This is a genomic window from Maribacter arenosus (assembly GCF_014610845.1).
Taxonomy (GTDB): Bacteria; Bacteroidota; Bacteroidia; order Flavobacteriales; family Flavobacteriaceae; genus Maribacter_A; species Maribacter_A arenosus.
The window spans coordinates 519,042-634,384 of record NZ_JABTCG010000003.1 but is presented as its reverse complement, the minus strand read 5'-3'; the positions used below and the strand labels follow the sequence as shown (position 1 = coordinate 634,384).

Sequence of the window (115,343 nt, the reverse complement as noted above, 5' to 3'; positions counted from 1 at the left end):
AGGTTTATCTCCTTTTTGAAAGCCCGCCGTATTCTTATGGTCAATGGCCGCAGTTCCGGAAAACATCGCTCCGAGTTCATCTGGATATAAAACTTCACCCAACTCTTCCCAATGCAATAAATCCTTACTTACGGCATGTCCCCAATGCATATTGCCCCAATGGGTTTCGTAAGGATTATGTTGGTAAAATAGGTGGTATTCACTATCGTAATACACCAAACCATTTGGGTCGTTATTCCAACCTCTTCGGCTGGAAAAATGAATTTGAGGACGATTGGTTTCCCGGTAAACACTATCTTGGCCGGCCCAGATATCAGATTGGTATATTTTAGAAAGACCTGTGATGGACTTCGGATATTCAACTATTATCTTTTTGCCTTTAAATGCAGATACATCGGCAAATACCCAATAGTCCGGTTCACCATTGCTGATGCGAATATCGAAATACCTGACCAATTCATCACCCGAGGTAAAGGTCATTTGGTTTCTATCTTCTAACATTTGAATAGGAAGATTAAGGTATTTTTTGTCTATGTCAAAAGTAAGGTGTTGTAGAGTATCCTGTGCGGATAGATATATTCCACAGACCATAAATGACAGTAAAAGTGTATTTTTCATAAAATCATTTAAATTATCTGAATAAAAAAATTTACAATTAGCTCATAGCCAGCACTTCGTTCTACTTTACTACTTTATAAACTTGATTATATTTTTTTCAATTACACAATATGTATTAATGCGCTTACTTGATTACTAAATGTAAACCCGGGCTTTTACACCCGGGTTTTTAAAAAAACTAACTCAAACTAACTCAGATCACTGAATTTTCATAAATAAGGGAGTAGTCTAATATCCGGGGTTTTGGACATAAAGACCACCCGTAAAATCTATTTCCCGTTGTGGGATAGGATAATACTCATCCCTGCCTGCTGTAAATTGCGCATTGGCTAAAAAGTCCCTTTTCGTTTTTTCTTCGGCCAAATATGCATTTAAGGTTTCGGCAGCAATTCCCCAACGAACCAAATCATACCAACGATGTCCCTCCATCGCAAATTCCAATCTTCTTTCGAACATTAAAGCGTTCCATGCAAACTCCTTGTTTGGAAATGTGGTATAGGTGCCTAAATTGTAAATATCAGTAGCACCAGCATCCAAAGGACGTTGCGTACTGTTAGCGGCACGGTTACGTATTTGGTTGATCAAAGGAAGGGCTTCGTCCCATCTATCCAATTGAATCAAAGCTTCTGCTTTAAACAACAATACGTCAGCGTAACGAATAAAATCAACATTCTTAGAAGTGCCTACAAAAGGCCCTTCTTTTACGTAACATGAACAATCGGGAGCCTGCTGTTCTTTCATGTTTCCGAAATACCCATACACTCCGGGGTCCCTTGCCCAGCTAAAATTATAGACCATGTCCCCCGTCTCATTTAACGTATTTCTATATTTATATGGCCTACCTGGTATACCCACTGTATGATCGATACGGGGATCTAACGTCAACCCGGTATCTGGAGGTGTCTCCCCATTTCCATCGACGTTTGTAAAAATATCAGTATCGTTAAAGGTGTCCAGTAAGGGAAGCCCATTTGGATCGGTCTTAAATGCATTCACCATATTCTGACTTGCTAAATGAAAACCACAACAGCCGTACAGTCCAGTACCATGTGGAGAATTTAATCCGGTAACAAAACTTACCCTTCCAACGGTTGTTCCATCATTAATTGAAAACTGTGCTGCCCAAATCGATTCAGGCCCATTATCAAAACCATCCAGAAAATTTTCCCCATAATCAGGTTGTAAGCTCCCTGTTACATCATCAGCATAGTCAATGACCTCTTGAAGAAGCGTTGTGTTGATATTAACCACTTGATGCTGATCATTTTGCTCATATGCTTGATAAAGACGTAATTTTGCCAAATAAGCAGCGGCGGCATTTCGGTCTGCCCTACCTACCTGATCTTGAGCCTGGGGAAGATTGTTGTAGGCAAACAGAAAATCTTCGGCTATGGTATTCCATAGCACATCGTTATCAACATCATTTGTAACCTGTGCTATTTCCTCTTGGGTCAATTCTTCAGTGATGTAGGGAATCTTCTTGAAAATCAACTTGAGCATAAAATGGGAATGCGCCCTAAGAAAACGAAGTTCTGCCTGGCGTAACGTTTTTTCGGCATAATCCGCATCGGGAATATCATTTATCACTGACAATGCAAAATTGGCCCTTGAAATCGCTTTGTAGAAATCTGTCCATGTTCTTGGTGCCATCCAATCGCCCATATCAGCAATAGTGAGGTTATACTGTTCATATTTGTCGACTACATCGACATCACCTCGACCACCTCCCCCTTTGTAGGCATCATCCGAGCGTACACTACCATACACCCATTGATGGGTCAATGGCCCGATCATCTCATCGTTAGCAATCCCTGCATATGCAGCAATAACCAGCGCTTCGGCATTTTCTGCGGTTGCCACATTTTCACTGGATAATACACCTTCCGGTTCATATTCCAAATATTCGTCAGAACAGGATGCGAAAAACAATCCAGCCCAAATTCCTATTGCAATTAGTTTATATTTTTTCATGATTTACAATTTTTTAATTAGAAGTTTACGTTAAGTCCGATAGAATATACCGTAGGAACTGGAATCCTATTTACATCAATGCGCTCTGGATCAGAACCAATATAACCTTGGGGAGTGAACCAGAACAAGTTCTCCCCTTGAAGGTAAATTCTTAATCCTGTCATTCCTCCGATTTTGCTTATGATATCCGTTGGCAATGAATAACCGACCTGCATATTTCTAATCTTAAAATAAGAGTTGTTTCTAAAGAGATAATCGGAATTATCGGTAAAATTATTGACTAGGGAAAGTGATGGTATATCTGAACTGGTATTCAGAGGGTTCCAAGCATTCAGCACCCCTAAGCCTGCATTATCCCTTCCTTGTACATAGTTGTTCCAAAAGATGTAAGAATCAACCCCGATTCGTCCAGCTACTCCTGAGCCGAAAACAGAAAAATCAAAGTTCTTGTAACCAAGATCTATTCGTACACCATACTCTAAATCAGGTAACGTATTACCAATAAAATCCCGATCATCGCTATCAATAACACCGTCATTGTTCAAGTCAACGATTTTAATTCCCCCAGGCCTGGCGTTACCAGTCTGTACACCACCCGTAGGATGCGAATCAACATCTGCTTGACTCTGAAAAAGTCCGTCAGTACGATAACCAAAAACGGCGGATTGGGATTGTCCTAAAATCGAGTTCTGTGCGGTTCCGGGAAAGGCCGCCCTAACTTCTTCTGGAAGAAATGTAATCTCATCCTTAAAAGAACCAAAATTGGTAGAAATACCAAAAGAAAGCCCGTTAACCCATACATTGGAATATCCTAAAGCAAGTTCCCAACCTTTTGTCGATGTTGCCGCACCATTCAAAACACGCTGCTGACCCTCGCCAATAACCGATGCAATAGGTGGAGTGGTCAAGATATCCGTTGTCTCTCTTGTAAAATAGTCAAAGGAACCACTTATTTTGTTATTCAAAAATCCGAAATCTATACCATAGTTCCATTCCTTTGTGGTTTCCCATTTTAGGTCTGGGTTAGGGGCTTGTGTCGATACAAATCCCGAAGGCAAAGTACCCGTATTGTTACCGTTGATGTCGTAGGCCGTACCAACATTATAATAAATCTCGAAGAATCCCCCTGTTAATTCGGCCTGGTTTTGACCATATCGGGATTCATACAAACCAAAACGAGCTGTATTACCAATTTCCTGATTTCCCACTTCACCATAGCCACCTCTTAGCTTTAATTCGGAAAGAATATCGTTGTCCTTTAAAAATTCTTCCTGACTTATTCTCCAACCCAAAGTAGCGGCAGGAAAAATTCCGTATCGGTTGTTGGCACCAAACCTTGAGGAACCATCCCTACGAACTGTAAAGGAGGCCAAATACTTATTATCGAAGGAATAATTCAATTTACCAAATTGCGATGCTAGGCTATATTGGGTTGATATCCCATTTGTTGTTCGCGATCCTGTTGCCGCTGAAAGTACAAAATAGGATTCTTGCTCCACAGCAAAATCGTCAGCTTGGGAAAATATAGTATCAAAATCTTCACGTATTGATTCAATCCCCAATAAAGCTCCAAATCGATGTTTGCCAATTTCTAGTTTATAATTCAAGGTATTCGAGAAAGTCAATGTGGTAAACTTATTAGTATCAAATATCAGCCTGTTATTACTTCGAGTTACAAAACCGTTAAAAACTTTTGGCTCGATATTTTTCTTCTTATAGTCGCTGAAGTCAATACCCAAGCTAGAACGGAATGTAAGATTGTCCAAAACCTCTAATTCTGCATACACATTACCAAAGAAATTATTCTTAGTGGCATTGTCCCAACGGTTCAAATATTGCATCAGCACGGGGTTGTTCCTGTCTGAATATCCGGCCCCCAAAGGTCCTCCAAATTCGCCATTGCTATCGTAAAGTGGAATAGTGGGCGCCAAAGTTATTGCTAATCCGGTTGTTGGAGCTCCACCGACGTCGCTGGCGACCAAGGTTTCATTGGATGTAGAAAACTGGGTATTAACGCCAAACTTTAATTTGTCGTTGAATAGATTAGTCGAACCATTGATTTTAGCGGTATATCTGTCATAACCAGTGTATTTTAACATACCTGTATTTTTTAAATATCCTAAATTGACCAAAAGAGAGGATTTATCCGAACTTGCAGAAACCGTTACCTCATTGTTAAAGACATATCCCGTTTCGTAAACCTCGTCTTGCCAATTTGTGTCCCCGGCCGGGACATCCGTATTGCCCCCTACATAAGGTTGAACTGTAACTCCATTGAGTACCGGACTGGTGTAATCACCGTTCCAATCGAAATTATAAATCTCTCCATAGCCCCCATTGGGATCTGCTCCATCGTTTACCGAAGCTCTCCATAAAGCCTCACCGCGTTGCTGGGCATTAAGCATATCGTATCGTTGTTTTCTTTCTGATTGAACTGAGAGGTTTGAATTTATGGTCACGGAAATACGTTCCTCTTTTGCACCACTTTTGGTACTTACAACAATGACACCATTTGCAGCTCTTGACCCATATATAGAGGAAGCAGAGGCATCTTTCAGTACTTGAATGGATTCTATGGCCTCGGGATTAAGCGAAGCAAAAACTTCCTGCCGCTTGGTAGGAACACCATCAATAACATAAAGGGGATCATTGTTACCCAAAGTGGTAATACCCCGAATCAAAATTCTACTGTTCAGCCCTGTTGGATCACCTGATTTTTCGATAAATAGACCTGGAACACGACCCTGTAAAGCTTGCATAGCATTACCTGAGCTAAGGCTCTGACCCTCGATGGGCGCTACATCAACTACGGTAACTGCACCTGTCAAATCAACCTTACGCTCCGTAGAATAACCCGTTAACACGATTTCTTCCAATTGTTGTGCGTCTTCCTGCATTGCCAAATTCACAACCGATTGTCCGTTTACTGCTACTTCAGCCTTTAAAAAGCCTATATAACTAAATATAAGAGTGGCATCGGAAGCCACATTATCCAAGGTATAATTACCATCAAAATCAGAGGTAGTACCCGTTGTTGTTCCTTTGATGACCACAGAGGCCCCAGGAAGTGGCATACCATCTTCGGCAGCCGTAACCGTACCTGTTATTTGTCCTTGGGCAAGTAGACCTATTGGGACAAAAGTTAGTAATAAGAATAAGAGTTTTACTTTCATAATTGAGTAATTTAGTTAAAGTTTAATTCATGTATTTCGAGATTGTTGATTGTGAATTTTTCGTTATCCGATTCTATGGATAATGTTTCAAAAGGTGCATTAGGAAAGAAAATTTCGGTCATCACCGTTTGACCATTATCATAGAACAATTCAATAGAGGTCTTATCCAACAATATTTTTCCGGTCAATTTCGATGAACTTTCCATTCTCGGAGCTTTTGCTATTCTATCGGTAAACTTATCGGAGAAATCGGTTTTACCCGATTTGTTTCGGTCTACAAAAAACTCTTTTTCGGTTGCGTCGTACCCAAAAGTCAACTCATCTCCTTGACTGTTAGATAGGATAAACGTATACCCTTCTTCTGCGACATCGGGAATTTCGAAATTGATTTCGGTCATCGATAGACTAACGGTTTTGGAGGTGGTCAAAACGGTTTCTCCTTCTACCGAAATGTCCGTAACAATAAATTTCTGTGCGCGGTAACGATTAAGTTCCTTTACTGGATTGGATATCAATTGATATGTTTTGGTTCCCTTGATCAATCCCAGTTCTCGCGCTATGGTACTAGTACTCCGCCACTTCTCCGTGGGTACTTCGTTGGCATAGAGCCAATTCGACATCCATCCTATGAATAATTTGCCTCCCTCTGCCGTGGTTACATTCGACCAGGTAACACCTGCATAGTTATCACGCCCATGGTCTACCCAAAAACTGTGTTCCTTCGCTAGTTCATTTTGAAAATTCTTATCAATAGTAAATGTCTTTCCATCAAAATCGCCTACAAAATACTGTGTGGCAGAACCACTGTTAGGGCCACCTGGGTTAATGCTAACGAACAATACCCATTTGGTTTCATCGGTTCCTTTGACAGGTAATGGAAATAAATCAGGACATTCCCAAACACCGTCATGGTTACCAATGCCTTCTCCAAAAGTGGATAGTAATTTCCAGGTTTTTAAATCCTTTGAAGCATAGAACATGATTTCCTGACCAGCGGCCAGCACCATTGTCCATTGTTTTCGATTCTCGTCCCAAATGACTTTGGGATCCCTGAAATCGGGAATATTGGGATTCTTAATTACCGGGTTTCCCTCGTATTTGGTAAATGAAAGTCCCTCATCCAAAGAATATGCAATGGATTGTGTTTCGTCAATGATTTCACCAGCCTTATCGGCCTCCATATCGTGATGGGTAAACATTGCGATAACGGGAGTCTTACTCTCTACTGAAAAACCAGATGTGTTTTCTACGTCGACCACTGCACTGCCAGAAAATATAAATCCTAATTCGTCGGGATATAAGGCAATTGGCTGTTCTTTCCAACTAATCATATCTGTACTGATGGCATGACCCCAATGCATTGGCCCCCAAGTATTGCCGTCTGGGTAATGTTGGAAATAAAGATGATAATAACCATTATAATAGAACATACCATTGGGGTCGTTCATCCATCCCTTTTTTGGTGAGAAATGGAAATTGGGGCGATACATTTCTTCTTCATCGCTTGACGGAACTTTCTGTGCTACTGTAGCAGCTTCCTTTTTCTCGGTTTTACAAGAGCTTATTAAACTGATGCCTGCCAAGACCAGACCGAAACATAATAGAAAATTCTTCATTTTAAGGCTATATTTTTTTTTCATCTTCAGAGTTATGTTTTATTAAAATTTTACTCAATTCTTCTAGGGGAACCCCTTTGGTCTCCGGCATTATAAAGAATACGAAAAGCAATTGCAATACCATCATAAAGGCAAAGAACGAGAATACGACACCCGGACCTATGGTTGCAAACAACACCGGGATCAAAGAGGGTACCACTGCGGCCAAGATCCAATGTACCGAACTCCCGAATGATTGGCCGGAACCCCGTAAATGATTGGGGAAAATCTCTGAGATGAATACCCAGATCACGGTCCCTTGGCCAATAGCGTGCGCTGCGATGAACAGGAATAAAAATATGGGCATGGCCATTCCCTCCCAATCCAAAAAGAAGGCGCAGGCCACCAATGACAAAGACACGATGTAACCAAAGGACCCCACATACATCAATTGTTTTCTTCCCACCCTATCGATAAGGTAGATACCCAATAGTGTGAAAAGCATATTGGTGACCCCTATCCCGATACTGCTCAGTAGTGCCGAACTCTCGGCAAGGCCGGCCTCCGTCATTATCCTGGGGGCATAATACAGGAATGCGTTTATACCCGATAATTGGTTGAAAAAAGCAACGCAAAAAGCCAGTATCAAAGGGAAGCGGTATTTTTTTATGAAAATGGTCTCATGGGGTATGGTGTTTTCCATTTCCTCTTTGATCTCAAGCATCAACTTTTCGGGATTCAGCTCCGGATTGATTATCTTAAGAACCTTTTTGGCCTCATCATTCCTGAATTTGGTAAGAAGCCATCTTGGGCTCTTGGGTACCGTGAGTGCGAAGACGGTATATAACGCGGCAGGAATCGCCTCCACCCCGACCATCCAACGCCACGCATTCTCTCCGATACCATTCAGTAAATAGTTGGAAAAAAAGGCGATCAAGATTCCGAAAACAATGTTGAATTGATACAGCCCTACCAGCTTACCCCTATCCTTGGCAGGAGCGATCTCGGAGATATATGCCGGAGCGGCAATCGTAGATGCTCCCACACCGAGCCCCCCTAAAAATCGAAATACCGCAAAGGTAATCGGGTCATTGGCAAAGGCAGAACCCAAAGCGGAAACGGTGTAAAAAATTCCGATCCATATCAAGGTTTTCTTTCTTCCGATCTTATTGGTGGGAATACCGCCAAACAATGCTCCCACCACAGTGCCCCAAAGTGCCATTCCTACGACCACGACCCCATGAAACACATCGGAGGATTCCCATAAGGCCTGCAGTTTTTTATCGGCTCCTGAGATGACAACAGTATCGAACCCGAAAAGGAAGCCTGCTAACGCAGCTGTAATGGACCAGACCCATATTTTTTTCATAATCGTAATTTTCTAGTATTACGACTAAACTATTCTAAAAATTAAGACTTGTATTTTAATGATGTTGCAAACAGTTGTGTTTTTGTTAAGAAAATGTTACGAAATGATAATTAATTGATTTTCAAATCTTTAAAATAAATATTTAACATTCCAAGAATCAGATGATTTATACTGATGTTACGATAAATACAAAATTGATACGTCTAAATGATTAAGAAAAAAATTACGGGTATAGTGATCATGAAACGGACTTTCTATAGGTGCCAGGAGAAGTTCCATAACTGTTTTTAAAAGCCGTCGAGAAGTAATTCGGTGTAGAAAATCCAGTTTCATAAGCAACCTCAGCAATAGTCAGGGAAGTAGTTTCTATTAAGGATTTTGCCTTTGCCAAGCGAATATTAGCGATATAATCACTAATACTGATGCCCATCATGGCCTTTACCTTTCGGTATAATTGTACCCGTGAAATATGCAAGTCTTCTGCTAGGTTTTCCACGGAAAAATCAGAATCACCTAAATTTTTCTTGATCAATGAATTCAAATTATTTACAAATTGTTGCTCCATATTTCCGAATGCATCGGTCGGTTCAATCCTGTGGATATTACTCGTGTAATAATATCGGAGCTTTTCCCGATTATACAACAAGGACTTTATAGACTGTACCAAAATCGAATAACTGAAAGGTTTGGTCAAATACAAATCGGCCCCACTTTGTAAACCCTGCAAATAGGATTCCTTATTGTCCAAAGCTGTCAATATTATGGTAGGTATATGGGAGGTGCGTAAATCCTTTTTTAGAATTTCACAGATTTCGAATCCGTTTTTATCAGGAAGGTTAATATCGCATAAAATTATGTCTGGGATTACTTCGAAGGCCTTTTCAAGGACATCAGTGCCATCGGATAAATGAATCTCATACTCTAATTGTAATTTGTTCTTAAGAAATATAGAAAGATCCCTGTTGTCCTCAATTATTAAAATCGAATATTTCTCTTTACCCTTATTGGGAGCCTCTATTAGATAGTTGTCATCAACCAAATGTTCTGATGTAAAATCGATAATTTTAGTATCTACCAAATCTTGTTCTGTTATAATTTCAGCCTCATCAAAATGTGCCTGTCCTTTATAAAGTGTTACGGTAAATTTAGTGCCATGCACCGATTGGACCTCAATTTTACCCTTGTGCATTTCCACAAATTCCTTACTCAGGTGCAATCCAATTCCAGAACTGTTCTTACGATTGTTCGAACCCTTGAAAAAAGCTTGGAAGACCTCATCGATTTCGTTAGTTGGAATTCCAATCCCCGAATCCTCAAAACTGATGCGTACAACGTTACCACTGACATTATCCTCAATTTGTATTTTAATCTTCCCATTATCAGGAGTGAATTTAAAAGCATTTGAGAGGAGATTGAAATACACCTTATCCATCAAATTCCTATCTATAAAAACATCAAGTGTTTCATTGTTAGAGCTTAGTTTATAGTTAATATTCCTTTTCTTGGCCTCACGCTCAAAATCTTTAAAAATATTTTTTGAGAAGGCAAATAAATTAGTTTTTGATGCCTTGAGATTGAACTTTCTATCTTCGATTTTTCTAAAATCAAGTAATTGATTGATTAATCTAAGAAGTCGATTGGAGTTATTATATATCAACTCCACCTCGTTCATCATAGTAGAACCCTTTTCCCTTGCCACTTCGCTAATCGACTCAATTGAACTTAAAATCAAAGTGATAGGAGTCTTGAACTCATGTGACAGTCCCGTAAAAAAATTCAGTTTCGCCTCATTGCTCATTTTTACCTCCTCTGCGATTTTAACAATTTGGTTTCGTTGAATCGTAATTTTATTATTGGTAAGCTCAAGTTGTCTATTTTTCTTTCGAATCGCAAAAATGGAGTAGATACTGTAAATGGTCAGACTTAATATAATGCATAAAAGGGCTATTGAAATTTTTAGGAGGTTGTTTTGAGAAGAATAGAGTACCTCCTGTTCTTTTATAGCCTTCAATTGATCTTCAATTTCGGCCTGCTGTTCATTTATTTTTTCAAATTGATTGTTCATAATATCCGCATTCACCTCGTTGATGATAGTGGTCGATAGGATATTATTCTTAGAAATGGATTCTTTATCTAAGATTTTCAAGGCCAGTTTAATGGCTTCATCACCACCTGTAGGATAGAGAACAGTCGCCTTTAGAACACCATTCTTTACTGCTTGAATTCCTCCATTGGGCCCAGGTAGGCCGTCTACGCCAATAAAATCGATTTCCTTTTCCAATCCCAAATCGTGTGCGACTTCCCATGCTCCAATCGCCATTCTATCGTTATGTGCGAAAATATAATCTACTTTAATGCCTTTTTTTAGTAGTATAATCAATTGATCTTGAATAGACTCTTTTTCCCAGTTGCCTTCAATGGTCGCTACAATTCGTGCTTTACTGAACTGATTGATTATTTGTTGAAAGCCCATGCCTCTTTCCTCAGCTGGCGAAGATCCTGCCAAACCTCTTATTTCAATGAGTCGTATAGAGTCTCTAGTATTGGATGAAATAATTTCCTTTGCCGCATTTCTTCCTACTTCAATATTGTCTGCTCCCAAATAAGCGGTGTAATTTTGACCTTCGGTTTTTCTATCTACTACTAGCACAGGAATTCCAGCATTGAGGGCGTTTTGAACGACAGGAGTAATAGGTTTTGATTGAATTGGCGACACGATTAATACATCGAGGCTATCGGCGATAAGGCCCTCAATTTGCTTAATCTGCTTTTCAACATCATAATTTGCATCTCGAATTATCAAATCAATATTGGAATCTAAAGAAGCCTGTAGTTGCATAGCATCGTTCATCGAACGGCGCCAATCATCATTGGTCATTGCTTGTGAAAAGCCTATCCGAACCTTATCTTTTTCCTTATCTCTCGAGCAGGAGAGTGAAAACAAGATAAGTAATACAAATAACGAAGGATAAAACGATTTCATGATTAAACCTTTACTTCCATGTAAACTTAATGAAAATTGAATTACTTGACCTACTCTACTTAAGTTTGAAATATCTAAGTGAAAAAATGGATATTGTGCCAGGCACATAAAAAAAACTTTTAAGAAACATTAACCTTCTTCTTTATTCCTTTCTTTTATTTGAAATAATCAGTGATTAATTACTACTTGGATTTTTAGAATTATATTTACAGAAAGAAAGTTTTTTTAACATAATTTATATTATAATCAGTTCACAAATCGTCAACACGAGAAGTGAAAATTAGCAGAGTATCGACTTTCACTAGGCTAAGAGCCATAGGTTCCAACCCCAGCCAGGTCACTAAAAAGTGCAAAACCCGTCTCATATGAGACGGGTTTTTTTGTTTGTGAGAATCACCGAGCTTGCTCGGGTGATTCGATGAAATAAAAAAATTGGCAACCGAAGGTTGTGCTGGTTTTGCATTTGCAATATGGGAGTGCTGGGTCAGGGGAGCGAAGCGAGCCAACCCCAGCCAGGTCACTTTTTAAACACTTGATTATCTATGAGTTAGCAATTTTTAAAATTGCTAACTTTTTTATACACTTGATTTCCAATTACTTAAAGTTTTCAATAATTTCCCATTTCAGTTAAAGCGGAAGTAACCCCTAAGTATCGCATTTGGGTTGTGTCCAAGACCTTTGGTAGTGAAGCTCCTTCCCAGTAATGGAGAGCAAGGCAATGAAGTGGTAATGTGCTGAGTGGGTCTTAAATATCCAGACCTCTAAGGATTTCGAAAAATCTTCATGTTATAGTCTCCTATAAAAGGGTAATTAAAGAGAATACTAAAAAAGACCACAAATTTGATATTATGGGTTAAAGTTTTGTGGCTATTTAAAACTGTCTTATAAAACGACCGTTTTAGGGAACGGATATTTTTCCACTTCCAATTATTTGAAAGTTATGTTGAATCATCATAGTTGTATAAAACACTTATGTGTTTTATCCGGTATATTTGGTATATAATGAACATATGTTCATTATGCCTACGTTGTATACAAACTAGAAGCAATCACCAAGAAGATTATTTGTTTATCTTTAACTAATTCGTAAACAACTAAAAACAACAATATGAAAACACCAAACAACAACCCAATCTTAAGAACTGGATTAATCATTTGTGCGCTGCTTATTATTAGTTGTGCCGAAACCAAAAAAGAAGAGACCGTTGTAGAGGAACAAGAGATTCCGTTGCTGGAAGCAGCATCTCAAGAATATGCCAATATTGTTCAGAAAACATTGGAACTAATGTCAACCTTTGAACATGATGCATATGGAGAGCATATGGCCGATGACATTATTTGGTATTGGCCAGATGGTGATTCCAATACGCGTCATACTATTAAGGGGAAAAATGAACTTATATCCTGGTGGAAAAACTGGCAAGAGACGACGGGTGGAAAAATGACATTTACTAATACTACATTATTACCTATTAAAGTGAATAAACCTTCAAATTACTATAAGTTGGTTGGCACGGGCGTACTTTCCTATGCGGATTTGACTATTTCACTTCAAGATAAATCAACCTCGGTTAGACAACATATTGTCTTCATGTTCAATGATGATAAAAAAATAACCCATGCATTGTTATACTATGACAGAACCGGAATAATTGAATTAACAAATGTTGTTTTGGGGGAAACCGAGTAAAGACCCTGGACAAATAGTCTGTGTACGACAACGTTTATAAAAAATAGCCAATAAAGCGCAAGTAATTTAGCTTGCGCTTTTTTTAATACATTCTTTCTACCTGTAAGGTTGCATTTATTAAAACGCTACTTTTCATATACGAGATGTTATTTTAAAAGTCCCGCAAAACGAACCTTTTAAGAGGCATTAACCTTTTCCTACATTACTTTCTTTTATTTGAAATAATCTGTGACTATTTACTACTTGGATTTTTAGAATTATATTTACAGAACGAAAGTTACTTTGACATAATTCAAACTATATCAAGTTCACAAATCGTCAACATCGATATTGAAAATTAGCAAAGAGTCGATTCTGACTGACTTCAGAGCCATAGGTTCAGATTCCAGCCAGGTCACCAGAGAAAGCAAAACCCACCAAATCGGTGGGTTTTAATGTTACTAGGATATGCTACTTTCTTAATAGGTTATTTCTCCCACAACTTCCCAGGTAGATTTAGAACCTATAAAAGATGCATCAACAAAGACCATATTCCCTGTCGCACCTTCAAACCTTCCAGTGCCTCCAATAATCTCTATGGTGCCTTCAAATGTCCCTGTATTGAAAGTGGGGTCCTCAGGATTGAAAATAATTATGGTGTTTTCCCTAGTACGAATTTCATCGCCGTGGGCCCCTATATAATTCACTTCATAAACAGAAACGATTTTGCCTTCTGCAAGGAATGTCTCACATACTATAGGTCTCCCAAAACTTCCTGGCTGAATTTTACCCAAATGAGTCATATTACCATAAATAAAGTTCGTTGAAAGACCAATCTCCAATCCCGATGGATCATCACAAGGCACAGGAGCAACACTGGGATCGGCATCATTGTTGATTTTACCTCTTATCGCTCTCGTTGCTTTTTTAGCCTTACTTGATTTAGCAGAATGAGCTTCCAGACTTTCGGTAGGGTCCAGGCTTGTTTCCTGGCTACAGGAATAGGCGAACAATAACATGGCCAGCATGCTTGTTCCCAAAAGTACTTTTGACAGATAATGATTGATTGTTTTCATATTTAGAAAATTATTAAGGTTACAATGCTAGAAATAGATTATTCCAAACGAGAAATACCAGTAATAAATTGAAAACGCCTAGGGAACCGGGAATCCGGGGAAGTGTATCTAAGTTATAGCATTTATTAGGCAACCCAATTGTTTTAAGGACGAACTTGCTGTTTTTATGTCCTAAAGCAGGTATAAATTTATCTAGAATCTATTTTGAATTTCCCAAATTCAAATTATTAAGTCAAAAATGAATGCAATGGATGGGTAAGACAACCTTCGTAACCCAACCCCAGACAGGTCTCAAAGTGAATTAGAAATCCTGACAGAATCGTCAGGATTTTTTGTTTTGAAGAACATTCAGGGTTGTTTGGGCATTAACTATAGTTTTCTTTGTCTAACTACAGAAACGTTTATGTTGGCTTTCTAGATAGACACCTTTTCTGCTTACCAAGAAATTAGGCTGTAAATTCAGTGTTGGTTTTAATAACGACTTTTATGAGCTATTTATCTGATTTTTTCTTCAGGTGGGTATATACTTTTTTCATCACCTCTGTTTTACCTTCATCCTCAGCTACGGCAGTAGTTGTGAACATCATCACTCCGCTAGATTCACCTGCCAGTCCACCTTTCAGGACAATTTCAAATTCCCCACTGGAAATGACCCCTGGGTTATTATAAGCTTGGACAATAGGCCATACTTTTGGATAAGAATCCTTTTTGATATCAAGTCGATCACTAAACCATTGAATATTCCCTTCCACCCAGTCGGGCTCTCTTCCCATTCTCCTATGATATACCATAGGGGAAAACACATCGATCGTTTCTTTTAATAGATCATAGTCCAAGCCCAGTATGCGACGTCTTGCACCATTGAATTCCTGATCGTCCCATGGGCAATGATAAAGTCCCAGGAGCGCTTTGGGTTTAATTTCCTTGATTATGTTTTTTATTTCATAGGTCCAATCATATATCACCTTGCATCGCCAATTACGCCATGCTTCATTATGGGTATTGAGTATCCAGTTTGCCTTCTCTTGGGTGCTACCGTCAGGGATTTCGATTCCTGAAGCTTTTGAAAAATCAGCAAGACAATGCTCACAAAAACAGGTTTCGGGCAAGATGGGTTCAGGTTCTTCAAATTGGGCATGCCAATGCACGTAGTCCATCCAAATACCATCCAGATCGTACTCCAAAAGTAAATCCCGCAACTGACCAAAGCGATACTGACGGAAACCGGGTTCGGTAGGACAAACCCCCATAAACCAGGATGCAGCTTGCACTTTTTCACCTTTTTCATCTATTGCCCAGGCTTCAGGGTGTGTTTCCACATAATTTTTACCGTTCAAGGTGGCAAATTCAGCATATACCATTACACCCTCAGATCTGGCCCTCTCAACCATATCATGGTCGATCGACCCGCTATGCACAAAAATGGCATTAACCCCAAGCTTTTCAAGATTTAATCCTTTATCCCAAAAGGGTTTAGGGTTCCCATAGACTCCCCTTATTTCCACAGTTTCAGCGGATTTTTGGACGCAGGACATCAATAATAAGGGCCAAAGCGTAGCATAGCGTAAAATATATCGAGAACAAAATTTAATAATTGCATTCATGCTGATTTATTTTGATTTATATAAGCAAATAAAATACATGTCAATTTAATCATCTAGGGTATTATAAAACCAAATATTTATTGAAAAAGCACCTATTTTTTGACCCTTGTCTTTAGATTATTAATCGTCAATTCTTTCGAACGACATGGAGACCCCTATACTTCGATGACGTTCTGGTCAAACTTAATTCTTAACCCAAATTAAATTTAGTCAAAACTAATCCAATCGTGTTTTTAATTTCTTTTAGCCTAGCCAATTTAGGGTAAAAGGCAGAAATGTTGTTGATTTTACAATGTAGTTATTTTCTAAGGGTGATTTTACCACAATTTTCATACATTTCACTACTGAATCACTTGCAAAACATAATTGGCTACCATGTAATGTGAAAAACCTTTTATAGGTAATTGGGAACATGGTATATTTGCCACTAGAATAATTAAATATCCGAATGCAATAGGACTATTAACCGCTGAATGATCAGGAATTGAAAACAATGCTTTTCCAATAGAAATGGTTGTAATGTTGAATGGAACTCCCTTTGATGCCATAAAGCCGTTCTTTTCAACGTTAGAAAATGGAACAATCACTACATCTAGATGGTTAGATTATCAGGGAAATATTCCCATTTAAGAATTTCGTTCCCATGAACGTTTTAATTTTATACACCTATGTCAAATAATATACTTATTGAAAATCAATATAGGAGAACAAGTTTATTTGAAAAAGAAAATGTTAACTATCTAGTACGTGTTTTAAAAAGATTCAATACGGTACCCAAGATTAATAACATAAATATTATTACCTCCAATAGTGAGCCTAATAGTTTTAAAATTGTACCGAACAAATCGATTATAATTGGTTCATTATTTTTAACCAAACCAGTTTTAGCCTTAGTGTATTTAAGATATGGAATTGAATGGCAGCTATGGTATAAAGCCTTGGGTAGCGAAAAACAGGATACGGTGTTGTGTGATGTGGCGGCGCTTCAAGTGACCCGCATATTCTACGAATTATTGCCTAAGGATGATAAGGAAAAATTAAAATCATTAGATTATTTTTTAATTGATTTGATTAAAAATGAGGAAGATTTAAATCCAGAATCATTATTGAAATATGAAGCGTTACAAGCTTTTCATGGATTAAAGAACAGGAACAACGTATTTAAGGAATCTTGGAAACCTATTGTTGAAAATCTGGCAAAACCTACGGAGTATTTATTAATGGCAGGGGGAGATCTTAGGTTGAATATTGACGAAATCGATTTGTTGAACAAATATGGCTGCCGACCATTCCCAAGACCTGAAGCATTTACTTTTGCCTCATCTACCGCAACCAGCGTGTCGAATTTTGCTTTTGACAAAACAGACAAAGTTCGTAGTATCTTGATCAGAAATAGCTTGAAAAATGGTTTTAAAAACGCGACCATTGAGTTTTCTGAACTTCTAAAAAACAACCTCAGAAAGGCCTTTAAATTATTTAATGGGTGTGAGATCATATTTTCACCTTCTGGCACCGATTCCGCACTTCAAATCGCAGCCATTACACAAATTATTTCCAAGAATGATATTACGCATGTTCTGGTAGCTTCCGATGAAACCGGGAGTGGTGTTCCTGAGGCATTGAAAGGTTGTCATTTTGAAAACACGACTGCCTTAAACCATCCCGTAAAAAAGGGCGATCAAATCAAGGGCTTTAGAGCTGTCGATTTGATTAAAATTCCCTTTAGGGATGAAAATGGGGCCCTAAAATCGTCCAGTAAATTGGACAGGGAAGTTTTCAATGCCATTTCTAAAACCAATGAATTGGGCAGGCATGTGGTATTGCATACCATGGATCAATCGAAATTAGGCTATCAGTCACCCAGCGACGAATTAATTCGAAAACTGAATTCACTCGAAAAGTTATCAATGCAGATCATTGTAGATGGTTCACAACTTAGACTAGATCCCAAAGACATTAGAAATTATTTGGATAAAGGGTATATCGTGACTATAACGGGGAGTAAATACTTTACTGGCCCTCCCTATTCAGGTGCATTGATACTCCCCAAAAGTGTCACCAAATTGATCCATGCCTTAAAAAATAAGCTGCCGGAAGGCTTGACCCAATATTACAACCATTCCGATTGGCCAACTTCTTGGTCCTGTTCGAATGATTTATCCGATGGCTATAATTATGGTTCTTATATGCGTTGGAACGCGGCCATAGTTGAAATGGACAGGTACTACCGAACACCAATCCTATATAGAAATATGGGCATTGAGATGTTTTGCAATTTTGTTGAAGACTCAATAAAAGACGCTACTTTCCTAGAACCGATTTATGGGGATGAGAATAAAACGAATAGTTATAGCAGTAAAGAATTCGGAATTCGGAATATCCGTACCATTTTCCCTTTCTTTATCCTTAAAAATAATAAAGTATTATCTATAGATCAAGTGAAAAAGCTCTATACCTTATTGAACTCTGATTTATCGGAACATTTTCATGAATCATCTTTAGAAATTATTAGGCTTGCTGCCCAAAAATGCCATATAGGACAAGCAGTGAATGTCAAATATGGGAATGATATTGAAAGTGCTGTTTTAAGAATCAGTTTGGGTGCACGGGTTATTTCCGAAAGCTGGGTCAATAGGGATATTAGCCTCTTTTTTAGAAATATAGAACTACAAATGAATCAAATTACCGTCATTATAAAAAAAATAGAATTGATCCTCAATACTCCTGAATTGTTGAATTAGAAACAACTTCATTTAAATATGGGTGCGATTCGGTTCACGCTTTGAAAATAGGGGTTTTTAACCTTTTACTACTCATCAGGTTATGAAGATCCATGGCATCCCGACCCTAGTGTCGGGGTTTATTATTCGGGGCTAGAAGTTTATACCGATAACTTGATATTCCTATCGATCCAATCAAATACCTCTTGGTAGACCTTTTCCCTTACTGGTTCTCTTGAAAGGAACAAATCATGAATGCCGTTTTCAATCCCATATATCGTTACTGCGCCCTTAATTTTATGGGAATAGGTACGAATGTGGTCAACGTTCAATACCGCATCCCCTGCTTTGAATTTTTCTGACCAATGCTTTCCATAAATAGATGAATTGCTATGCAACACCACTATTGGAACATCGATTACGAGTCTGTTTTTTATATTATTTTGTGCCTTGTGAATAGCTCGAATGAAGCCCAAATTCACCTTCGGCTTTTCAAAGGGTTTCCAAGCAAGCGAATAGTTCCATTCACCATATTTGTCAATGTGTAAACTATATCCATATAGTTTTGAAAATCTACTTGAAATCATTCTATTGGGAAAATACCTACCGAGAATAGATAGTATAGGGATTCCTATTTTACGCTTGAAGTACCCTAAATTAAATTCAAAAAAGGGACTGTTACAGATTATACCATGAAATAGGTCACTATTTAAATGATTCCCGGCATAATTGGCAACAATAAGCCCTCCGGTAGAATGCCCCATCAAAATTACCTGATTGTTCATTTCCGATTTGATGATTTGCACAGCAAGATTTAATTCCTCATCGTATTCCGATAGGGACCGGACATTATTCAGTTTTTGATGGCTTCCGTATGATCGCCCATATTTTCGCAGATCGAGTGCATAAAAATTATATCCTATTAAGTTAAATCTTTTGGCCATTTGTCCTTGAAAGAAATAATCATTGAAACCGTGTACATATAAAATGGCCTTACTTGATGTGGTTTCTGATTTTCGACGAATCAAGGTTGCAACTACTTTTCCCTCATAATCGTCTTTAAGCGATAAGGTCGACTTTTTAAACCCATCACCAAGAACATCGGGAAGATAATCAATGTTGGTCCTATCTAATAATGTACCTTCTTGCATTTGATTTAATTTTGTATTGCGTTCAAAAGTCTTTTTTGTTTTTTACCGAACAAGTATATTTTTACCTGGAGTAATACAACCACGGCGATAAAGGCAACAAAGGTTATGAGTAGTAAAATGTTGATTTCAGTTTTAATGGATGATGAATCCCCCCCGTAAAAAGCTATTTTCCTGAATCCACTTAAAAACTGGGTCAATGGAATATATTGGGCCATATTCGTTATTGCATCTGGGAATGACAGTGTTGGCCATGTAAATCCGCTAAGTACAAAAGCAGGGGTCGAAATTACCATTAAAAGTTCCGTAGCTTTCAATTGGCTAGGGATTGCGATGGAAAACAGCATTCCGATACACATAGAAGCCAATGTTAATAGTGTTGCCAATAACAACATAGGGAAATTGTAGATGTCCGCATCAATTTTAAAAAAGGGAATAAACAAGCTTACAATGACCCACATTATGGGTAACATCAATAGAAATGGGGTCGATTTAAGTGCTATATGATATAGCGAAAACCTGCTCTTCTTTACAAGCTTTCCAAAATGGCCATCTTCAAAATCCCTGGCAAAAACCAATGCCATGGCCAAAAATATAATCTGTTGCATAATGGTTGCCAGTAAACCCGGCAGCATAAAAGTCAAATAGTTTCCGGTAGCATTGTAGAGTTTATTGAAATTGATTTTAAAGCTTTCATAGGTAGCCATAGCCTGACTTGTATGCAGACCCTGTTTTTTGAGCCCTTCTATTTCAATTCCGGCATTTAGGGTCATTAAAACCGATTGAATGTTCTTACTAGCTGTATTGGCATTCAATATATTCGCCATATTCAAGTCAACCCTTATTTCAGGATGTCTTTTTTGGAGAATATCCGCTTCAAAATCTGTTGGCAAAGTAACCACTGCAACATATTGCTCCGTGGGCATTTCAGCCAAAATATTTCCAGGAGTATAGCGTACATCGTTCACCAACAAGACTTCATTATCTACAAAAGCATCGATGATTTTGTCCGAAGTAGGGCTGTTGTCCTGGTCTACGATTACGATGGGCAGATCCACCACTTTTGCCTGCTGATAGACATAGCCAAATAAAATGCCGTAAAATATAGGTGCTCCGATAAAAATGGCAAGCAGTACATCATTTGAAAAAATACGGGTAAACTCTATTCGGAGTAATTTCAAAAAGTCTTTCATGCGCTAGCTATTTAATAAGAATGGTAGCATTGATATAAAATTTTTGTTTTGATATATCTGAAGTTGGAATTGCCTTCAACTCATAAATCGACTCCGATAGTTCAAATAAAGGGGCTGTGCTGGTAATATCGGCATACTCGGCGAGTTGCTTTATAGCTACGATTTTAACTTTAATCTCTTCTTTGGTATAAGGGTTAATGAGCGTAAGTGGTCCGTTTACCTCAAAATCGTACACCTTCGATTCTGGTACGGTAAATCGAAAATAAGGGCTGTTTTTTTTATACCCATTGAACAATGTATACCCAGGAGTAAGCAATTCCCCTTCTTGAAGGCTTATGGTTTCAATAGACATATCTGCAGGAGCGGTCACATATTTTTCATCGGCCGCGGTGAGCACTTCTTCTTTGGCGCCAATTGCCCTGTTTAATTGACCTTTCGCTTGATCGATTTGTTCAGTTCTGGCACTTTTGCTTACCTCATCGCGTTTGGCTTCAAGCGCTGCGACTTGTGCCTTTGCCATATCGCGTTTCATTTTTACTTCATCAAATTGTTGTAAACTAATCAAGGAGTCAGTATACATGGCCAACAATCTATTATAGGATTGTTGTGCAAATTCCAATTGTGCGTTGCCAGCATCGATTTGCCCATTGATTTGGTTTACTTGCTCTGCAGTTGCGCCGTTAAAAGCCATGTCTAACTGACCTTTCGCAGCTGTGACAGCCCCTTCTGCCTGCATCATTTTTGCATTTACCTCCGGAATATCGAGCAAGGCTAGTGTGTCCCCTTTTTTTACGGCTTGGCCTTCTGCAACATAAATTTTACCGATTCTTCCGGCCAACTTGCTACCTACTGAAATGGTTTCAAATTTTACCCTGCCCCTGTAGGGGGTGATCATTTTATCGTTTCCGCAAGAATTTAAAGCAACGATCGTGATGCAGCTAATAAATAGGTTTCTATAAACATTCATTTTTTTAGTTCTTTGTTGTGTTAGTAAGTAAGTATTCCTTTTGCATGAAGTTTTTCCGTGACCGCCCTTCGTTGATTGAAAAAAGAATCCTGCAATTTAAAATTGGCTTTTTCCAAATCGTTTAAGGCATCGAGCACGTCGTTTATTGAAGCTAGATCGTTTTTGTATTGTTTATCGATCATTGCATACGTATCGCTCGCCAGTTCAATTTCTTTTTGGACCATTTTCGTATTTTGAAGGGATGATTCATAAGCCAGTTCCGCCTTGATAATGCTTAGGGCGATCATTTCATCGGCATCTTCTATTTGTTCCCTATATTTCTTGCTTTCAATTATAGATTTTTTACTTTTTAACCGTGACTGATTCCCATCGAACACATTCCATTTTAAGCCCATCCCAACATACCATTTGGGGTCCAATAATGATAGATCATCTTCTATAAATTCATAATGTGCTTTTAGGGCTAGCTTGGGTATAAAATTGCTTTTTTCCATTTTGGATTTATATAGGGTCGCTTTTTCAGCCTCTTCCAAAGCTTTAATTTCGTTGCGCTTTTCTGTGCCCGATAGGGAGTCGTCGGTCGTAAAAGGTATTAATGACGGGGTGAGCGCACTTAAACGTTCCTTACTTTCTTTGGTGAGTTGGTGTAGTACCTCTATCAATAAGGTTTTATTATGATCAAACTCCAGTTGTTTTGTTGCCAACTGTTGTTGGGCCAATTCGATTTTTTTACGGTCAATGGGGGTTGCCAACCCATTTTCAATAGCTTTCTTTACATAATATATCTGTTCGTTCAAATATTCTTCGGAGGAAGATAGTACGCGTTTAGAGGCATATACCAAGGCAAGTTTATCATAGGTCTCTATGATTTTCAAAGCTATTTTATCCTTTTCGGCCAACCCGACGAAGTTCAATGAAGCCTCTTGGTGTTTGCTTGCTTTAAGGGCATTGCTGGCTTCCAGTCCACTGAACAAGACCCAATCTACGTCCATCGATGATTTCAGGATGTTTTTATTCTGTAAATTGGAAATGGATGTTAAGGGGATGCTTTCAGGAAAGGGGTCATTAAAAGGAATACCGACCGACTCTTTAATAAGAAGCTTCTGCGTTGCGATCAATAGACTTTGCGTGTCATCATCAAAGGAGATGTCATCATCAAGCCTAGTAAAACTTCCATTAAGCGTAACTTTTGGCAAAAAAACCGACTTTGCCAATTTTTGATCGACTATTGCTTGATCTTTATTAAAATTATCGATATTGACGCTGTGACTATTATCGAGCCCTTTGCCTATAAGTTCCCTGAGAACGGGATCCAATTGCTGTGCCAAGGTTGTTGATGGCCACAACCATGCAAAGGCAATCAATAGAATAATGAGCCTTGGTACGTTTATCTGCATTGTAAATGGTTTTATAATTACAATGCAAAGTTGCTGAGGATATGAAAATTTTCCTTTGACCTATGTCAAAAAGTAAGGCCCTAGTTCATTTAAGTTAATCGTTTCTTCTTATGCGACTCAAGGTTTCCTGGGTCATCCCGAGATAAGAAGCAATATGGCCTAAGGGTACGCGATGAGAGATATCCGGAAATTCGGTGAGCATATAATCATATCGCTCGCTCGCAGTCTGAAATTGGACGGCATTCAATTTATGCACAATTTTGGTAAGCATTTCTATGGACAATAATCTAACCAGTTTTTCCATTTTGTGGTATTTCACCAATAATAAGTCCATTTTTTCTTTGGAAATACTATATAGGATCGAATCCTCCAAAATCTCTAAATAGTAAAAGCTAGGGCTTTGCTGAAAGAAGCTATCCGCACTAGACATGAAATTGCCTACGCCGAAGAACCATTGCGTTATTTCCTTCCCGTCTTCTTTTAGGTAATAACTTCTTCCAATGCCCTGTTCTACGAAATACAATTTATCGCAAATCTGACCCTCTTTAATCAATACCTGATTTTTTTCGACGTATTCCTTGTCAAAATGGGAGAGTATGTCATTGAGCTCATCGTGGGAGAAGGGTACTAAGGATGTCAAGAAATCAGTAAGCATACATCTTTTTTTGCGAATGGACTATAAACCGAATATAGGTATTCGCTAATTTAGGACATATATTTAATACCTAGATCAAGTTTATACCAGCCGGGCACTACATGAAATTCCATGGAGTTTGTCAAAATGGGTGTTTCCTGGAACATTCATAGGTTATATACTTCATTTCCAGAGCGTATGTCCTCGTGGCGACCTTTCAACGTTTTAAATGCGGGACAGTCTTTACCTCGTTTGTAAAAGCTTATTATTTTAAGTTAAACGCGGTGGCGTACGGTTTCCGGTTTTCAAACCAAAAAATTGTCGTCCAAGTATTTTTGGAACATGGGTTTATATTGCTCACTTATAGGAATATAGACGTTCTTATCGAAAACAATGCGATTGCGTTCAATGGTGGTAATCTTATCCAGATTTACAATATAGGATCGATGCACACGCATAAAGTTAGTCTTCGCCAGAAATTCTTCCATCTTCTTCATGCTCATCAGGGTCATAATTGGTTTTTCTGACTGCAAATGAATGCGTAAATACTCCCGCATACCCTCAATATATTTAATATCGGCCAAATTAATACGCAATATTTTATACTCCGATTTAATAAAGAGGAATTTATCATCGCTATGGACTTCAGTGATAGACCCTTCTTTGGGTTGGATCCTTGTCTTTGCCTTTTCAGCAGCTTTCAGAAATTCGCTATACCCTATAGGTTTTAACAAATAATCAACGGCATCGACCTTAAACCCTTCCAAGGCATATTCACTGTAGGCCGTGGTAAAGATCACCCTGGGTGGATTGCTAAGCGATTTAACAAAATCCATTCCGCTTAGGTCGGGCATATTGATATCGACGAACATCAAATCGACCTCATTTTCCTGCAAAAAGGAAATCGCTTGTAATGCACTTTCAAATTGGCCTGTTAAAGCAAGAAATGGCGTTTTTCCAATGTAGGCGGCAATTTGCTTTAATGCCAAGGGTTCATCATCTATGGCGATACATCGGATCATAACGGAATATTTAAGTTTACGGCATATTTTTCAACAGTATCGGAAATGGCCAATTCATACTCATTTTTATACAACAGATCCAATCGTTTTCTTGTATTCTCGATACCAATACCCGAGGAGGCCCCTGCTTTTTTAGAATGATTGCTATTTTCAATCGTAAAGTTCAAATGATTTTTGGGAAAAGACATTGAGATATGTATGAACGATTCATTGTTATAACTAATCCCATGTTTAAAGGCATTTTCAAGGAGTGAAGTGAACAATAAGGGAGGGATCGATGCCTCGGGAATTGCGTCGGGAATATCAACATCGATGGTGACTTTTTCGGTAAATCGAAGCCGCATGAGTTCGATATAACTTTGTATGAATTCCACTTCCTTTTTAATGGGTGTCAAATTTTCTTCGGAATCGTACAGCAAATGCCGCATTAAACTGGAAAGTTTTATTATGGATTGTTTCGCTTCCTCAGCATCGATATCGACCAAGGCATGGATGTTGTTCAGCGTATTCATGAAAAAATGGGGACTCACCTGATTTTTTAAAAATGCCAACTGATTTTCGACATTTTCCTTTTGAAGTTTGAATTTTTCCTGTTCCAGATTTGACCAACGCATAGCGATTTGCAAGCCTGCATCGAAACCTACAATAAGTATCGCCAAAATAATAAAATTCGCATAGGCGGGAATTGGCCCTCGATTACTTTGTCTTGGCAGAGTATGGGGCGGAAATTCCCCTCCCAAAACTTCTTCAGGGGGTCCTTCAAATGGCCTTTCCATCCTTTCTGGTGGAGGTGGGTGCATCCCCGATCTATTTCCGATGTTATAAATGAGGGATGCTGCTACTAGAATTATTGTCAAAGTGACGATAAAATAGGCGAGTTTTTTATCTTTAAAAAAGAACAAGGGCATTAATAAAAATCGATGGACAAAAAACAGGCCTAGTAGCGGTAAATTGTTTTTCCAAACTTCAACAACATGAGTCCAGTCGATACCATCTTGAAACTGACCGAATAATAAGGGTGTTGTAAACAGTATGATCCAAAAAGTGATAATGATCAAGGGTTCAAAATATTTGAAACTATACCGTTGTATACTGGTTTTCATGAATGAAAATTACGTATTAAATCATCAAATGATTAAAAAAATATCTTTGCTTATAGCACTTGATATGTTACCACAAGCAAAGATATTAAGACTGGGGCATATTGTAACAGCTTAATCCAAATACTGACTGACCGCCGAAGCCCTGCTCGCAGCATGTTGATTTAGGGTTGATATAGCCTGATAAAAATCACTGCTGCTGTTTAAAAATGTATATCCTGAAACCTCTGTTGTTGCATAAGGCTCAACCAATGATGAATAGGTATCATAGACCGATTGTATATAGGAAGTTTCAAATGGACCATTAATGGTTTCCTGTACGTAATTATCGTAAATTGCCTTATACACCTCATCGTTGTATAAATACCCGATCAATGGCCATTCAGAGGCGTTCAATCCTGAAAAATCCAATGGTAATGAACCGCCCATATTACCTGTTTGCAATGCCTCATTATTATCCCAGGGAATCCATGTAAGTAGGCTATTATCAGGGTTATTATAAAGATAATAGTTATGTTCCATTCGGCCGTACGTATCCCAGTTTTGGATCACCGTGTTCACCGCCAAATAATGAAGGAACACATCGGTATCAAGGACAGCATCCAAACCTGCTCTCCATGCCTCGGGATCTGTGGTTCGGGAATCATTATGCAAAGCGGTAAACACAGACTGTATATCCGTCCAATCAGCATCGTCCTCATTTGTTTTCTTTTCAAAACCATCCTCATTGAATGTACCTTCAGCAAAACTTGCCCCGTAATCTTCGGGTTTGTAAAGATTTCCATCATCACTGGAGAATTGGGTGTCGATCACGGTGTTATCCACTTCCTCGACTAAAGTATACAATCCGAAGTACTCGGGCCCATCCCCATGATCTACATAAAGCGTATAAAAGGCGGTATTGGAAACTGCCAGACCCGCATTTGCAAATACGTCCGCAGCCACTTTTTCCCTTAAGAAAGATCGGTCAGCATAGTTATTCTTAAGGCTGAATTTTTTAAATCCATAAAAACGTTGGTTATCAATTTGTGGATAATCATCCTCATACTCATCAAAGTCCATTTTAAAGGCCAGTTTTAAGATACCGGCTTGCCAAGCACTTTGTAAGCTAGAATTTCCTTTAAAACGCAATCCCACTTTATACCATTGTTTTCCTTCATAGAATACATCACCTGGCACGAATATCGGGTCTTCATCAACATCAATCAATCCTCCGCCACCAGGGCCTCCGGATGAAGCACCAAAAGTGCCATAAAGATCGGTCATATCGTCCAACATGGCTTCCCAGTTATCTTCCGAGATCACAAAATCAAATCTTTTTACGGTGGTATTATCAAATACTTCCTCAAAGTTTGGATCAGCATCCTTACTATGGGTCTCTGTGGTCCAATCCGTTGCTACAAAATCGGCATCTTCAATTGTTGTGTCATCATCGTCTGTCGAAGTATCATCATCGACTACGGATGTATCGTCATCGGTTTCAATTGGGTCATCATCCGAACACCCAACAAATAAAAATGTTGACAGGAATAAAATAGTTAGAAAGGTCGAAAATTTTAATGCTACCTTTTTCATAATTACATTGTTTAACGTTATTGATCTCATTTTGATTAAATTATGAACCAAAGAAAGGATAGGATTGACCCAATAGAAATCGAAATCAACGTTTGCCCTTAATTTATCTATGGATTCATAGATTCTTTAAACAAGATTTTTCGCCAAATAGGGGTTTTTGAATCCATAGATCGATTAAAGTTCAATTAGTATATCACAAAATGGTCGGCCCAATTTTGGACCGACCATTTCATAACTAACTCGACAAACTATATTTTCTGTTAGACGGCTTCATTGGGCCATTGTCCAAAAGGCTGTTTTTCAAATTGCATGCTTCCATCCTCGCCCTTTTGGATATTGATCCATGCCTGCCAATTTTCGTTATCCATATCGGGATAATCCAGCCTGTAGTGGCTGCATCGGCTCTCGGTACGCATTAGGGAGGCCTTTAGCTTCATCTCGGCACTTATGATCATATTGGCCGTTTCATGTGCCAATCGCAATTCATGAAAATTAGCCGCCTTTAACATGGGCATATGATGGTCCCTTAATTCCTCTATATAGGCCAGTGCCCCTTTTAACATGGACTTTTTCTTGATGTACAGCACAAAATTCGGAATCATGATGCCCTGTAAGGTCTGTGTTACCCAAGCTGGACTATAGCCCGCTTCCCTTTTCATAGGCGCTAGGATTTCCGCTTTTAATTCCTTCATTTTAGATTTCGAAATAGAAATCGATTTTATGTTTTTACAATACGCGGCAGCAGCCTCACCTGCCACGCCTCCCTGAACGGCCGAACCTGCCAGTGAAGAACCGATTTGCGTATAGATAGCTCCCGACATATAGGATCCCAAGGCATCCCCGGCCGCATAAAGTCCCGGTATGTTCGACTCGCATTTATCATTGATGGGAACGAGACCTTCAGATTTGTGGATAGCCATACCTGCGGAAGAACCACCAACGATTCCACCTCCCATTCCCGGAGGTGCTCCATCCCCACCTTTTGGAGGTCTTCGTCCTTCTCCTTTTGGCGGTCTATTTCCATCTTTTTCGCCACCTCCTGGAGGGCCATCATCTGACAAAACCAAGCCTTCTGGTCTCTGTGGGCCATCGTTTTTACCGTTATTGCCCGCACTATTTTTCGAAGCTCCCGGAGGTCCCATTTTTAGTGGATTTCCATTTGCATAGGCCATATAATTCGCTTCCACACCTAGATCATGCCTAATTTCTATTCGTGTTGTGCTTGGTTTTTGTTCGAACATATCACCCCAGCCATCATAACAGGCTGCAGGGTTTTCAGATTTGCCTGGGTGCCCATCGTTCCACTCTTTTCCAGTGACCTTTGCCCCAATATTATAGGCCATGATCGTACCATCATGGGTGAGGTCACAAATGGGGAATCCATTGGGTTTAACCCCCCCTGCGCCAGTACATAGAATTACGCTTTTAGCCTCATAAAACAGCACTTTCTGCTCATCAATGCTAAATCCAGCTGCACCTACAACGCTCTCGTCTTCTTTTATTAAATGCGTAATGGTTACACGTTCGTGCACGGGAATATTTCGCTCTTCAATGGGCTTGCTAAAACTCTTGTTGTACAAGGAAGAATTAAAAAAGCCCCATTCCCTTAATTCGTTTACACGGGCAAGGGAATGTTCGGCAAGTTGTCTGGTATAAGCTTTATTGTTGGTGCCAATAGCCGAGAAAGAAACCTTTTCAACAAACTCGTCAATACCCACTATTTCATTTTCAGGGTCGTAGGCAAATATCCCTTTTGCAAAAGGGGTCTGTCCCGATGCGCCCAATCTACCTTTAGAGACCATTAAAACCTTTGCCCCAGCATCATGGGCCTTTACAGCTGCAAACAAACCTGCCATGCCGCTTCCTATCACCAAAACATCGGTGCTCAACTTGTCAACTCCCAATGTATCTATATCAACTTCAAGTTCATTTGATGCCCATTCTATGGGCATTCCCAACGCTGAAATTGCGGCAAAACTAGCGGCTCCACCTGCCAAGGCCATAAACTTACGTCGTGAAATGTTCTCTTTTTTGTCTTGCTTTTTCATGTGTTCATCTTTATTCCTTTTCAAGGGTTATAGGTAACCTTTGACGATTCAATACGCATTGTCTTGTATGTTTACATATTATTTTAATCTTGCCGGTTTCATTTGATTATTTTAAGGGTATTCCTATGTTCCTTGCTACTTTTAGTTGTTTTAAAAAGATAGGTTCTGAGTAAAGCATAAACCCCAGTTGCAACAATCAACACATAATAAACCGAGAATGAAGTATTACTATGGCGACCTATATCGATCACATGCCAGGTTGCAGTAATCACAAATAGTAGGGTTAAGACCCCATGTAAACTTCTCCATGTACTATATTTTAAATGAAGTTTAAACCTGAAAAATGCAGAAATCATAAGAATAAGCACACAGGAATAGGCAATTAATCCTAAAATGACGCCAAGGCCGCTAAAGGTGGTAATCAATTTTAGAAAAGCATCGGAAGGGGTTACCCCATTATCAAAGAATTTGGGAACGATAATAAAAAATGGATGAAACAATAAAATCGATATAAACAGGTAGCCAATGAACTTATGTATTTTCAAAACATTGACCATACGAATATCCTTGACCAATTTTTTATTGATTCGTGACAAAAAGAACTGGGACATCAGAATTGTAAACCCTAGAATGGTTGTAAGCGATAAGGTTTCCATTAGATAATTCCGTCTGGGAAAATCCCCGAGGGTATATAGCAGAACAGGCACACCGATGAAAGCGATCATCAATGGAACTAAATTTTTTATGTAGATTTCATTTTTCATGATCAACCCCATGATACGATTACAGGTATGGTTTTTTCCGGTGAAATGGTAATAGCATCAACCGGGCAATACATTCTACACAAATGACAGATCTGGCAATCTTCGGGATACAAAATCTCCGCTTTCTTACTATCAGGATTGAGCCTTAATACATCTGTTGGACAACTTTTAATGCACTCTTCACATCCTATACATCCGTTTATACTTTCAATGGCCATGATCTATTGTTTTTCAAGAACAAAGTAAAAGCACATAGTATTGATTCAAAAAAGCAATCAACGAGCTCAGGGAGTTTGTCTACCAAAGGCGGAATAGTCTCAATAAAAGAAATAAAAAAGACCCGCTGATCTTAAAAAACCAGCGGGTCTACAACTAACTCAAACTAACTCAACCAATCATTTTTATTTACCCATATTCATCATTTTAATTTGTGTCCCTTACCAATCGCACATAATTGTAATAACGTTCACCACCTTCACCTAAAGGCCCACCTTCCGCTTTGGTATCAAAACGTACCCCGCCTGCCCCATGGAAATCGTCACCATTACCGTCTACTGCCATTCCAAAAGCTACATACCAAGCATAATAGTACGGTTGCCCACTGGTGAAATTGGCCGAGGTACTTGTCCAATAATACCCATAGTCGTCATCACCACCTTCATTGATTATTGGTGTGCAAGAAAATATGGGGTCGATTGCGGGTCCGACTTTTGATGCATCGGTAGCGCTTGGCGAATAGGAATAATCCACAATTCCCTGAAGTTCTTTTACATTGGGCAACCTCCAATCGGTATAGCCTGCTTCTTCAGAGCTTTCGGCATAGGCCAATGCACTTTCCCAATCCAAACCTTCACCATTGTCACTTTGTGTCCACATTAAATCAGTGGCATTGTCAATTATAGTGCCATCACCATTATCGATATATTCATTGACCCCATAATCACCACCGCGAACGGCCCTTACATATTTACCGCCTACGGGTCCACTCGCATTCGCCGAATAGGCCTTGATATGTCCAGTTACGTGATTTACCCCAAAAGCGGCATTAGAACCCCCTTCCACGGTAACACCAACATAATAATCACTGGACCAATATTGTTCGTCTTTGGTCACCTGTCCACTCGCCAGTGTAAAATAGGTGGTGTTTAAATATGGCCAACCTAATCCAAAGTCGCTTATGGAATACAGTTCCTTGCAACTTGGAATGCGCCAATCATCATACCCGGCCAATTCCAGACTTTCACAATAATCAACCGCGTCTTGCCAAGAAAAGTCTTCCGATGTCGGTATTTGTTGCCACATTAAACCTGTATTATCATCGATGATGGTACCATCCCCATTGTCGGTGTACGACATGGCTTCCCCTTTTAGATAATTCGCATCCTGACCGTAAAAAGCATCCCCTTCATTAAGGCTGGCAACTTGATCCCCATCGGCATTGTACAAGTTGGTTTGCCCAGAAGCAATCATAAGATAGTTGTTGACGGTCAAATCATCGGCGGTGCTATCGTCATCGGTAGAATCATCTGCAGTTTCATCGGCAACCTGCTCTGTAATATCCTCATTATCATCACTACAACCAATATTAAATATCAGAAGCGTGATGATGAATATATATATACCAAACTGAATAAACGTTTCCTTTCTTGCCAAATTTTTCATGGTATTCGATTTTGTGTGATTAAACTCTGCCCAATTTTTGTTGTTATTTTCTTCCTTTGGGTTTTGGGGCCTTTTCCACTTCCTCTTTAGAAAGGAAACCATCTTCATCGGTATCTATTTTTGCGAAATTGTTTTTTAGGGGGCCTTTGATTTCCTTTTTGGAAAGTTTTCCATCCTCGTCCTTGTCCATCTGTTCAAAAATTTCGTCGACGGTCGGTGGTTCTTGCTTATTTTGTCGATTGTTCGAACTTTGAGCATTGCATGAAACTGCAAATAATGTGCTAGCCGTAATACTTAGTAAAATTGCTTTTGTTTTCATTTTGATTCTATTTTATGATTATGGGGTCAAAGAACCGTAAGAGAATGAATACGGAGAAAACAAATCAACCAATGATAGGTTTTAATCTATAGATGGGATGGTTTTGTAAATGGAGGCAATACTATAAGACTATAAACAAGAGGTTTCATTTTGTTTTCCTTGCTAAAGGCTCCACTTTAGGAACTCTTTTTTATGCTTTCTACTAGGCCCTATTGGTTTATGGATTGCAATTAGCCAGTCTTGGATTTTGATATTTCCATCCAAATTTCAAAGCATAAAGAGGCAATCCCACTAAAAAATCACGTCGAGAAAATAATCGTTTTGGTCTAGTCAATTCCACTATCTATCTATTTCAATATGTATTGTATGGTAAGCGATGGATATTTGAACCGTATTTCAATTTAATAGGATACACCATGAGAAAGACTATACTACTAATTCTTACCCTAATCGTGCAATTTGCACAGGCACAGCAATCAGCTAGTGCAAACGATAAAATTTGGTCCTTAGAGGATTGCATCTCCTATGCTTTGGAGAATAATATTACCGTAAAACAGGCGGTTTTGGAGAAAAACAGTACCCTTCAAAACTATAAGGCCGCAAAATCATCAAGATTGCCCAATTTATCAGGTTCGGCTTCACAGAACTTTACGAATGGGAATTCGATCGACCCTATAACCAGTGATTTTGTTTCCCAACAGATCAATTCTACGAGTTTAGGATTGAACACACAAGTAACCCTTTTTCAGGGTAACCAAATCAATAATGAGATAAAACAAAACAAACTTCTGGTCGACCAGTATTCCTTTTATGAGGAGCAGGCCAAAAATAATATCATTTTGAGTATAACAGATAGCTATATTCAACTACTCTATAGTAAAGAAAATATCACTATAGCCGAAAACAATCTAGTCGCTTCCCAAAAAGAAGAAGAACAGGCTAAGGCTCGGTTAGAAGCTGGCTCCATTGCCTTAAAGGATTATACAGATGCGCAATCAAATACGGCTACGAATGCCTATAATCTGATAACCGCTAAAAATGATTACGCCCAACAGTTATTGACCCTAAAACAGCTTTTAGAGCTTCCGAACGGCACTTCGTTTCAAATTGCCATTCCGACCGGCACAGGTGAGGAATTGATTCCCGATTTAAATCAAGTCTATAGTCAGGCTTTGGAAAAACTCCCCGAAATAAATGCAAGTAAGATAAATATATCAGTTTCAGAAAAGGAATTGGATATTGCCAAAGGAGGATTTCTACCCACACTTTCATTAACAGGAAGTCTTGGTTCGGGTTATACCTCAACACAGGATTTTAATTTTACCGACCAATTTGATTTGAACTTCAACCAAAGGGTCGGTCTCTCTTTGAACGTGCCTATTTTCAACCGGAACAAAACGAAAACTGAAGTTGAAAATGCCAAGATAAATATTGACATAGCCCAACTGCAATTGGCGCAAGAAGAAAAAGACTTATATCAAAAAATAGAAACCGCCTGGCAAAATGCCACTGCGGCCCAGAGCCAAATGGTAGCTGCCGATGTTGCAAAAAATGCCGCAAACGAATCGTACAGATTGGCTCAAAAACAATATGAACTGGGTGCTTTGAGCACCACCGATCTTGTAGTAAGCCAAAACACATATACCAATGCCCATCAAAACTACATTCAAGCAAAATATTTAAGCCTTTTGTATACCCAATTACTTCAATTTTATCAAGGAAACGACATCAAACTTTAATTTATACTATCATGAAAAAAAATAAAAAGAAAATAATAATAACAGGCCTTATCGTGGCAATACTTGTAATTGCAGGTTACTCTTTCCTAAAAGGTGGAGAGGCTATTATTGTTGAAGCAAAAACAGTACCTGCCAAAAAAGCAGATGTAACCACGATGGTTACGGCAACCGGAACCATTGAACCCATAAATCAAGTAGATGTCGGTACACAAGTATCCGGAGTTGTTGAAAAAATATATGTGGATTATAATAGCGAAGTAAGGGAAGGACAACTTATTGCAGAATTGGACAAAACCAATCTAAGGGCTGCTCTTACACAGGCACAAGCTTCCTATGACAATGCTATAAGTCAAAGAAACTATATGCAAACTATTTTCGATCGACAAAAAACCTTATTTGAAAATCAGGTCATCAGCAAATCCGATTATGATGATGCAGTATACAATTACGAAACTGCAAAAGGCACGGTAACCCAGCGCTATTCAGACTTACAAGAAGCAATCACAAATTTGGGATATGCCAATATTTATTCTCCTATCAACGGAGTAGTACTCTCAAGAGACATTGACGAAGGGCAAACCGTAGCGGCAAGTTATAGTACACCGACCCTATTTACAATCGCCCAAGATTTAAAGGAAATGCAAGTAGAAGCCGATGTGGATGAAGCGGACATAGGGAATGTAAAAGATGGCCAACGTGTTGAATTTACTGTTGATGCGTACATAGGCGAAACTTTTAATGGGGTTATTACCCAAGTTCGATTAGACCCAACGACCACTTCAAATGTTGTGACCTATACCGTGGTCATTAAAGCAGAAAATGAAGATTTAAAATTAAAACCGGGATTAACAGCAACCGTTTCCATTTACACCTTGGAATTGAATGATGTATTGACTGCAGAGGCCAAGGCCATCAACTTTAGTCCAGATACCACAACACTTACAACCTATAACCTGCATCATAATTTACCCGAAATCACAGATCTGCCAGCTAAGGATGATACTGTGATTTGGGTTTTAGGAAAGGATAGAAGCATATCACCAAAAGCGATAAAAATAGGGGCAAGTGATGGCGTAAACGTACAAATTCTAGAGGGCGTTTCAGAAGGTGAAAAGTTAGTATATAGTTTAAAAGGCGTGTCAAAATCCGAAGCTGGTCCAGCGGGCTCAAACGAAAGTCCATTTATGCCTAAACGACCAGGTAGTAACAAAAAAAAGTAACCCAACATGAGTAAAGAAATCATAAAAATAGAAGATTTAACTCGTGAATTTACTATGGGAGCCGAAACAGTACGCGCTTTACGAGGTGTCTCTTTTACTGTCAAGGAAGGAGAGTTTGTGACCATCATGGGATCGAGTGGTTCCGGGAAAAGTACCTTATTGAATATTTTAGGATGTTTAGATAACCCAACTTCAGGAACCTACAAAATTGATGGTGTAGAAATGAAGGATTTAAGTAAAAACCAATTGGCGACCATACGAAACGAAAAAATAGGCTTTATTTTTCAATCCTATAACTTATTGGCAAGAACATCAGCGTTGGAAAACGTAGAGTTGCCTTTATTCTATAACAGCAAAGTGTCTTCGGAAGTACGCAGGGAAAGCGCCTTAAAAGCCTTGAAAATGGTTGGTTTGGAAGAAAGAATGGATCACACCCCCTCCCAACTTTCCGGTGGACAACAACAACGCGTTGCCATAGCACGATCTTTGGTAAATAATCCTGTCATGATACTTGCGGATGAAGCTACAGGTAACCTGGACACGAGAACAGCCTACGAAATCATGTCTATTTTCCAAGAGTTGAACGAACAAGGCATCACCATTGTATTTGTAACCCACGAACCAGATATTGCAACGTTTAGTAGTAGAACAATTGTGTTAAAGGACGGCAATATTATACGGGATCAAAAAAATGACAAGGTACAATCTGCAGCATACGAATTAGCCAAATTACCAAAACAAGACCACTAGTTATGAGACTCTATAATTTATTAAAAATCGCATTTAAAGCCATTGTACTTAACAAGACCAGGACCTTGCTTACCATGTTAGGCATCATCATCGGTGTGGCTTCTGTTATTGCGATGTTGGCTATTGGAGAGGGTTCTAAAGAAAGTATTCGTGCTACCATTTCAAGTATGGGTTCTAATATGATAACCATTAGACCAGGAGCAGATGACAGAGGGCCTGCAAGAGGAAGCGGTGGTGATGTGCAAACCCTAATATTAGCCGATTATGAAGAAATAAAAGAACAAGCTTCTTTATTAAGCAATATTACGCCTGTTGTTAATGGTGGAGGACAAGTCATTAATGGTTCGAATAACTGGCCAAGTACCATATTTGGTGTTAATCCGGAGTATTTAGAAATAAAGGCCGTTGGTTTACAAAGCGGTAGCATGTTTACAGATGCCGAAGTAAAATCGGCTTCAAAAGTGGCTTTAATTGGGCAAACGGTTGTAGAAAATGTATTTCCAGATGGTCAAGACCCTGTTGGTCAAATGATTCGATTTAATAATATTCCGTTTAAAGTGATTGGTGTACTAGAGGAAAAAGGCGAAAACACTTTCGGACAGGATCAAGATGACGTGGTCATTGCGCCTTTTACCACTGTTCAGAAACGTATTTTGGCTATCGATTATTTAAATCAGATTATGGCTTCGGCTGTAAGTGAGGATGATGCCACGGAAGCAGTAGAGCAAGTGACCGAAATTTTACGTAAGCAACACAAATTAATGGACAATGAAGATGATGATTTTACGGTACGGTCTATGGAAGAATTGATTTCTACCTTTAGTTCCACAAGTGAAATGTTAACTATTCTATTAGTGGCGGTTGCAGGTATTTCGCTTTTAATTGGAGGTATTGGCATCATGAATATCATGTATGTTTCCGTAAAAGAACGTACCAAGGAAATAGGTTTACGAATGGCGGTAGGAGGTAAAGGAGCAGATATATTGATGCAATTTTTGATAGAAGCTATATTAATAAGTATCACTGGTGGAATTATCGGTGTAACCTTAGGCCTTGGTTCTACAATATTTATTGAGAAATTCTTACATTGGCCAACAAGTGTTGCCTTATACTCGATTATCATATCATTTGCAGTCTGTGCCATTACAGGAATATTCTTTGGATGGTATCCAGCAAGAAAGGCATCGGCTTTAGATCCGATTACGGCATTGCGATATGAGTGATAAAAATTGATAGATGGAATTGAAACGTAAAAAATACTTATTCCCCCTACTGCATGTTCTGGCATGGTTGATCTTGTTCAGCATGCCCTACTTATTGTCACAAGGGCAAAACCAGGATTCGCAGGTTGTGACCAGGACACTCGTACATACTTGGGTACCCTTATTTTTCTATGCCTTCATTTTCTATGTGAACTACTTCTTTTTAATACATAAGTTCCTCTTTAGGGAAAAAACCTTGCTTTTTTTTCTTATCAATGTGATTTTAATCGGTTCATTTGTGTGGGCGAACCACGTACTCAAAGGGTATCTTACCGAATTATTCGTAATAAACCATAATCCCATAAACAAGCCTCCCAGAAAGATTTTCTGGTATCTTGATTTTTTTGCTTCCCTTGTGCCTTTAGCTTTTTCGATCGCTTTAAAAACAACGGAAAGATGGTTGAAGAACGAGGCCGAACAAAAAGAGGCAAAGAATGTTAAACTACAGTCCGAGATCCAACATTTAAAGTACCAATTACAGCCACATTTCTTTTTCAATGCACTCAATAATATTTATTCGTTGGTAGATTACCAGCCCGAAACCGCAAAAAAAACCATTCATAGTTTGGGTAAATTAATGCGTTACCTTTTATATGATACCGAGACCGAAAAGGTCCCCTTAGAAAAAGAAATAGATTTCATGACCCAATACATTGAGCTTATGAAACTCCGATTTAGCGATAAGATCAAAATATCGTACACTTTCCCAAAGTCGGTACCAAATATTGAAATTGTACCATTGCTTTTCATTACTTTGGTAGAGAATGCCTTTAAACATGGTGTATCCGCAGGCAAATCGTCCGATTTATCATTTGGGTTAGAAGTTGAGGGAACCAATTTGACCTTCACCGCCTCGAATCCGAATACCCCCAAAAACACCAGTGATAAAAGTGGTTCCGGTATTGGTCTGGAAAATTTAGAAAAACGTTTACAATTATTATATCCAGATCAACATCATTTCGATTATAAGGTTGAAGATGGTATCTTTACAGCCATCCTAACCTTAGAAATCTGATATAGATGAAGCCTTTCCAAATTAGCTGTATTGTTGTTGATGATGAACCCATGGCACTGCAACTGATTGAAGGGTATGTATTGAAAACACCCTTTTTAGTCCTTAAAAAAAAATGTGACAGTGCCATAGAGGCTTTGACCTTTATGGAAAAGGAACCTGTTGATTTGGTTTTTCTTGATATACAGATGCCCGATCTCACTGGGATAGGGCTTTCCAAATTGATTCCAAAAAGTACTCGGGTCATCTTTACCACCGCTTTTTCTGAATATGCACTGGAAGGTTTTAAGGTAGAAGCTTTGGATTATTTGTTGAAACCTTTTGATTATGCCGAATTTTTATCTGCCGCTACGAAGGCCAAAGAATGGTTTTCTTTGACAAAGGCCAAAGCACAAACACCAACTATCAGCGAAAAGAAATTCCTTTTCGTTAAGTCCGATTATAAACAATTGAAGATACATTTGGATAATGTTCTCTATTTTGAAGGCCTTAAAGACTACATTAAAATATGGCTTAAAGACCGACCAAGACCTGTATTGACCTTAATGAGCCTAAAAAGTCTTCAAGAAGTACTACCAGCTGATAAATTCATGCGTATTCACCGTTCATTTATCGTCGCATTAGAGGCCGTTGATGTTATTGAACGAAGTCAGGTCATTATCGGAGACAAGCGCATCACGGTTTCGGAAAACTACAAACCGGAATTTTTGGCCTACATTTCTAAAAACAGCCTTGATTAAAACCATCCATAGAAACCTTAACAATCTCTATGAAAATAGGGTAGCAATAAAGACCTTATGGTTTAAACTACTACCCTACTATTTGTCCTGATCAATTTCTGTCTACATCCTAGTCCTCTACAATACCTACGACCTCATAGGCCCTGGTACCATCTACTTGTACCCTTTCATATAAAACGCCATTGGCTTCATAAAGCAATTGCCCATCATACTCTACTTTTTCATAATTGTAGGGCAACTCATAAATAAGGGTTCCTATCTCAGGATAAACCACTTCATATTCATCACCGATTTGGTCGTAATAAATACCGTCAAAATAAAAATAGCTTCTTCCGGCAAACACAACGGTTCTAAAACCAGAGGGCAAAAATCCTATGCGAAGACCAACCCTAGGTGCAACAGCTATATAACGACCATTATAAGATCTATAAAACCTATTGTTCGCATAATAATAATTCACACCCTTAGGGGAAACAACCACCCTTTTATTGGGAATCGACCTCGTTGCGACTACTTTTGCCTTTGGTTTTCTATATACCACCTTGGATCTTGGCACGCGTACCACTTTTTTGGTAGTTGTAACCCTATTTGTGGTGGTTACCTTCTTTGTTGCTGTCCTTCTTTGCGCGTTTACCTCATTTACAAATCCGGTTGTCAGTAATATACCTAAGATCATTATAACTACTTTTTTCATACTAATGGAATTTTAATTGATATCTATATTTTATCTTTTGACGGTTTATTTATTAAATGGTTTAGTGCCGTTCATTGAATTAACACTAATTTAAAAGACGGTGATGGGTTAAGACATACCGTTAATTGATCTTTCGTTTTTGAAACCATAAATCTGCCAGACTCAAATTCAAGGTAAGCATATGATAGTTTTCCTTGACCAGTATATTTTGAATTTGCCCCTTAGAGCCATAACTATATGCAATATTCAACATGGATCTTTGACCCTGACCAATAGGTAACCCAATACCTGCGGTAATGTTGTAACCATTTACTTTTACCCCGTTTATGGCGAGGTAACCATTGTCATAGTTGTAACCCACCCGGTATCTTATGCGCTGGGCGTATTTATAACTTATTGGGTTTTTTACATATTCAAGTCCCATAGCATAAATATCTTGATCTTCATAGGTTCCCAAGTTTTCAATCTGTCCGGTATCGCTCCAAAAGTTCTTTTTGTAATCGACACTTAAAGTCAATGATTCAATGAATTTGGCGCTAAATCCAAAACCAAGTTCCAAGGGCATATCGAAATCAGCGGCAGTATCACTTTCATCGGCTTCAACGGTTATTTCGGTGCCGTCTAGTAATTTGGTTGCCGAACGTTTTAGGCTACCTTCCAAGCTCGTAGGGAATTGTACCGTACTACCAATGGTGAAATTATCCGAAAAATCAAATTGCATTCCTAACCCCATTCGGAGCCCCGAGTAATTTGTGGTTTCGGTAGCACTAAAAGTGCTCTGGCTTACGGTAAAGGATTCTTCTTCTTCAATATTCCCAAACAAAAAAGAAGCACTGGCCCCAAATCGTAAATTATCGGTAACGGCGTATCCCAGGTTCAACTTAAGATCACTTAGCCCACCTACGCCCGATATATTACTTTCAAAAGTTTCGGTAGAACCTTCAATATTGGTTTTTATACCCACCAAAGAATAACCCATGTCGCTGTAAGGTACCATGGTTATTCCTGCTCCAAGACCTTCGGTGATACGAAAAGCGAGGGCTAGATTTGAAAAATTCAAAGTAGTCTTCGACTCGCTGCTTCCCTTGTTGCTATAGCTGTTGTAATCCCCTTTTAAACCTATATCATAGAAAAAGGCATTTTTTGGTATTAGACCAAAATTTGCGGCATTCAAATTGTTGATTTCGGTTTCCGTGCGAATTCCTATTCCGGAGTATCCCAAACCATTGGTGAATCCTATACTTGTTTGGTTAATGACCCCCAATCCATATAAAGAATATGGAGAACTAGTCAATCCTTCCGATTGTGCCCAGGAGTTATTCAATGCACATAGCATGACAATAATCGTAAAAAAGGGATTTCTAATCATTTTCATCATAAATGGCATATATAAATTCTAGTTGGGCACCATGGCTGCTAGGGTCGATATCTAGTATAAAGCGGTCGACCGTAGCATTGTAATCATAGGGCAAAAGAATAAGAGCATCGGTCGCCTCCAGGTCTGTTACCAAGAGCTCTTCCAAATAGCTGCTTATCGGAATTTCGTAAAAGATATTGTTGAATTCTTGATCGTCCCTGTTCAATATGGCCGTCATTGTGGTTTCTCCCGTAAGATCATTGTTTTGGTCAACGATATAGACCGAAAGGGTATCCCTTAGCATTAAAGCATCATTATACGTGGTTTCTTTTGGTTTTATCCGTAATGTCGCATCGAGTAAAGTCCCCTGTCCCTGAATGTCATACACAGATTTGATATAGGGAAATTCAATTCTAGTGGTAATACCAATACCCGATTGAATAAAACTTTGATCATTAGCGTCTTCACTGTATAAGCTTATCTCATTATGGATTAAACTTGAAAGATGTTCATTTGGTTCAGTGGCAGATATCTGATTAAAGAAAGGAATTGGGGAACTACTTGTGTTAATCGTGAAATCGGTATAATACTGTACTGATTCGGTTTCTCCGGCAATACTGTAATAGAGCCGCATTCCCGAGGTCAAGGAAAAACCGAGGACGGTCCCGTTATCGTTTTTGTCGGGTTGTATTGAAAGTCCATAAAAGTAATTTATGAACTCATCATAGTTGGTTAAATTTTTATCCTGAAGATTTTCGAACAGCTCCAATCCCAGAGTATCACTAATCCTAACATTCAGGGAATCCGCTCCCAAAGGTCTCGGAGCAAAGGAAACGGTGCCCAAATCCTCTTCGTTATAGCTTATGATACTGTTATTATAAAAATCACTGTCATCTGCAGGATTTAATTTTTCATTCAAAGATTTAATATGGATCGTATTTTGCGATAGGGTGTCATTGTAATAATACTCATCATATCTAAGTACAAAAAGTATACTATCGTATACCGCATCCGAATCTATGGTAAAACTTGAAGGGATCATTTCAATGAAACTTGAGCTTCTAACATGCCCGAAGACCGGGTCGCTATATTCCCCAACCAACATACGTGAACCTTGAGAGGTAATGATACTATCAAATTTCATGGTGGAAATTCTTGCGGTCAGGGTATCTATTTGCAATACTCGGATATTACTATCGGTAAATATTTCGCCAGCCTCAAAATCCGAGTCGTTTAAGGAATCGTCGCTACAGGAAGTGAACAATAAAAGGGAACAGAGCAGTCCCAAAATAGTCTTCATAATTTTTAATTTGAGCCTAAAAGTATATACAGTATCCAATGGCCAAAACCACAATAGACAAACCCCAATAGTTAGCAGATGAATACTGGTTTTTAGACGATCAAACTTAACATCTGATTGGTAGAGGAAATCGTAGGGTTCATATGTTAAATTGGCAACTTCATCTATTTCAGTTTTATGGCAATACGTCGAGTACTAGTTTTGGCCAAAATATTAATCCGTTTAAACGGCTAATCAAAAAAGACATGATAAAAGGACTGCAATACTACATTAAACAAACAACCTTAATTGGCGTATTGATCTGTACGTTATCCAGTTGTTCTAGCGATGACGATGATGAGGATTTGGGCAACTGGATAGACAGATCCGTTTTTGATGGCAGCGCCAGAAGTGGCATATCAGGTTTTACTATTGGCAATACTGGCTATATGGGTACCGGTTATGACGGTGATGATTATTTGAGTTCTTTTTGGTCATATGATATCGATGGGGATTATTGGTCGCAAAAGGCAGACTTTCCTGGAAGTGCCCGGAATGCAGCCGTAGGTTTTGAAATCGATGGCATAGGTTACATAGGTTCTGGATACGACGGTTTGAACGAACTGGCCGATTTTTATGCGTATAACCCAGGGTCGAATTCATGGACGGAAATAGCCCCATTTCCTTCCACGGCCAGGCGAAGTGCCGTAGCATTTGGTATTAACGGTCAAGGGTATTTCGGCACCGGTTACGACGGCGATAACGATCGTAAGGATTTTTGGAAATACGACCCCAGTACCGATACCTGGTCAGAATTGGTCGGTTTTGGAGGCGACAAAAGAAGATCTGCCACGACTTTTACCATAGGCGATAACGTTTATTTGGGAACAGGTGTTTCGAACGGAATATACTTGGATGATTTTTGGGTATTCGATTCCAATACAGAAAGTTGGACCGCAAAATTAGACCTGGATGAAGAAGACGATTATAGTATCATTAGAAGTAATGCAGTGGCATTTACCTTAAACGGCTACGGCTATATTGCTTGTGGTACTGTAGGGGGTACATTGTCAACGATATGGCAATACGACCAAAGTGACGATACATGGGAGGCCAAAACAAGTTTTGAGGGAACTTCACGACAGGATCCAATCGCCTTCTCTAACGGAACCCAGGCCTTTATTGGCCTTGGACGTACCAGTACCCTTTACTTGGATGACCTGTACGAATTTTACCCGTTTGATGAATATGATGATGAAGATTAACGAAAATTTATATGATAGTTGTTTAATCTAGTTTGGTAATGGGGCGATATTTGTTGGTACTATCGTCCCATTTCTTGGATAGAAAATTATGAATTCTACATTGATGAATAGAACTACTTTGATTATTCCTGGGCTCATGACCCTACTTTTATGTGGTATCATATACCTTACGTACCATCTTGAAGAAAGAGCAACCCTGAGAACCGAGATAATAGCCGTAGGCAAGGGTTATGGGTACCATATTGTGCATGACAATAAGGTGTTGATCAAACAAGTGAGTATTCCCGCGGTTCAAGGAAGCATCCCATTTTCTACTAAAAAAGATGCTGAAAAAACAGCTGGTTTAATCATTGATAAGATATTAAAAGCCGAAGATCCCAGGATTACCATTGCTGATCTTGAAGCGATGAAAATTGACATTCCCCAAGTCGAACATAATACTGAATGAACCTTAAAAAGCAGTATATACCACAAATACTCGTCCACGTTTTTATATGGTGTGTGCTTTACGGTTTATTGCTGTACCCCTTTTACACCCTATCTAGACCTGTGCCCATAGACTTATTGATAATGATCTTGGCAACAACGGTCATGTTTTATGTTAATTATTTTTACCTGGTACCATACTTTTTACTTAATGAAAGGAAAATACAATATATCACCGTCTCGGTACTGCTTTTGGGGCTTGTTATTTATGGAACGTATTTATTTTTTCCCCCATTGGTCCCGAGAGCTTTACCAAACCCGATGCACCCTTTTCAAATACATCAAAACGACTTGCTATCACCACGGTTCCGTATGATGCCCATTATTACTTTTGGTGTACCTTATCTCTTTTCAACCATGTTACGGGTATATGTCGGGTGGCAAAAAAACGAAAACCTCCGTAAATCGATAGAAAAAGAAAAAATCGAATCCGAACTTCAGTTTTTCAAAGCACAATTAAACCCCCATTTTCTTTTTAATTCTTTGAATACCATATACTCATTATCGGTAAAGCGATCAGACGATACCTCAGAGGCCATCATAAATCTATCCGAATTAATGCGATATATGTTGTATGAAGCGGATAAGGGCCTCGTGCCCATTCATAAAGAGATAGATTACATCAAAAACTATGTGGCTTTACAGCGCTTAAGGTTGGCCAATAGCGAAGATGTGACCTTGAAAATTTCGGGGGATGATAATGAAAAAAGAATACCCGCACTGTTGTTCATTTCATTTATTGAAAATGCCTTTAAATATGGAACGGATTATAATGGAAAAACCATGGTTAAAATAAACCTTTCAATCAATGAGGGGTCCATTCATTTTAGGGTAGTGAACAAAATCGGTAATCATAAGGCAAAATCTAAAAGCAGTGGACTTGGCTTAGAAAATGTAAAAAACCGGTTGAAATACCTATATCCTGAATTACATGTCTTACAAATTAACGACGACGGGAAGACCTATGAAGTCGATTTAACCATAAATCTATAAACTATGAAATGTATTATTATTGACGATGAACCTTTGGCGATAGAAGTATTGGAAAGTTATTGCCAAAAAATGGGTTTTATAGAAGTTGTAGGTGCTTTTACCAACCCATTGGATGCCATTTCGGTGATTAAGGAAAAAAAAGTAGATTTAATTTTTTGCGACATCGAAATGCCACAAATAAACGGACTGGAATTTATTGCCGCTTTGGAAAATCGCCCACTTTTCATTTTCACGACAGCCTATTCACAATATGCTGTTGAAGGTTTTGAACTTAACGCCATTGATTATCTTGTAAAGCCGATACCCTATCATCGTTTTATAAAGGCCATATCTAGGGTAAAAGAAATTTTGGCTTTTAAGGATCAACCGATCTTGGCCAATGTATTTCCTTCCAATGGGGAGGCCAATGAATTCCAAAAATTCATTTTTGTAAAGTCGGAACACGAAAGTGTAAAAATAAACTTGGATGACATTCAATACATTCAAGGACTTAAAGATTATTTGAAAATACATATTGTAAACTCCAATAAAACCATCCTAACATTGTTGAGTTTTAAGGAACTGATGGACAAATTACCCCCAAACCAATTTATCAGGGTACATAAATCTTTCGTGGTCAACGTTAATTTTAAACGAACCGTTCAAAGAAACCGCATAGTAATCGATGATATTCGGATTCCTATTGGGGATAGCCATAAAGCACAGTTTTTTAGCAGTTTGGGACTATAATCCTATTTGATTTAGACAAATCTACAACACATAAAAAACCAAGTAATCCCATCTTAGCTATCAAATTAATTCTTGGTGTTTTTATCCAATATTTCGTCCAATTTTTCTTGCGGTATCCCAAATATCCCTTTTTCTTCTATATCGCGAAGAAAAGTGTTTAAATACTGTTGGCTTAGTTCATTACTATCTCCATACTTTCTGCGAATCTCCTTTAATTCCCTATGTAGCATTTCTTTAATATCGGCATAGGCAGGATCATTATAAACGTTATGCAGTTCCTTTGGGTCTTTTTTACGATCGATGAGTTCCCAATAATCCAAATCAAAATAATAATGGATCAACTTGTACTCTTTGGTTATTATGGCATAGTGCCTATTTACCATATGTTCGGCAGGGTATTCGTAATAATGGTAATAAACCGCTTCCCTATGCCAATCATCCATACGTCCCGTTAATATCGGAAGTAAACTTTCGCCCTGCATATCATCTGGTTGGTCGATACCAGCCACATCTAAGAAGGTCTGGGCAAAATCCAGGTTCTGTACCATTTCATTAGATTTGGAACCGGCTTCGACCTGGCCCGGCCAAGCTATAAGTAATGGCGTTTTGAGGGATTCATCATAGACGAAACGTTTATCGAACCAACCGTGTTCACCAAGATAAAAGCCTTGATCTGAAGTATATACGATTATCGTATTCTCGAGCAAATCATTGGTTTCCAAATAATCTAGCATCCGACCCACATTTTCATCGACCGCTTTTATGGTTCCCAGATAATCCTGCATATACCGTTGATAACGCCATTTCATTTTTTCCTCCTCAGTCATAGTCGGATAATTGGCTTTGAACCTCTCATTTATATTTTGGTAGGCATTTTTAAAATTTGATAGTTGTGCGGAGTCCATTCGGTTTTGCGCCCCAAACTGATTTCTCATCTTGTCGGTACCAAACGGAGGAAGTTCCATTTCATCCATAACCTCGGGGAAAATCTTCGAATCCGCGATCCAGCTCATATGTCTTAAAATGCTCATTTCGGCGGCTTTGGCAGCAGGTCTACCTGCATAATCATCAAAAAGAGTCGCTGGTTCGGGGAAGGTTTTTTGGGTATACTCCGCCATATGTCGTTCGGCCATGACCCAGGACCGGTGGGGTGCTTTGTGCAGGTACATCAGCATAAAAGGTTTATTTGGATTACGTTCTTTTTCGAACCAATCCAAAGTCATATCCGTAATAATATCGGTAACATATCCCTTTACATTAATATTTCCTTCATTTTTCGTGATAAAGTCAGGATTGTAATAAGCCCCTTGTCCGGGTAAAATCTTAAACTGGTCAAAGCCCTTTGGATTATTGCCAAAATGCAGTTTCCCGAACATGGCGGTTTCATAACCAGACTTTTGTAGTAACTGCGGAAAAGTGACATTGGTCGTATCGAAAGGAAAGTGATTATCGATTTTCCCATTGATATGGGAGTGTTTTCCCGTAAGAATCGTAGCCCTTGAAGGTGCACAAATGGAGTTCGTGACCGTGGCATTGGTAAAGAGCATTCCCATTTCGGCAATACGGTCAATGTTCGGGGTCTTAATTAGACGGGTATCATAAGCCGAAATCGCTTGGTAGGCATGATCATCGGACATGATGAAAATAATATTAGGGCGTTTTGGGGCTTCCTTTCCGGGTATTTCGCAATTATAAAAAAGCGGGCCAATAAAAAGGGCTAACAGAAATGAATAATTTCTCATTGAATTTTAAAGTTTGATGTACATCTATAGCATAAATATTTATGTACATTTTTTAAAATTACAGGATTTCCCCGATGGAAGCTAATAATGTTTTCTCTTCCTATAAAAAAGTGTGCCAATGCGAAGCAATCTGGATGGCAAACCCTTATTCTAAAGAAATCCTGATACTTTTTTAAAATAACTTTGGCTTATCTTTATCCTGATAGTGAAGAAGAAGTACTATAAAATGAAGCCAATCTTAGCCCTTATTCTTACCATATGGTCTGCACCCCTTTGGATGAGTGCCCAAGAATTGTTGCCCCCCATTCATAACTATAAGATTTTTGAATACCAGGCAGATAGTAAGAATTGGGGACTATCGACAAATAGTGAGGGTGAATTATTTGTCGCCAACAATAGCGGATTACTTCACTTTAATGGTGAAAAATGGAAACTTTACAAGCTTCCCAATAAAACCACCATACGGTCGGTAGCACATATTGATGGCAAAATCTATACCGGATCATATGAAGAGTTTGGTTATTGGACCAAAAACAGATTCGGTGTGCTCCTTTACACTTCCCTGACCCATTTAATAAAGGACCATGTTTTTACAAGTGAGGAATTCTGGCAAATTTTGCCATACGGGGACTCAATAATATTTAGATCTTTTAACGGAATTTATATTTTAAAGAATGATGAAATCACCGTTATCGACCCTCCTTTTGTGGTAACATTTGTTTCAATTTATAAAAATAAGATTTTGGTCGCAGGAGGACATAAAAGACTTTATGAGCTTATTAACGATAGTCTTGATCCCTTGGAAGAGCACGAAATGTTATCGAATAAGGTAATCATTGCCATGACCGATATTAAGGAAGGTCTTCTTATTGGTACAAAAAGAAATGGTTGTTATTTAATGACGGAAGAAAAAATAATCCCATTCGAAATAGGTATTAATACACAATTAAAACAATATCAATTGAATCAAATCCTATCCCTATCGAGGAACAAGATAGCCTTTGGAACCATAAAGAATGGGATTTATTTATACGATAATGATAGTAAAACCAGCCAAAGGTTAAACCGGCAGGTTGGGCTACAGAACAACACCGTTCTATCTATGATGCAGTATAAAGAACAATTGTGGGTAGGTTTGGACAATGGCATAGACCGTGTTCAATTAAGCAACCCGTTAACCTATTATACCGATTATTCAGGGACTGTTGGAACCGTATATGATCTTGCGGTTCATGAAAATGTCCTCTATATGGGAAGCAATACAGGTATCTATTATTTTAATAACGATACTTTGGAATTTGTTGAAGGTTCCCAAGGACATGTTTGGGATTTGAATGTAACCCATGGTGAACTTTTTTGCGGCCATAACACAGGTACTTATAGGGTAAACAAAAATTCATTTGAAAAAATATCAAGCATTACCGGGGGCTATCAGATCGTAAAGGTACCCGAATCAAATACTTCCTTTATCCAAGGAACTTATATTGGCCTCGCCAAATATGAAAAAGATATTAATGGCACGTGGATTGTCACCTCAATAGTAGGCATGGACAAACCGGTAAAATACTTATGTTTTGAGGATACCCATACCCTTTGGGCCGCACACCCTTATAAAGGTTTGTTCAGGATCGTATTGAATGACGCCTATGATGAGGTAATTGAGAAGATCGAATTTACCACAGGAGTAATACCAACCAATTACAACGTAAAGGTATATAACATAAGAAATCAAATAGCGCTTTATATTGAGGGTATTTGGTACAGATATAACCCAATAGAAAAGAAAATTGAACTTTTTGAGGAATTCCAGGGCTATAACCATAAAAATCTCATTCACCACGACGATACATTTTTTTGGTTTATAGATAACGAGGGCTCAAAAGAAGTCCTATATACCGATTTAAAAGACGCTGATTTAGTGTTAGATGATATTCAGTTACAAGAACGTTTGGCCCCAGAATCGGAAAATATTATTAAGTTAAATGATTCCATTTATTACTTCACCTTAAATGATGGTTTTGGACAACTTGACCTATATAAATTCAATGAACGTCTTGAAGATTTTGAATTACCCAAACCAAAACTTGTTTCCTTTGAAGATGGGCAAAAAACATATCCATTGGAAAATGAAGTATTCCACGTACCCTATAACATGTCACATGATATACTAGTGAATGTATCATCGCCGAGTTTGGTAGAACCCAAGTATCATTTTGAATTGAAGGGTCCTATGGACCAAGCTGATGATATTGAGAACGGTGTCATTAAGCTTCAAAACCTGCCTTTCGGTAGTTATGAACTGGACGTTTCTACGATCCGAATAGATAATGAAAGATCCGACCCCAAAACCATCCGATTTGAAATCGCCCCTCCCTGGTATTTATCAAAGTTGAGTATGGCGATGTATCTCCTTGCCCTAATTGGAATGGTTTTCTTAATACGTTGGTACAACAGAAAAAAGTTGGATAAAAAACATCGTATACTAAAAGAAAGGTTTCATAGGGAACAGGAGGAAAGATTGGCCAAATTGGAAAAAGAAAAATTGGAAAGGGAAATTAGACAAAAACAGAAAGAACTGGCCAGGACAACGATGAATATGGCTGAAAAGAACAAAGTAATTCTTGAATTAAAGGAAATGCTATTGGTGAATAAAAGCCAATTCACCAACCAAAAGCGCTATGGATCATTTATCAAAAAATTGGACAACTCGATTAATGATGATGGTGATTGGAAGCATTTCGAAGTCAATTTCAAAGAACTCCATGAAGACTTTTTTGAAAACCTACTAAAGAAGTACCCAAATCTGACCCCAAAAGACCTGAAGTTATGCGCATATTTGAAAATGAACCTTTCGTCCAAAGAGATTGCTCCCTTAATGGCCATAACCAATAGAGGGGTTGAGATCCATCGTTACCGACTTCGGAAAAAGCTAAAAATCGATAGCTCACAAAATCTTTCAAACTTTTTGATCAAATTTAACTGACCTTTAGGATTATACAGGTTTCCTCTTCTATTCCTTGCACACCAACTACATCATTAGTACATCATTATGTTAAATTTAAGAATCAATTAATCAAATTCACTACTGCAAACACCCCTATTATAGGGTCTATGAAGCACTATTCATATGATGTAATTTTTATGTACCTGCCAGAGTGGGTTCAACCTTTGATTGTTAGTAATTTAGTAAATATTCAAACTAATTCTTAAACAATCTTTAAAATGAGAAATACAATTTTAACAATCTTGTTTTTTTTGTCCCAAATGGCAATTTATGCGCAAGGTGGTATTACGGTATCTGGGACGGTATCCGATACTGAGGGGCAACCCTTGCCGGGCGCCAGTGTTGTGGTTCAAGGAACTACTACAGGAACGCAAACAGATTTTGATGGTAATTTCACTTTGGACAATGTAGCCTCCGATGGGATTTTATCGATCAGTTACCTGGGGTTTGTCACCCAAAATATAGCCGTTGATGGTAGAAGTACTATTTCAGTGTCTTTGGCAGAGGACGCCCAAGCCCTGGATGAGGTCGTAGTGATCGGTTATGGTGAAATGAAATCCAAAGATCTTACTTCGTCGATTACCACCATCAAGTCGGAAGAGTTGGCAGGTACCCCTACAGGTCAGGCCATGCAAGCCTTACAAGGTAAGGTTGCCGGTTTGCAAGTGATAAATAGTGGAGGACCCGGACAATCGCCTGTGATACGTGTACGGGGTATTGGGTCTTACGGTACCGATACGAACGATACTGACACCTCTGCCCCTTTGTATGTTGTAGACGGAATGTTCTTTGATAATATAGATTTTCTGAATACTGCTGATATTACCTCTATTTCCGTCTTAAAGGATGCCTCTGCAGCAGCCATTTATGGTGTTCGGGCAGCCAATGGGGTCGTACTTATCGAAACCAAATCAGGTTCTTATAACCAAAAGGCCCAGATTACATATGATGGATATACGGGATATCAGGTAGCACAGAATATTTTAAAATTGGCCAATGCCGAACAATTCACGACGCTTGCCCTTGAATCGGGATCTGCACCCGATGCGGAATTCATATTAAATGCCATGCAACGTTATGGCCGTAGTAGGGTTAACCCTAACATTCCTGATGTTAATACAGATTGGTATGATCAAATAATACGGTCTGCATTGATTCGAAATCATAGTATTGGTGTTACAGGGGGAAGTGAAGATGCCACATATGCCATTGGGGCCAACTATTTTGGCCAAGAGGGTATCCTTAAAATGAAGAACGAATATGAACGATTTAATTTAAGGAGTAAGATCGATTTCAAGGCTTCGGAATGGCTTACCATAGGCGGTAATGCCGTAATCAGTAATGCTACGAGATATGATGCAGAGAATTCCGCATGGCGATTGGCGTATTATGCAGTACCGATCTTACCCGTTTACGATGATATATTGGCCAACGACCCTGCCGTCTTCCCAACAAACTATGCCAACGCACAGGATTTAGGGTATAGGGGCGGACAAAACCCATTTCCCACAATGGACAATAGCGAACAAAGGTCTAAAATTAGAAATGTGCTGGCCAATTTTTATGCCCAGATCAATATCGTTCCTGAAAAACTGACTTTCAAGACCGCTTATAACCATAATTTTCAAACCATAGATCGAAGAGAGGTAAGGCTTCCCTACTTTATTGGCAATAACTTCCAACGCGAAGATGCGAATTTATTTAAACGAAGTGAGACCTTCTCCAATCAGATTTGGGATAATACGCTTACCTATACCGATAGTTTTAATAAACATAATCTAACCGTATTGGCAGGAACCTCCTTCAGGGATGAGGCCTATGACATGCTCGAAGCCAGGGCCCTCAATTTCCCCTTGTCCGGCGAAGAAGCTTACTTTATAGACCAAGCACAGACCATAGTGGTAGAAGATGTTAAGGATGGGGGGGCAAGGGAATATGGATTTTCATATTTCAGCCGGGTTTCCTACAATTACGATAATCGTTATTTGCTATACGGTACTTTTAGGGCCGATGGCACGAATAAGTATCAAGAAAAATGGGGCTACTTTCCTACCATTGGTGCTGGTTGGGTCGTTACCGGCGAATCCTTTATGCAGGACAATGGAATTTTCGATTTCTTGAAATTACGTACCAGTTGGGGAAAATTGGGTAATGACAAGGTGGCCGCAAGTTCTGGATCTATAACTTCTTCTGTGGTAACGACCGCACTGGGCGACACCATGTTCAGTGGAGTGACCACCAGCAGTGATTTTACCGCTTTGAAATGGGAGGTCACGGAAGAAATCAACGCTGGTATCAGTGCCAGGCTATTGGACAATAATCTTTCCTTGGAAGCGGATTATTATGTCAGGGATACCAAGGATGCAGTCATACCCGTAGAACGGGCATTGATTCCAGGATCTACAAGACAGAACATTGGGGAAATCCGTAATTCAGGTCTGGAAATAGCTTTAAATTGGGATAAGAAAGTATCAGAGGACTTTAGCTATAATATCGGTGCTAACTTTTCTACTTTAAAGAATGAAGTGCTCGATCTTGGTGGGCAACCACACCTGGATGCAGGTACCGCGGAGTTTAGACAGCGATCCATCGTTGGGGAACCGATTTTTGCCTTCTATGGCAGGGAAATAGCTGGTGTGTACCAAAATGATGCCGAAATCCAAGCAGATCCCGTAGCCGTGGCCAATAATTTAGAGCCTGGTGATTTCAAATACAAGGACATTAATGGCGATGGGGACATCACAGATGATGATAGGGTCGTTTTAGGTTCTTTTTTACCTTCTTATACCTTTGGAATCAATTTAGGGGTCAATTATAAGAATTGGGACTTTTCGGCGGCCGGTACGGGTCAGGGAGGGAATAAAATCCTTAATCGTAAACGTGGGGAGGTGATCTTTACCAATGACACCAACTGGGACCGGGATTTTGCAGTTAATCGCTGGCATGGTGAAGGAACCACAAATAGTTATCCCTCCTCGGCAGGAGCCCGTAAAGGATGGAACCAGAGATTGAGCGATTATTGGGTAGAAGATGGTGACTTTTTTAGGATACAAAATCTTACCTTGGGATATACCATAAACAAAAACGGTAAACTCAAAGGAGTGCCAAGTACCCGCATTTATGTGACTGCGGAAAAACCACTGACCCTGTTCAGCTATAATGGTTTCAATCCAGAGGTGTCAAATGGCGTAGATAATGAGACCTATCCCATTCCCGCTACATATACGATTGGTGTAAACATTAAAATATAAAAAAAGCTATTATGAAACTAATTAAGAAAATTAACATAAAACGAGCCCTATACACCTTGTCGGCCTTGGTCGTTTTTATAGGGTGCTCGGAACAATTGGATGAACCTCAATTGAACAATAATTTTGCTGGAGGCACCGACTTTACAGATGCTTCTGGAATGCAATTATCCGTAGTTGGCGCATACGCAGCGTTTCAAAATCGTGGATGGGAGCAACCCCTCTTGATTTCCGTACGGGGCGATGATGTCAATGCCGGTGGTTTGGGCGATCAACAAGATTTTGCCGAGACCGATCTATTCAATTATAATAAGGACTATTGGATGTACAACTCCCTCTGGGAAAATGTATATAGAGATGTGATTTTGGCCCATACCGCCATGGAACAGATAGCAAGGTTCCAAGAATTTGGGGATGCCACCGATATTGCAAAAGGCGATCAGTATATTGCGGAGATCAAAGTACTACGTGCAATGATGCTCTTTCAAATTTCTGAAGTTTGGGGCGATGTATTCATACCAATGTCCTCAAATACTGATGAACTTTTGGATGTTGAAGTATTGCCCACCAAAGATGAAGTAATGCAGCATATCTCCGACCAGATGGACGAGGCCATACCATTACTACCAAACATGCGCCCCAATGAACGTACCGATTTTCCTGGTGGTGTAACTCGGTATTCCGCTCTGGCCATCAAAGCATTGGCCAATCAGGAACTGGAGAACTATCAAGCCGTTGCCGATGCCTCGGGACAAATTATCAGTTCAGGGAAATTCAGCTTGTTCCCTGATTTTTATGAACTGTTCAAAACTCCTGGCAAACTTAGTGATGAAAGTATCCTTGATTTCCAGTACTCCGATTTCGGTCAAGGCGAAGGTGATCGCTCGGGACATTTATATGCTCCCTATGGTCCACAAGGTTGGACTCCCGCCGTAGCAGGCGCTGCAAGTGGTTGGGGCTTTTACGAGCCCAGTATGAAGTTCATTAAGTTCATGCTGGATCGTGGGGAAACAGTACGATTGGAAACCAGTGTTCTATTTACCGACCGCGGTATAGCAGAACTTCAAACAGATGCGAATTATGCAACACTACCAAGTTTTGTCTCAAACACTACTAGGGATGGTGATGTTATTAATGACTATGCCAGGGCTTTGTTTGCAAGTGGTAAACACTATTTACCTTCCAATCAATTGATTCCTGGAAGAACCGCTTATGGAAGCAATAAAAATTATAATGTCATTCGTTATGGGGAAATCCTGTTGATGTATGCCGAAGCCCTTGCCCATGGTGCTTCAGGATCTGGAATGACTGCCGACCAAGCCGTCAATTTAGTTCGAGCAAGGGCAGGTATGCCGGCATTGAGTGGGGTTACCTTAGATCAGATTATTGATGAAAAATTTGCCGAACTGGGAATGGAATGGGGCAAACGATATTTTGACCTTCTTAGGTTGGAAAGGTATGACGAGTTAAACTATGACGGTAGGACATTCAGCCCTTCAAAAAGCTATTTGCCTTATCCACAAAGTCAAGTAGATCAATTCCCTATTTTGGGCAACTAAACAAACAACTAATATCAGAGAAAAGATGAAAACAATAAGATACATATTCGCAAGTTGGTTGGCCGTAATGCTTTTCTATGGCTGTGACCAAGGCATAGACGACATTACGCAGGTAGCTCCGGGAACCGATGCTTCAGCGCCTCAGATTACGGTCAATTCCCCGACTGAAGGGCAGGCCATTAAGGTTTTTGAAGAGGTAACCACTTTGGATATAGATATAGAGGTGACCGATGACATAGAAATTGCAAGTATAACGGTGCTTCTAAATGGAACGCAAATTGCCAAATTCAGCAGCTTTAAGGATTATCGTAGGGCCCTGGAGGAATTTACTTTTGATGATTTGGTTGACGGGGATCATACATTAACCGTAACAGCTACCGATATCGAAGGTAAGACAACCACCGTTGAAGTCAATTTTTCAAAACAACCACCATATATTTCCATGCTCGATGGAGAGTCTTTCTATATGCCATTTGATGGTGATTATAGAGACCAAATAGGATTTAAAACCGCTACCGAAATTGGCGCTCCAGGATTTGCAAGTTCTGGATATGCCGGAATAGGGGCCTATAAGGGAACTACAGATTCTTACTTGACCTTTCCATCAGATGGGTTGTTAAGTAATGAATTCAGTGGCGCGTTTTGGTATAAAGTCAATGCAAACCCAGATAGGGCTGGTATTTTGGTCGTGGGTGATGATGCCGATGATCGCTTCCAAGGCTTCCGTTTGTTTAGGGAGGGAAATGCAGATGAACAACGAATCAAATTGAATGTCGGAACTGGCGCAGGTGAAAGTTGGAATGATGGGGGTGTAATTGATGTTACTGCTGGTGAGTGGGTGCATGTTGCATTTACAATTTCACAAAACCAAAGTGTCATTTATTTCAACGGAAATCAAATAAACACAGCTGATATGGCGGCCCCCGTTGATTGGACGGGATGTGAGGAAATCACCATTGGTTCGGGAGGGGAAACATTTAGTTACTGGAATCACTTATCCGATGGCAGTGATATAGATGAATTGCGTTTTTTCGACAAGGCATTGACACAAACCGATATTCAGATTATGTTGAATTCGTTTAATCCATATACACCACAATTTGATGGAGAATCATTTTATATGCCATTCGAGGGTGGCTACATTAATTTAGTAGGCAGCACTGCCGCTACACAAGTAGGGTCACCTCAAATAACCGACGATGCCCGAGAGGGAGATGGTGCATATTTGGGGGCTATGGATGCATATCTTACACATCCTGCAGTGCCCTATTTAAGCAATCAATTTAGCGCCTCGCTCTGGTATAAAGTAAATGCTACCCCAGATAGGGCAGGTATTTTGGTTGTTGGTGATGATGCCGATGATCGTTTCCAAGGGTTCCGTTTATTCAGGGAAGGAAATGCGGATGAACAACGAATCAAATTGAATGTGGGTACAGGAGCAGGTGAGAGTTGGAACGATGGCGACATCATTGATGTTGCTGCCGGGGAATGGGTCCATATTACAATGACCATTTCAGATACCAAAAATAAAATTTATTTAAATGGTGTTGAAGTAAGGTCTTCCGATATGGCAGCTCCCGTCGATTGGACAGGCTGTGAGGAATTCACTATTGGTTCTGGTGGACCGACATTTGATTATTGGAATCATTTATCTGACGCTAGTATTATAGACGAGTTGCGGTTTTATAATAAAGAATTGTCGCCCGAAGAAGTAGCGGAAGTTGCCGGTGGTGAATTTACACCAAAAAACTTTGGTTCAACACTTTATATGCCTTTTGATGGTGCCAATACCGAAGTGAACAACAATACAGAGCCGACTGTAGTCGGGACTCCAGGATTTGCTGGGGAAAGTAGCGTGGGCACGGATGCCTATGCGGGTGCAGCAGACTCGTATCTAACCTTCCCAATAGATGGTTTGTTCAATAATCAATTCAGTGGTGCCTTCTGGTACAAGGTGAATGCCGATCCTGATAGGGCAGGTATTTTGACTGTTGGCCCCCCAATGAACGGAGCGGACAATGATCTATCTTCAGGCTTTAGATTGTTCAGGGAAGGAAATGCCGATGAGCAAAGAATAAAACTACATGTTGGAACCGACGCTGGCGATGTTTGGAATGATGGCGATGTCATCGATGTTACCGCTGGGGAATGGGTGCATGTCGCATTTACGGTTTCCGATACTGCCACCCAGATATATTTTAATGGGGAACCAGTGACTAATTCCGGTGATATGACAGGTAAAACCATAAGTTGGGTAAATTGTGAAATTTTGTCCATTGGATCAGGCGCCCCTAATTTCATAGGCTGGAACCACCTTTCTGATATCAGTTTTATTGACGAGCTCTATTTGTTCGACAGGGTTTTGACTTCTGAAGAAATACAAACCCTAATTGAATAGTATACCATATTTTAAAAAATTTAGTTGAGTTGTTTGAGTTAGTTTAATTTTTTAACATCATTTATGAGGTTAATAGTGTTTACAATGGCCGTTGCATCTTTGTTAGTTGGTTGTAACGGTCATTTTTCTAAAAAGAAATCTGTCGTATCTGCACCTGCTTCGAAAATGGCAGAGGTAACCGACATTGCCTTATTGGACTCCGTACAAAAGCAGACATTCGAATATTTTTGGGAAGGCGCCGAACCTATTTCAGGTCTGGCCCGGGAGCGTATCCACTTGGATAATATCTATCCTACACATGATAAGGATATCATTACCATCGGTGGATCGGGCTTCGGACTTATGGCGATTTTAGTCGGAGTGGAACGTGATTTCATAACCCGTGAACAAGCTCTGGAACGTTATGAAAAAGCAATAGCTTTTTTAACCAAAGCTGATCGTTTTCATGGAGCATGGCCCCATTGGCTGTTGCCAACAGGAAAGGTTGCCCCTTTTAGTACCAAGGACAATGGTGGCGATTTGGTCGAAACCGCATTTCTTATCCAAGGGTTACTTACCGTAAAAGAGTATTTTAAGGACGGCAATGAAAGGGAAAAACGCCTTGCAAATGCAATTCAACAATTATGGGAAGAAGTCGAATGGGATTGGTATACGCAAGAAGGTGAAGATGTATTGTTTTGGCATTGGTCACCTACCTTCGGCTGGGAAATGAACTTTCCGGTTGGCGGGTACAATGAAGCACTCATTATGTACGTTTTGGCGGCAGCCTCCCCTACCCATCCGATTAAGAAGGAAGTATACGAAAAAGGTTGGGCCCGTAATGGCGCCATAAAAAAAGATACGGTGTATTATGGTCTACCAACCGTACTGGACCATTACGAGCACGATAATTCCCCGGTTGGGCCTCTTTTTTGGGCACATTACTCCTATTTGGGATTGGATCCCAACGGATTATCCGATCAATACGCGGATTATTGGAAATTGAACCAAAACCATGCCTTGATACATTACAAGTATGCTGTAGAAAATCCCAATCATTTTAAAGGTTATGGGGAACAATGCTGGGGATTGACCTCTAGCTATTCCATAAAAGGATATGCCGGCCATCGCCCTGACAGAGACCTTGGGGTAATTTCCCCTACCGCAGCACTTTCATCAATGCCGTATACCCCCGAACAGAGTATTGCGTTTTTGCGGTTTATGTATACCGGGCAAGATTCGTTAATCGGTAAATATGGCCCTTACGATGCCTTTAGCATTGAACATAAATGGTATTTACCTCGATATTTGGCAATTGATCAAGGACCTATCCCAGTGATGATCGAAAATTATAGAAGTGGGTTGTTCTGGAAACTTTTTATGAAGAATTCCGATGTTCAGCGTGGATTACACAAATTAGGCTTTAAATCCACGAAATCCGAATCATGAAGAAGGTACTTGGACATTTATTTTACATTTTATTACTGTCGTCATGTTCTTCCAATGACGGTACAGGCCCTATTGGTGTTTCAGAACTACCTGAAGATTCCAAGGAGGAACCGATTGATGAAACACCACTGATTGCTGATGAAGACTTATTAGATCTTACCCAGGAAGAAACGTTCAAGTATTTTTGGGATTTTGCCGAAACCAATTCGGGTGCGGCCCGAGAAAGATATCATCCTTCCAATCCATCAAACGACCCCCTAACGGTTACCACAGGTGGTACGGGATTTGGCCTTATGGCTATTTTGGTAGGTGTTGAAAGAGGTTTTATCACTAAAGATCAAGCCGTAGTTAGACTCGGAAAAATATTGGGGTTTTTAGAATCAGCAGATCGTTTTCATGGGGCATGGCCACATTGGCTCGATGGCAGTTCCGGTCAAGTAAAACCATTTAGCGCCTTGGATGATGGCGGTGACTTGGTCGAAACCGCATTTTTGGCCCAAGGACTTATTTGTATAAAGGAATACTTTAAGAATGGATCTATTGATGAAAAAGCACTGGCCGACAAAGCTGACGAACTTTGGAAGGGCGTTGAATGGGACTGGTACACCCAAAATAAAAATGCGTTGTACTGGCACTGGAGCCCCAACCACAATTTTGAAATAAACTTTGAATTGAAAGGATACAATGAAGTTCTTATTGCTTATATCATGGCAGCAGCATCTCCGGATTATTCGATAACCAAGGAGGTGTATACTAACGGATGGGCCTCTAACGGGAATTTCACTTCGGCCGAAACCAAATACAACCTGCCTTTACTCGTAGACCATGCTGGCAATTCGCCTTACGGTGGGCCTCTATTTTGGGCCCATTACTCCTATTTGGGCTTAAACCCTAAATCACTGTCCGATGCGTATGTGGATTATTGGGACGTTAGTGTAAACCATTCTAAAATAAATTACCTGTATTGTGAAGAAAACCCTAAGAATTATACCGATTACGGGGAGGATTGCTGGGGACTTACAGCAAGTTATACCCGAAACAACGATGGTAGTTTAGGATATAACGCCCATAGTCCCTCTAATGATACTGGGGTAATTTCACCTACCGCCGCTATTAGTTCCATGCCCTACACTCCTGAAGAATCGATGCGGGCACTTCATTATTTTTATAAGAATAAGGATAAATTATTGGGTCCTGCAGGTTTCTATGATGCCTTCAGCCCTCAGAACAACTTTTGGGTGGCAGAAGCCTATTTGGCCATAGATCAAGGACCCCAAATTATTATGATTGAAAATTATAGGTCAGGTTTGTTATGGAACCTATTCATGCAAAACGAAGAAGTCCAAAATGGCCTTACCAAACTTGGCTTTTCATTTTTGTAAATTTTTAAAGACATAAAAATGAACCGATGAAACCTGACTTTAAAGATATTCTCTTTTTACTGCTACTCTGCTCTTTTTCCCTTGTTGCTCAGAAAAGAAAAAACACCACCTATTGCAATCCTTTAAATATTGACTATGGGTACACCCCCTTTGAGCGTTTTTCCGAGAAAGGAAAACACCGTACTACCGCCGATCCGGTAATCGTAAACTTTAAAAACAAGTACTTTCTTTTTTCGACCAATCAAGAAGGTTATTGGTGGAGTGATGATATGCTCAGCTGGCAATTCGTCTATCGTAAGTTTCTTCGTGATGATAAGTATATACACGATTTAAATGCCCCTGCTGCCTGGGCCATGTGTGACACTCTTTATGTATATGGATCTACGTGGGAATCCGATTTTCCTATTTATAAAAGCACGAATCCGACCGAGGATGATTGGCAAATTGCCGTTGATACCCTCAAAGTAGGTGCATGGGACCCAGCTTTTCACTATGACGAAGAGGATAACCGACTCTTTCTCTACTGGGGTTCCAGCAATGTAAATCCACTACTGGGCACTGAAATTAACACCAAGACCATGCAGTCTGAAGGGTATACCGTTGCACTTATGGGTTTGCACCCCGAAGATCATGGGTGGGAGCGCTTTGGGGAATATAACGACAATGTTTTTTTACCTCCTTTTATTGAAGGTGCCTGGATGACAAAACACAATGGTAAATACTATATGCAATATGCGGCTCCTGGTACGGAGTTCAGTGGTTATGCAGACGGGGTATATGTCAGTGACGACCCCCTTAGACGGTTTCAATACCAGAAGCACAACCCTTTTTCATATAAACCCGGCGGATTTGCAAGTGGTGCTGGCCATGGGGCCACCTTCCAAGATAACCATGAAAATTACTGGCACGTCTCAACAATGGTAATTTCGGTAAAAAACAATTTCGAACGCCGTATAGGTATTTGGCCTGCAGGTTTTGATGAAGACGATGTCATGTTCTGCAATACGGCTTATGGCGATTATCCAACCCTGCTGCCCGAACATGCAAAAGAAATGGATTTTTCAAAAGGACTCTTTGCGGGATGGATGCTACTGAATTACCAAAAACCGGTTCAAGTATCCTCGATCCTAGGAGGTTACCAACCTAATTTTGCAGTTGATGAAGACATCAAGACCTATTGGTGCGCCCAAACAGGGGAAAAAGGCGAATGGTTTAAGACCGACTTAGGGGAAGTATCATCTGTTTATGCCATTCAGATCAACTACGCGGATCAGGATGTTGAATTTATGGGAAAAAAATTAGGGACATTCCACCAATATAAAATTCATGCCTCCGAGGACGGTAAAACATGGAAGACTATAGTTGACAAAAGTAAGAATGATAAGGATGTACCCCATGATTATGTCGAAATGGGCACTCCCCTACGTGCGCGGTACCTCAAAATGGAAAATCTACATATGCCAACCGGAAAATTTGCCCTAAGTGGCTTTCGGGTTTTTGGTAAAGGCGGTGGACAACCACCCGAGGAGGTCCAGCAATTTACTGTTCTAAGGGCGAATCCTAAGAAATTTGGTGAACGACGCAGTATTTGGTTTAAATGGCAACAAAACCAATTGGCCGATGGCTATGTGATTTATTGGGGGAAATCGCCCGACAAACTCTATGGTAGTATAATGGTCTATGGCAAAAACGAGTATTACTTTACGGGTGCCGATAGAACCGATACCTATTATTTTCAGATCGAGGCTTTTAATAACAATGGCATTTCCAAAAAATCCCAAGTCATGGAAGTCGAATAAACAAAAAAGAACAAACGATGAAAATCCTTAAATCGATTATTTTACCGGTCTTAATGTTATGCTGCACTATCCTTCTCCAAGCACAGGAAACCAATCCGTTCGTAGAAGAACTCCTGGGTAAAATGACCTTGGAAGAAAAAATTGGGCAATTGAATTTACCTGGGTCCGGCGATGTGGTAACCGGTCAAGCACAGAATTCGGATATCGCTAAGAAAATTGAGGCGGGAATGGTAGGCGGGTTGCTGAACATCACATCGGTTGAAAAAATTAAGGAAGTCCAAAAAATCGCGGTTGAAAAAAGCCGTTTGAAGATCCCTTTATTGTTTGGCTTGGATGTTATTCATGGATATAGAACAACATTTCCGATACCCTTGGGGTTGTCGACTTCTTGGGATATGGGATTGATAGAAAAAACCGCTCGAATGGCTGCGACTGAAGCCAGTGCGGATGGCATCAACTGGACCTTTTCCCCTATGGTTGACATATCAAGAGATCCGCGCTGGGGCAGATTTTCTGAAGGTTCCGGGGAAGACCCTTATTTAGGAAGCGAAATAGCAAAGGCAATGGTTCGCGGATATCAAGGTGATGATTTGACCAAGAATAACACCATAATGTCCTGTGTTAAACATTTTGCTTTATACGGTGCTTCTGAGGCTGGAAGGGATTATAATACAGTTGATATGAGCAGAATACGTATGTATAATGAATATTTACCCCCATATAAAGCGGCTATTGACGCTGGCGTAGGTTCGGTTATGGCTTCTTTTAACGAAATAGACGGAATACCTGCCACTGGAAATAAATGGTTGTTGACAGATCTCTTACGAAAGCAATGGGGATTTAAAGGATTTGTGGTGAGTGATTACACCGGAGTTAATGAAATGATCGAGCATGGGATGGGTGATTTGCAAACCAGTTCGGCTTTAGCGTTAAATGCAGGTTTGGATATGGACATGATCGGTGAAGGATTTCTGACTACGTTGATGAAATCCGTAGAGGAAGGCAGTGTAAATATGATACAAATTGATAATGCCGTCAGAAGGATCTTAAAGGCCAAATATGATTTAGGATTATTCGATGATCCCTATAAATATTGCGATATAAACAGGGCACAAGCGGAAATATTCACAGAGGATAATCGCCATTTTTCAAGGGAAGTTGCCTCTCAATCAATGGTTCTATTGAAAAATGAAAATCAACTATTACCCTTAAAAAAATCGGGAACCATCGCTATAGTAGGACCGCTTGCCAATTCAAAGGAAAATATGGCAGGAACGTGGAGTGTGGCGACTGTTCAAAATAAGTCAATCGCCTTGTTGGAAGGCTTAAATACCGTTGTTGGCGATAAGGTGAAAATAGTATATGCCAAAGGAAGTAATCTTACATACGATGCCGAATTGGAGCAAAGAGCAACGATGTTTGGAAAGGAACTCAATAGGGATAATAGGTCTGATGCAGTGTTACTAAACGAGGCCCTGGAAATCGCATCAAAGGCAGACGTGATTGTTGCAGCACTTGGAGAGTCTGCTGAATTTAGTGGTGAAAGTAGCAGCAGAACCAATATTGAAATCCCTCAAGTTCAACAAGATTTGTTAAAAGCCTTACTAAAAACAGGGAAACCTGTGGTTATGGTATTATTTACCGGTAGGCCCCTAGTTTTAAAGGAAGAAAGCAAAACAGTGCCTGCCATTCTAAATGTTTGGTTCCCAGGAAGTGAAGCGGGTTTGGCAATTTCAGATGTGCTTTTTGGGGATGTTAATCCGTCAGGGAAATTAACTGCAACATTCCCACGAAGTATCGGACAGATTCCACTTTTTTATAATCATAAAAACACAGGTCGTCCCCTTCAAAATAAGGAAGGTAAGTTTGAAAAATTTACCTCCAATTATATCGATGAACGAAATGAACCCGTGTATCCCTTTGGATTTGGATTGAGTTATACCAACTTTACATATGATAATCTAAGGTTAAGCTCGGATAAAATGACTGAAAACGACACTATCAAAGTAACGGTTGATGTAACGAATACGGGTGATTTTGATGGTAAGGAAGTGGTCCAATTATATATACGTGATGTAATTGGCACCGTCACGAGACCTGTTAAGGAATTGAAGGGGTTTCAAAAGGTAGCATTGAATAAGGGTGAAACCAAATCTGTAACCTTTTCCATTACAATTGAAGATCTTAAGTTTTACAATTATGATTTAGATTACGTCGCGGAACCCGGGGAATTTGAAATTTTTATAGGTACAAATTCGGATGACACTCTGAAAACATCCTTCAGGTTAGAAATGAACTAGGAATGATCAATAAAGCACTGACAATACTTTTCTTAGGCCTTATTACCTTAGGTTGTAGGGATAAGTCACCTAAGCCTATAAAACAAACCGCTACCCCGAATATCATTTTTATCATGTCCGACGATCATGCCAGCCAGGCTATCAGTGCCTATGGGCACCCGATTGGTAAATTGGCACCTACCCCCAATATTGACCGTTTGGCTGCAAACGGGGCATTATTCAACCATAGTTTTGTGACCAACTCCATTTGTGGGCCTAGTAGGGCCGTAATCCTTACCGGAAAATATAGCCATATTAATGGTTTTAGGCAAAATGGGGACCACTTTGATGGTAATCAACCTACCCTTCCAAAAATGTTGAATGCTTCAGGGTATCAAACGGCTATTGTAGGTAAATGGCATTTACACGGTCATCCCCAGGGCTTTGACCATTGGAAAATCATTGTTGACCAGGGAAACTATTACAATCCGGATTTTATTGTAAACGGTGATACTACCCGCATTGAAGGCTATGCCACGGACATTATTACGAATGACGCCCTGGATTGGTTACAGCATAAAAGAAAGGATTCCATACCCTTCTTTTTAATGGTTCAACATAAAGCACCGCATAGAAATTGGATGCCGGCCTTACGCCATACCAACAAATATGACTCTGTACAATTCCCTTTACCTGAAACCTATTTCCCCACGTTTATAAACCAACAGGCGGCCCAAGAGCAATTACAGACCATCTATAAAGATATGTACGAAGGGCATGATCTCAAAATGACCAAAGCCTATGGTAGTACTGAATTGGCCCATAATCCTTGGACAACCGATTTTGAACGGATGACCTTGGAACAACGAAAACAATGGGACGAAAACTATCTGCCAAAAAACAACGCCTTTCACAAGGCGAATTTGACCGGTAATGAATTGGCTGCATGGAAAGGGCAACGGTATTTACAGGATTACCTAGCAACAATCAAAGCAGTGGACGAGGGTATAGGCAGTATTTTGGATTATTTGGAAGAAAGTGGATTGGATGAAAACACCTTGGTCGTTTACACTTCGGACCAAGGTTTTTATCTCGGGGAGAAAGGATGGTTCGACAAAAGGTTCATGTATGAGGAGTCCTTCGGAACTCCATTATTGATGCAATTACCAGGCATTATTGAACCTGGTACAAAAATAAATGCCATGGTACAAAACTTGGATTTCGCCCAAACATTCCTAGATTTTGCCAATCTTTCGGAATTAGGTCAGGACATGCAGGGAGAATCCTTTAAGGGACTGTTAGATGGAAGTATGAATGAATCCGATTTTAGGGATGTAGTGTATTATCATTACTACGATTATCCGGCCTTCCATATGGTAAAAAAACATTATGGTATTCGTACAAAACGTTACAAACTAATGCATTTCTACGATGACATAGACACTTGGGAGTTATACGACCTTGAAAAAGACTCTCTTGAGCTTTACAACGCCTATTCGGATGCAGCCTATACTGAAATCGTTACGACAATGCACAAAAAGTTGGATTCAATGCAAGCTGTCTATCAAGTAACGGATATAGAGTTTCAAAAAGCCCCAAAAGAAAAAGTGGATGCTGCCTATCAACTTTTCAAACGGTTAAGAGACTCCGGGAATCGCTGACCTATTCTATAAGCCTAAAGCGTTCGTTCATCTTTTCCATTATTCTATCGATTACGGTTTCTGGAACTTCAAGTATTTCGGAAATTTCAAAGTGACTGCGATTTCCAAAGGCATAGAGTTCTAAAACCGATTTAGTTCTTGGCGGTATATTAGTAAAGAGTGCGCCAAAAGTTGTACGACGTTCCAAAGAAGGCAAAAGGGAATCGTTCAAATCCAATTTCTTTATTAATTCCTGTTCCAAGGTTGTATCCAATATCACGTTGTTCGGCCTATCCGAAATTTGCTTATAGGAAATATCGTCCAACTCGGTATTGAGTATCAAATCACCATCGGCATCCATTGTGAATTGTTCGTCCAAGGCATTCAGCTCTTCCTTTAACATCTCCTCTGTACTGATATATTCAGGGGTTTCTTGCTCTATAATCTTTTTCTCCTCAATTTTTTGTACCGCCTTTGAAAACAAAATCGTTTTTATTTTTTCTTTATCCATATAATCCGCGAACTCTTCGAACATCTCCAAATAAATCTCATCTAAAAGTTCATCGGCATTATAAAACCCCCGATCAATGGCCCCTTGATTCTCCGCAGCCTTGAGGCTCCTCGTCATGAATTTCCGTAAATCAGGCTCCATTGCCGATATTTTATTATAGAATTGTTCAAAATCGTTCTCTTCCTTATGTCGGGCTAATTGTTTAATTACCATGGTGTTTATTTTTTTAATTAACAGTCCATTTTTATATACTTAAATCTACCATCAATTATTACCGATTAAAATGATAATTATCAGTAATGTAAAGTCTGACCTGACTGACCTACGTCATTTCATCAACCCTTACTAGCTAATAATTTTGGATTATAGCTAAGTATTATCTAAAGTTAACGAAATAGCCTAGTGATTGCTAGTGCTTAAATGCCCTCTTTCCTGATCCAAAAGCGTCCATGTATTGTAGGGGTTGGGATTGGGGGCATTGCATTATAAAACTCAATTCCCGGAACTCGGACCAGACGTTAGGTTAAAAAGGTTCGACTTGGTCAATTGTGTTTGGGCTGCCTGATATCCTAAATCAAATACAGCATCCATATCCTTAACAGAAAAAGTCCCTACTTTCTTTAATTCCTTAGGACAGATGATCAGATCACAGTCCTTAAATTTTGATATGGAATCGTAAGCCGACCTTATCTTATAGGCCCGTTCTAACACATTATATGAATGTTTCAAGTCCTGAATGCTCATTTTCTCGAATGGATTCACGTAAACTCCAATAATCTTCTCACAATAATCCGAAATTAAATCTACCGGGAAATTATTCAAAGTGCCCCCATCGATATAATGATCTTCCCCAATTTGAATGGGCGTGAAAACTGCCGGAAAAGCAGCTGAAGCCAAAATGGGTCTTATCAACTCCCCTTCACTGAAAATCTGCAAGGTACCCTCGAGAATATTTGTTGCCGTTATAAACAACCGTTTCTTGAGAACGCTAAAATTATCGGTCCCCAAGATTTCCTTGAAACTATCATAGAGTTTCTCGGTATCGATAAAACCGGGTTTATACATTGTAAAATTGTTGAAACTGAAAATATCGACCGACTTGAAAAAGTCAAGAATCTCTTGAGCGTTTTTACCATGGGCATACAATGCCCCTACAATGGCACCTGCACTAGTTCCTGCTATGTAATCAGGGGAAATTTGGTGCTCTTCCAGGGCTTTTATAACCCCTATATGGGCAATTCCCCGAAAACCTCCACCAGAAAGCGCCAAACCTATATGCATAACATTCCATTTTTACCAAAAATAAATTTACGGCCGTATTTTCACAAGGTCAATTTTTCATAAAGGTTTTTGCTAAAAAAAACGTAAAGTGCCGAACAATGGTGGTTTTATTCCTCAATTTGTTTTGTCCGCCATTTTTTAAGAAGTTTATTTAGAACAAAGGAGAGTAAAGTTTGTTGTATCACACCCTTAAAACCACCTAAAAGCTGAGTAGGGTACAAATCTGATTTTACACGATTCAGGTTGTATTTAAATCGCTCTAGATTTATCTCCCTTTGAAGTTTAAGTATTTTCAGCTGTTTATCAATCTCAGAAAAGGAAGCGTATTGTTTCATCTGTTCAAATTTATTTTTTTATAAGCTGCCGCACCTAATCATTCCCCGTCAAAATGACTTTGTCAGACTGGCATTCTTGTAGGCGCAATTATTCACCTATGGGTTATTTGGGTCAGCCACTGAACAACCCTATGGCGTATCACAAATTACCATAGCCCATTTCATACCTCATCAAAATAATACTTGGAAAATTTTCGTAATAATGGGCGATCTAATTTTTCACGGAACAGATAGCATAGTATGGCAATAATCACATAAAATCCCCCAACGACGATATAGCCATAATAGTCATTTCCTAAGGCCGTACCAATACCTTGGGCTAGTGCCAATGACAAAAAGAACAACGCCAAAAAAACAATAGCCCCTACAACGAGAAGTTGGGTGAATGAGGTCACCGCGCCCATTAGGGTTTTGAATACTCTAAGTTTAAAATACTCCTCGCTATTTTCGAGATAGGATCTAATTTCGACATCGGCCTCCATTAGATCCCTCTTTAATTCATCAAATGCCATACGACCTATTTCTGAAGTTGTGCGTTTTTCTTTTTCAATTCTTCCAACTTACGTTCCAAAGTGGCGATAATATCGTCTGCTTTGTAGCTCATATGGGAAAGCGTATCCTCTAACTTTTGTTCGAACTCAACTTTCTTTGCGTTGGCAGTTTTTGTGAGTTCATCTTTAGCATGGGAAACACGTTCTGTAATATCGTGTTTTGTTTCCAAAGCTTTCTCTTTGATTTTCTTTCGGGTTTTCTCACCTTTATCAGGTGCATAAAGTATTCCAAACCCAGCTCCTATTGCAGCTCCTGCCAATAAGGCCAACATGATGTTTCCACTATTGTTTGTCATGATCTAATTAATTAAGGTGAATATTGATTTATTATGACCAATGTAGCACTCTAATAAACAAAACGGTATGATTTAAATCATTCGCAACTACTTTCCTTGGGATATTCGAATGACGAGGGTCATTTCATACGTATGGCCCATGTTTTTATTTTACGATCTAAAAGCATCTAGTCATGAAAAAGTTGATCGTAGTATTGGGACTTTTACTTGTTGGAAGTTGTGGTCCCGTTGTTATATCGTCAAGGCCAAACCATAGGCCCCCTCCTTGGTTCTATCCAAACCGATTAGAGATAGTGCGCTATGTTTATTTTCCTGAATTCAGCATTTATTATGACCTCACGGCACAAACTTATGTATACCTGGATGGTGGGGTTTGGGTAAGGCGTAAGGTACTTCCTCCTCGATATAGTCATATCGATTTAAGACGCCATAGGTATGAACGTGTTAAAAACTACCAAGATGAGAATATACGAAGGTACCATGAGGAAAACAATGTAAACAGAGGTCGAAGTAATAAAACTATAAAAAAGAGGAGGTCCTAGTTAAAATCGACACCAATAGCGCTTATGAACTATTATTCAAATTGTACTATCTAGAGTTTATCCTTAAATCCATTTCGACGAGAGATCCCGAGCCTTCAGAAATATTCTACAAATAAAAAGGAGCCCTTAAAAGTTGTTTAGGGACTCCTTTTTTAAACCTTGAGCTACGATTACTCCATCAATGAAAATTGTTCGGTGATCACCGCTTCGATTTTTTCTTTAGGAATCGGAATGTTCGTTTGTTTCCTTAATTTCCTCATGATGCGATCGGTAACACATTTTATCTTTTGCGTATCGAACTCTTCAGAACTAGTATCGCATAAGTCCTGAATCCCTTTTTCTACAAGTATCTTGTGTTCCGCTAAAAACGCCCGTAACGGAGCTCTCTGTAACCATTCATTGTAAACCTGAAGTTCTTCTGTAATGATCGTACCCACTTCACCAATGGCGGCAAATCTTTTTTCCTTAGTTTCCTCTAAATCAACAGAAATCGTATCCAAATCATAGAATAAAATATTATTCTGATCGGCCAAATCCTTATCGATATTACTAGGCAGCGCCAAATCGATCAACAATACCTTATGATTCGTCAATGGCAAACTTTTAATGAGTTGTGGACAATTGCTGGCGGCACTGACGATAACATCAAAACCATCCAGGTTGTTCATCAACACTTCCTTCCACTCGAAAAAATTGCAATGGTTTATTCTGGCCAAAGTTTTTGCCGTTTGTTCCGTACGATTACTAATGTAAATAGAACTAAAATCGAACTTTGAATTATATTTGAACAACTGCTTAACAATATCCCCAGCTCCTATAAAAAGGATTTTTTTCGATTTCGCATCTTTTTCAAAAGTATCACTTATAACTTTCAAGGCTTTGTAGGCTACCGAAGTAGTGCCATCCCTAAAATGGGTCTCATTGCTTATCCGTTTATGACTTTTGAATACCGTTTGCATTGCACGCTCCAAAAGTGAACCTTGCATTTTATGTGCAATCGAAAATTGGTACGCCTTCTTTATTTGATGCACTATTTCTGCGTCACCAAGTACCGATGAGGCTAGACCGGAGGTCACCTTAAGCAGATGCCCTACGGTGTCCTCTGTAGAATTGGAAGTGTCAAATAATTTTCGTATTCCGGTTTTGTTATTCTTTGCTTTCAGATGAATTATAAAATCAAGAATGGCAGTAGTATCAGAACTTTCCGATTCAAAATAAATTTCGGTTCGGTTACAGGTAACCAATAACAATAATCCTGAAATATCGGGAAAAGTATCACAGATCTGAACTGACAATGCATGCTTTTCCCCATCAGGAATATGGAATTCTTCCCGTTGGGTAACAGAAGCTCTCCTATGCGAAATACTTATAAACCGTAGTGCCTTGCCCATTGTTAGATATTGACCGTAAAACTAAACTGATAATTTATTAATTTATTCCCCTAATGTTCTCATATAGTTAACAAGCAGCCAAACATCTTCTTCGTCTGGAATCTTCTTTTCGTAGTTGGGCATGTCATTTCTTCCTATATAGCTTTTATAAAATATCGCCCCATCGGATTGTGCTTGGAATTCGGCTGAAGAAAAATCACCTAAATCACCTTCTACTTCATCGGCTTTGGTTCCGTCGCCAAGTCCTTTAGAGCCATGACAGGATTTACAATGCTTAGAATACAAGGACTTACCTATATCCAAATCTACAGAAGGGTCGGTTGGGTTCTGCATTTTTTCATATTTGGCAGGTACAATCCATTCATCTTGATCAAACGAATTGAACGAGTACAATGCAAAAGACATGACTCCGATAATCATTACTAATTTAATTGTTTTCATTTTTCTTGTTGTTTTTAATTTGTAATTATTAATCTCAAAAACAATACCAAACTAGGTAAGCCGTTTACACTTCTTGTGATTTCAAAGCCTCTAGTTCCAACTGTTTTCCCTCTTTTTTAATTTTCAATAAATTGATAATCGTATATACATAATTGGCCCAAACACCTACCAATAAAATGGTCAAGACCACATACATCCAAATAGGAGCGGCTTCTGACCATAATGTATTGGTGTCTTTTTTTGATTGCGCATTAAATATACCCCAATTTGCGGTTTTCTTTTGAATTACATCACCAAATTCATCATTTTCCTTGATTATCGAATACACGGTAAGATCGCCGTTACGATCACCCGGAATATCATTGGGCATTTCAAGGATAAATTCCCCATCCTCTATGGTACCGTCCCCGATTGGCATTTTCGAGAGCATCCCTCCTACCGCTATTACTATATCCGTTTCCTCAACAGGCAACTTTGAACCTAAACTATCCAAGACAAATGCGTTGACCACTACAGTCCTTACACTGTCGATTTCCGTTAAATTCATTTCTAAATGTAAATCCTTTACACTTATTTCCTCTTCCTCTTCATCCAATGCTTCCGAACCATTAAAACGGGCGATTAAGTTAATACTCCCTTCGCTGTTCGACAAATAAGATTGATTTTCTGGCAATACTAATGTTGCTATGCCCTCTTTTGAAGTTTTTGATTTTCCGAGTGAAACCTCTTGATCATCAAGCGTATTCACAAATTCTATTTCGGCTTCGAATAATGGAATATTGTCTTTACGGTCTTTTTTATTCCTAGCGATAAGGCTTGCCTCTAATAGCCTTGTATTATCGGGGTTTTTTACTGTACTAAAATTAAAAAGCATCTTATAATCCTTGACATCGAATTCTTGATCCTGGGCTATACTCCCTGTGGTCATAAGTAACCCGATTACCAATACGAATATTGAATACCTTAAAAATGTTGTCTTCATTTTTTTCGATTTTGGGTTAATGCCTTTGGATGTTTTTTCTGTTCCCTTTCATAATCGATTATCCCGGACATGGGTATGATGGGCACCAGTCTCATAATCAATATAAAGAATAGGATAAATGCGGCTATTCCTGCAAAACTCAATGCCCATTCGATCCAAGTAGCTGAATAATGGATAAATTCAGGTCTGGTATCCTGAATGGGTATATAGGGGGTTTCCAACGTAGGGACAACGATCAAATATCTGTTCAACCATAAACCTAGAACCGCAATGACCGCAGCAAACGTAATCGATTTAATGGTCCTGAATTTTTTAAAGAATAAAATGGCGATAGGTACCAAAACCCCAATATAGTTTGCGAAAATGAATTCCCAGAAATATTTGTTGAACAAGGTATTCAACAAATTGATGTCCTGAACTTTATGGCTGAACCATCTTGAGAAATATTCACTAAAAGTGAAATAACCAAATAGCAAGGAAATGACCAAAAGTACGATGCCAGCACCTATAAAATGTATTTTTCGAATATAGTGGTCCAGCTTGAAATATTTACGAATAATATACATGGAGATGATGATGACACCTACCCCTGAATACAAACCTGCAATAATAAAGTAGGGTGCAAATATCGTACTGTTCCAACCGGGCTGAAGGGTTAAACTAAATATCCATGCTAAAACCGTATAGGCAACAATGGCAAGAACAATGATCATAGCAGACATGGTTCGAGTGATCTTATGCAAAGTTTCCCGCTGGGTGAGTGTATCTTGGTAGCCAATGGCCAAAAATTTGTACAACTTCCGTCTCCAATTCGAAGCACCTTCACTATTATCCCTTAACATGGCCAAATCAGGGATAAATGTTAAATACAAGTAGATAAAACAACCTATTAAATCGGTAATTATGGCAATAATATCCCATGTAATGGGCGATTGGATCCTTGGGTAAATAAACAAGTAATGTAATCTGTCCAGTCTTCCTATACACAACAAAATGAAGATGGGGCCTATTATCAATGAAAGGACGGTTATTATCTCGACGATCCTTGAAACCGAATTTTTCCAGGGTGTTTTGAAAAAATGAAGGATGCCCGAAATAAACGCCCCAGAATAACTTAGGCAAACGAAGAATATAAAATTGATAATGTATATTCCCCATACCACATTATCCCTCATTCCAGTAATCTCATGACCTTTTAACACTTGAAGGACAAATGCCACGAGCCCTATTAAAATGATAAGAACTAGAAGGCCGATCGAAATTTTTGAAAAAGGAGTTGATTTCCCTAACATTGGGGAAAACTCTTTTACCAATTCCCTTTTTCTACTAACTATATCCACGTCCATATCAAAAGTGATTAAAGTTCAGTTTTGTTTTGATTTTTAAATTCTTGGACTTCGGGTACATCCTTATATCGTTCCAAGATTTCTTCCTCTACATCAAATCCCCGTTCCAATGGAAACTGTCTATTAACCGCTGGTAAGTAGTATACATTGGGTTTGGTTCCCAGATGTTCTAAATGTCGATAACCAGCACGGTCTTTTATAAGCTCGGAAAAACGGACGGTCTCTTCACCGTTTGTTACTATATCCTCATTCTTGTCCCCAAAGTAAATAACACCCATTGGGCATGCTTTTGCACAATGTGGTAGTTTACCTTCCCTTAATAAATCGGGGCAAAAATCGCATTTCATAACCGTACCCTCAGCAGCCGGAACGCTGGTTTCCGGTGAATAAGGTTGGGAGGTGTCATCATACTTTGCTTTATGTCCCCAATTGAATTGACGAGCCGAATAGGGGCAACTTGTGATACAGAATTTACACCCTATACATCGATCATTGTCAATCAAAACGATACCATCATCACGTTTAAAAGTGGCTCCTGTAGGGCAGACGGTTACACAGGGTGGTTCGTCGCAATGAAAACATGGCTTTGGAAACCAGTAGGGTGATCCTTCTTCATTATCCTGAATGAGCTGCACTTTCATAAACTCTTCATGATGATCAAGTTTATGGGCTTTTTGGCAACTTTCAACACAGTTTCTGGCATTTTTACATTTGGCCAGATCTATCACCATTACAAAGCTTCTGTTGGGTATTCCCTTTCTAGATTCAGCGGGTGTTATATGGGCCTCCGGATAATTATTGATGTTGTCGGCATCAACTTCAACTACCTTACCATCAGGGGTCAACAACCTGATTTTTTCACCTGAGGATTTCAGTTCTTCCTCCGATGCCAAATTAGCCAACAATGATGCGCCCGTGACTGCAGTTACGCTAGACATCAATCCTAATTTCAAGAATTTCCGTCTGTTGTTATCCTTCTTATTAGTCATGTCGTTTTCCATAATACACCCAATTAAATAGAATCATTTAAAGCCTTTAGTCCTTAAAAAGAAAAATCCAATGTGTTAATTCTAAGTTTTTCCAGTACTTTTTACTTTTTTAAAAATTATAATTTCTGGTTATGTTGAATCCGAATAGAAAATCACCATAAAAGAAATCATTTGGATTTTTTACATAATTTTTTTGTGGTACAATTCCATTAAGATTGCTAATGAATAATTGGAAAGCATGACCTGAGGTTGAAAATTCAAAGCCTAAACTAAATCCCGGTTGGGGATCAATATCAAATTCGACATCATTTAGGTGATGTACAAAAGGATGGCTATAGTCGACCATTATCGCTGTTTGTTCGCTGATTTTATAGCGACCGCCTGCAGAAAGGGCGACAACGTCATTTCGCATCCTATGCTCTACAAGATTATAATGGGATACACTAGGGGCGATCTGTAAGGATAGCTTAGGACTAAATCTACGCGCAATGATCAATTGGTTAAAATAGGAATATCTGGATTGTTTGGTTGGAAAAAGACCATTACCCTTTTTACGGGCATCGATAACAAAATTACCGTAGTACGATACACTGACCGGTATTCTTCCCGAACGGGTCTGTCGAAGTATGCCGGCTTTCCAATTGAAATCCTGTAAACGATCGAACTTGGTAGTACCAAACCCAACGGTTAGCCTATCATGCACGGCATAGGAAAGGGCCATACGAATGTTTGAAGGCGCCCAAAATCCGGCAAGATCATTGGTGCCACCATTGACCAATCCAAACCTATGCTGCATCATTACCTCCAAGGTGTTTTTATCGAACAGCACATTGGTTTGGTTATCAATTAGCGTTGTACTCTCAAATGCAGGGCGTTCTGGTTTGTCAACTATTGAATCTTTGGCCTTTTCCTGAGAAAGCACAAAGAAGGGGGAACTTAATAAAGCAACAAATAATAATATATATTTTCTCATCTTAAAGATCTTAGTGGTTAGTTGTTCTCGCCTCCTCTATCTATCCAGGCTTTTATAATTCCTAATTCTTCACTGGTAAGTATAAAACCAACGTCTTGGGGGTGATCAATACCTGGTAATTTTTTGTAGAATTCGCTATTATCCGCATCGCCCGCAATTATAGATTCGGCAATGGCGTTGTAGGAGTTGCCTTCCCGTAAATCGGGGTTTGCGACATTACCATTGTGGCATGAGATACATTGCGCAAATATGGGTTGTACATCATCCTGAAATGAAACTACCACTTCGTCAGGTATTTCAACAACAAGATCTTGTTCTTCTGGTAATTCGTCATAGTAGCATGAAAAACAGAATAAACTTAAACTGCTAACTAGAACTATTTTGAATAGTCTTTTCATTTTGTTTTGTTTTGATATTTGATGTCCACTTTCATTTCAAGAACAAAAACCGAATAGGTTGTTATCACTTAAAAACTTTGGGATTTATTTTAATTTCAGGAGTAGGGTCAGCTACTCCTGAAATTATTTAATATCCAACTATGATTATTGTAAGGCCTCGATTGAGTTTTTGATCAATGCTTTGGCATATTTAGGATTGTGGACACCCTTACTGCCATCTTCCAAAATGAGCAGATAATTCCAGGCAGCTTCAGCTTCCAATATGCTATACGTACCAGGTACGGGATGATCTTCATGAACTATACCAATAGTTTCCAATAAGCCCGCTAACGTGGCCATATCCGATGCTAAGAAGTCATCTGATGGAATACCGTTGCTATGACATTCAACACATGAGGCTGATGAAGGTATCATTGTGTGTAAACCATCGGTACCATCTGTTGTTGCGCCCATATGGCAACTAACACAGGTAGATCCTGTTCTGTGCGCTGCGGATCCAACACCGGGATAGGCTTCTGCACCTGCGACCAACATTCCTTGTATACCTTCCAATAAGGTAGCTTGTGGTCCATGGTGAGGACCCCAATGGGTGCTTGTTACCCTGAACATACCAGCGCCATCATCAGTTGGCCCTGTCCTTCTTGGTTGGTGGCAATTGATACATGTATTACTACCATCCCCATAATCGATTACGGTACCATCGGTCATCAATGAGACTGGTTCAAGGGCCCTTAAGGCAAGATCGTTGCCATCATTTTCAAAGTCAAAGGATTTGTGATCACTATGACAAGTTGTACAAGTAATCGAGGTCACAAACGCTACCGGATTGTTTGAATAAATAGGTAAACCTCGATCATCCAGTTCTGGATAATCATCGGAATCATCATCAGGAGTACCGTTATCATTTATGACCAATTCTGGCTCTGTAAGTCCATAATATCCTGCAGGATTCACAAAACCTTTCGTAATATAATCCACAAAACCCTCATTGGAGTGGCATTGGGCACAACTAGCTCTCGCTCCTGCATACTCCACCGAACCTTCGGTAAGTCCTTTAGAATGGAAAGAAGTTTCATAGGCAGCATAAATAGGTGCCCTAAAGGTATTAGAGTGACAGGATATACATGACTCAGCAGAAGTATCTGCACCGTCAATACCGTCCACCCCATCTATACCGTCAATACCATCTCTACCAGCTGGTCCTTGAATCGGATCACTGGTACATTGAACAAACAATAAACTTGATGCGACTATCATCAAGAGGCTCAATAATCTTAAATTTTTCATAATGATTGGATATTAAATATGTACATGTATTAAATCTATGTTAAAAATACCCCCGAAACGAGTATTAAAACATGACAAATATCATATTTTGTAGACTTTATATTCTTGATTATCAATTAGTTATGATTTTTTAAAAAAAATGAGGCTCGATTTAAGTAACAATTGTTACAATAAATCATGTTCAAATGATTCAAAAAAATCAGCATTTAGCCCTTAGGCACTTTTACCAGATCATTTTATAATGAAGATGCAAAAAAATAATCGTACCTCGGGATGATACAAAAGGGAAGTTTTTAGTACATGCTCCGAGTAGGGTTTTATTAAAAGCTGTAGATATTTCAGTGGAGTAATCTATAGGCCTGATTGGCTATCTCAATTTCCTCATTGGTGGGGATGACCAAAATCTTGACCCGAGAGGCCTTTTGGTTTATTTCCCTTAGGTCTCTGGATTTAGATTCATTTTTGGCTTCATCCAATTCGATGCCCAAATAATCCATATCCGAGCATACCAAACGCCTTATCAGGCTTGAATTTTCACCCACTCCGGCAGTAAACAGCATGGCATCCAATCCGTTCATGGCGGCAGCATAGGCCCCAATATATTTTTTAATGCGATAGGCGTTCATATCAAGTGCCAATTTGCAATCTTCATTGCCTTTCTCAGCTTCGGCCTGTATATCCCTTAAATCGCTGTAACCGGTTAAGCCCAACATGCCGCTTTCCTTAATCAGCAGTTCATTGACTTCATCTAATTCGTAACCCAATTCGTTCACCAGATAGAAAATCAGGGCATGATCGATATCCCCACTACGCGAACCCATAATGAGTCCGTTACTGGGAGTGAAACCTAAACTGTGATCTATACTTTTACCCTCCTTTACGGCTGTGATACTACATCCATTGCCTAAATGGATCGAGATTATTTTGGCATTGGGATTATTGAGATAGGCGAGTGCTTTTTCACTAACATACTTGTGGCTGGTACCATGAAAACCATACATTTTTATACCAAAATCTGTAAAAAATTTATTAGGAATGGCGTATTTACGCGCTTTTGTGGGCATGGTTTGATGAAAGGCCGTATCGAAAACCGCTATTTGTTTCGCATGGGAAAAGATTTTTTCCGCTATCTCGATTCCTTTAAGATTATGGGGATTGTGCAGGGGTGCCAAACTCGTAAATTCCTTGATTTTATCGACAACCTCCGAATTGATCAAAGTAGTCGCGGAAAATGCATCCCCACCATGTACTACCCTATGCCCAACAGCATCAATCTCATTGGCATTTTTTACCACCCCTTTTTTGGGATCCATGATAAAACCCGAAATTATTTCCAAACCTATCTGATGTGTAGGTATGTCCAGGATTTCCTTATATTCATGGGATTGGGTTTTATAGATGAGTACAGCATCCTCAAATCCAATCCGTTCTATATGACCGGAACAAATTACTTCTTGTTGGGGCATTTCTATCAATTGGAACTTTATTGAAGAACTTCCCGAATTCAATATCAATACTTTCATTCTTTTTTCAACTAGTTTAATCTTGTGCTTGTATAGCTGTTATGATCACCGTATTGAAGATATCATCTACCGTACAACCCCTACTAAGATCATTCACAGGTTTGTTCAAGCCTTGTAGCACAGGCCCTATGGCCAAGGCCCCGGTTTCACGCTGTACGGCCTTGTACGTATTGTTCCCGGTATTCAGGTCTGGAAAAATGAAAACGGTCGCCTCGCCAGCCACTTGGGAATCGGGCATTTTTACCTTACCCACTTTTGCATCAACAGCTGCATCATACTGTATAGGTCCCTCTACTTTAAGTTCCGGGCATCTTTCCTTTACCAATTGGGTAGCTGTCCGTACCCGATCAACATCGGCCCCCTCACCAGAATCGCCTGATGAATAGGAAAGCATGGCGATTTTCGGTTCAATTCCGAACATTCTACTGGTATTGGCCGAGGAAATTGCAATTTCCGCCAATTGTTCCGCAGTCGGATTTGGGTTAATAGCACAATCCCCATATACGGTCACCCGATCCTCTAGACACATAAAAAATACCGATGAAACCACCGAAACCCCCGGACGGGTCTTAATAAAATGTAATGCGGGAAGGATGGTCTGCTTTGTTGTATGGACTGCTCCTGAAACCATGCCATCTGCATGCCCTTTGTGTACCATCATGGTACCAAAATGGGAAACATCCTCCATTAAGTCCTCGGCCATGGCCAAATTAACGTTCTTATGTTTTCTCAATTCGTATAGTTCCTGGGCGTATGCTTTAAAATGGGTCGATTCGGTCGGATTTTCAATATTGACCTTCGACAAATCCAAATCCAGGTCCATTTGGGAAACCTTTTCCTGTATCTTGACAGGGTCGCCTAAAAGAGTAATCTTTACGGCATTCGAATCTATTAGAAGTTTTGTGGCTTTTAAGATACGTTCATCGAGCCCTTCAGCAAGTACAATGTGTTTTATGTTGGTTTTAGCCCTTTTCAATAAGTTATACTGAAACATTCGTGGGGTAATACCTTTCGCCTCAAAGGTTATTAATCGTTCGGCAAGTTCATCTTCCGGCACATGTTTGGAAAAATCATGGATAGAAGTTGTTATCTTCTGGATGTTCTCGGCATATATACGGGGGCGTATGGCCCCGATTCTATTGGTGATCGAAAATGTACCCTCCTTGACCGAAACAATAGGGACCACATCCGAAAGTCCATCTATTAATTTGATTATAGAATCCTCGGGCACTAAATTACCCGTCAAAATTATCCCAGAAACATTAGGGTAATTTATAGAAAGATTCGCTTGAAGCGCTCCTAGAATAATATCTGCCCTATCTCCTGGAGTAATTACCAGGCCATCTTTTTGCAAATGGGTCAAATAATTACGAAGCTGCATCGCCCCTACCCCAAAATGACCAGCTTGGTTGTTTAAATACTCTTCGCCGAAAAGTACTTTACCGTCCAAAACCTCAACAATTTCCTTAATTGTCGGGTTTCCTAAGATTGGATTCTTGGGGATGACCCCAATGAGAATATTCTTGGGTAATTGTGCTTCAAGGCCTTTTCTAACCAATTCTAAATTCTCTGGCTGCACCTTATTGGCAACAACCATAAGAACCTCAACACCATTATCCGTAAAAGAATCGTAGGCCATGTAAATGTTGTTCACCAACTCATCCAAGGTCTTGCCTACCCCACTGGCTAACAAGATCGTAGGGATTCCTAAATTCTTCGCCATAAGGACATTGATATCCCATTCGATTATTGCACCTTCCCCCGAAAAATCTGTGCCCTCGACAAGAACAAAATCAAAACGTTCTTCGATGGCCTTATACTTATCGATGATCTTATCCAAGACCTCATCTTCCTTGTCTTGATTGTTCTTATGTATCACCTCGCTACGCGTAAAGGCATAGGCCTCTTCATATTGTAGTTGGAGATTGAAATAGGAGATTATCGTATTGATATGGTTGTCTTTGGCACCATTTGGATAATCATCGATTATGGGTCTGAAATAGCCCACTTTGGCAGCTTTTCCCAATAGCATTTGCATTAAACCTAGGGAAATTATTGATTTACCACTATTTGGCTCTGTAGTGGCAATATAAATGGCTTTGCTCATCGGCAATAATGAATTTCGTGCACAAATTTATGATTTCTTATGCCGTAAATGAAATTTATAAAAAGTATTATGTATTGTGTTGAAATTATATATATATCCTTACATTTTCTTAAAATAGCGTCCCATTAATTACCATATATTAAATTAAAAATCCGAACCCTTCAAATACTAAATATCCGGTAAAACGAGTAATGGTATTTTTGAATGAAATCCTATTTTCCGTATCACTGGCTCCCTGGTCAATTTTTCCATAAACGTATGGGGATAGTATACTAAGGCAATTAAATCGGCATCGGTCTTGGTGGCAAATTCAGTGGTCGCCTCAGCGATATTTTTCCACATTTCAACCTTATGGAAACTTTGATCTACGTTTTTAAGGCGTTTGTAAAGTATTTTCTTGTGTTGCTCTTGATCGTCTTGCAAAACGTAATCCTGTGCCACCTGAAGAATCAATATCTCCGCTTTCCATAACTTCACTAAGTCTATGAGTGGTTTTAATTCAATTTTATCATACGTATGCGTAAAATCCGTAGGAAAGACCACTTTTTTCAACGCCTTGAAATCATAATTTTGGGGTACGGCGATAATTGGTCGCGAACGAACCTTTTTGATTACCCGGACGGTATTACTACCCATGAATATCTCTTTAGCACCAGTGGCACCTTTAGTCCCCATGACTATTAGATCGATATCTTTCTCAACGATCATTTTTTTTATGGCATTTTCGAGGTCGCTGGAAATAGATTCGAACTCAAAGCTATGATTGCTCCTTGTATGGTTCTCATTTAGATATTCAAGGGTCTTGCCAAGTTGTACTTTTGAGTTTTTAGATAAGGAATCATAAATGACACCCAACCGTTCTTTGCTTTTATTTCCCAGTAGATTTGACATTTTGGGCTCATAGGAATTCAATAGGACAAAATTACAATCACTGGTTTCAAACAATTTGAGCGCTGTAAAAATGGCATTCCAGGCATTGTCTGAAAAATCGGTGGGCAATAAAATATTTTTCATTTTAATCTTGATTTTGATATTCATTCAGTATGGGGGATTACCAAGAAGGGTATCTGTACATAAAAACCAACTTGGTCTATATGTTGTCGTGTCATCAAGCGTTCAAAAAACGAATGTTTTCTGTTTATCATTACCAATAACCCATACTCATGTTTTTCCAAGTAATCAAAAATCCCCACGGGCATATGGGTTCCCCTTTCTTCTATGAATCTGTGGGGAATCTGCGCCAGACAGAGACCAAGGAACGCCTTGTTTTCCTCTTGCTTCGTTGTTAAATCATAGGCTTCCTTTATATGTAAAACCGTAATTTCGGCTTGGTACATTTTAGCAATTTCAATCGCTATGTTTACATCCTTACTTTTATATTTCGATTCGTAGTCCGCCGTGAATAGTATCTGCCCAATAGGCCTATATTTAAATCCGGAAGGAATTACCAGAACTGGAATTGCGGCTTTTCGGATTACATGAACGGTGTTGGTTCCTAAAAATATTTCTTTGACCCCTGAGGCACCTTGGGTACCCATGATTATCAAATCAATATCTTTTTTCTGGGTTAGGGAGTTGATTTCATCTGTCAAGAGATTAAAGGCAGAAACGGTTTCATAAATGTGCTTTGGATTGCCGAACTTGGATTTAACGGCTTCCAAGGTCTTTTCCAATCCTTCGATGGAAGCATCAACACCCTTATCAGGGATTGCACTGAACTCGGGTCCCCCCAATATATAATCCATTCTATAAAATGCGGGTGTATAGGTGTGTAGAAAATAAAAGGTACACCTTTCCCTTTCAAGGAATTGCATTGCGAATGAAATAGTGTTCCAAGCATTCTTTGAAAAATCGGTAGGTATAAGAATTGTTTTCATGGAAAGCGTCTTTAGTAGTATTTAAAATTATAGCCTTAATCAAAATTTAGCTATGATATAGATCAGCCCCGACCATAATTCACTTTACTGACGGATGTCATAAAAATACATGGCCCTTGTATTGTATCTTTGGGCCTTATTCCCAACAGGATCAATAAGCATTAAAACAATCCATCTTATGCAAATTCAAGATTATATAGACCATACGCTCCTGAAACCCACAGCGATACCCTCAGATATCGAAAAATTATGCCAAGAGGCAAAGGATTATAAATTCCAAGCTGTTTGTGTCAATGGATGTTATACCAAATTTGCAAAAGAACAATTGAAGAACAGTCAGGTCAAGTTGGCCGTAGTAGTAGGTTTCCCGTTAGGTGCCATGAGTACGGAATCCAAAGTTTTTGAGGCCAAGGACGGTGTAGCCAATGGTGCCGATGAAATCGACATGGTCATTAATTTGGGTTGGTTGAAATCGGGAAAGCTGGAATTGGTGGAACGGGAAATATCCGAAATCAAAAAAGCTATTGGCCAAAAGGTGCTCAAGGTCATTATTGAAACCTGTTATTTGACCCAAGATGAAAAAATAAAGGCTTGTGAATTGGCTGTCAAGGCCGGTGCGGATTTTGTAAAGACCTCAACGGGTTTCGGTGACGGCGGTGCAACGCTCGAAGATGTGAAATTAATGAAGAAAGTAGTCGGCGATAAAGCTAAAATAAAAGCGTCTGGTGGAATTAAAAATAGAGCCACCGCTTTAAAGTATATATCCCTTGGGGTTTCTCGAATCGGTACATCCTCAGGAATCGCAATCACAGCAACCAAATAAAAACTGTTATGAGTGTACATATTGAAGCCAAAAAAGGGGAAATAGCAGAAACCGTATTAATGCCTGGTGATCCCTTGCGTGCCAAATGGATTGCGGAGACTTTTTTAGAGGAGGTAATCTGTTATAACAAGGTTAGAGGAATGTTAGGTTTCACGGGCTATTATAAAGGCAAAAAGGTTTCTGTACAAGGCAGTGGAATGGGCATACCTTCTGCAATGATCTATTATCATGAGCTGATAAATGAATATGGCGCCAAAAACATTATCCGGGTGGGCTCGGCGGGTTCGTACCAAAAAAATATCAAGGTCAGGGACATCGTATTGGCCATGGCTGCCTCTACCACCTCAGGAATCAATAACTCCCGTTTTATAAATTCCGATTACTCACCCACTGCGGATTTTGATCTTTTATTGCGTGCAAGTCTTTATGCCCACAAAAAGGGCATACAAATAAAGGCTGGCAATGTACTATCCGCCGATGAGTTTTATGAAGACGATCGAGATGCCTATAAACTATGGGCCAAATATGGCGTACTCTGCGTTGAAATGGAAGCGGCAGGACTTTATACCATAGCCGCCAAGCACAATGTGAAGGCATTGGCCATCCTCACGATATCCGATTCTCTGGTAACTGGGGAACATTCTACCACTATTGAAAGGGAATCTTCCTTCAACGAGATGGTCGAAATTGCCCTGAATATAGCTTAAGTCGAAATCACAAAATGCATAGTATCTTCGAATTATTCGTGCTTACATGACCTAAATCATTTGTAATTAAAGTTTTAGTTGCCAAATTTAAGCTACACTTAAAACTAAAAATCATGGCACTAAATTTTAATCAATACGCAGCGGAAGGCAACACCTTTCTTAAGAATTATGCCAAGGAAATGAACCTTGGCAAGGATACAGATAAAGCAGGTAGAATATTATCTGCCATACTACATGCCCTCAGGGATATTATACCCACGGCGGAATCCCTACAGCTCATTGCCCAATTCCCAATGTTTTTAAAAGCTGTTTATGTCAACGGATGGACTATTAAAAAAGAACGGCCAAAAATTAAACAGATGGCAGACTTTGTGGATTTGGTCCGTAAACATGATGGGCCTGCGGCAATCAATGATTTTGAATATAACGATGAAGTAGCCGAGCAGTATATCGATACCACGTTCATTCTATTAAGAAAATACGTCTCCTTGGGAGAAATGGAAGATATAAGGGATGGCTTACCCAAAGATCTCAAAACCATGATCTATTCCAATATCATGTTCTAAGAACGTTTAACATAAAAAACAAAACGATGAAATATAGTATAAGTTGGCTTTTGCTGCTTTTATTCCTCCCCTTTGCGGCAAGTGCACAGACCGAGAATCCGGTCTATGATGAAATTGCCCCGTTTAATGAAGGCTTGGCCGCGGTTCGTGTTGGAAACCAATGGGGATTTATTAATGAAAATGCCCAAATGGTCATTGATTTCAGGGATGATTTGGTATGGAACCAAGATGCCGATACCAGTATTCCAGGAGTTTTGGGTATCCGCTATCCGCAATTCAAAAACGGACGATGTATGATCCAAAAATTAAAAGTGAACAACATTCCTTTCTATGGTTTTATAGATACTTCCGGTGAAATCGTCATTCAACCCGAGTATTTGAATATAACCGAATTTGATCAAGAAAACGCCATAGGCATTTATGTCCGTGAAATGTACCAAGGACAAAATGAAATTAAACTGGATATTGTTGAATACATCTTTACTGAAGTTGTTGTAAATATCAATGGTGAAATAGTCTGGCCGATCATGGAGAGGGAACATGCCTTAACGGCTAAACGGAGGTATGAAGTACCTAAATTGAGGGCCAAATTGATAGGTAAAGATCTTCTTGAATTCAAAACAGAGGATAATAAGTGGAGTGTAAAAAAATTGAACCTAAACCTTTAACAGTCCGCAGGCCATGCAACGCTTAAAGAACAAAGTTGCAATTATCACGGGTGGTGCTGGCGGTATAGGGTTGGCAACTAGCAGGTTGTTCTTGGATGAAGGTGCCAAAGTAATGCTGGTAGGCCGTACAGAAAGTACATTACGAAAGGCCGTAGCCTATCTAAATACCGATAATGCGCACTATTCCGTCGCAGATGTATCAAAATCGGCAGATACCATACACTACGTTCAGAAAACCATGGACCACTTTGGGAACATTGATATCCTCTTTGCCAATGCAGGTGTAGAGGGCCCATTCAGACCCATAGCGGATTACCCCGAAGATATGTTCGATTCGGTCATAGCCATCAACCTGAAAGGGGTTTGGTTGGGATGTAAATATGCTATTCCCAGAATGAATGAAGGTGGTAGTGTTATCATCACCTCCTCCGTTGCAGGATTAAAGGGTTTTTCAGGTTTAGGGGCCTTTACGACCAGCAAGCATGGTGTTATTGGCATTATGAGGGTTGCAGCCCTTGAGTCCGCCGTAAGAAACATACGCGTAAATACGATTCATCCGGGTCCCGTAAATACACGTATGATGCGCTCGATAGAAAAGGATATTTCACCGGATAATGCCCAAAAGGCGAAAAAAGGCTTTGAGGCAGGTGTACCCTTCGGACGCTATGCGGAAGTAGAGGAAATAGCTGATTTGGTACTATTCCTAGCTTCAGATGAGAGCAAATTTATCACCGGAAGCACTTACGTCATCGATGGCGGTATGGTTGCTTCCTGATTAACTTCTTAACCTAAAGCGGTGTAATTAAAAAATAGGAACTTAGAATAAGACATTTCCTTAAAAAGTACCAAGGTGGTAAGGGAAAATAGGGCAATTGTCTTTGTATTACCAAGTTCAGCTACAAGTGTTATTTGCGACAAGATAAACCGCAATCAGACAGTATATAAAATACAGAAAGGATAGAACTTCATCTAAAAAAAAAGTCGTAAACAATTTATAAATGGAAATAACAAAAATCAGAGAAGTAACACCTGAAAACGTAATGGAAGAAACGCTCTTTTGTGTCAAGGATATTACTAATCCTGGATTTACCTGCAAACGAATTTGGTTCGAAAAACGGTATAAAGAAGGATTGCGTATAAAAATACTTAAGGACGATAGTGGTAAAATGATTGGGTTTATAGAATATGTACCAATTGAATATGCATGGCGACCTGTAGATGCCGATACTTTCATGTTCATACATTGCATGTACGTATATTCAAAAAAAAATCGTCACAAGGGATACGGGTCATTGCTCATCAACGAAGCGGAAAAAGACGCCCAGGAATTAGGGTTCGCCGGCGTCTGTACAATGACCAGTAAAGGGGCTTGGATTGCCAATAAAAGCCTTTTTGAAAAGAACGGATTTATGGAAGTTGATGGCAAAGGTCGTTTTGAATTGTTATCTAAAAAATGGGATACGACAGCTCCCGATCCAAAATTGTTCGACTGGACAACCCAACAGAAGAAGTACCGTGGTTGGCATTTGCTTTATGCGGATCAGTGCCCATGGCACGAAAAATCTGTAGAAGCCCTTTTGAATGTTGCCACGGACAATGGGATTGAATTAAAGTTGGAAAAAATAAGCACGGCAGAGGAAGCAAAACGAGCGCCATCCGGCTATGGCGTTTTCAGTCTATTACATAACGGAAAATTGTTGGAGGACCATTACATCAGTGCTACCCGTTTCCGAAACATTCTAAAAAAAGAACTGCTTAGCTAGTTCCCATAACATTGTAAATACAAAAAATGATTGATAAAAAACAAAAAGAGATTCGGGAATTTTGTTTGAAAAATTCAAATCAAGAAATCATTCATAAATATTCCAGGTATTTCAAAGAGGGTTTTGATGGATATGGGATTGAAACTAAAATATTTGAAAACCAACGGGATATTTGGATGCGCGAATGGAATAAAGAGATGACACTTGAAAAATATCTGGATCTGGGGGATAGATTGATGCAAGTGGGAAGGTTTGAGGAAAAATCCCTTGCCATCGCCTTTGTGGCATCGCAAAGAGTGAAATTTACACCAGCAGCTTTTGACCGAATGGGAAAATGGTTTGAAATAGGCATCGATAATTGGGCAACCACCGATGTTTTATGCATGTTGGTGCTTTCCAATTTCTTGAAAGACAAGATTATTACGTACGAAAAACTAAAAGAATGGAACACTTCGGATTCGGAATGGAAAAGAAGGGCAGTACCTGTAACCTTGATAGAGATGGTAAAAGAAGGATTGGCGACAGAGACCGCACTACCGGTCATCGAACCATTGATGTTAGATGATTCCCAAAATGTACAGAAAGGCGTCGGGACCTTATTACGTGGGCTATGGAAAAAATGGCCCAACGAAATCAAGAATTTTTTGTTTAAATGGAAAGACCAATGTGGACGCCTAATCGTACAATATGCCACTGAAAAGATGGATAAGGAATACAGAAAGAAATTCAGAAAGACAAAAAATATAGTTTAAAAAGTTGTAAAAAAGAATCATGGAAGCAAAAATCAAAAAGGAAACAAAAGTCTTACGAAAAACGGAAGAATGCTGCCCTACATTTCATCCAGATAAGTGGGATGAAAAAACTTTTGTGTGGAACCAAAAGAAATTTATTAAAGAAACCATACCCGAATTATTTCATATCCCTTATCCACCTATGATCGGCAAAAAAGTGACCAAAATGATGAAACTGGCCCAAGATTCGGAAAAACTAAATCCCGATAGGACGGAAACATTGCTTTTGTTCACAGATCTTAGTCCATTTAAGGGGGAAATCTATTTGGCGGTTACCGGCACGGTTCCAGAGGCGAACAATACGACACTTTCGGGTACATTCATGACCAAGGTTTTCGATGGAGCGTATAAAAACATACCCAAATTCATTAAACAGATGGATGCCTATCTGGAACAGCGAAAAAAGAAGGCTAAAAACTATTTTGTCCATTATGCATATTGCCCAAAATGTGCAAAGGAGGTAGCGCACAATTACATGGTGCTATTTGCTGAGCTTGAGCGATGATAACGGCTTTGTTCTCAAGACAAAGGATATATGCACTCCTTTTGTTCCTAGGAGCTGGCATTTTGATGGCACGAACGATTATCATGCTATTTCAAGGTGCTTTAGAGGTGCTCGTTTGGTGGGTATCCGCATTGTTGATTCTTGAACTATTGATCGATCTGGCGTGTATGTTAACCTCGGTAAGATGGTTTATTGCCAATACTAAAAATGAAGACCGCATTCCATTACGCCTTGGGACCTCGGCCGCAATTTTACATGCCGTTCGAGTGCTCATTTTTGTAATCGGGCGTGCCGGTCCGTGGACTGATTTTGATGTTCGCCCTGGGAAGGAAGCATTGTATTGGAACTGGGAATTAGTCTACTTTGCCTCGGTGTTGTCAGCATTGGGGGTCATTGGGGTAATCGTCATTTGGACGTTACGAATAAATGCCAAAAAAAAGGCGAATGAAAACCATTGACACTATTAAGCCCATGACGGTATGAGTCGCGGTTATTACCGTGAATTCAAGATTAAATCGAAAATTGGCAAGGATAGCAAATTTATCTTTCATCAAATCGGAAATTTAAGACGAACGATTTTTGGATAATCTTGATGCTTGTTTACAAGAAAAGAAAAATGATTCCTTTTATTACTTGGCTAGCTTCCCATAGAAAACAATTTATAGCTCTTGGCATACTCATTATCCTAGTGCTATGCGGAGTCGGGTTTTTATCCAGTTTTAGCAATTCATTTTTTCAGCGATTTTTTGGGGAAATATCAGCCTTCAAAATCTTCTTGTTAAGCAGTATATTAAGTTTTTTAGCATTGTCGTATCTACTGTTCCAAGGATGGTTTGCAATCTACAAGAGGTATCCCATTAAAAGTTTGATTCCCTACAAAGTACTTACCTTGATATTTGCATCAATAGCAATAGGTGTAGATTTGCTGATTGTGTATCCGGAAGATATGAACATGTTGTTTCCGGAATCGCTTTTGTTTTATCCTACGATAGCTTTTCTAGTGGAAATTCTTTTTCATATCGTTCCTGTTTCCGTCTTTTTATTGGTTACTACAACTATCTTTAAAAATGTACCCTATTCAAAACTTCTTTTAATCTGTATTTTGATAGTGGCGATGTTCGAGCCTACGTATCAGGTCCTATTTATGGGTTCCTATCCAACATGGTCAATGGCTACGGTTTGGATCAATCTTTTCCTATTCAACACAATACAGCTTTTGGCTTTTAAGAATTTTGGTTTTATGAGCATGTATGCCTTAAGGTTATTGTACTATCTCGTTTGGCATATATGCTGGGGAAGTCTGCGTTTAGAATTTTTTTTTAATAATTAGATTCTATTTTTTATTATAGCCCATTCGTCTATTAATATTTACTTGAAGTCCCACGTAAATGATCCAAATCATTGCAAAAGGTCAGCGGTCACCCTAGTTTTAACAGTATTAAACCTCGGAAGTAATCCATAAAAACAATCCCATGAAAAATGTACATGTAAATTCGGTGAAACTTGTGATACCGTTGTTCGTGCTTTTAACGATTACCGGTCTTTTTTATTCCTGCAAAAGAGCAGCGGAAAAAACCCAGGAAAAATTGATAGAGAAATCCATTGGTGATAATGCCGATGTTGACATCGATGATGAAAAAATAGTCATCAAAACCGATGAGGGTACATTTACCACGGATGCGACCAAGCACGAATGGCCTAATGAAATACCCAACGATGTACCAGAATTCAAAGAAGGTAATATTGTAGTAGTAAACACCCAGGATATGGTGGATGGTAAAAATTGGGTAGTCATCTTTGAGGATGTAACACAGAAAGCAATTGAAAACTATAAAAAAGAACTTGAAGATAATAACTTCGAAATAAGCTTTACCACAACAGCAGGAACAGGCACGCACTTTGCCGCAGAAAAAGGCAAACTTGCGGTCATGCTCATGGGGGATGAAAAAGGCGCCTCAATTTCTGTTAATATTCAAAAATAAGGTTGATAAAAACAGGGGTGGGTTCCTCTTTACCAAAGCTCTTATTCACTGAACGTCTTGCTTTGCCTGATTAATCCTCTTTTTTCTTGGGCCGGGGCAAGACCTCTTCTGGGAATGGGAATAGAATGGTCGAATTCTTTTCCGCCGCTATATTCGATAGGGTCTGGTATAATCTCAGCTTAATGGCCGATGGTGATTTATCGATTTGAAGACCTGCCTCTAGAAGTTTGGCTGCCGCTTGGTTTTCGGCTTCCGCAAGAATGATCCTTGCCCTTCTGGATCTTTCGGCTTCGGCCTGATTGGCCATCATTCGTCTCATATTTTCAGGAAGTTGAATATCCTTGATCTTTACATCAATGATCTCAATGCCCCAATGATGGGTCTCGGTTTCCACAATACTTTTGATATTCTTACCCATTTCCTCCCGTTTTGATAGAATGGTATCCAATTCCACCTTACCACACACATCCCTAAGTGCGGCTTGGGAAAGTTGGGTAATAGCAAAGTTGTATTCCTCAACTTCGAGAACGGCCTTTTCAGGATCGCTGATTTTAAAAAATACCACCCCATCAATACTACATGGAACATTGTCCTCGGTCATTACCTCTTGGGATACTATATTGATAGTGATCACCCGAATATCGACCACCTGAATGGTCTCTACCAATGGAATAATCCATCGAAAACCGGGCTGAAGGGTTTTGACATACTTCCCAAAACGGAATTTCAATGCTCTTTTATACTCGAAAACAATTCGGATTCCTGCAAACAGGATCACAACTACGATAATGGTAAATAATGCTATTGGATTCATAATCTTGATATTACGTTACATTACTATTGAATTATTCTCAAACCAATTAATTGTTCTATAAAGATTTCTTTATACCCTAATTTACTATTGAAAATAAGTCTAAAAAGGTAGTATACACTTCAAAAAACCGATTGTAACACCTTCTCTTAAAGTTACAACAATTATATTCAGTAACAAAGCTGAAAAACCTCAATATCAAATCGCTGAAGCCCTTATTTTCATTTTTCATAAGGCCAGGCCTGTTTTGTTGTAAAGTATATGCTTTAGCTCTTTCGTTGTACTGGAATCTATCAAATTCAATGCTTTCACGTTACAAAGCCGCTCAACCATCGCAATTCCGGCCAAGGTATTTGAAGTAATGCCTGTGACAATATCGGGGATAATCCCAAATGCCTTCATAAGCCCGTGAACAGCATAAGGGTCAGAAGCCGCCAAAATTGTGCATTTTATGTTATCCTTTATAGCTTTAATGGCGATATCGCCATTGTAAGGTTCCAATGGCGAGGCTCCGATTTCGATAATCGCTATATCGGCTTTTTGAATTGCAATTCGACTCAATAATTGTTTCAATATAGCTTTATATTTTTCCTTAGGATAGATTGAGGAGGGTAGTCCCGCATCTACGAAATCCAATACCGTATCAGCGCCCACATCCTTTATGGCCAGGATATCTTTGTAACGGCCGGCCCCGGAAAGTTTGGCACCTGCCACTTTATAACCCGCCAACTTGAACAAATTAGTGACAATGCGGGCAGAGGTTGTTTTCCCTGCGGACATGGAAGTCCCGACAAAGAGTACCACTGGTGTTCTAAAGGGAATTTCCACAACAGGTTCTACAAAACTTGACATAGTGAGTTTTTTACCTTTTCGGAAACTGTGGCCCCTATAAACCACTTCCATCATGTTAGGTATGAAAGCCGATTTGGAGGTTAGCTTACCAAAAAGTCCAGCCCCAGTTAGTACGTGCATTTTCATGTCTTCACCGACTTTTTTCCAAGTCCCTGTTGCTTCCAAGGTCGCAAATCTTTCTCCCAGTGCACCAATGATTTTTTCCCCACCAATGATGCCCCGCATACGGCCATTTGGAAGTTCGAGCAGCAGGGTATTACTACCTGGGTCTGAAATCTTGGCCATTACATAATCACCAGTTTCCCAATATTTAAGGTCGATTTTTTTAAGATCGAATTCCTTTTCTGCCAAATCGGAAATTCGGGTTAGGGAAGTAAATATGAATTTATGGTTCATGATAATTCTTTTTAAATTTCCTTTGCATTTGAAACTACCAATAGGGTTAACAAGGCGGTTCTAAGTATCAAATGTTCCAAAAAAATGAATTCATGGGCCGCGTGTGCACCGTCCCCTGTGGTTCCCAGTCCATCCAAGGTGGCGGTGTACAGGCTTGTGGTGTTTCCATCAGATCCACCACCTGCCGTTGCCTCTTGCAACTCCAATCCCAATAACAGTGCCTTTGATTTTGCCAACTGCCATAGTTTTTGATTTCTGAGGGTACGTTCCATAGGAGGACGTCCCATTCCTCCTTCTACATGTACTTCAACATTAGGGATTGTTGGTCGTAAACCATAAATCTTCTTTGTGATTTTATAACCATCTTCATGATTTAAAACCCTAACATCAACCACCGCCTTACTTTCGGGTGCCACTACGTTTGGTGAGATACCCCCCTGAATGGTTCCGACATTTACGGTTATGCCTTTATCAAAATCGTTCATGGCATACAGTTGCTGTACTTGATGTGATAGTTCCACAATAGCATTTACCCCTTTACCGGGATCTAATCCCGCATGGGCCGCTTTTCCTTTCACAGTGATAGTAAAACGTCCCAAGCCTTTTCTAGCCGTCTTAAGTTTTCCTTCAAAGCCTAAAGGCGGCTCCATCACAAAAGTCCTATCAGCAATTTTCGCCAGCCGCTTAATGGCTGCCCGCGATTCTCTGCTCCCAATTTCTTCGTCCGAATTGATGAGTACAACGGGGCTTATTGGCATAGGAAGTGAAAGCTCCTTTATAGCTTTTAAAGCGTAAACAAGTTGGGTTAAACCCGCCTTCATATCGTAAATTCCCGGGCCGGTCATTTTGCCGCCTGTTTCAACAATTGGCATTGATTTTAATGTTTCCGATTTCCATACCGTATCACAATGACCCAACAATAATTGTCGAGGATTTTTCCTCTTCCTGTGATTGGGACGTGCATAGAGATACCCTCCTGTTTCCATTCCTGGAACATGCAGTACATAATAGTCGAGGTCCCGCAAGGTATCGCCTAATATTTTTAATATTTTGAACTGGGATTCGACATCTTTGGATGGGGTTTCCAGGGTCACCAATCCTTTGAGAAATTCGACCATCTGATTTTCATTTGCCTTGAGATAGTCCATGATTGCGGTGGCGGTTAAGCTATCTCCAGACGTCATCGCTTAAAGTCTTTAGGAAATGGAAAATTGTAGGTATCTGAAACTTTGGCGAAACGTCCGTTTGCGATATAGGCCAGTAATGGATTCTGTTTGAGCTGCAATTGATCATCGCCTTCGGAAACCCGAAGGTAATCCCGATGCACATACACTGCCTTTATGGTACCGGTAATCAAAGCATACCCGTCAAAACCATCTATAATCTTAAAAAGTTTACACTCAAAATACAAATAGGAATCTCTTAGCAGTGGGGCATTCATGGTGGTGGCCTTAACAATGGGAAGGGCTTCGATAATTCCCAATGATTTTGGAGTCTCCCCCTTACGCGGGGAAGCACTAATGGAAGTGGCAATAATTTGTTCGGCCCTTGGAAAACTTACGGTAAACTCCTTAGTCTTCTTTACATTATGATATGTACTGTGTCGTGATGTGCAAACAAAACCAAAAAAATTTCCAAACCCTAAAGGCGTCACCATATGTTTTGGCGCAAGGTCATACCCCTCATCTTCCTTGGTACCGACTACCACCAAAGGAGCAACGGTAAAAAAACGTTCCCAGATGGGCAAATCTAAATCCAAGGATATAAAACCATCCTGCTTCAAGGTATCCATGTGGTGTATAATTGTATTTGCATATAGTTAAAAATACAACCATGGAGAAAAGTATGTAATGATTTGGGTCAGTCCATTAAGAGCGGTTAACCACAATAAATTCAATCAGGTAATCAGCCATTCCACCGTCTAAAGTCTGTTGACGGCTCTTCTTAACTTATCCCTTACTTCCTCGGCTATACCTGCTAATTTTTCGTTTTTAACACCCATCATAGAAGCTATTGGGTCGACTGCTGCGACCTCTATGGATCCATCATCCACCTCACGGACAATAACATTACAGGGGAGCATTGTACCGATTTTGTTTTCAGCTTTAAGGGCTTTGTAGGCAAATGGTGCATTACAGGCGCCTAAGATCTTATAGTTTGGAAAATCAACATCGAGCTTTTTCTTAAAGGTGGTTTTGATGTCTATTTCAGTGAGTATACCAAAACCCTCTTCTTTTAAGGCTTCAGTTATTTTCGATATGACCTCATCAAAAGTCGAATTCTTCAGTGTTTTGTTAAAATAGTAGTTCATCTTTTCCATGTTTTTATGTTTTATTAATCTAGAAAGCCAAATTTTCTTTCCCTATAAAATAATCAAATCCATTATATTTCCATAATTCATACTTCAAGGCACCCTTACTCTCGAAGGTCAATAAATACAGGTTAGGGATTATAAAAATATATCCCACCAAATCACGATATGAAATATGTGATCTGTGGTATTGAATTAAGGTTATTTGCACATCCCATTGTCACTTATTCCCTTGTCGTTTCCTTTTCTTCCTTTTTCTCCAACTTCCTAAAATATCGTCTAGTTAGGAAATTATGTTTCAAAGCCTCCATATTCTCATTGAATTTAATCGACCCCTCCTCAATATTTTTTATGGTAGCATCCAAGCTGTTCACCAAAACCGTGTCTTTGGTCAAGTAATCAATTGCACCCTTCCCTTTCTTGAAATCACCGATTATGGTATCTAAATTTTGGGTCATTTTCGCTATTTCGTTTCCCGATTCTTCCATATTAGCAAGTAGATTTTGCATTTTCGATCCATTTATAGAATCGTTCAAAAGAACACCCGCTACACTTTTTTCAAAATCGACCTGATCTAACATGGTGTTCAATTTCCGAATCGTAACATCGGTATTTCGGCTTGCATTTTTTAGGTTGGTAAGGGTCTTCATCAAATCGTTCGCCATGAGGGTGTCGTTCAACAACCTGCCCAGTGTACCCTTTCCTTTTGTCATCGCTTGGGTCACTTTTAGTAAATCAGAGGTTAAAATAGCAGCATTCTCATTTGTTGTATTCAGCGTGCTCAACATATCCTGCGTTGCTATTCTACTGTAGGATTGTAGTTCATCGCCCTCTAAAATGGTGGAGGCCGTGCCTTTTCCCGGAAGGATATTCAGGATCATACTACCCACCAACCCATCGGAGCCAATTGTAGCAACAGCATCTTTTTTGATATGCGGTTGCATATTTTTTTCGATGACCATATATACCCGAATGGTCGTATCATTCACCATTTCCATATTTCTCACCGTACCCACGTTAATACCTGAGAAGCGAACGTTGTTACCCTTTTGGAGGCCGTTGGCATTTTGAAATACTGCGCTTATAGTGATTGTCTCACCAAACATGTTTTGTCGATTACCAATCAAATAAGCGGCCAAGACGAGCAAGGCTGTTCCTAATACCACGAAAATCCCAAGTTTCAAATTTTCCAATGTTGTTTTTGCCATGATCTTATTTTTTAAAGAATGCTTCTACCTTTGGATCGGTTGATTTCGACAGCTCGGCATAAGAACCTTCCGCATAATTAATCCCATCTACCAAAAGTACCATGCGTTCTGAAATTACCCTGGCACAGTCCACATCATGGGTAATGATCAAAGAGGAAGTGCCGTACATTTTTTGAATACTACGCATTAGTTCAATAATCTCCTTAGCTGTTATTGGATCCAAGCCACTGGTCGGTTCGTCATACAATATGATTTTTGGTTTTAAAATCAGGGTCCTGGCCAAGGCTACCCGTCTTTTCATTCCCCCGGAAAGTTCAGAGGGCATGAGGTCCATGGTGTGTGCCAGTCCCACATTTTCCAAAGCTTCCAATACCAAAGGCGTAGTATCCTCTATGTTTCCCAACTTTTCCTTATGCCTTCGCATAGGAAATTCCAGGTTCTCACGAACCGTCATGGAATCATAAAGCGCACTACCCTGGAATAAAAATCCGATATCCGATCTCAGGGCATCCAAGGTTTTGCGATCCAAGGTTTTGATCTCCTTGCCCATGACCGAAAGAAAACCGCTATCGGGCTGCATCAGTCCTACCAAACATTTGATCATCACCGATTTTCCGGAACCTGATTTGCCCATGACCACAAGATTCTCACCTTTATAAAGCGTCATTGAGAAACCGTTCAGCACATGGTTATCACCAAAGCTCTTGCGCAAGTCTCGAATTTCGATAACCATTTCCTTGGTTGCGACCTGTTCATTTTGTTTTAAAATGTGCTGTTGATCGTTCATGCTATAATTCATAAAAAATATCCGATACGAAAACGGCAATGAAGTCAACTACAAAAAGTAGTAGCGATGCCGTGACCACTGCGGTATTTGCCGCAACGCCGACCCCTGCCGTTCCTTTTTTACAATAGTACCCCTTGTAACACCCCACCAATCCTATGGTAAATCCAAAGAAAAACGACTTGATGGTCGCGGGAACGAGATCACCGAATTCCAAGGCATCGAAAACAGTATTGAAATACAGTTGGAATGACACATCGCCTTTAAGGTTTTCGACCAAGGCCGAACCATATAAAGCCACGGTATCCCCAAAAATCACCAATAATGGAAGCATTAGGGTGGTGGCCGTTATTCGGGTGACCACTAAGTATTTAAAAGGATTGGTTCCCGAGACTTCCATGGCATCGATCTGCTCCGTTACGCGCATGGAACCTAATTCCGCCCCTATCCCAGAGGCGATCCGGCCTGCACAAATCAATGCGGTAATGACCGGGCCAATCTCCCTGACTATGGATATGCCTACCATATTGGGCATCCATGAAACGGCACCAAATTCCATTAATGTGGGTCTCGATTGCAAAGTCAGTACCAAACCTATGATGAATCCCGTAACCCCAACAAGAACAAGAGATCTGTTGCCCATATGGTAACATTGTCGAATCAACTCCTTGAATTCCCATGGAGGTTTCAATGCTTCTTTAAAATACCGGATGGCAAAATAGGACAACTCCCCTATTTCAATAAAGAACTGCCTTATCTTCTTATACGATTGAATTACATAAGCCATGGCTAATGATGTTCTAAAAAGGTATACTTCAAATATAGTTGGATTGTCCTTTTTTATAAATGACCATGGTCATACCCCAAATGTATTCTTCGTTATTATAGACACCTATGATGTAGCTCATTTTCAGAGCAATCAACTTGAATTATCTTAGTGAAAAGAAATAGGATACCATGAAAACAACCTTTGAGGTACAACAGACGGCCCATAAAATGAATATTAAGGAAATCGTGGGCAGACTTCACACCCTAAAACAAGTGTGGAATGTAGAAGTCGACCGGGAAAATGGATTGATTTCTTTTGAATACGGGGAGTATCCTTCACTCGAAAAGGTCAGAAAAGAATTGATCGAAATGGGGTATTATGTAGTGAACGATACCCATCACCTCGATAAGAACACCAAACCTTAGTACAACACCATTCAATCAAATGTCTAAAAGACTTTTGCATACCTTAATGTTGCTTCTACTACTCTTGATTACCATCGCTTTAGCCAAATTGGTAGAAAGCCAATGGCAACCAAAAATCGAAGAGGTGACCCATACTGAAGTCTTTTTGGAAAAACCTAAATTGATCGGGCCTATTGTCATTACAGATACCATTCGAATTGGAAAATATTTCGATTTTATGGATTCCTTGATATCCACCTATGATAGTATGACAAATTATACACTCTCCGAACATGTACTGGTCAATGCAAATCCATGGATTATAGATACTTTGGTACGAACCGATTACTATAGTATGATGGCAAGGGACTCCTTTACGTTAGATCAACGGGAAATGATAGTTTTACGACCTTCCGACACACTGTTGGTCCCAGATTCATTGAATGCCCAATCAATTATGGAATCATTTAAAAAAACATGGATCGATATTAATCTGCCGGAATATAGGTTACGGATTTATAAAGATTCTTCATTACTGCATTCGTTTCCAATTAGAATTGGCCAAAACAATAGAAAGTACCTAAAAATGTCGGATAGGATTACAGATCTTAAAACCAAAACTGGGCAAGGGCAGATCGTCGGTTTTAAAAAAAATCCAGCCTTTTATAATCCCGTTACCGGCAGACGATTCCATTATACAAAAAGGGATGACGGCAATACTACTTTAATGCCTCAAATACCATGGATAGAAACGGAAATCAACGGAGTCAAAAATGGGCAATTGATCCACCCCACCACAAATCCTATAACGTTGGAAAAAGCCATTTCACATGGTTGTATCGGCGTTAAGGAAGCCCATGCCTGGATTATTTATTATCGGTGCCCATTAGGTACTCCGATACACATAAGATACGATTTAAAAATTCATGAATCAGATGGATCCTTGACCGAATTGAAAGACGTTTACCAACTGGGTACTTGACGCCCTTATCAGACGAAAAATAATTACGCCAATAAATTTTATCTTCAATAACGGCTTCCTATATTTGCAGACCAATTTTTGGCCCACGTGGTGGAATTGGTAGACACGCTACCTTGAGGGGGTAGTGTTCGTAAGGACGTGCTGGTTCGACTCCAGTCGTGGGCACATAAACCACTTTTGACCGCTTGGTCAAAGGTGGTTTTATTGTTTTGTATAAGAACTAAAACAACATTTTAACTTTACTTTTTAACATTCGAACAAAATATATTCTATATTTGTTTAAACTTTTTTTTTAAAAGATGAACAATATAAAGAAGTATTTCAGTATCCGTGATTTGGAAAACCTTACAGGAATAAAGGCCCATACCATTCGTATTTGGGAAAAAAGATACAATCTTCTTTCCCCGGAAAGAACCACTACCAATATAAGAACTTATAGTCTGGGAAGCCTTCAAAAACTATTGAACATTACACTTTTGTACAACAATGGCTTTAAAATATCCAAGATTGCCAAGTTGAAAGAAGATGAAATCCCAATTAAAGTGCAAGAAATCATGGCTATTCAGAATAGCAAAAGCCATGTGTTGAATGCCTTTAAATTGGCAATGATAAATTTTGATCAGAATCGCTTTGCTCAAACCTTTAATAGCCTCTTGGCCGACTACTCTTTCCGGGATATCTTCAAGGACTATTTTATTCCCTTACTCAATGAACTTGGTTTATTATGGCAGACCGATACGATAACTCCGGCCCATGAACATTTTATTACAGGATTGATCAAACAAAAAATTCAGGTTAATATTGAGAAGTTACAACTTAATGAGCCCACCAAAACTGACAAGACTTTTGTGTTATATTTACCCGAGGGAGAGATTCATGAAATAGGATTGCTTTACCTTAATTATGAAATAGTTCTACATGGATACAAATCCATTTATTTGGGGCAATCCATACCCTTGGATAATCTGGGCGAGATTATCGGTTTTGTGGACAATATCCATTTTGTATCTTATTTCACCGTAGCCCCGGAAAAGGAAAAAATAGACAAATATATTGAAGAGTTATCCCAAACGATTTCAAAACAAAAAGGCACAAAAGTTTTGCTTTTAGGAAGGCAAACACAATTATTGGATGTTCGGAACTTGCCGTCGAACATTCAAACATTTAATTCAATTGACCAATTGGTAGAAGAAGCAGTTCAATAGATAGACCTTATTATTAAAATGAGTAAAAAAGTTGTCATAATCGGTTCAGGGTTTTCTTCCCTATCAGCTTCGTGCTATTTGGCCAAATGGGGTTATGAGGTGTCTGTCTATGAAAAAAACGGCACCATAGGGGGTAGGGCAAGTCAAATGGTGAAAAAAGGATTCACTTTTGACCTTGGCCCAAGTTGGTATTGGATGCCCGATATTTTTGACAAATTCTTTGAAGATTTCGGGAAAAAGACCAGTGACTATTATACTTTACATAAGTTGGATCCAGCATATAAAATCTTTTTTTCCAAGGATACCATCACCATAGGGGACTCTATGGACAAGATTTGTAAAGAGTTTGAACGCATTGAGAAGGGAAGTGCCGTACATCTCAAGAAATTCATCTCCAAAGCCCAAAAAAATTATGATATCGCCATTAACAAAGTGGTACTCAAACCCGGGTTATCGCCTTTTGAATTGGTGACCAAGGATACTATAGCCAAGGTAGACCAGTTTTTCAAAACCATCAGTGGTGAGGTGAGGAAAAAGTTCAAGAACCCTAAACTGATTTCTACCTTAGAGTTCCCCGTTCTCTTTCTTGGCGCAAAGCCAAGTAACACCCCTTCATTTTATAGTTTTATGAATTTCGCGGATTTCGGACTAGGAACCTGGCATCCAGAAGGTGGAATGTATGAAATCATTAAGGCGATGCACCATTTAGCGGTGGAGTTAGGTGTTCAATTCCATACCGATAGTCCCGTAGAAAAGATTCGGGTTAAGGCCAGTAAAGCAATAGGTATTACCACGAATAACGAGGATATAAATGCCGATTTCGTATTAAGCGGGGCAGACTACCATCATTCAGAAACGTTGCTCGAAAAGAAATATCGACAGTACAGTGAAAACTACTGGGAAAGAAAGACCTTTGCACCATCTTCTTTATTGTTCTATGTAGGTCTTAACAAGAAATTGAAGAACGTTGAACATCATAACCTATTTTTCGATACCGATTTTGAGCAACACACCTATGATATTTATGACAACCCAAAATGGCCTGAAGAACCTTTGTTCTATGCTAATTTTCCATCAATTACAGATTTGACCATGGCGCCGGAAAATTGCGAAACCGGATTCTTTCTCATTCCTATTGCACCCGGCCTGGAAGACACCCCAGCGCTAAGAAAACAATATTTTGATCTCATCATGCACCGGCTAGAGACTAGAACAAAACAAAATGTCAAAGATGGGATTCTGTTTTATGAGTCGTTTTGTGTCAATGATTTTATCGAAAAATACAATTCATACAAAGGCAATGCCTACGGCATGGCGAACACCTTGTCACAAACGGCCTTTTTACGGCCTAAATTAAAAAGCAAAAAGGTGGAAAATCTATATTTTACTGGACAGTTGACTGTTCCAGGACCAGGAGTTCCGCCTTCCCTTATTTCGGGTAAATTGGTCTCAGAATTAATTAAAAACAAAAGGTAAAATAATCCATGAAGGCATTGTTCGACAAAGTATCCTATGATTGCAGCAAGCTTGTGACCAAGACGTATAGCACTTCATTTGCCCTAGCCACAAAAATGTTAGGGCCCTCCATACGTTACGATATTTACAATATCTACGGTTTCGTTCGTTTTGCTGATGAAATAGTGGACAGTTTCCACGATTATCACACCGAGGAACTTTTCAACGAATTCGAAAAAAATCTAGCAAATGCCTTAAAGCATAAAATCAGCCTAAACCCTATCTTAAATTCATTCCAACACACGTATCATAAATATGATATACCCTATCATTTGGTGGAATCTTTTATGAAAAGTATGCGTATGGATTTAACCAAAACCAAGTATACCACTGATAAAGAATTCAAGGAGTATATATATGGTTCTGCCGACGTGGTCGGCCTTATGTGTCTTATGGTCTTCGTCAAGGGGGACAAAGATGAATATGAGAGGTTGAAAGATTCGGCAATGTCCCTAGGTTCAGCATTTCAAAAAGTAAACTTTTTAAGGGATTTAAAAGCCGATTACGAGGAATTGCATCGTTCCTATTTTCCTAATACCGATTTAAACCAGCTGGACGAGGATTCCAAAAGGCGAATCATCGATGAAATAAAGGAAGATTTTCAAAAAAGCCTCAAGGGTATTCAACAACTACCGAGAGAAGCTAAATTTGGAGTATATACCGCCTATAAGTATTATACCAGATTATTGAAGAAACTGGAGCATACGCCATCTTCCTTAATACGACAAACCAGGATCAGGGTACCCGATTATCAAAAATTTGGTCTTTTGGCTAGGTCTTATGTCAAATTAAAATTAAATTTGGTATGATATGAATATAGTTTTTGGCATACTCATTTTTTTTCTTGTGTTTTTATTTATGGAATTCATGGCCTGGTTTACCCATAAATATATTATGCACGGTTTTTTATGGAATTTACACAGGGACCACCATAAAAAAGACCATGATTCATGGTTTGAACGTAACGATACTTTCTTTATTTTTTATGCTGTCGTGAGCATAACTTTTTTCTATCTTGGGGCCAATACCGATTTTTGGTATGGCTGGCCGATAGGTTTGGGCATTATGGCCTATGGGGCGACTTACTTCCTCGTCCATGATATTTTTATTCACCAACGATTCAAAATGTTCAGGAACGCAAACAACTGGTACGCAAGAGGTGTTAGAAGGGCCCATAAAATCCATCATAAGCATTTGGGCAAGGAAAAAGGTGAATGCTTTGGAATGCTGTTCGTTCCGTTTAAATACTTCAAAAAGTAATAGCTCATTGGGCAAGTAAGCCATCTAGGACCTTTCTTACTTTTTCACTGTTCCAATCGGCAGCTCCGGTTTGGGCAACTATGATTTTACCTTCCGTATCGATAATATATGTTGTAGGTATTGATTTTGCCGTAAGCAAACTTGGCGCTTCTGTTTTTGAATAATACACAGGCAAGTCATACCCCCTCTTATCTAAAAAAGATGACACCTTTTCAACTTTGTCCTGCGCTACGAAAATGAACACTACCTTGTCTCCATAATCATTGTACAAACTTTGAAGGCTTGGCATTTCGGCAACACATGGGGGGCACCAAGTAGCCCAAAAGTTAACAAAACCTACTTTGCCTTCTGCTTCTTCAAAATTGAAGGTATGCCCGTTGGCATCTACCAATTCCCAATCGTAACTTCCAACGTTCAACTGTAATTCGGTCTTCAAGACTAAGGCACTGGCAGAGAGCAACCTGCTAACAAACACACGGGCGTAAAATCCGACCGGCGTAAAAAGAATTAAAACAATGCCAATAATCAGGACAATATTTGTCCATTGTTTCTTGCCTAACTTCATTTGACCTTCAATTAACTAAATCATTTAACAATTCCTTTATTTTCTTTCTATCCCAATCTGAAATATCGTCTTCCTTTACAACGATATATCCGTTCCTATCTATGATATAAGTGCCTGGTGGATCCAAAATTTCGAATGGGGCAGGTTCCCCGATAATCAAATAGGTAACCGGGAAGGTGAATTTTTTAAGCTGCATGAATTCTTCAACGGGGGGCCGTTCCTCATTCGTGATGATATAAAAATCAACTTGCCCCTTATACTCCTCATATAGCTCCTGTATTCCTTTGAGTTCGGCCTCTGATGGTAATTTCCAAGAAGCCCAAAAATTAATGAACAACACTTTTCCACGAGATTTTTGCAAATTAAAAAAATCCCAATCAGCGTTTTTTAACTGCCAGTCATACGATGTCATTTGTTGTCTCGAAGGTTCATCTATAATATTCGGTGACGATGCAAAAAGTCGATTCAAAAAAACCTTGCTGAAATGGCCTAAGGGGGTCATGAAGAACGACAGCACAAAGGCAAAAAGTAAAATGTTAAGGACAGTTTTTCTTTTGATTTTCATTATATGGGGATTTATCCAAAACTAAAAAACTCCCGAGGAAAATCGAGAGTTTTTATGTATTAATATGAAGTATTTCTTAACTTATATATTGTACTACTTTTAGGCCGCGTTTTCCCTTTTTATAACATTCAATGCTGACCCTTCATTGAACCAGCCAATCTGCGATTCATTATAGGTATGGTTAGCCTTTATGGTATCTTTACTACCATCTGCATGCACAACTTCAATAGTCAAGGGTTTACCCGGTGCGAATTCCGCGATATCGACAAAGTTGAAGGTGTCATCTTCCTGGATCAGATCATAATCGTTTTCATTGGCAAAAGTCAATCCCAACATACCTTGTTTCTTAAGGTTGGTCTCATGGATTCTTGCAAATGATTTTACCAATACCGCAGCAACACCCAAATGTCTTGGTTGCATTGCGGCATGTTCCCTTGAAGAACCTTCACCATAATTATGATCCCCTACCACAATCGATTTTATTCCAGCAGCTTTATAGGCTCTTTGGGTATCCGGCACTCCTCCATATTCACCTGTCAATTGATTCTTGACAAAGTTGGTCTTCTTATTAAACGCATTGACGGCACCAATCAAGGTATTGTTGGCAATATTATCTAAATGGCCACGGAATCGCAACCAAGGTCCCGCCATTGAAATATGGTCGGTAGTACATTTACCGAAGGCTTTGATCAACAACTTCACCCCTTGCAATTGATCCGGCGTAATAGGCTCAAAAGGCTCTAACAACTGTAACCGTTCCGAAGTCGGACTCACTTTGACCTCAACCCCAGAACCATCTTCATCAGGTGCTAAATATCCAGCATCTTCTACTTCAAATCCTTTTGGCGGCAATTCCCACCCGGTGGGTTCATCGAATTTGACTTCTTCACCATTTTCGTTAATCAATGTATCGGTAATTGGATTGAAATCCAACCTTCCCGAAAATGCAATGGCAGCAGTAATCTCTGGAGAAGCTACAAAGGCATGGGTATTTGGGTTACCATCAGCCCGCTTGGCAAAGTTTCTGTTGAACGAATGAACAATACTGTTCTTAGGTGCGTTCTTAGGGTCACTATATCTTGCCCATTGGCCAATACATGGTCCACAAGCATTTGTAAATATCTTAGCACCTAATTGCTCGAAAGTATCCAAAATACCATCACGTTCGGCAGTGTATCTCACTTGTTCTGAGCCGGGGTTGATACCAAGTTCCGCTTTCATTTTCAACCCTTTTTTCTTGCCTTGTTCGGCGATGGAAGCCGCTCGTGATAAATCCTCATACGAAGAGTTCGTACAAGAGCCAATAAGACTCCATTCCACTTTTAAGGGCCAATCATTTGCCTTGGCTTTCTTGGTCATTTCGTCGCCCACTTGAGTAGATAAATCCGGTGTGAAAGGTCCGTTTAGCAAAGGTCCTAATTTAGACAGGTCAATATCGATCACTTGGTCAAAATACTGCTCTGGATTAGCGTATACCTCCGCGTCAGCTGTCAGATGGGATTTAATTACATTTGCGGCGTCGGCAACGTCGGCTCTGTCCGTAGCACGTAAATAACGTTCCATTGACTTGTCATACCCAAATGTTGATGTTGTTGCACCAATTTCAGCGCCCATATTACAAATTGTTCCTTTACCGGTACATGACAACGATAATGCACCTGGGCCGAAATATTCAACTATAGCCCCAGTCCCCCCTTTTACGGTAAGAATCTCGGCAACCTTCAGAATAACATCTTTTGGAGCTGTCCAACCAGAAATCGTTCCGGTCAATCGCACCCCGATCAGTTTAGGAAATTTCAATTCCCATGCCATACCGGCCATAACATCTACAGCATCAGCACCGCCTACCCCAATGGCCACCATGCCCAATCCTCCAGCATTTACGGTATGCGAATCGGTACCTATCATCATTCCACCAGGGAATGCGTAATTTTCCAAGACCACTTGATGGATAATCCCGGCACCTGGTTTCCAAAAACCGATCCCGTATTTATTAGAAACCGATTCCAGAAAATCGAATACCTCCGCACTGGTTGTATTTGCTACTTTTAAATCGGCAACCGCTCCGCTTTTAGCTTGAATCAAATGATCACAATGTACAGTCGTCGGTACGGCTACTTTTGACTTACCCGCCTGCATAAACTGCAATAACGCCATTTGGGCTGTTGCATCTTGACAAGCAATACGGTCTGGAGCAAAATCTACATAATCCTTACCTCGGACAAAAGCCTTGGAAGGCGTACCGTCCCAAAGGTGGGAATATAAAATTTTCTCAGACAGGGTAAGTGGTTTACCGACTATTTCACGCGCCTTGTCAACCCGGCTAGCCATCTTGGAGTAAACACTTTTGATCATCTCGATATCAAATGCCATTGTATAGAATATTAAGGATTATTGTAATTGCACGAATTTAAGAAAATCCATGTGGCAAATAAAATTTTTACACAAGGATTAGTATGATTTTCACAATTTGATAATTACAATGCCAACCTATTTCCAAAAAAGTAGAAAACCATTTAAAAACCTAGGGTTTGGAACGAATGAACATCAAAATAACCTTTTGATGATATCCTCTTCGGAAATGCCCTCAGCTTCTGCTTTGTAATTTTTGATAATTCGATGACGAAGAATTCCCATGGCCACGGCCTGCACATCCTCAATATCAGGGGAGAACTTGCCATGTACCCCAGCATGTGCCTTTGCTCCCAGAATTAAATTCTGTGACGCTCTGGGACCTGCGCCCCAATCGAGATACTGCTTTACAAAATCAGGTGCGGTATCAAGGTTCGGTCTAGTTTTATTCACGAGGGTAACCGCATAATTGACCACATTGTCGGGCACAGGAATCCGGCGTACCAAATGTTGTACCTCTAAGATTTCCTCCGCATTGAACAGTTCGTTTATCTTAACGGTCTCGTCTGAAGTAGTCGCTTTTACCACAGCTATCTCCTCTTCAATAGACGGATATTTTAATTCTATCGCAAACATAAAACGATCTAACTGGGCTTCTGGCAGTGGATATGTCCCTTCTTGTTCTATAGGGTTTTGGGTAGCCAAAACAAAATAGGGTAATTCGAGTTTATGCTGCTGGCCAGCTATGGTCACTGCCCTTTCCTGCATAGCTTCCAATAAGGCAGCCTGTGTTTTTGGGGGAGTCCTGTTAATTTCATCTGCGAGAATGATATTGGAGAATACCGGGCCCTTGATGAACTTGAAATGACGGTTTTGATCTAGAATTTCACTACCTAATATATCACTGGGCATTAAGTCGGGCGTAAATTGTATTCTTTTAAAATCGAGCCCCAATGTTTGGGCAATGGTATTGACCATCAAGGTTTTGGCCAACCCTGGAACACCGATCAACAAAGAATGCCCACCTGTATAAATAGACAATAAAATCAGGTCTATTACCTCTTCTTGGCCAATTATGATTTTGGCTATTTCCTTTTTTAGGGCAGCATGCTTTTGTACTAGATTTTTAATGGCGGTTACGTCTGACATGCCCTTTTACTCCTTTACCCAATTATTCGCGAAATCACAATCTTTATTAGAATCATTGACACTAATGTAGGTTTCATCGATATGTTCAGCCATCCATTTTTTAATGGCATTGTACTGTTTTTCGGTTAGGGCAATCTGTTGGATCCGTGTATAATCCTTAGCAAAATTGGCCACATGTTCGTCATACCTGTTGGTGACTTTGAGCAATTTATATTTAGGCCCACCACCTCTCGGGTCTTGTTCCAAGATCGGATAGGAAATCTCATCATCCTTTAGATTCCGTACTTGATTATAAAGCGCGGGATCCATATTGGTCAATTCGAACCTAGAGCCATAGTCGATTGGGTTTCTTAGCAGACCACCATCGAACTTCGTTTCCTTTTCATCGGAAAAGTTAAGGGCGGCTTCTGCGAAGGTATACTTACCTTCCATAATATGTTTGCGTATGGAATCCAATTCGGTTTTGGCCTCATCCAATGATTCTTGGGAAATTTCGGGTGTTATGAGTATATGTCTTAAATCGAGTTCTTGACCCCTGATCTTTTCTATGTAGATGAGATGATACCCAAACATCGTTTCAAAAGGATCTGACACTTCCCCTTCTTGAAGACTGAAGGCTACGTCCTTAAAAGTCTTATCAAAACCGGTATCCTTGGTAATGCTGTAAAATCCTCCTTTTGATTTTGAGCCAGGATCTTGGGAGTATAAAATGGCCTTTACACTGAATTTGGCATCATTATCCTCAACATCGGCCTTAATGGCATTTAGCTTATCTATGACCTTTTGCTTTTCGACTTCCGTGGCCTCTGGCTGTTTAATGATTTGTGAAATCTCTAATTCAGCACCAAAAACGGGCCGTTCGTCTTCTGGTATCTTATTGAAGAATTGTCGCACTTCCTCAGGGGTTATCTCTATTTCAGAGATAATGCTATTCTGCATTTTTTCTGAAAGCATTCGCAACTTGTTTATTTTATTGATGTCTTCCCGTAAACTTGCCTCACTTTCCTTTTTGTAAAATTTAAGAAGTTTCTCCATAGAGCCCATTTGGGCGACAAAGGATTGGATTTGTCTTTCGGTGGTCAGGTTCACCTCATCATCCGATACCAGCAAACTATCCTGTACAGCTTGATGGGCATATAAACGATCTTCCATCAATTTACCCAATAATCCGCATCGGGTTATATCCTCTGACATGGCACCTTGATTTTTTAAATCGATCAAAGTTTTCTCAATATCCGATTCCAAAATTACATAGTCCCCAACGACGGCAGCAATACCATCGAGTTTTACTTTTTTGAAATTGGTCGTTGAATCTTTGATTATACCTCGATCCGCCTCCAATTCAATTTGGGGTGGTTCTATTTGTGTATCCGGAATCTCATCAGGCGCCTGTGCAAGGGCAATACCTGAAATAAATAAATAGGATAGTAAAAAATTAAACTTAATTGTCTTTTGCATAGACTTCGAATTCTTTTTCTTTAATAGCTTCATCTATTATCTCTGTTTCCAATCTTCGTATATAGTCCAATTTCCTGCGGTTTAGGAGAACTTGTCGAATGGATGGTTTTATATAGGACAAGGGAGCAATGTCATTGATTTCGAGCACTCCCGTAATCTTTGCCAAATATACCCCTAATGAATCCTGCAATTCAAAAAATTGTGATTTTTTTAAGTATCTATCCTGATTTTCAAGGGTCAAAGATGGAATTTCCTCCCTGACCCTAGAGGCCGTTACCCATAATGAATCGTTAAAGTTCAATTTCTTGAATTGCACCCCGATTGAATCTAAATAACGGATATCTTCCTCCTTAAAACTCTTTAATTTATCCACAACTGTTTCCTTGTTCATAAATTGTGGCGGTAAATGGATAAACCGTAGTCTGATCAATTTTTCCTTGAGCTTAAAGTTCTCTTTTTCCTTCTCGTAGAATGCCTCCAATTGGTATTGGCTGATCACAGAATCGCTCCCTTGTTGCACCAAAGCCTCCTTATAGGCCCGGGTGTACAAATCGGTTCTGTAAGTATCTACCAAGGCATCGAATTCAGCTAATTTTTCTTCGGAAAGATTAATTTTTGCTTTGGAAAGCAATAACTGCTTTGAAGCCCAATTGTTTATATAATCGTTTACGAATGAAGCACTATCGGCCTTGCTCATGTTCGCTGTCAAAAGTGGCTTAATGTCCTCCTTATATAAATACAATTCCCCTACCCTGGCTATCGGCTCTTCGTTCGAATTATCTTTCCAGAGCGAATCACATGATACAATCATGAGGGCCAAAACCAAGAAGGAAAATTTGAATGGGTACGAATTTTTGAATCTAAAAAACATCCCGCAAAAATAACAAATACTACATGTTAAACAAGTTATATAGGCTTTCATTAACACATTTTACAGTATCGCAATCCGTTACCCTAAAAAGCGGTGGCTAACCATGATTTTTACAATCGTTTCAAAGCAACACATATTATTTACAAAAAGAAGTAATTTAGGGTCATCTAACGAACCGTCAAGGAATAATCCAGTCAAATGAATCGTAAAATAAAACTTATATGGGACTTTCGAGGTCCGACCGCATCAAAAACCGCGGAACATCATGAGATACATCTAAAGGAATATATAAAGTTCAAAGACCTAGGACCCTCTATAACCGGTCATCAACAAATCGATGAAATGTATAGTTTTGCTTTTATGGTGGTGGAAGAAAAAAATATGATCATGATTCGTGATGTTTTGAAACCTCATCGCGCGGAACTCTACCAAGAATAATCCAACGTAAGATCTCTTAACAATCGATGTACAAGAAATTATTTTCTATCATTTTCATTTTTGGTTTTCTATACGCCTGTGATGGGGATCCCAAGGCTACAAGTGCCCTGGAATTTGCATTGGCTTCGAAAAATCCAAAAATAAGATCGGTGATCGACAGTATAGATCAATATGAAGTTCAGATAAAATTCACTAAAATAAAAAGAGGGAATAACCGTGTTGTTTTTGAAGATCATGAATTTCAAGTAGACGACCAAAACTATTTCTACCCAGCCAGTACGGTAAAATTACCCATTGCTTTATTGGCCTTGGAAAAACTAAACCAATTGGATTCGCTAAATATGGATACCCGATTCTATATCGAAGGGGATACTATCGAAACCACCTTCGCCTCGGACATCACCAAAATTTTTGCTGTCAGTGACAATAAGGCCAATAATCGATTATTTGAATTTCTAGGACAGGATGCGATTAATAAGGCACTTCAAAAAAAAGGCATTGAATCGGCCCGCATATCACACCGTCTATCAACCGACGATGCCTATGGGATTACCACTACACCTCTGGTTATATACCTGAACGATAGTACAACCACCATGCTCGAAGGCACAACAAATACTACACCTAAACCTTTGGAAATCAACAATACAATGAAAGGCATAGGTTATTATGAGGATGATATATTAATCCATGAACCTTTTGACTTTGCTTTAAAAAATCGATATTCAATAAACGCCCAACATGGGGTTTTGAAACGGATCATCTTTCCCGAATCCTTTAAGGAAAATGAACGTTTTAATTTAAATACTGCCCAACGGAAATTTATACTGGAAGCTATGCGAAAATTACCGAAGGAAGCGGGATATGACTCAAAAAAATACTATGATAGTTATGTGAAATTCTTTATGTTCGGTGATAATAAGAACGATATTCCCGATTACATCAAGATATTCAATAAAGTGGGATACGCCTATGGAACTATTACTGATTGTGCTTATATTCAGGACCGTAAGAACGATGTGGAATTTATGTTAACTGCGACAATCCTAGTAAACAAAGACGGGATTTTCAATGATGATGTCTATGAATACGATGACATCGGCATTCCTTTTTTAGCAGCATTGGGGTGGGAGATCTATAGCTATGAATTACAATTAAAAGGTAAATAATAAGGACAGTGCTTTAAAAATCAGGTCGCAAACCAATAAAATCACATCAATAAATTCTAGATCTGAACGTTTAAAGGATAGCTTAATACCAAAATCACACTTTTTCTTACCCTTAGGACCCGTAAACCATAGCTATGTCAGACCATCAACACCGCATTGAGCAACTTAATCAAAAATTAGAAGCACTTCTAAGCAAACAAGAGGGTTTTGCCAAAGAGCTTATGGCCCTATATCGTGAAATAGAAGACCTGAAAACAGGGAATGAAAGGTCCGCAATTGAACAAGTCATACAACCCCAAATTGAAAAAGAACAGCACCAACCAACAAGTGTCCCTAAAGAGGATGTAATAAAGGAAAATGCTAAAGAACCCATTGCTTCACCTCAAGCGAAAAATGACGTACTGATCGAAGTTCGTCCAAAGTCAAAAACAAAATCGAATTGGGAAAAGTTCATTGGGGAAAACCTAATCAATAAAATCGGGATCATAATTACGGTGCTAGGTGTTGCGATAGGAGCAAAATATTCTATAGAAAACAACTTGATAAGCCCCTTGACCCGAATCATATTAGGGTATTTGGTTGGCTTGGGCCTCATAGGTTTTGGCATCAAACTCAAAGCCAAGTATGAAAATTACAGCGCAGTTCTTGTTAGTGGAGCTTTGGCAATCTTGTATTTCATAACCTTTGCAGCCTATAGTTTTTATGATCTATTCCCGCAGCCTATGGCTTTTGTCCTAATGCCGATTTTTACCGCTTTTGGCGTAGTGGCTGCATTGAATTATAACAAGCAGGTCATCGCCCATATTGGATTGGTAGGAGCCTATGCCGTACCATTTCTTTTAAGTAATGATTCCGGTAACCCCCAAATCCTTTTCGGGTATATGGGTATCATCAATATTGGTATTTTGGTCATTGCCTATAAAAAATATTGGAAACCGCTTTATTATTCATCATTCATCTTTACTTGGTTGATCTATGGCAGTTGGATCGGATTTTCTTTTAACTATGAGGAGCATTACACAACAGCCTTGATATTCTTGAGTCTGTTCTTCCTGATTTTCTATGCCACTTTTTTATCCTATAAACTTAAGGCCTCCGAAAAATTCAAAAAGTCGGATATCGTACTATTATTGCTGAATTCATTCATTTTTTACGGGTTCGGCTACGGACTACTTTCACAAAATGAAACAGGAATGCAACTTTTAGGGGTCTTTACCCTATGTAATGCCATTTTGCATTTTATCGTTAGCCTGATGATCTTCAAGAGAAAATTGGCCGACCGCAATTTATATTATTTGGTCTCGGGATTGGTATTGGTATTTTTGACCATTGCCATTCCGGTTCAACTGGACGGCAATTGGGTTACCTTGTTATGGGCCTTTGAAGCAGCCTTGCTTTTCTGGATAGGTCGCAAAAAAAATGTTGTGGTCTACGAATACCTATCCTATCCCCTCATGATTTTGGCGCTTTTCGGTCTATTGCAGGATTGGACATCGAGCTACGCCTTTAACCAATTCACCGAAACCCCGATGAAGCCTATCCTGAATGTGACTTTCATGAGTTCTATGCTCTTTTTGGTCAGCTTTGGTTTCATCAATTGGATAAATACTATCCCGCACCAAGCGGAAGTAACCTCTGCTAAAACTACAATTGGAAAAATCATGTCTTTTGCAATTCCTAGTATTTTGCTATTTGGTCTTTATATGGGCTTCTTTTTGGAAATCCAGTTGTATTGGGATGCATTGTATTATGGTTCAGAAGTTGCCATAGCCGATGAAAACCAATATGAATATTTTAAGTACAACCCTGATCTTAAAAGTATGGGCAACATTTGGTTGTTTAATTATTCCCTCCTTTTTATAGCGATTTTGAACCTAGTGAATATCGGGAAAATACAAAATCGGGTTTTGGGCATCATATCATTGACCATTGGCTTATTCACTTTATATGCATTCCTCTCTTTGGGGTTATACGAATTGAGCGAACTAAGGGAGGGTTATATAGAACAAACCGATGCGGAATATTATGAAACAGGGTATCTTAATGTGGTAATTCGCTATATATCCTTTGCATTCTTAGGCTTCTTGCTTTTTAGCTTGTACCGTTTGATCCGACAGTCTTTTATGAAAATCAACTTTTCCAAACCGTTCGAAATTTTACTCCACATTTCTATCCTTTGGGTGGCGAGTAGCGAACTTTTGCATTGGATGGATATTTCTGGAGCCACCCAAGGTTACAAACTAGGGCTTAGCATACTTTGGGGCCTATATTCATTAGTATTGATCATCTTGGGAATTTGGAAAAATAAAAAGTATTTACGCCTAGGGGCCATTATCCTTTTTGGCATCACCTTGATCAAATTGTTTTTCTATGATATTGCTTCGCTCAACACGATTTCGAAAACCATTGTTTTCGTTTCTTTGGGCATATTATTACTGATCATTTCATTCCTTTACAACAAATACAAACTCAGAATATCAGATGAGGATGCCAACTAGATTAAATCTTATAACACTTCTTTTATTTAGTACCATTGCTTTGGCACAAATAGGTGATTACAATGCCAAAAGGGAAATCATGGGCGTGTCGGGACCATGGCATTCCTTGGAATTGCCCCCATCGGTATTTAAAAATAGTAAGGATAACCTCGCGGATATTCGAATATATAAAATCGCGCCTACAGACACTTTGGAAATTCCATACCTATTACGTATTGCCAAAGAAGAACAAATCCAAAGGACAATCGCCTTTAAATTGATCAATGTCTCAAACCAACAGGATACCCATTATTTCACCTTTGAGGTGCCTACCCAGGAAATTTTGAATAATGTGGAATTGGATTTCAAAAATGAAAATTTCGATTGGAACGTAAGGCTGGAAGGCAGTCAAGACCAATTAAAATGGTTTACGATTTTGGAAGATCACCGTATACTATCCATAAAGAACAGTCAAACCGATTACCGGTATACCCATTTGAATTTCCCGAATGCGAAATACCGCTATTATCGCATCTCAATTCGAAACGAGACCCT

The 115,343-nt window shown here is 39.4% G+C and carries 99 protein-coding genes and 1 tRNA gene (2 of these 100 cut by a window edge); 44 read left to right on the top strand and 56 right to left on the bottom strand.

Annotated features, from left to right (window positions below):
- The 6 genes from HPE63_RS10880 to HPE63_RS10855 all read right to left on the bottom strand — a co-directional run.
- A protein-coding gene (locus HPE63_RS10880; protein WP_188314291.1) for a GH32 C-terminal domain-containing protein crosses the window boundary here: on the bottom strand, window positions 1-618 show its 5' portion. Its footprint begins 1,056 nt before the window's first position; only the first 618 of its 1,674 coding nucleotides appear in the window; the start codon lies at window positions 616-618; its stop codon lies off the left edge, out of view.
- Window positions 619-846: 228 nt separating this feature from the next.
- Window positions 847-2,589 carry a RagB/SusD family nutrient uptake outer membrane protein gene (locus tag HPE63_RS10875; protein WP_188314290.1) on the bottom strand — a complete coding sequence of 581 codons (1,743 nt, stop codon included), beginning with the start codon at window positions 2,587-2,589 and terminating at the stop codon, window positions 847-849.
- 17 nt (window positions 2,590-2,606) lie between these two features.
- Window positions 2,607-5,762 (bottom strand): SusC/RagA family TonB-linked outer membrane protein, encoded by a 3,156-nt coding sequence (locus tag HPE63_RS10870; protein ID WP_188314289.1) that lies wholly within the window; start codon window positions 5,760-5,762, stop codon window positions 2,607-2,609.
- An 11-nt stretch (window positions 5,763-5,773) separates the two neighbouring features.
- Window positions 5,774-7,402 (bottom strand): glycoside hydrolase family 32 protein, encoded by a 1,629-nt coding sequence (locus HPE63_RS10865; RefSeq protein WP_223198118.1) that lies wholly within the window; start codon window positions 7,400-7,402, stop codon window positions 5,774-5,776.
- Window positions 7,386-8,726 (bottom strand): sugar porter family MFS transporter, encoded by a 1,341-nt coding sequence (locus HPE63_RS10860; RefSeq protein WP_188314288.1) that lies wholly within the window; start codon window positions 8,724-8,726, stop codon window positions 7,386-7,388. Before HPE63_RS10860 ends, HPE63_RS10865 begins: the two co-directional genes overlap by 17 nt.
- Window positions 8,727-8,964: 238 nt before the next feature.
- On the bottom strand, window positions 8,965-11,709 hold the full coding sequence (locus HPE63_RS10855) for a hybrid sensor histidine kinase/response regulator transcription factor (RefSeq protein WP_188314287.1): 2,745 nt from the start codon (window positions 11,707-11,709) through the stop codon (window positions 8,965-8,967).
- A 1,108-nt stretch (window positions 11,710-12,817) separates the two neighbouring features.
- On the opposite strand from HPE63_RS10855, the gene HPE63_RS10850 reads away from it, so the two are divergent.
- Complete coding sequence (locus tag HPE63_RS10850; protein ID WP_188314286.1) at window positions 12,818-13,399, top strand: nuclear transport factor 2-like protein; 582 nt, start codon at window positions 12,818-12,820, stop codon at window positions 13,397-13,399.
- Window positions 13,400-13,857: 458 nt separating this feature from the next.
- Here the strand turns inward: HPE63_RS10850 and HPE63_RS10845 are convergent, their stop codons facing one another.
- Entirely contained in the window at window positions 13,858-14,454 is a 597-nt protein-coding gene (locus HPE63_RS10845; RefSeq protein ID WP_188314285.1) for a hypothetical protein, read from the bottom strand.
- Window positions 14,455-14,945: 491 nt separating this feature from the next.
- Window positions 14,946-16,058, bottom strand: a complete 1,113-nt coding sequence (locus tag HPE63_RS10840; protein WP_188314284.1) for a glycoside hydrolase family 10 protein — start codon at window positions 16,056-16,058, stop codon at window positions 14,946-14,948.
- Between the two features lie 668 nt (window positions 16,059-16,726).
- Here HPE63_RS10840 and HPE63_RS10835 point away from each other — a divergent pair.
- Complete coding sequence (locus HPE63_RS10835; protein ID WP_188314283.1) at window positions 16,727-18,799, top strand: hypothetical protein; 2,073 nt, start codon at window positions 16,727-16,729, stop codon at window positions 18,797-18,799.
- A gap of 140 nt (window positions 18,800-18,939) precedes the next feature.
- Here the strand turns inward: HPE63_RS10835 and HPE63_RS10830 are convergent, their stop codons facing one another.
- The 13 genes from HPE63_RS10830 to HPE63_RS10770 all read right to left on the bottom strand — a co-directional run bounded on the left by HPE63_RS10830 (window position 18,940) and on the right by HPE63_RS10770 (window position 32,607).
- Complete coding sequence (locus HPE63_RS10830; protein WP_188314282.1) at window positions 18,940-19,929, bottom strand: alpha/beta hydrolase; 990 nt, start codon at window positions 19,927-19,929, stop codon at window positions 18,940-18,942.
- A gap of 5 nt (window positions 19,930-19,934) precedes the next feature.
- Window positions 19,935-21,119 (bottom strand): ABC transporter permease, encoded by a 1,185-nt coding sequence (locus tag HPE63_RS10825; protein WP_188314281.1) that lies wholly within the window; start codon window positions 21,117-21,119, stop codon window positions 19,935-19,937.
- A 7-nt stretch (window positions 21,120-21,126) separates the two neighbouring features.
- On the bottom strand, window positions 21,127-22,086 hold the full coding sequence (locus HPE63_RS10820) for an HlyD family secretion protein (RefSeq protein ID WP_188314280.1): 960 nt from the start codon (window positions 22,084-22,086) through the stop codon (window positions 21,127-21,129).
- A gap of 20 nt (window positions 22,087-22,106) precedes the next feature.
- Window positions 22,107-23,483 (bottom strand): TolC family protein, encoded by a 1,377-nt coding sequence (locus HPE63_RS10815; RefSeq protein ID WP_188314279.1) that lies wholly within the window; start codon window positions 23,481-23,483, stop codon window positions 22,107-22,109.
- A 94-nt stretch (window positions 23,484-23,577) separates the two neighbouring features.
- Window positions 23,578-24,138: a Crp/Fnr family transcriptional regulator gene (locus HPE63_RS10810; RefSeq protein ID WP_188314278.1), complete on the bottom strand. Its 561-nt coding sequence runs from the start codon at window positions 24,136-24,138 to the stop codon at window positions 23,578-23,580.
- Window positions 24,139-24,422: 284 nt separating this feature from the next.
- Window positions 24,423-25,139: a LytR/AlgR family response regulator transcription factor gene (locus HPE63_RS10805; protein WP_188314277.1), complete on the bottom strand. Its 717-nt coding sequence runs from the start codon at window positions 25,137-25,139 to the stop codon at window positions 24,423-24,425.
- Window positions 25,136-26,242: a sensor histidine kinase gene (locus tag HPE63_RS10800; protein ID WP_188314276.1), complete on the bottom strand. Its 1,107-nt coding sequence runs from the start codon at window positions 26,240-26,242 to the stop codon at window positions 25,136-25,138. The genes HPE63_RS10805 and HPE63_RS10800 overlap by 4 nt, the downstream gene beginning before the upstream one ends.
- A 111-nt stretch (window positions 26,243-26,353) precedes the next feature.
- Window positions 26,354-27,814 carry a CotH kinase family protein gene (locus tag HPE63_RS10795; RefSeq protein ID WP_188314275.1) on the bottom strand — a complete coding sequence of 487 codons (1,461 nt, stop codon included), beginning with the start codon at window positions 27,812-27,814 and terminating at the stop codon, window positions 26,354-26,356.
- 260 nt (window positions 27,815-28,074) lie between these two features.
- Window positions 28,075-29,862: an FAD-dependent oxidoreductase gene (locus tag HPE63_RS10790; RefSeq protein WP_188314274.1), complete on the bottom strand. Its 1,788-nt coding sequence runs from the start codon at window positions 29,860-29,862 to the stop codon at window positions 28,075-28,077.
- Window positions 29,863-29,960: 98 nt separating this feature from the next.
- Window positions 29,961-30,587 carry a ferric reductase-like transmembrane domain-containing protein gene (locus HPE63_RS10785; RefSeq protein WP_188314273.1) on the bottom strand — a complete coding sequence of 209 codons (627 nt, stop codon included), beginning with the start codon at window positions 30,585-30,587 and terminating at the stop codon, window positions 29,961-29,963.
- A gap of 41 nt (window positions 30,588-30,628) precedes the next feature.
- Window positions 30,629-30,844, bottom strand: coding sequence for a 4Fe-4S dicluster domain-containing protein (locus HPE63_RS10780; RefSeq protein ID WP_188314272.1), 216 nt, complete (start codon window positions 30,842-30,844; stop codon window positions 30,629-30,631).
- A gap of 205 nt (window positions 30,845-31,049) precedes the next feature.
- Window positions 31,050-32,288 (bottom strand): Lcl C-terminal domain-containing protein, encoded by a 1,239-nt coding sequence (locus HPE63_RS10775; RefSeq protein ID WP_188314271.1) that lies wholly within the window; start codon window positions 32,286-32,288, stop codon window positions 31,050-31,052.
- A gap of 43 nt (window positions 32,289-32,331) precedes the next feature.
- Window positions 32,332-32,607: an EF-hand domain-containing protein gene (locus tag HPE63_RS10770; protein WP_188314270.1), complete on the bottom strand. Its 276-nt coding sequence runs from the start codon at window positions 32,605-32,607 to the stop codon at window positions 32,332-32,334.
- Between the two features lie 416 nt (window positions 32,608-33,023).
- On the opposite strand from HPE63_RS10770, the gene HPE63_RS10765 reads away from it, so the two are divergent.
- Genes HPE63_RS10765 through HPE63_RS10740 form a run of 6 tightly spaced genes read left to right on the top strand, consistent with a single transcriptional unit; the run spans window position 33,024 to window position 39,330 of the window.
- Window positions 33,024-34,346, top strand: coding sequence for a TolC family protein (locus HPE63_RS10765; protein WP_188314269.1), 1,323 nt, complete (start codon window positions 33,024-33,026; stop codon window positions 34,344-34,346).
- 11 nt (window positions 34,347-34,357) lie between these two features.
- Window positions 34,358-35,566 carry an efflux RND transporter periplasmic adaptor subunit gene (locus HPE63_RS10760; RefSeq protein WP_188314268.1) on the top strand — a complete coding sequence of 403 codons (1,209 nt, stop codon included), beginning with the start codon at window positions 34,358-34,360 and terminating at the stop codon, window positions 35,564-35,566.
- Between the two features lie 6 nt (window positions 35,567-35,572).
- The gene (locus tag HPE63_RS10755) at window positions 35,573-36,316 is read left to right on the top strand and encodes an ABC transporter ATP-binding protein (RefSeq protein ID WP_188314267.1); all 744 of its coding nucleotides are present in this window, start codon (window positions 35,573-35,575) and stop codon (window positions 36,314-36,316) included.
- Window positions 36,317-36,318: 2 nt separating this feature from the next.
- Window positions 36,319-37,539 carry an ABC transporter permease gene (locus HPE63_RS10750; protein WP_188314266.1) on the top strand — a complete coding sequence of 407 codons (1,221 nt, stop codon included), beginning with the start codon at window positions 36,319-36,321 and terminating at the stop codon, window positions 37,537-37,539.
- A 13-nt stretch (window positions 37,540-37,552) separates the two neighbouring features.
- Window positions 37,553-38,593: a sensor histidine kinase gene (locus tag HPE63_RS10745; RefSeq protein ID WP_188314265.1), complete on the top strand. Its 1,041-nt coding sequence runs from the start codon at window positions 37,553-37,555 to the stop codon at window positions 38,591-38,593.
- Between the two features lie 5 nt (window positions 38,594-38,598).
- Complete coding sequence (locus HPE63_RS10740) at window positions 38,599-39,330, top strand: LytR/AlgR family response regulator transcription factor (protein WP_188314264.1); 732 nt, start codon at window positions 38,599-38,601, stop codon at window positions 39,328-39,330.
- A 109-nt stretch (window positions 39,331-39,439) separates the two neighbouring features.
- On the opposite strand, the gene HPE63_RS10735 is transcribed toward HPE63_RS10740, so the two are convergent.
- From HPE63_RS10735 to HPE63_RS10725, 3 genes are all read right to left on the bottom strand, one after another.
- Complete coding sequence (locus HPE63_RS10735; RefSeq protein ID WP_188314263.1) at window positions 39,440-40,024, bottom strand: DUF6515 family protein; 585 nt, start codon at window positions 40,022-40,024, stop codon at window positions 39,440-39,442.
- 121 nt (window positions 40,025-40,145) lie between these two features.
- Window positions 40,146-41,402 carry an OmpP1/FadL family transporter gene (locus HPE63_RS10730; RefSeq protein ID WP_223198117.1) on the bottom strand — a complete coding sequence of 419 codons (1,257 nt, stop codon included), beginning with the start codon at window positions 41,400-41,402 and terminating at the stop codon, window positions 40,146-40,148.
- Window positions 41,386-42,681 carry a DUF4270 family protein gene (locus HPE63_RS10725; RefSeq protein WP_188314262.1) on the bottom strand — a complete coding sequence of 432 codons (1,296 nt, stop codon included), beginning with the start codon at window positions 42,679-42,681 and terminating at the stop codon, window positions 41,386-41,388. Before HPE63_RS10725 ends, HPE63_RS10730 begins: the two co-directional genes overlap by 17 nt.
- Before the next feature lie 245 nt (window positions 42,682-42,926).
- Here HPE63_RS10725 and HPE63_RS10720 point away from each other — a divergent pair, with 245 nt between their 5' ends.
- From HPE63_RS10720 to HPE63_RS10705, 4 genes are all read left to right on the top strand, one after another.
- Window positions 42,927-43,925, top strand: coding sequence for a Kelch repeat-containing protein (locus tag HPE63_RS10720; protein ID WP_188314261.1), 999 nt, complete (start codon window positions 42,927-42,929; stop codon window positions 43,923-43,925).
- 88 nt (window positions 43,926-44,013) lie between these two features.
- The gene (locus HPE63_RS10715; RefSeq protein WP_188314260.1) at window positions 44,014-44,373 is read left to right on the top strand and encodes a DUF4907 domain-containing protein; all 360 of its coding nucleotides are present in this window, start codon (window positions 44,014-44,016) and stop codon (window positions 44,371-44,373) included.
- Window positions 44,370-45,404: a sensor histidine kinase gene (locus tag HPE63_RS10710; RefSeq protein WP_188314259.1), complete on the top strand. Its 1,035-nt coding sequence runs from the start codon at window positions 44,370-44,372 to the stop codon at window positions 45,402-45,404. Before HPE63_RS10715 ends, HPE63_RS10710 begins: the two co-directional genes overlap by 4 nt.
- 3 nt (window positions 45,405-45,407) lie before the next feature.
- A complete protein-coding gene (locus HPE63_RS10705; protein WP_188314258.1) occupies window positions 45,408-46,133 on the top strand; it encodes a LytR/AlgR family response regulator transcription factor in 726 nt (241 codons plus the stop codon).
- Between the two features lie 65 nt (window positions 46,134-46,198).
- Here HPE63_RS10705 and HPE63_RS10700 read toward each other — a convergent pair whose 3' ends face one another.
- Entirely contained in the window at window positions 46,199-47,875 is a 1,677-nt protein-coding gene (locus tag HPE63_RS10700; RefSeq protein ID WP_188314257.1) for a sulfatase family protein, read from the bottom strand.
- A gap of 226 nt (window positions 47,876-48,101) precedes the next feature.
- Between HPE63_RS10700 and HPE63_RS10695 the strand changes: the two genes are divergently transcribed.
- From HPE63_RS10695 to HPE63_RS10655, 9 genes are all read left to right on the top strand, one after another.
- Entirely contained in the window at window positions 48,102-50,858 is a 2,757-nt protein-coding gene (locus tag HPE63_RS10695) for a LuxR C-terminal-related transcriptional regulator (RefSeq protein WP_188314256.1), read from the top strand.
- A gap of 239 nt (window positions 50,859-51,097) precedes the next feature.
- The gene (locus tag HPE63_RS10690; RefSeq protein ID WP_188314255.1) at window positions 51,098-54,130 is read left to right on the top strand and encodes a SusC/RagA family TonB-linked outer membrane protein; all 3,033 of its coding nucleotides are present in this window, start codon (window positions 51,098-51,100) and stop codon (window positions 54,128-54,130) included.
- A gap of 11 nt (window positions 54,131-54,141) precedes the next feature.
- On the top strand, window positions 54,142-55,686 hold the full coding sequence (locus HPE63_RS10685) for a RagB/SusD family nutrient uptake outer membrane protein (protein WP_188314254.1): 1,545 nt from the start codon (window positions 54,142-54,144) through the stop codon (window positions 55,684-55,686).
- 25 nt (window positions 55,687-55,711) lie between these two features.
- Window positions 55,712-58,084 carry a LamG-like jellyroll fold domain-containing protein gene (locus HPE63_RS10680; RefSeq protein WP_188314253.1) on the top strand — a complete coding sequence of 791 codons (2,373 nt, stop codon included), beginning with the start codon at window positions 55,712-55,714 and terminating at the stop codon, window positions 58,082-58,084.
- A 63-nt stretch (window positions 58,085-58,147) separates the two neighbouring features.
- Entirely contained in the window at window positions 58,148-59,512 is a 1,365-nt protein-coding gene (locus HPE63_RS10675) for a glucoamylase family protein (RefSeq protein WP_188314252.1), read from the top strand.
- A complete protein-coding gene (locus tag HPE63_RS10670) occupies window positions 59,509-60,894 on the top strand; it encodes a glucoamylase family protein (RefSeq protein WP_188314251.1) in 1,386 nt (461 codons plus the stop codon). Before HPE63_RS10675 ends, HPE63_RS10670 begins: the two co-directional genes overlap by 4 nt.
- Before the next feature lie 26 nt (window positions 60,895-60,920).
- Complete coding sequence (locus HPE63_RS10665; RefSeq protein ID WP_188314250.1) at window positions 60,921-62,693, top strand: discoidin domain-containing protein; 1,773 nt, start codon at window positions 60,921-60,923, stop codon at window positions 62,691-62,693.
- 53 nt (window positions 62,694-62,746) lie between these two features.
- A complete protein-coding gene (gene bglX, locus HPE63_RS10660) occupies window positions 62,747-64,993 on the top strand; it encodes a beta-glucosidase BglX (protein ID WP_223198122.1) in 2,247 nt (748 codons plus the stop codon).
- A 2-nt stretch (window positions 64,994-64,995) separates the two neighbouring features.
- Window positions 64,996-66,633 carry a sulfatase family protein gene (locus tag HPE63_RS10655; RefSeq protein WP_188314248.1) on the top strand — a complete coding sequence of 546 codons (1,638 nt, stop codon included), beginning with the start codon at window positions 64,996-64,998 and terminating at the stop codon, window positions 66,631-66,633.
- A 1-nt stretch (window position 66,634) separates the two neighbouring features.
- Here HPE63_RS10655 and HPE63_RS10650 read toward each other — a convergent pair whose 3' ends face one another.
- The 5 genes from HPE63_RS10650 to HPE63_RS10630 form a co-directional block, all read right to left on the bottom strand.
- The gene (locus HPE63_RS10650) at window positions 66,635-67,336 is read right to left on the bottom strand and encodes an RNA polymerase sigma factor (RefSeq protein WP_188314247.1); all 702 of its coding nucleotides are present in this window, start codon (window positions 67,334-67,336) and stop codon (window positions 66,635-66,637) included.
- A gap of 279 nt (window positions 67,337-67,615) precedes the next feature.
- Entirely contained in the window at window positions 67,616-68,404 is a 789-nt protein-coding gene (locus tag HPE63_RS10645) for a patatin-like phospholipase family protein (RefSeq protein ID WP_188314246.1), read from the bottom strand.
- 107 nt (window positions 68,405-68,511) lie between these two features.
- Window positions 68,512-68,739 (bottom strand): DUF6327 family protein, encoded by a 228-nt coding sequence (locus HPE63_RS10640; RefSeq protein WP_188314245.1) that lies wholly within the window; start codon window positions 68,737-68,739, stop codon window positions 68,512-68,514.
- A 161-nt stretch (window positions 68,740-68,900) separates the two neighbouring features.
- The gene (locus tag HPE63_RS10635) at window positions 68,901-69,251 is read right to left on the bottom strand and encodes a hypothetical protein (RefSeq protein WP_188314244.1); all 351 of its coding nucleotides are present in this window, start codon (window positions 69,249-69,251) and stop codon (window positions 68,901-68,903) included.
- Window positions 69,252-69,256: 5 nt separating this feature from the next.
- Complete coding sequence (locus HPE63_RS10630) at window positions 69,257-69,586, bottom strand: YtxH domain-containing protein (protein WP_188314243.1); 330 nt, start codon at window positions 69,584-69,586, stop codon at window positions 69,257-69,259.
- 173 nt (window positions 69,587-69,759) lie between these two features.
- On the opposite strand from HPE63_RS10630, the gene HPE63_RS10625 reads away from it, so the two are divergent.
- Window positions 69,760-70,128: a hypothetical protein gene (locus HPE63_RS10625; protein WP_188314242.1), complete on the top strand. Its 369-nt coding sequence runs from the start codon at window positions 69,760-69,762 to the stop codon at window positions 70,126-70,128.
- A 170-nt stretch (window positions 70,129-70,298) separates the two neighbouring features.
- On the opposite strand, the gene HPE63_RS10620 is transcribed toward HPE63_RS10625, so the two are convergent.
- From HPE63_RS10620 to HPE63_RS10565, 12 genes are all read right to left on the bottom strand, one after another.
- Window positions 70,299-71,519 carry a glutamyl-tRNA reductase gene (locus HPE63_RS10620; protein WP_188314241.1) on the bottom strand — a complete coding sequence of 407 codons (1,221 nt, stop codon included), beginning with the start codon at window positions 71,517-71,519 and terminating at the stop codon, window positions 70,299-70,301.
- A gap of 42 nt (window positions 71,520-71,561) precedes the next feature.
- Window positions 71,562-71,960, bottom strand: a complete 399-nt coding sequence (locus tag HPE63_RS10615) for a c-type cytochrome (protein WP_223198116.1) — start codon at window positions 71,958-71,960, stop codon at window positions 71,562-71,564.
- A 64-nt stretch (window positions 71,961-72,024) separates the two neighbouring features.
- Window positions 72,025-72,942: a hypothetical protein gene (locus tag HPE63_RS10610; RefSeq protein ID WP_188314240.1), complete on the bottom strand. Its 918-nt coding sequence runs from the start codon at window positions 72,940-72,942 to the stop codon at window positions 72,025-72,027.
- Entirely contained in the window at window positions 72,939-74,288 is a 1,350-nt protein-coding gene (nrfD, locus tag HPE63_RS10605; protein WP_188314239.1) for an NrfD/PsrC family molybdoenzyme membrane anchor subunit, read from the bottom strand. The genes HPE63_RS10610 and nrfD overlap by 4 nt, the downstream gene beginning before the upstream one ends.
- Window positions 74,289-74,299: 11 nt before the next feature.
- Window positions 74,300-75,289: a 4Fe-4S dicluster domain-containing protein gene (locus tag HPE63_RS10600; protein ID WP_188314238.1), complete on the bottom strand. Its 990-nt coding sequence runs from the start codon at window positions 75,287-75,289 to the stop codon at window positions 74,300-74,302.
- Between the two features lie 97 nt (window positions 75,290-75,386).
- The gene (locus HPE63_RS10595) at window positions 75,387-76,250 is read right to left on the bottom strand and encodes a DUF5777 family beta-barrel protein (RefSeq protein ID WP_188314237.1); all 864 of its coding nucleotides are present in this window, start codon (window positions 76,248-76,250) and stop codon (window positions 75,387-75,389) included.
- Between the two features lie 17 nt (window positions 76,251-76,267).
- On the bottom strand, window positions 76,268-76,648 hold the full coding sequence (locus HPE63_RS10590; RefSeq protein ID WP_188314236.1) for a hypothetical protein: 381 nt from the start codon (window positions 76,646-76,648) through the stop codon (window positions 76,268-76,270).
- Window positions 76,649-76,792: 144 nt separating this feature from the next.
- On the bottom strand, window positions 76,793-77,935 hold the full coding sequence (locus HPE63_RS10585; RefSeq protein WP_188314235.1) for a NapC/NirT family cytochrome c: 1,143 nt from the start codon (window positions 77,933-77,935) through the stop codon (window positions 76,793-76,795).
- A 338-nt stretch (window positions 77,936-78,273) separates the two neighbouring features.
- Window positions 78,274-79,458, bottom strand: coding sequence for an acetate/propionate family kinase (locus HPE63_RS10580; protein WP_188314234.1), 1,185 nt, complete (start codon window positions 79,456-79,458; stop codon window positions 78,274-78,276).
- 16 nt (window positions 79,459-79,474) lie between these two features.
- The gene (pta, locus tag HPE63_RS10575; RefSeq protein WP_188314233.1) at window positions 79,475-81,565 is read right to left on the bottom strand and encodes a phosphate acetyltransferase; all 2,091 of its coding nucleotides are present in this window, start codon (window positions 81,563-81,565) and stop codon (window positions 79,475-79,477) included.
- A 168-nt stretch (window positions 81,566-81,733) separates the two neighbouring features.
- A complete protein-coding gene (locus HPE63_RS10570) occupies window positions 81,734-82,579 on the bottom strand; it encodes a universal stress protein (protein WP_188314232.1) in 846 nt (281 codons plus the stop codon).
- A gap of 20 nt (window positions 82,580-82,599) precedes the next feature.
- Window positions 82,600-83,442, bottom strand: a complete 843-nt coding sequence (locus HPE63_RS10565; RefSeq protein WP_188314231.1) for a universal stress protein — start codon at window positions 83,440-83,442, stop codon at window positions 82,600-82,602.
- Between the two features lie 178 nt (window positions 83,443-83,620).
- Here HPE63_RS10565 and deoC point away from each other — a divergent pair, with 178 nt between their 5' ends.
- The 11 genes from deoC (at window position 83,621) to HPE63_RS10510 (ending at window position 91,247) form a co-directional block, all read left to right on the top strand.
- Window positions 83,621-84,265: a deoxyribose-phosphate aldolase gene (deoC, locus tag HPE63_RS10560; RefSeq protein ID WP_188314230.1), complete on the top strand. Its 645-nt coding sequence runs from the start codon at window positions 83,621-83,623 to the stop codon at window positions 84,263-84,265.
- A gap of 8 nt (window positions 84,266-84,273) precedes the next feature.
- On the top strand, window positions 84,274-84,972 hold the full coding sequence (gene deoD, locus HPE63_RS10555) for a purine-nucleoside phosphorylase (protein WP_188314229.1): 699 nt from the start codon (window positions 84,274-84,276) through the stop codon (window positions 84,970-84,972).
- Between the two features lie 113 nt (window positions 84,973-85,085).
- Window positions 85,086-85,538, top strand: a complete 453-nt coding sequence (locus tag HPE63_RS10550) for a DUF2267 domain-containing protein (RefSeq protein WP_188314228.1) — start codon at window positions 85,086-85,088, stop codon at window positions 85,536-85,538.
- Between the two features lie 26 nt (window positions 85,539-85,564).
- Window positions 85,565-86,206 (top strand): WG repeat-containing protein, encoded by a 642-nt coding sequence (locus HPE63_RS10545; protein WP_188314227.1) that lies wholly within the window; start codon window positions 85,565-85,567, stop codon window positions 86,204-86,206.
- A 13-nt stretch (window positions 86,207-86,219) separates the two neighbouring features.
- A complete protein-coding gene (locus HPE63_RS10540) occupies window positions 86,220-86,981 on the top strand; it encodes an SDR family NAD(P)-dependent oxidoreductase (protein WP_188314226.1) in 762 nt (253 codons plus the stop codon).
- Window positions 86,982-87,204: 223 nt separating this feature from the next.
- On the top strand, window positions 87,205-87,969 hold the full coding sequence (locus HPE63_RS10535) for a GNAT family N-acetyltransferase (protein ID WP_188314225.1): 765 nt from the start codon (window positions 87,205-87,207) through the stop codon (window positions 87,967-87,969).
- 26 nt (window positions 87,970-87,995) lie between these two features.
- The gene (locus tag HPE63_RS10530) at window positions 87,996-88,721 is read left to right on the top strand and encodes a DNA alkylation repair protein (RefSeq protein WP_188314224.1); all 726 of its coding nucleotides are present in this window, start codon (window positions 87,996-87,998) and stop codon (window positions 88,719-88,721) included.
- 19 nt (window positions 88,722-88,740) lie between these two features.
- Entirely contained in the window at window positions 88,741-89,265 is a 525-nt protein-coding gene (locus HPE63_RS10525; protein WP_188314223.1) for a hydrolase, read from the top strand.
- The gene (locus HPE63_RS10520; protein ID WP_188314222.1) at window positions 89,262-89,723 is read left to right on the top strand and encodes a hypothetical protein; all 462 of its coding nucleotides are present in this window, start codon (window positions 89,262-89,264) and stop codon (window positions 89,721-89,723) included. Before HPE63_RS10525 ends, HPE63_RS10520 begins: the two co-directional genes overlap by 4 nt.
- 158 nt (window positions 89,724-89,881) lie before the next feature.
- Window positions 89,882-90,595 carry a hypothetical protein gene (locus HPE63_RS10515; RefSeq protein ID WP_188314221.1) on the top strand — a complete coding sequence of 238 codons (714 nt, stop codon included), beginning with the start codon at window positions 89,882-89,884 and terminating at the stop codon, window positions 90,593-90,595.
- 142 nt (window positions 90,596-90,737) lie between these two features.
- Window positions 90,738-91,247, top strand: coding sequence for a hypothetical protein (locus HPE63_RS10510; protein ID WP_188314220.1), 510 nt, complete (start codon window positions 90,738-90,740; stop codon window positions 91,245-91,247).
- A 70-nt stretch (window positions 91,248-91,317) separates the two neighbouring features.
- On the opposite strand, the gene HPE63_RS10505 is transcribed toward HPE63_RS10510, so the two are convergent.
- From HPE63_RS10505 to HPE63_RS10470, 8 genes are all read right to left on the bottom strand, one after another.
- Window positions 91,318-92,061: a slipin family protein gene (locus tag HPE63_RS10505; RefSeq protein WP_188314219.1), complete on the bottom strand. Its 744-nt coding sequence runs from the start codon at window positions 92,059-92,061 to the stop codon at window positions 91,318-91,320.
- A gap of 225 nt (window positions 92,062-92,286) precedes the next feature.
- Entirely contained in the window at window positions 92,287-93,306 is a 1,020-nt protein-coding gene (locus HPE63_RS10500; protein ID WP_188314218.1) for a hypothetical protein, read from the bottom strand.
- Between the two features lie 11 nt (window positions 93,307-93,317).
- The gene (locus tag HPE63_RS10495; RefSeq protein ID WP_188314217.1) at window positions 93,318-94,490 is read right to left on the bottom strand and encodes a M20 family metallopeptidase; all 1,173 of its coding nucleotides are present in this window, start codon (window positions 94,488-94,490) and stop codon (window positions 93,318-93,320) included.
- The gene (locus HPE63_RS10490; protein WP_188314216.1) at window positions 94,487-95,098 is read right to left on the bottom strand and encodes a flavin reductase; all 612 of its coding nucleotides are present in this window, start codon (window positions 95,096-95,098) and stop codon (window positions 94,487-94,489) included. The genes HPE63_RS10495 and HPE63_RS10490 overlap by 4 nt, the downstream gene beginning before the upstream one ends.
- Window positions 95,099-95,227: 129 nt before the next feature.
- On the bottom strand, window positions 95,228-95,617 hold the full coding sequence (locus tag HPE63_RS10485) for a DUF302 domain-containing protein (RefSeq protein ID WP_188314328.1): 390 nt from the start codon (window positions 95,615-95,617) through the stop codon (window positions 95,228-95,230).
- A gap of 224 nt (window positions 95,618-95,841) precedes the next feature.
- On the bottom strand, window positions 95,842-96,825 hold the full coding sequence (locus tag HPE63_RS10480) for an MlaD family protein (protein WP_188314215.1): 984 nt from the start codon (window positions 96,823-96,825) through the stop codon (window positions 95,842-95,844).
- Between the two features lie 4 nt (window positions 96,826-96,829).
- Window positions 96,830-97,612 carry an ABC transporter ATP-binding protein gene (locus tag HPE63_RS10475; protein ID WP_223198115.1) on the bottom strand — a complete coding sequence of 261 codons (783 nt, stop codon included), beginning with the start codon at window positions 97,610-97,612 and terminating at the stop codon, window positions 96,830-96,832.
- A gap of 1 nt (window position 97,613) precedes the next feature.
- Window positions 97,614-98,396, bottom strand: a complete 783-nt coding sequence (locus HPE63_RS10470; protein WP_188314213.1) for an MlaE family ABC transporter permease — start codon at window positions 98,394-98,396, stop codon at window positions 97,614-97,616.
- A gap of 170 nt (window positions 98,397-98,566) precedes the next feature.
- Here HPE63_RS10470 and HPE63_RS10465 point away from each other — a divergent pair, with 170 nt between their 5' ends.
- The 7 genes from HPE63_RS10465 (at window position 98,567) to HPE63_RS10435 (ending at window position 103,744) form a co-directional block, all read left to right on the top strand.
- Complete coding sequence (locus tag HPE63_RS10465; protein WP_188314212.1) at window positions 98,567-98,803, top strand: hypothetical protein; 237 nt, start codon at window positions 98,567-98,569, stop codon at window positions 98,801-98,803.
- Window positions 98,804-98,822: 19 nt separating this feature from the next.
- Window positions 98,823-99,764: a L,D-transpeptidase gene (locus tag HPE63_RS10460; protein WP_188314211.1), complete on the top strand. Its 942-nt coding sequence runs from the start codon at window positions 98,823-98,825 to the stop codon at window positions 99,762-99,764.
- Window positions 99,765-99,845: 81 nt separating this feature from the next.
- Window positions 99,846-99,929 (top strand) — tRNA-Leu (locus HPE63_RS10455).
- Between the two features lie 134 nt (window positions 99,930-100,063).
- Window positions 100,064-100,969 (top strand): MerR family transcriptional regulator, encoded by a 906-nt coding sequence (locus HPE63_RS10450; protein ID WP_188314210.1) that lies wholly within the window; start codon window positions 100,064-100,066, stop codon window positions 100,967-100,969.
- A gap of 18 nt (window positions 100,970-100,987) precedes the next feature.
- Window positions 100,988-102,445, top strand: a complete 1,458-nt coding sequence (locus HPE63_RS10445) for a phytoene desaturase family protein (RefSeq protein ID WP_188314209.1) — start codon at window positions 100,988-100,990, stop codon at window positions 102,443-102,445.
- Window positions 102,446-102,453: 8 nt separating this feature from the next.
- A complete protein-coding gene (locus HPE63_RS10440) occupies window positions 102,454-103,293 on the top strand; it encodes a phytoene/squalene synthase family protein (protein ID WP_188314208.1) in 840 nt (279 codons plus the stop codon).
- 1 nt (window position 103,294) lies between these two features.
- Window positions 103,295-103,744 carry a sterol desaturase family protein gene (locus HPE63_RS10435; RefSeq protein ID WP_188314207.1) on the top strand — a complete coding sequence of 150 codons (450 nt, stop codon included), beginning with the start codon at window positions 103,295-103,297 and terminating at the stop codon, window positions 103,742-103,744.
- Window positions 103,745-103,748: 4 nt separating this feature from the next.
- On the opposite strand, the gene HPE63_RS10430 is transcribed toward HPE63_RS10435, so the two are convergent.
- From HPE63_RS10430 to HPE63_RS10405, 6 genes are all read right to left on the bottom strand, one after another.
- Complete coding sequence (locus HPE63_RS10430; protein WP_188314206.1) at window positions 103,749-104,309, bottom strand: TlpA family protein disulfide reductase; 561 nt, start codon at window positions 104,307-104,309, stop codon at window positions 103,749-103,751.
- 7 nt (window positions 104,310-104,316) lie between these two features.
- On the bottom strand, window positions 104,317-104,874 hold the full coding sequence (locus tag HPE63_RS10425) for a TlpA family protein disulfide reductase (protein WP_188314205.1): 558 nt from the start codon (window positions 104,872-104,874) through the stop codon (window positions 104,317-104,319).
- 99 nt (window positions 104,875-104,973) lie between these two features.
- Window positions 104,974-107,247 (bottom strand): aconitate hydratase, encoded by a 2,274-nt coding sequence (locus tag HPE63_RS10420; protein ID WP_188314204.1) that lies wholly within the window; start codon window positions 107,245-107,247, stop codon window positions 104,974-104,976.
- Window positions 107,248-107,421: 174 nt separating this feature from the next.
- Window positions 107,422-108,375: an AAA family ATPase gene (locus tag HPE63_RS10415; RefSeq protein WP_188314203.1), complete on the bottom strand. Its 954-nt coding sequence runs from the start codon at window positions 108,373-108,375 to the stop codon at window positions 107,422-107,424.
- A gap of 6 nt (window positions 108,376-108,381) precedes the next feature.
- A complete protein-coding gene (locus HPE63_RS10410; protein ID WP_188314202.1) occupies window positions 108,382-109,833 on the bottom strand; it encodes a peptidylprolyl isomerase in 1,452 nt (483 codons plus the stop codon).
- Complete coding sequence (locus tag HPE63_RS10405; RefSeq protein ID WP_223198114.1) at window positions 109,817-110,644, bottom strand: peptidyl-prolyl cis-trans isomerase; 828 nt, start codon at window positions 110,642-110,644, stop codon at window positions 109,817-109,819. Before HPE63_RS10405 ends, HPE63_RS10410 begins: the two co-directional genes overlap by 17 nt.
- Window positions 110,645-110,902: 258 nt before the next feature.
- Here HPE63_RS10405 and HPE63_RS10400 point away from each other — a divergent pair, with 258 nt between their 5' ends.
- From HPE63_RS10400 to HPE63_RS10385, 4 genes are all read left to right on the top strand, one after another.
- Complete coding sequence (locus HPE63_RS10400; RefSeq protein ID WP_188314200.1) at window positions 110,903-111,142, top strand: hypothetical protein; 240 nt, start codon at window positions 110,903-110,905, stop codon at window positions 111,140-111,142.
- A gap of 26 nt (window positions 111,143-111,168) precedes the next feature.
- Entirely contained in the window at window positions 111,169-112,311 is a 1,143-nt protein-coding gene (locus tag HPE63_RS10395; RefSeq protein ID WP_188314199.1) for a serine hydrolase, read from the top strand.
- Window positions 112,312-112,445: 134 nt separating this feature from the next.
- Window positions 112,446-114,809: a DUF2339 domain-containing protein gene (locus tag HPE63_RS10390; RefSeq protein ID WP_188314198.1), complete on the top strand. Its 2,364-nt coding sequence runs from the start codon at window positions 112,446-112,448 to the stop codon at window positions 114,807-114,809.
- Window positions 114,799-115,343: the 5' end (the start) of a DUF3999 family protein gene (locus HPE63_RS10385; protein ID WP_188314197.1), read on the top strand. It continues 679 nt past the right edge of the window; the window shows 545 of its 1,224 coding nt (coding positions 1-545); its start codon is at window positions 114,799-114,801; the stop codon falls past the right edge of the window. The genes HPE63_RS10390 and HPE63_RS10385 overlap by 11 nt, the downstream gene beginning before the upstream one ends.

Excerpts from the sequence above, each read along its gene's own strand:
- HPE63_RS10820 (WP_188314280.1), bottom strand. The coding sequence starts at position 22,086 with ATGAATGTTTATAGAAACCTATTTATTAGCTGCATCACGATCGTTGCT.
- HPE63_RS10470 (WP_188314213.1), bottom strand. The coding sequence starts at position 98,396 with ATGGCTTATGTAATTCAATCGTATAAGAAGATAAGGCAGTTCTTTATT.
- HPE63_RS10665 (WP_188314250.1), top strand. The coding sequence starts at position 60,921 with ATGAAACCTGACTTTAAAGATATTCTCTTTTTACTGCTACTCTGCTCT.
- HPE63_RS10410 (WP_188314202.1), bottom strand. The coding sequence starts at position 109,833 with ATGCAAAAGACAATTAAGTTTAATTTTTTACTATCCTATTTATTTATT.
- HPE63_RS10625 (WP_188314242.1), top strand. The coding sequence starts at position 69,760 with ATGAAAAAGTTGATCGTAGTATTGGGACTTTTACTTGTTGGAAGTTGT.
- HPE63_RS10755 (WP_188314267.1), top strand. The coding sequence starts at position 35,573 with ATGAGTAAAGAAATCATAAAAATAGAAGATTTAACTCGTGAATTTACT.
- HPE63_RS10640 (WP_188314245.1), bottom strand. The coding sequence starts at position 68,739 with ATGAAACAATACGCTTCCTTTTCTGAGATTGATAAACAGCTGAAAATA.
- HPE63_RS10415 (WP_188314203.1), bottom strand. The coding sequence starts at position 108,375 with ATGTCAGACGTAACCGCCATTAAAAATCTAGTACAAAAGCATGCTGCC.
- HPE63_RS10535 (WP_188314225.1), top strand. The coding sequence starts at position 87,205 with ATGGAAATAACAAAAATCAGAGAAGTAACACCTGAAAACGTAATGGAA.
- HPE63_RS10810 (WP_188314278.1), bottom strand. The coding sequence starts at position 24,138 with ATGCTTACTGATTTCTTGACATCCTTAGTACCCTTCTCCCACGATGAG.
- HPE63_RS10815 (WP_188314279.1), bottom strand. The coding sequence starts at position 23,483 with ATGCAGATAAACGTACCAAGGCTCATTATTCTATTGATTGCCTTTGCA.
- HPE63_RS10840 (WP_188314284.1), bottom strand. The coding sequence starts at position 16,058 with ATGAATGCAATTATTAAATTTTGTTCTCGATATATTTTACGCTATGCT.
- HPE63_RS10740 (WP_188314264.1), top strand. The coding sequence starts at position 38,599 with ATGAAGCCTTTCCAAATTAGCTGTATTGTTGTTGATGATGAACCCATG.
- HPE63_RS10855 (WP_188314287.1), bottom strand. The coding sequence starts at position 11,709 with ATGAAATCGTTTTATCCTTCGTTATTTGTATTACTTATCTTGTTTTCA.
- HPE63_RS10870 (WP_188314289.1), bottom strand. The coding sequence starts at position 5,762 with ATGAAAGTAAAACTCTTATTCTTATTACTAACTTTTGTCCCAATAGGT.
- HPE63_RS10435 (WP_188314207.1), top strand. The coding sequence starts at position 103,295 with ATGAATATAGTTTTTGGCATACTCATTTTTTTTCTTGTGTTTTTATTT.
- nrfD (WP_188314239.1), bottom strand. The coding sequence starts at position 74,288 with ATGGACGTGGATATAGTTAGTAGAAAAAGGGAATTGGTAAAAGAGTTT.
- HPE63_RS10425 (WP_188314205.1), bottom strand. The coding sequence starts at position 104,874 with ATGAAAATCAAAAGAAAAACTGTCCTTAACATTTTACTTTTTGCCTTT.
- HPE63_RS10395 (WP_188314199.1), top strand. The coding sequence starts at position 111,169 with ATGTACAAGAAATTATTTTCTATCATTTTCATTTTTGGTTTTCTATAC.
- HPE63_RS10705 (WP_188314258.1), top strand. The coding sequence starts at position 45,408 with ATGAAATGTATTATTATTGACGATGAACCTTTGGCGATAGAAGTATTG.
- HPE63_RS10685 (WP_188314254.1), top strand. The coding sequence starts at position 54,142 with ATGAAACTAATTAAGAAAATTAACATAAAACGAGCCCTATACACCTTG.
- HPE63_RS10875 (WP_188314290.1), bottom strand. The coding sequence starts at position 2,589 with ATGAAAAAATATAAACTAATTGCAATAGGAATTTGGGCTGGATTGTTT.
- HPE63_RS10770 (WP_188314270.1), bottom strand. The coding sequence starts at position 32,607 with ATGAAAACAAAAGCAATTTTACTAAGTATTACGGCTAGCACATTATTT.
- HPE63_RS10695 (WP_188314256.1), top strand. The coding sequence starts at position 48,102 with ATGAAGCCAATCTTAGCCCTTATTCTTACCATATGGTCTGCACCCCTT.
- HPE63_RS10650 (WP_188314247.1), bottom strand. The coding sequence starts at position 67,336 with ATGGTAATTAAACAATTAGCCCGACATAAGGAAGAGAACGATTTTGAA.
- HPE63_RS10540 (WP_188314226.1), top strand. The coding sequence starts at position 86,220 with ATGCAACGCTTAAAGAACAAAGTTGCAATTATCACGGGTGGTGCTGGC.
- HPE63_RS10500 (WP_188314218.1), bottom strand. The coding sequence starts at position 93,306 with ATGAACCATAAATTCATATTTACTTCCCTAACCCGAATTTCCGATTTG.
- HPE63_RS10635 (WP_188314244.1), bottom strand. The coding sequence starts at position 69,251 with ATGGCATTTGATGAATTAAAGAGGGATCTAATGGAGGCCGATGTCGAA.
- HPE63_RS10590 (WP_188314236.1), bottom strand. The coding sequence starts at position 76,648 with ATGAAAAGACTATTCAAAATAGTTCTAGTTAGCAGTTTAAGTTTATTC.
- HPE63_RS10445 (WP_188314209.1), top strand. The coding sequence starts at position 100,988 with ATGAGTAAAAAAGTTGTCATAATCGGTTCAGGGTTTTCTTCCCTATCA.
- HPE63_RS10405 (WP_223198114.1), bottom strand. The coding sequence starts at position 110,644 with ATGATTGTATCATGTGATTCGCTCTGGAAAGATAATTCGAACGAAGAG.
- HPE63_RS10845 (WP_188314285.1), bottom strand. The coding sequence starts at position 14,454 with ATGAAAACAATCAATCATTATCTGTCAAAAGTACTTTTGGGAACAAGC.
- HPE63_RS10570 (WP_188314232.1), bottom strand. The coding sequence starts at position 82,579 with ATGAAAAATATTTTATTGCCCACCGATTTTTCAGACAATGCCTGGAAT.
- HPE63_RS10450 (WP_188314210.1), top strand. The coding sequence starts at position 100,064 with ATGAACAATATAAAGAAGTATTTCAGTATCCGTGATTTGGAAAACCTT.
- HPE63_RS10655 (WP_188314248.1), top strand. The coding sequence starts at position 64,996 with ATGATCAATAAAGCACTGACAATACTTTTCTTAGGCCTTATTACCTTA.
- HPE63_RS10670 (WP_188314251.1), top strand. The coding sequence starts at position 59,509 with ATGAAGAAGGTACTTGGACATTTATTTTACATTTTATTACTGTCGTCA.
- HPE63_RS10630 (WP_188314243.1), bottom strand. The coding sequence starts at position 69,586 with ATGACAAACAATAGTGGAAACATCATGTTGGCCTTATTGGCAGGAGCT.
- HPE63_RS10520 (WP_188314222.1), top strand. The coding sequence starts at position 89,262 with ATGATAACGGCTTTGTTCTCAAGACAAAGGATATATGCACTCCTTTTG.
- HPE63_RS10805 (WP_188314277.1), bottom strand. The coding sequence starts at position 25,139 with ATGATCCGATGTATCGCCATAGATGATGAACCCTTGGCATTAAAGCAA.
- HPE63_RS10565 (WP_188314231.1), bottom strand. The coding sequence starts at position 83,442 with ATGAAAACAATTCTTATACCTACCGATTTTTCAAAGAATGCTTGGAAC.
- HPE63_RS10765 (WP_188314269.1), top strand. The coding sequence starts at position 33,024 with ATGAGAAAGACTATACTACTAATTCTTACCCTAATCGTGCAATTTGCA.
- HPE63_RS10480 (WP_188314215.1), bottom strand. The coding sequence starts at position 96,825 with ATGGCAAAAACAACATTGGAAAATTTGAAACTTGGGATTTTCGTGGTA.
- HPE63_RS10830 (WP_188314282.1), bottom strand. The coding sequence starts at position 19,929 with ATGCAAGAAGGTACATTATTAGATAGGACCAACATTGATTATCTTCCC.
- HPE63_RS10600 (WP_188314238.1), bottom strand. The coding sequence starts at position 75,289 with ATGGAAAACGACATGACTAATAAGAAGGATAACAACAGACGGAAATTC.
- HPE63_RS10785 (WP_188314273.1), bottom strand. The coding sequence starts at position 30,587 with ATGATCGCTTTCATCGGTGTGCCTGTTCTGCTATATACCCTCGGGGAT.
- HPE63_RS10400 (WP_188314200.1), top strand. The coding sequence starts at position 110,903 with ATGAATCGTAAAATAAAACTTATATGGGACTTTCGAGGTCCGACCGCA.
- HPE63_RS10495 (WP_188314217.1), bottom strand. The coding sequence starts at position 94,490 with ATGACGTCTGGAGATAGCTTAACCGCCACCGCAATCATGGACTATCTC.
- HPE63_RS10675 (WP_188314252.1), top strand. The coding sequence starts at position 58,148 with ATGAGGTTAATAGTGTTTACAATGGCCGTTGCATCTTTGTTAGTTGGT.
- HPE63_RS10505 (WP_188314219.1), bottom strand. The coding sequence starts at position 92,061 with ATGAATCCAATAGCATTATTTACCATTATCGTAGTTGTGATCCTGTTT.
- HPE63_RS10790 (WP_188314274.1), bottom strand. The coding sequence starts at position 29,862 with ATGAAAAAGCAAGACAAAAAAGAGAACATTTCACGACGTAAGTTTATG.
- HPE63_RS10825 (WP_188314281.1), bottom strand. The coding sequence starts at position 21,119 with ATGAAAGACTTTTTGAAATTACTCCGAATAGAGTTTACCCGTATTTTT.
- HPE63_RS10730 (WP_223198117.1), bottom strand. The coding sequence starts at position 41,402 with ATGATGAAAATGATTAGAAATCCCTTTTTTACGATTATTGTCATGCTA.
- HPE63_RS10850 (WP_188314286.1), top strand. The coding sequence starts at position 12,818 with ATGAAAACACCAAACAACAACCCAATCTTAAGAACTGGATTAATCATT.
- HPE63_RS10595 (WP_188314237.1), bottom strand. The coding sequence starts at position 76,250 with ATGAGAAAATATATATTATTATTTGTTGCTTTATTAAGTTCCCCCTTC.
- HPE63_RS10430 (WP_188314206.1), bottom strand. The coding sequence starts at position 104,309 with ATGAAGTTAGGCAAGAAACAATGGACAAATATTGTCCTGATTATTGGC.
- HPE63_RS10780 (WP_188314272.1), bottom strand. The coding sequence starts at position 30,844 with ATGGCCATTGAAAGTATAAACGGATGTATAGGATGTGAAGAGTGCATT.
- bglX (WP_223198122.1), top strand. The coding sequence starts at position 62,747 with ATGTTATGCTGCACTATCCTTCTCCAAGCACAGGAAACCAATCCGTTC.
- HPE63_RS10715 (WP_188314260.1), top strand. The coding sequence starts at position 44,014 with ATGAATTCTACATTGATGAATAGAACTACTTTGATTATTCCTGGGCTC.
- HPE63_RS10510 (WP_188314220.1), top strand. The coding sequence starts at position 90,738 with ATGAAAAATGTACATGTAAATTCGGTGAAACTTGTGATACCGTTGTTC.
- HPE63_RS10585 (WP_188314235.1), bottom strand. The coding sequence starts at position 77,935 with ATGAAAAATTTAAGATTATTGAGCCTCTTGATGATAGTCGCATCAAGT.
- HPE63_RS10475 (WP_223198115.1), bottom strand. The coding sequence starts at position 97,612 with ATGAACGATCAACAGCACATTTTAAAACAAAATGAACAGGTCGCAACC.
- HPE63_RS10620 (WP_188314241.1), bottom strand. The coding sequence starts at position 71,519 with ATGGGCAAGGCACTACGGTTTATAAGTATTTCGCATAGGAGAGCTTCT.
- HPE63_RS10420 (WP_188314204.1), bottom strand. The coding sequence starts at position 107,247 with ATGGCATTTGATATCGAGATGATCAAAAGTGTTTACTCCAAGATGGCT.
- HPE63_RS10440 (WP_188314208.1), top strand. The coding sequence starts at position 102,454 with ATGAAGGCATTGTTCGACAAAGTATCCTATGATTGCAGCAAGCTTGTG.
- HPE63_RS10615 (WP_223198116.1), bottom strand. The coding sequence starts at position 71,960 with ATGAAAACAATTAAATTAGTAATGATTATCGGAGTCATGTCTTTTGCA.
- HPE63_RS10515 (WP_188314221.1), top strand. The coding sequence starts at position 89,882 with ATGATTCCTTTTATTACTTGGCTAGCTTCCCATAGAAAACAATTTATA.
- HPE63_RS10700 (WP_188314257.1), bottom strand. The coding sequence starts at position 47,875 with ATGAGAAATTATTCATTTCTGTTAGCCCTTTTTATTGGCCCGCTTTTT.
- HPE63_RS10725 (WP_188314262.1), bottom strand. The coding sequence starts at position 42,681 with ATGAAGACTATTTTGGGACTGCTCTGTTCCCTTTTATTGTTCACTTCC.
- HPE63_RS10710 (WP_188314259.1), top strand. The coding sequence starts at position 44,370 with ATGAACCTTAAAAAGCAGTATATACCACAAATACTCGTCCACGTTTTT.
- HPE63_RS10545 (WP_188314227.1), top strand. The coding sequence starts at position 85,565 with ATGAAATATAGTATAAGTTGGCTTTTGCTGCTTTTATTCCTCCCCTTT.
- HPE63_RS10750 (WP_188314266.1), top strand. The coding sequence starts at position 36,319 with ATGAGACTCTATAATTTATTAAAAATCGCATTTAAAGCCATTGTACTT.
- HPE63_RS10680 (WP_188314253.1), top strand. The coding sequence starts at position 55,712 with ATGAAAACAATAAGATACATATTCGCAAGTTGGTTGGCCGTAATGCTT.
- deoC (WP_188314230.1), top strand. The coding sequence starts at position 83,621 with ATGCAAATTCAAGATTATATAGACCATACGCTCCTGAAACCCACAGCG.
- HPE63_RS10485 (WP_188314328.1), bottom strand. The coding sequence starts at position 95,617 with ATGAACTACTATTTTAACAAAACACTGAAGAATTCGACTTTTGATGAG.
- pta (WP_188314233.1), bottom strand. The coding sequence starts at position 81,565 with ATGAGCAAAGCCATTTATATTGCCACTACAGAGCCAAATAGTGGTAAA.
- HPE63_RS10490 (WP_188314216.1), bottom strand. The coding sequence starts at position 95,098 with ATGGATACCTTGAAGCAGGATGGTTTTATATCCTTGGATTTAGATTTG.
- HPE63_RS10690 (WP_188314255.1), top strand. The coding sequence starts at position 51,098 with ATGAGAAATACAATTTTAACAATCTTGTTTTTTTTGTCCCAAATGGCA.
- HPE63_RS10580 (WP_188314234.1), bottom strand. The coding sequence starts at position 79,458 with ATGAAAGTATTGATATTGAATTCGGGAAGTTCTTCAATAAAGTTCCAA.
- HPE63_RS10530 (WP_188314224.1), top strand. The coding sequence starts at position 87,996 with ATGATTGATAAAAAACAAAAAGAGATTCGGGAATTTTGTTTGAAAAAT.
- HPE63_RS10645 (WP_188314246.1), bottom strand. The coding sequence starts at position 68,404 with ATGCATATAGGTTTGGCGCTTTCTGGTGGAGGTTTTCGGGGAATTGCC.
- HPE63_RS10760 (WP_188314268.1), top strand. The coding sequence starts at position 34,358 with ATGAAAAAAAATAAAAAGAAAATAATAATAACAGGCCTTATCGTGGCA.
- HPE63_RS10460 (WP_188314211.1), top strand. The coding sequence starts at position 98,823 with ATGTCTAAAAGACTTTTGCATACCTTAATGTTGCTTCTACTACTCTTG.
- HPE63_RS10610 (WP_188314240.1), bottom strand. The coding sequence starts at position 72,942 with ATGAAGACAACATTTTTAAGGTATTCAATATTCGTATTGGTAATCGGG.
- HPE63_RS10795 (WP_188314275.1), bottom strand. The coding sequence starts at position 27,814 with ATGAAAAAGGTAGCATTAAAATTTTCGACCTTTCTAACTATTTTATTC.
- HPE63_RS10525 (WP_188314223.1), top strand. The coding sequence starts at position 88,741 with ATGGAAGCAAAAATCAAAAAGGAAACAAAAGTCTTACGAAAAACGGAA.
- HPE63_RS10835 (WP_188314283.1), top strand. The coding sequence starts at position 16,727 with ATGTCAAATAATATACTTATTGAAAATCAATATAGGAGAACAAGTTTA.
- HPE63_RS10465 (WP_188314212.1), top strand. The coding sequence starts at position 98,567 with ATGAAAACAACCTTTGAGGTACAACAGACGGCCCATAAAATGAATATT.
- HPE63_RS10745 (WP_188314265.1), top strand. The coding sequence starts at position 37,553 with ATGGAATTGAAACGTAAAAAATACTTATTCCCCCTACTGCATGTTCTG.
- deoD (WP_188314229.1), top strand. The coding sequence starts at position 84,274 with ATGAGTGTACATATTGAAGCCAAAAAAGGGGAAATAGCAGAAACCGTA.
- HPE63_RS10550 (WP_188314228.1), top strand. The coding sequence starts at position 85,086 with ATGGCACTAAATTTTAATCAATACGCAGCGGAAGGCAACACCTTTCTT.
- HPE63_RS10735 (WP_188314263.1), bottom strand. The coding sequence starts at position 40,024 with ATGAAAAAAGTAGTTATAATGATCTTAGGTATATTACTGACAACCGGA.
- HPE63_RS10800 (WP_188314276.1), bottom strand. The coding sequence starts at position 26,242 with ATGAAAACCAGTATACAACGGTATAGTTTCAAATATTTTGAACCCTTG.
- HPE63_RS10775 (WP_188314271.1), bottom strand. The coding sequence starts at position 32,288 with ATGAAAAATTTGGCAAGAAAGGAAACGTTTATTCAGTTTGGTATATAT.
- HPE63_RS10860 (WP_188314288.1), bottom strand. The coding sequence starts at position 8,726 with ATGAAAAAAATATGGGTCTGGTCCATTACAGCTGCGTTAGCAGGCTTC.
- HPE63_RS10865 (WP_223198118.1), bottom strand. The coding sequence starts at position 7,402 with ATGAAAAAAAAATATAGCCTTAAAATGAAGAATTTTCTATTATGTTTC.
- HPE63_RS10720 (WP_188314261.1), top strand. The coding sequence starts at position 42,927 with ATGATAAAAGGACTGCAATACTACATTAAACAAACAACCTTAATTGGC.
- HPE63_RS10390 (WP_188314198.1), top strand. The coding sequence starts at position 112,446 with ATGTCAGACCATCAACACCGCATTGAGCAACTTAATCAAAAATTAGAA.